The organism is Enterococcus sp. DIV1304_2, assembly GCF_050555445.1.
GTDB classification, from domain to species: Bacteria; Bacillota; Bacilli; order Lactobacillales; family Enterococcaceae; genus Enterococcus_B; species Enterococcus_B pernyi.
In genome coordinates this window covers 1293357-1408699 of the sequence record NZ_CP187851.1, presented here as the reverse complement: position 1 = coordinate 1408699, position 115343 = coordinate 1293357, and the positions used below count along the sequence as shown (strand labels likewise).

Below are 115343 nucleotides of genomic sequence, written 5' to 3'. Positions count from 1 at the left end.
TTTAAAGTAGACAAAGTCTAAATTTAAACGTCTTGTAAATAATGCTTTCTCCTCTAATTTTTGGCTCAATACTTCTGTTTCCTGTAGTAAAAACTCCATATTATATTTTTCTCCTAATCTCATAAAATGCTTGCATTGATCACCGTAAACTTATTTCTTTTAGGATCATAGATCGTCCATATAAAAGCCCCTCTATGCTGTCTGCCATAATGAAAATAATCTGACCAAGTATTATTCCACTCATAAATAATCAGTTGTTCCTTATCTGGAAAAAGAATATCGTTCATTTGAATAAAATGTTCTACTTTCCCGAGATAGTTTGAAGACATCTGGAAGAATGCATAAGCATAATTTGAAAGAAACGGTCTTTTAGGTTCCCGATAAATTGAGAAAAAAACCTCGTGACTTAAACGTCGAGCGGTCATGCGCGTAGGATTTATTGTATATTCTTGTATTCGGTTATCTAAATGTTCCTGCTTATTCCAAGTAATCATAGGATATCTTTTTTTCTGGTTCGCAAACTTAACAAGCTGAATTGCTGCTTGTTGATGACTGCTATCTTCCTCGTAATCTTTCTCATGAAAGAATAGAAAAAGAATCGGGATATTTTTCATTGGGATATTATTCTCCATCATAGTCAAAGGGAATCGATACGTCTCTTCATCTAATAATTTCAAATTGATCTTTCCTTTCTTTTATGTGATGATTTCTTTTCTATTATGTAGTCAATAAAGCACCAATCACTGAAAATTGAGTCAAAATCCGATGAATGAAATTTCTCTGCATATATTTCATAATAATCAGTTTTCGGTTTCCCTATGTTTTTATTACCCAATTATTTACTTTTACTAAATGATTCAATTGTTTAACCTACTTATAGGTTTGTTATCCTCTTACCCCTGTTCTGCTAAAAAAAACTCGATGATCGTAAAGATTTGGGTTCTAGGATCATAAACACTCCAAAGATAGGCGCCCCAGCCCACACGCGCATAATTGAAATAATTTTTAAGTTCTAAAATTTATTCATATCCTAAATAAATATCAATGACTGTAAATCTCTTTGTATTCGTATCGTAAATACTCCATAAATAGGCACCGATGCATGCTCTAGGATAGTTGAAGTAATTGGTAAACTCTGAATTCCATGAATAGATGATTAATTTGTCTTTTAAAGGAAAGAAACGTTCATTTACCAGATTAAAGTCTGTCTTAGATAACTTTGTACCATAAAATTCATCAAAAAAAGCTTCCTCATATACCCCGCCATCCATAAACAATTCCTTCGCAGTTAGTTCAATGCCTTCCATCATCTCTTCATTGACTTCAATGGGGTAGCCATCTATGTTTAACGTAGTAGGATCAATTGCTGTGTATATAATTGAATCAGAATTTAGTTCACGAAATTTCGCTACATACATTTCACGGGTAACAGATTTTCCAGCTTCTTTGCGTTTTTTTGATGACCAAAGATTTGTTCTTATTATGCGACTTGTATAATTTAAGTAAGCCAAAATTGCCTCTTTATGGGTGACCTTTCCTTGGTAATCACTTTCCTTAAAGAACGTATAACCAACATAATGCGGAAAAAGTATATCCCTTTTTTCTTCTAATGCTAATGTTTCTTTTACCAATAATTCCATATCTTTTCCTCCTCGAAGTTTAAAAGTCTTAATTAAACTCAATCTGTCATAGAAGACCCTATGACCGTCAACTTATTCGATGCAGTATCGTAAATCGTCCAAAGAAAGGCATCCATCCATTCTCTCCCAGCAGAAAAGTAATTCGACCAATTGTTATTCCAAGCATAAATGATTAACGCATTTTTCTTAGGAAATAGTTCATTATTTAAGGAAATAAAATCTTCTTCATTCCCGCTGTATGAATAAGGTGGATAAAGAAATGTCTGGGCATACCAATTTAGATAGGTTCCAGAAGCGAATTTTTCAACAGAAAAGAAAACATCTGCCTTTATCCGTTTTCCATACATTAACTCTGGATTTACGGCATAACTCAATCTAATTGGGCTACATACTACGGGTAAGTGATCAAAATAATGCAAATCTGTATATAAAAGACCTGTAATATTTCTTTTTTCATTCATTACTTTGATAAATTCAAGGGCGGCTTTACGATGACTGGAGTATCCACGGTAACCTGTTTCTTCAAAAAATACATAATCGAGTAAAAGTCCATTGATTGGAAATTTTCTTAAATAGAGTTTTTGTTTAAATTGATACGTATCTTCTTTTAATAACTTCATTCTGTCCTCCTCATTCACATGATTAATGATTCAATTGTTTAACCTAAATATAGGTTTGTTATCATTTTACCCCTGTTCCGCTAAATAAATTTCGATGATCGTAAAGATTTGGGTTCTAGGATCATAAACACTCCAAAGATAGGCGCCCCAGCCCACACGCGCATAATTGAAATAATTTGTAAACTCTGAATTCCATGAATAGATGATCAATTTATCTTTTAAAGGAAAGAAATGTTCATTTACCAGATTAAATTCTTTCTTAGATAACTTTGTACCATGAAATTCATTAAAAAAAGCTTCCTCATATACCCCACCATCCATAAACAATTCTTCCGCAGTCAGTTCTGTGCCTTCCATCATCTCTTCGTTGACTTCAATGGGGTAGCCATCTAAGTTTAACGTAGTAGGATCAATTGCTGTGTATATAATTGAATCAGAATTTAGTTCACGAAATTTCGCTACATACATTTCACGGGTAACAGTTTTTCCAGTTTCTTTGCGTTTTTTTGATGACCAAAGATTTGTTTTTGCTAAACGACTTAAATAATTTAGATAGGCTAAGATTGCCTCTTTATGGGTGATTTTTCCTTGGTAATCACTTTCCTGAAAGAACGTATAACCAACGTAATACGGAAAAAGTATATCCCTTTTTTCCTCTAATGCTAATGTTTCTTTTACCAATAATTCCATGGCTTTTTTCTCCTCTAAATAATGTTGTATGTACTCAATAAGTATAATTCCTATACTTTACAAAAAGACCTATTTATCTTTGGATCACCAAACGTATACTTAAATTTCATAATCATCCTTCGAACCTCTAAAAAATTAAACAGAACACCCAATTACCTTTTATTGTTATTTTATATGTATTTAAGCAGAATAACTATCTTTTTAATATTATATTATCGCATGATAAAGAAATCGACAAGTTTCTCCGATTGATTTATCTTGTTTTTTAAAGTCGTATCTGCGAAACAAAAATTTATGTTTTTAAGAAATAAAAGTAAAAAAATAAGCTCATAAAAAATGTAAAATTGTTAAGAAATTCAATCCGAATAATAAGTGGATTTTTGCGAGGAGGATAAAATGGAGCTATTGGAAAAAGAAACACTATATAGCAATTAAGACATCCACACAAAAAAAGCTTTTCCAGAAGTTATCACCTCCAGAAAAGCCTTTTTAACAAAACATCAACGATCATTTACTCAAAAATTGTTCAATCTTTTCACGGTTCATTTGTTTATCTAATACGAGGATACTACCCGCATAATCACTTTGACCATAGCTCCAAGTATTATCCGCTGGGACGCTTAAACGGTCGATTCCGCCAGCACCACGTAAGATAGAGAAACTATTTTTGACTAAAAAAGTCATCGGTACATCGGTGGATGTATAACCGATTGCTTTTCCGGCAGCATATGGCGCACGGATCAAGTTCAATGGATTTTTTAGTTGACCGAAAATCGCATCCATTACTTGTTGCTGTCTGCGGACACGACCGAAGTCGCCTTCTTCATCCATCCGGAAACGCGCATATTGCAACAGCACATGACCGTCCATCCGTTGTTTGCCTTTAGCGATATCAACACCGTCTAGATTCAAATCTTTTTCAGCATCGATCGACACGCCATTCATGAACATGGCATCAATCACTTTTTCAAATGATTTGAAATCGACTTTCATATAGTATTGACAGTTCAGCCCAAAGTTTTCTAACAAGGTTTGTCGGACTAACTCAGCGCCACCATAAGCATAAGCTGCATTGATTTTATTGTCTCCGACCCCAGGGATCGTCACGAAGCTATCCCGCATGAATGAGATCAATTTGGGTTTACGAGCTGGTCCATCTAATTGTAGAACCATGATCGTATCCGCTCGTCCCGCATCTTCACCCCTAGTATCGCTTCCTAAAATCAAAATATTGTGTGCGCCGCTTGTTGATTGGGTGCCATTGAATGTTTCTGAAGTCGCTGGTTCCAGTGACTGATCATTTTCAGCCACGAACTTGCCGACGAAAAATGAAATCAGTGAAAAGACAAACAAGACTAGTAAAATTCCTAAAATGATTTTCCACCAAGACCGCTTCTTACGTGGACCTTTGGGCTGTTTCTTTTTAAAGAGTCCTTTTTTCTGGGGTGGTTGTTCTGAATGAACGTGTTCTTCGTAAGGCGTTGAGTATCGAGAATCACTTGGACGTTCTTCATAAGTTTGTTCGTAAGAAGGGATTGCTTCCTCTTCAGGCTCTGCCTGTTTCTTACTTGCGCGTCGCCAAGATAGCGGCGATGACTTTTCTTTGATTGGTTTTGCTTTTTTATGGATGTTCTGATAGCGATCCATCCGACTCATTTGATTTCCTCCCTTTGTTCAACTCAGTAAAATCATACGATACTTCTTAATGAAAAACAGTAAGATCGTTGTAAATTTAACTAAAAGCTAACGAATCCTTTGATATCACTCGTTTCATTCCTTTGAAACGAGTAAAGGTTGGATCTCTTCAATCGGCATAGTCTCGCCTGTCCAAAGCTCAAAGGCAATTGCTCCTTGGTACATCAGCATCCCTAGCCCATTTCGTGTGAGACAGCCGATTGCTTTGGCTTCTTTTAGAAAGCGTGTTTCTTTAGGGGAATAAATCAAATCAAAAACTGCGATTTTCTTATGGAGAAACTGAGGATCAATTGGTATCAACTCTTTTTTTGCGCCCATGCCCATATCGGTACCATTGATCAAAAGGTCCGTATCTTCTAGATCTTTTTTCAACTGTTCAGTATCTGCATAATCTTTGACGATGATGGGACAGTTGGTTTGTTCCGCAACTCTCTCAAAATCCGCAAAGACACTCGCAAAAGTAGCATTCTTCCGTTTATAGATGACGATTTCTTTTGCTTGATCTAACGCCGCTTGAACAACGATTGCTTTCGCTGCGCCACCTGCACCTAGCATGGTTATTTTTTTGTTTTTGATTGCGACACCCGCTTCGTTGACTGAACGCATGAAGCCCATGCCATCCGTATTGTAGCCGATCAAGCGGTTGTCTTGCTGAACGATGGTATTAACAGCACCTATCAACTGCGCTTCTTGACTTAATTCATCTAAATAAGGAATAACTGCTGTTTTGTTAGGCATGGAAAGATTGACACCTAACATATTGAATGTACGTATGCTTTCAACCGCCTGCATAAGATTCGACTGATCGACTGTGAATGCCAAGTAAACAGCATCAATCGAACGCGCTTGAAAGGCTCTATTATGCATCAATGGAGATAAACTATGGGTAACGGGAGATGCAAAAATCCCTGCTAATCTTGTTTTTCCTGAAATCATGGAACGCCTCCTATAATACGCTAAAAATGCCGCGTCCATTCGTAGAACCTACGAAGGAACAAGCGGCATCAATCATTTTTCTGATATGAATCGTATTGATTTTGATTGTTATTATACCTGCTATCACAAGTATAAATTGAAGGAAACAAACTTGTCAAACGGAGATAGCGTTCTCGAATGACTAATCGATGACTTCTTCGAAGAAGTGTAAGAGATCGTTCATGGATAATGCTTGTTTTTCTTCTTTCGCTAAGTCTTTGACGATCCGACCTTTTTGTAAGACGATCAAGCGATTCCCATATTTCAAAGCATCTTCCATACGGTGCGTGATCATCAAGCATGTTAACTTTTGCTCTGTGATGCGTTGGTTGGTCAATTCCATCAGCAGCTTGGCTGTCTTAGGATCTAGTGCTGCGGTATGTTCATCTAATAAAAGTAATTCTGGCGCTTTGATCGTTGCCATCAATAAACTTAAGGCTTGTCGTTGCCCCCCTGACAATTCGCCAGCAGGTGTATCCAAATGTTGCTCTAATCCATTGCCTACTTCTTGGCATATTTTATAGAACGCTTCTTTTTGGTTTTTCAATTGACGCAAACGAAGCGTCCGTTTCTCACCTCGTTTTTGGGCTAACAATAGATTTTCTGCCACGGTCATCCGTGGTGCAGTCCCCATTTTTGGGTCTTGGAATACGCGTGATAGAAATAAAGCTCGTGCTTCTTCTGATAACTTAGTGATTGGCTGGTCTTTGAAATAAACCCCACCTTGACTTAATTGTAATGTTCCGGCAATCGTATTGAACAAAGTACTTTTGCCCGCCCCATTACCGCCAAGAACAGTGATAAAGTCTCCTTCATTGATAGTCAATTGGATATCATCCAATAATACTTTTTCTTCGTGCATCCCATTGTTGACTACTTTTCTACCATTTTTGATCGTTAAGATAGCTGTCATCGTTAGACCTCCTTTTCAAAGCCAGTTTTTAATTTCAATGCTTGTTTTACTTGTGGGATCATCAGGCAAGCCGCTAAGATGATCGCTGAGAATAATTTCAGATAAGTCGTATCAAAACCTAATTTGATAACAGCTAAAATCAATAGTTGATAGATGATGCTTCCGACAACGATTGCTAGTAAACGCTCGATCAATGTCAACTCTTGGAAAATGACTTCCCCGATGATGATCGAAGCTAGTCCGATCACGATCACGCCGATTCCTTTATTGACATCCGCATAGCCATCGTTTTGAGCGATCAGAGCACCAGATAAAGCAATGACTCCGTTAGATAAAGTCAAACCTAAGATTTTCATGCGGTCGGTTTTGATTCCTAATGAACGTGCCATTGTCTCATTATCCCCAGTGGCAATATAGCCTTGGCCTAGATCTGTATTGAAGAAAAAGATCAACACGCTGATCAATAAGCCCAGCGATAATAATCCTAATAGGACAGTGTCAAAATAATTCGGTAAATGTAGTGCGTGAAACACATCTTGTAGGACTGGATGATTCAACAATGAAAGGTTGGGTGTGCGCATCACGAACAAGATGACGGAGTTTAAACCGGACATGACTAAGATACCGGCTAAGATGACTGGAATCTTTCCTTTTGTATAAAGTAAGCCTGTAACAAGTCCAGCTGCCATTCCGGCCAAAACCCCTAGAATCGTTGCCAATAATGGACTAACGCCATGCGTGATCGCTGTTACACAGACAGCCCCACCAAGCGGGAATGAACCTTCTGTTGTCATATCAGGGAAATCTAAAATGCGGTAAGTCATAAAAATCCCTAAACCTAATATGGCCCATAACATACCTTGTGAAATTGCGGATACGATCATTGTTCTTCCTCCTTGATCTCTGTCAGTACTTTTGCATCTTTTTTGATGGATTCAGGAATCGTGATTCCTAATAGTTCTGCTTGTTTTTCATTGACGATGATATCGCCTTTATCAAAGACATAGACAGGGGTGGTGGCTGGTTCTTTCCCATTTGCTAAAGCGGCTGCCATTTTACCTGTTTGTACACCTAATTCGTATTGATTGATCCCGATTGTCGCTAATCCGCCTTGTTCAACCATCGTATCAACAGAAGGAATTACTGGGATATCCGCTTTATTTGCTTCTTTGATGACCGTTTGCATTGCGTTAGCAATCGTGTTATCTAAAGGAACATAGATAAAATCAACTGATTTGCTCATGACTTGGACGGTTTGTGCAATTTCATTCGTTGAAGGGACGGCATACTTCACTGGTGTTAGTCCTTTGGCTTTTGCCGCTTCTTCTGCTTGGCTGACTTGATAACGTGAATTGTCTTCTGATGATGCATAAAGAATCCCGACCGTTTTTGCTTTTGGTAACAGTTCTGTCGCTAACTGGATCTGCGCTTCCACAGGCGGTTGGTCAGAAACTCCTGTGATGTTGCCCCCTGGTGCTTCTAAACTTTTTACTAGCCCTGCCCCTACAGGATCAGTCACTGCGCCCAAGACAAGCGGGATATCTTTTGTGGTGTTTGCGATGGCTTGTGCTGCTGGTGTCGCAATGCCTACGAGAACGTCTGGATTATTTTGAACCAATTGCTGGCTCATGGTTGCTAACTTACTTTGGTCGGCTTGACCATTTTGGAAATTGATTTCTAGGTTTCGTCCTTCTTCCAAACCTGACTCTTTTAATCCATCTTTGATTCCCCGATAGATTTCATCTAACGCAGGGTGACTAACGAACTGTAAGACCCCAACAACTTTCTTATCACCTGTTCGATTTCCTTCAACAGGTGGCTGATCCTTGATCGTTTCGTAGATAAATGTACCGGTCAAATAGATAAGTATCAGTGCGATTACTGCGATCAATCGTTTATTTTTCATTTTTATTTCCCCTTTTTGTTATGTATTTTTTTAAATAAATCGGCTACGTTTGTAACTTCGAGCGAATGAACAAAAAAAAGACAATCACCGCTGGTACGGTCATTGTCTTTTACCAACAAAAAACCGCATAGAGCCATCTATGCGGTCGTCAAATTCTTGTCCAGCATAGATACAAACTTTAGAATCGTACATTGTTGTACTCTAAAAAGTTGTATCTACGAAAAAGTTCGCCCTTGATACAACTTATCTACGCCAGTTACGCCAATTATTTTTATGTTCTGATAAAAATTGAATTGATAAGTTCATCTTGGACCATCCTTTCCTTTAAGTGTTATCCTAAGTCTAATCGAATTTTATTTATCCGTCAACTAATTTTTTATTTTTTTGACTTTTTGTTATTTATCACTAAGTATTCCGCTACACTTACTCCAAGGTACTCTCTGTTGTTTCTTCCGCTTGTTCGCCGTTTGCTAATTCTTTTTCAAGTTGTTTGATGTTGATCAACGGTAATCGATTCAATGCAGGAACTAGAGTTCTTTCAAGTTCTTCTTTATTTTCATCAGAGAGGACTAAGCGATTTCTCTCTTTTCCGCCATCAAAGAAAATAATAGTGATTTTATCTTTTTCGATCCCATATCGTTGTTCTAATTCTTGGGTATCATAAACGAGTGGATAGAAGAAAATCGATCGATTCAATTCACTACTTTGTTGCGGATCTTCAAATATATCCACCACTTGCTTGTAAAGTTCACCCTTTGGCAGACTAAACATGACAGAGATGGCTCGACTATCAGTGATCTCTTGATGCGCGGAAGAAAATGGCAAAGGCTGTAACTTTTCGGAATGGATCGAGGAATAGATCAATGAATCCACCTGTGCTTCTTTGATTTTACTCGGCAAGAAAAACATCGCGACCGTCAACAAAAATGAACAGCTCAGAAGAAGACCGATCCGTCTGAAATATTTTTGAGGATGTTGCTCAAAATCCTCTGATAAATTCGTGTAGCTCATTATGATTTTATCCTTTATCTCTACCATTAATCGCTGCATTCTTTTTTCCCCCACCTGTTCTTTCTCTAATTATACCTAAAATCAAGCGAAAGAACGAAATAAAACACTAGTTTTTCATGTAATTTCTTTCTTTATTCTCTCTTTTACAGAAGAAATCATCCGGTCCATTGGTCTTTCCTTTCTTTTTTCGTTATAATAAGTGTACTTATGAATAGAAATGAGGAATGAATCATGTCCTTTGATGGTGTATTTACCCATGCAATGATCCATGAATTGCGCGAAACACTATTATCTGGTCGGGTCTCAAAGATCCACCAACCGTATGAAAATGAAATCATTTTGGTGATTCGTTCTCGTGGAAAGAACCACCGATTGTTGTTATCTGCTCATCCAAGCTATGCCCGTGTCCAGATCACAGAGATCGATTATCAAAATCCAGAAAATCCGCCGAACTTCGTGATGATGTTGCGTAAACATTTAGATGGTGCGATTTTAGAAAATATCAAGCAAATCAAAAATGACCGAGTAATCCACTTCCATTTTTCAAAGCGGGATGAACTAGGCGACTTACAAAATATTGTTTTGATCGTTGAATTGATGGGACGACACAGTACCATCGTTTTAGTGAATCAACAAACACAAAAGATCCTAGACGCGATCAAGCATATTGGCAGCTCACAAAACACGTATCGTTCGTTACTCCCTGGTGTCGAATATGTCGCACCACCTGAACAAGCGGTACTTGATCCTTTTGAAGCAACAAAAGAACAAGTATTTGAACGCCTATCAAAAATCGAGCCAAATGCAAAAGCACTACAACAAGCATTTCAAGGATTGGGCCATGACACTGCATTAGAATTGATCGAACGGATCAATCAGCGACCGAATGAAAAAATGGCTGTCTGGGAAGAATTCTTTACTGCGATCGATCAACCTACACCCACACACTATGAAGTCGGCACAAAAGAATACTTTACGCCGATTGCTTATCAAGAACTGGCGAAACAAGCCGATTCATCACAAGAGTACGCCACATTAAGCGCGTTGTTAGATGCGTTTTACCAGGAAAAAGCGGAGAAAGATCGAGCAAAACAACAAGGCGGCGAACTGATCCGTAAAATCGAAAATGAACTGAAACGTAATCGCAATAAATTGAAAAAGCGCGAGCAGACCTTGCTTGATTCAGAAAATGCGGAAGAGTTTCGTCGTGATGGCGAACTATTGACGACTTTTATGACTCAAGTTCCTCGTGGTGCGACTGAAGTGACCTTGGCGAATTATTATGAAGAGAATCAACCAATCCGGATTGCTCTTGATCCCGCCTTAACACCTAATCAGAATGCGCAAAAGTACTTTCATCGCTACCAAAAACTTAAAAATGCGGTCAAATTGATCGGGAAACAAATCGAAGAAGCGAAAAGCGAGATCCAGTACCTTGAATCTGTCCTTTCGCAATTGGAGATTGCTGGACCGATGGATATCGAAGTGATCAAAGAAGAGCTATTAGCAGAGGGCTACTTGAAAAAGAAAACAAACAAAAAACAAAAGAAAGCAAAACCTTCTCAACCTGATCGCTACTTCTCTTCTGACGGCACTGAGATTTTAGTTGGTAAAAACAATCTGCAAAATGATCAATTAACTATGAAAACTGCAAGAAAAACGGATCACTGGTTGCACGCGCAAAACATTCCAGGGTCTCACGTGATCATCAAGAGTGATCAGCCTTCTGATGAAACCATTACGGAAGCTGCGGAACTAGCTGCGTATTACTCCAAATATCGCCACTCTGCACAAGTGCCTGTGGATCTAGTGCAAGTCAAACATATTCGCAAACCGAATGGCGCTAAACCAGGCTATGTGATTTACGAAAACCAAAAAACGATCATTGTGACGCCAGAGGAAGAAAAAATCCAAGCAATGACGAAAGATTGATTTTGCTGAAAAAACCGACGTCAAGAAGTCATGACTTCTGACGATCGGTTTTTTTGTGGTTCAAAATACGAATGACAAATTAAATTTGATAGCCTGTCGCAATGATTTCTTTTGTGCCAGTTGTACGGTCAAAGGCTTCTAATACAAATCCAGAACCATAATCGACACGATACGTTCCTCCGCCGATCCTACGACCTGCTACATTGGCGTTAACTTGTTTCCAATTGTTGCGGCTTTCAGAAATGTAACGATTCCAATAACTATCAGAAAGTACTTGGCGATCTCCAACGACAGTTCCTAGACCATATGTATGGATGCGGCCAGCAGCATCTTTTTTGTATGGGATATCTGCTCGGATCTGTTGCTCTAAGTTAACTGATCCTGTGGCTTCTCCAGTATAAAATACCCAATTGACTTCCACGGTATGCCCAGGTCTTACATTGATGGCTTGACCAGGAACTGTCCAACTTTTTTTGACTTCTCGTGTATGTGAAGTCGTTGTACTAAAGTTGTAACTCAATTCAACACCCATGGTTGCAGAACCAAACATTGGTACACGGATCTCTGTGCTAGTCGATGTTGATACCCCAGCAGATTGCGTGGTCGAAGTTGTTGTTGAATCCGTATAAGTCTCCGAGTAAGAAGGTGTCGTAAACGTTTGATTTTGGTTTGTACTATTGTGGAATACACTTGTGTTAACAGTTCTTGATGTTTGTCTGGTGCCCATATCACTATTGACTCCTACCGAATAAGCTTGGCTAGACACATTTCTTGGATTGTATTCATTACCAGTCAGTCTTTCATTTACACCAATGTCCCCCCATTGATACATTTGAAAAGATAACGCATAAGACATCGTACTCATGCGATCGATCGTACTTTGATTGACCGATTTTAAATACCCTTCGTCGATTTGCGGAAGCAACTCATCGGCTTGGACAACGGGTTCTCCTGTAAATAAGCCTAAACTCGTCGCTCCAACAACACCCAACATCACCTTTGTTACTTTTTTCATATTTTTTGATTCTCCTTTATTATTTTCTACAAATCAATGGGCATATAGTTACCCAACGATTTGCTAATTCTATTATGGAACATATTTTCTGCGTAGTGACATCCTGTACACTACTACAACAATTTTATCAGCTTCAAATCAAGCACAAAAAAATAAGCCTGAAAATCAACCATTTTTGATATTTCGGCTTATCTTTTTGCTCAACAGTGTCTATTGAGACGTTTATTTGATTTTTACAGCTTACTTCATCTGTTTCATCACCTGTTGGATACTTGTGATAAACTTCTTGGCGATATCACTTAATGGCTGCTTTCCAGAATAAATGACATATAACTCATTCATCGGACTATCCGCTAAAGGAATCAAGCGTAAATATTCTTTGATCTCCCCGATCACGATGCCAGAGCCTGAAGCATAGGCATCTGTTTCTAACACAATGTTCATCAACGTGCCACGGTCACTCGTATAGATCACCGATTCTTGTTCAGGGATCTCAATTAGATCTTCATAAAAGTAAGGAAAATTATTGCCATCTTGTGTAAACCGAACTTGTGGAAATGCTGCTAACTCTTCTACCTTTATTTCTTCTTGCTGGGCAAGTGGATGGCGCTGTCTAAGAAAGATATGGGTCTTAAATGTTCCTAAAGACTGCGCGACTAATTCCCCTTGTTCTAAGTAACGCTTGATCCCTGTGCGATTATGGTCATTCATATAAAGGATCCCTAACTCGCTTTGCTGCTGTTGGACTTCTTCGATCACGTTTGCTGTTGTCGTTTCCATGATCCGAAACTGCTTCACTTCTGCTTTAAACGTCTCGATCAGTTGCGCAGTCAATGGTCCTAGAAAATCATAGTGTTGTGAAGCAATCGAAAAGCTTTCTCGCTTTTCACTTTTTTGGTAATAGTTTTCCAAAGAATCTAATTGTACTAAAATCCGTTCCGCCCGTTTTAAAAAGGCTTGACCATCTTCTGTTAGATAGGCACCTCGATTCGTGCGGGTAAATAAAGTGATACTTAATTCATTTTCCAATTCTTTGATCGCTGCAGAAAGGCTTGGTTGAGAAACAAACAATTTTTTTGCTGCTTCTCGAAAACTTCCATTATTCGCTACCGCAGTGACATATTTCAATTGTTGGATGTTCATTTCGTCCCCTTGTAATAATAAATTTTTCGTTCCTTTAGTGGTTGTAATGGACGATTATTTGGTTGCGCATATTGTCCTTTGAATGGGATCAAAAAATCACGATTCAATTGACCGACTTGATCCATGACGAACCATTGGATCGGCCCACTCGTTGGCGGAGTGGTCAATGAACCAACGTAATGATAATGACTTTTCTGCTCAGGGAAAAAGACAGAGGCATCGGTCCAATGCTCATGGGCATCAAGATCCCATTTGTCGCCATTTTGGCGATCGTACAACCAACCCTCATCATTTGATAGATGGTACATCGCACCAACCACTAAGTTTTCTTGTCGTTCGTTCGTATGGACAAAGTGAAACTCGATATCTTCTTGTTTCCCATTGATGACGTGTTCTGACGGCATATGAAAATGGATGTCGGTCAAATAGTATTTGTCTTCATTGAAAAGAACGTAACTGATTTGATCGTATGGCACAAGATGGATCGTGTTCTTGAACTCTTTATCCGTGAAGCGTTGCTTCTGATAGTGAAAAGACAGTGTTTCTTTCGTGTCACTGCTTTCTTCACATGTAACTAGAGGAATGGGCGATTGCCACTCAAATTCGGCTCCTTTTGCAAACCAATCGCACAATCCTGCCCAATGTTCCGGTCCTCTTTCACCAGAATAACCCCACTCAACATCCATATTCTTCTTCAACTAAAATTCCTCCTGAATCAGTTACCTACAAGGCACTTCGACTATTCTTTTTCTTTTTTGACAATGTTTGACACAGCTGCTAAGAAATCCTCTTTTCCATAGAATTCTTGATTGAGCAACTCCGGAAAGATCTCCTTGAAAAAATATTGGACGGAAGGTCGATGGTCGAAGCCTTTGATCGTTGTGACTGCCTCAATAAACATCTCTTTATAGACTTTTTCCGGATTGTTTTTACTGATCTCATCAAATGATTCGTACAACAAATCGATTTTATCTGAAACTGCTAATAATTCGCCTTCGACCGTATCGTCTTTTCCTTCGAACAAGCGGCGACGATAGACGTCTTGTAAAGCTTCGGGAATTTCTTGATTGATGAACTCATCCGTCATTTTTTCTTCGACGGTCTGTAGCATCCCCCGCAACTCTTTACTTGCATATTTTACCGGTGTTTTGATGTCGCCGATAAAACGTTCAGTGTAATCATGGTTCAGCGCTTTTTCATATAAGAGTTTCCAATCGATTGGTTGCCCATGGAGTTCTTCGATATCCCCTAAAACTTGCGCGATCGAAGCCACACGATACGAATGAGCCGCGACGGTATGTTCAGTATGTTTGAAGAAACCTGGCGCCCGTGTGATTCTTTCTAAGTTATTTAGTCCTAAAATAAATTCATTCAATCCCATAAAGATTCCTCCTCCTTGAGATGACTTTTCCGATAATGTTATCATTAAATAACTTGAATTCGCAAATTTTCAGCTTATTATCTTTAGAGGTTTTCATTTATAAAAGAATAGTTTTCACTATGTATCATAAAGAGTTGGCTGTTCCACAAATAGAAAAAGGGCTGAAACAACAATTGTTTTTCGCCCTTTGTTCTAATTAATCCGTCACCCAGTTCTCAGGATCTTTTTTCCATTCTTTTAGTAAAGCTAATTCTGTTTCGTCGATGGTTTTGTTTTCTAAAGCAAATTCGATCAGCACAGAATAATTCGTCAAAGTAACCAATGGTAGACCCGCTGCTTCAAAGTTAGCTTTTCCTTTTGGCAACTCGTAAGTAAAGATAGCTGCGACACCTAAAACATCTGCACCTTCTCGTTTAGCTGCTTCAGCGGCTTCTAACACACTTCCACCTGTTGAGATCAAATCTTCAATGACCACCATTTTTTGTCCTTCAAAGATCCGTCCTTCGATTTGGTTCCCTTTGCCATGAGCTTTCGCTTTGCTGCGAATGTAGACCATTGGTAAGTCTAAGATCTCAGCTACCCAAGCTGCATGAGGGATTCCTGCGGTTGCTGTTCCAGCAATCACTTCGACTTCTGGAAATTCTTGCTTGATTTTTTCAGCTAATCCTTGAGCGATTTCTTTTCTTACTTTTGGATAACTCATCGTGATGCGATTGTCACAATAGATGGGGCTTTTGATGCCACTTGCCCAAGTAAATGGTTGGTTTGGGCTTAAGAAAACAGCTTCGATTTCTAAAAGGTCTTTGGCAATAGTTTGTTCGATATTCATAGATCAACGACTCCATTCTGCTTTGATTGTTTGATAGGCTTGGTAAGGATCTTCTGCTTGTGTGATTGGTCGACCGACAACGATAAAGGTTGAGCCGATTTCTTTTGCGCGGGCTGGTGTCACGATTCTGGTTTGGTCACCAGCAACTGTTCCTTCCGGTCGGATGCCAGGGGTTAGACACGTAAATGTGTCACCTGCTTTTGCTTTGATCGATGCCACTTCAAGTGCTGAAGATACGACCCCATCTAAACCTGCTTCTTTTGCACAAGCTGCGTAGTGGATCACACTTTCTTCTAAGGGTACTTCGATCAGTTGATCATGGTGCATCTCTTCTTCACTTGTGGAAGTCAGTTGCGTGATTGCTAAAAGTAAAGGTCGTTTCTTACCTTCGGGTGTTCCATCTGTCAAGCCACGCATCGCCGCTTCCATCATACGGATACCGCCGGCAGCATGGACACAAGTAATGTCTACGCCTAATTTTGCTAGGCCTCGCATCGCTTTTTCCACGGTATTTGGGATATCATGTAATTTCAAATCTAAGAAAACGTCATGTCCAGCGTCTTTTAACCAACGAACGATGATTGGTCCTTCTTGATAAAAGAGCTCCATACCGATTTTAACGAATAACTTTTCGTCTTCTGGGAAACGTTGCATAAAGGTTTCTACTTCTTGCCAAGATGAAAAATCTAAAGCAATAATTGGTCGTTGATTCATTGATTTCTACCTTCTTTCACTTCTTTGATCAATTGCTCTAAAGACTCAATGCCTAACTCGCTCATTCTCGCTGGTAGGTCTGCAATCAGTTTTGGACAGATATAAGGGTCGGTAAAGTTGGCTGTCCCAACAGCAACTGCACTTGCACCTGCCATGTACATCTCCAGTACATCATCAACGGTTTGCACACCGCCCATCCCAATGATCGGCAAGTTTGAGACACTTGCCACTTGATGGATCAAACGAATAGCCACCGGTTTGATCGCTGGTCCTGAGAGACCGCCTGTTTGATTGGCAAGAATCGGTTTTCTAGTTTTCAGATCGATACGCATCCCCAGCAAGGTATTGATCATCGTAAACCCATCGGCGCCGCCAGCTTCAATCGCCTGTGCCACTGGCACGATATCCGTCACATTAGGAGATAATTTGACATAGACAGGGACATTCGCCACTTTTTTCACCGCTTGTGTCAGTTGGAACGCCACATCTGGGTCAGTACCAAAAGCAATTCCGCCATGTTTGACATTTGGACACGAGATATTCAGTTCGATGGCATGGACATTCGGTGCATCACCGATCTTGCCACAAACTTCAACATAGTCTTCTTCACAGGCGCCAGCGACATTTGCTATGATCGGCAAATCTTTATAGGTGGCTAATTCAGGTAGCGATTTTTCCATGACCACTTCCATTCCAGGATTTTGCAACCCGATCGCGTTGAGCATACCAGATGGTGTTTCTGCTACTCGCGGCGTGGGATTACCAAAGCGCGCTTTAGGTGTCGTCGCCTTGACCATGATCGCGCCAAGCTGGTTCAAATCGTAGTATTTGCCATATTCTTTGCCAAATCCAAAGCAACCACTTGCTGGCATGATCGGATTCTTCAAGTTTAATCCTGGAAGTTTAACTGCTAAAGGGTTACTCATAAAATCACCTCTCCTGCTTGGAAAATCGGTCCTTCATCACAGACTTTCAAGCTTTTCGTTCCTGTTTCATCGCCTGGGACATGACAGACACATGCGTAACATGCACCGACACCGCAAGCCATGCGAGACTCTAATGACAGTTGGACGTTAGGATGACCGGCGAAAAGCTGTTCCACTGTCTTTAGTAATCCATTTGAACCGCAGGCAAAAACAGCAGCAGGCTTATCTTTTGCCGCAAGCAATAGATTACCGACATTCCCATGCAGTCCATAGGTGCCGTCATCTGTTGCGATCCTTGTATCACCTAGCTTTAGAAATTCTTCTTCATAATACATTACTTCTTGTGAAGCAAAGCCTAGAAAGTGAATCGCTTTGACGCCTCGTTCCTTCAGCTGTTTCGATAGTTCGTATAAAGGAGGCACACCGATCCCTCCACCGACAATGAAGACCTCATCTTCTTTCGTTAATCCTGAAAGATCGAAGCCATTCCCTAAAGGCCCTAAGACGTCTAAAGAATCACCAGCAGTCAATTCTGCGAAATGCTTTGTTCCGTCTCCTTCTACACGGTAGATGATACGACAAGTTTTTTGTGATTGATCGATCTGGTTGATACTGATTGGTCGGCGCAACAACAAATCTGCTCGGGGTACCCGAATATGAAGGAATTGTCCAGGTCGTGTCATTTCTTTGACTAATTCCCCGGTCAGTGTCATTTCATAGATTCGTGGTGCTAGTTGCCGTTGGTGAACGATTTTCATTACTTCTTGTTTCATCTCTACACTCCTATGTTTTGGGACTTTTTCGCTAGACTGCTTTGCTTTTTTCATTTTTTAAATAGGAGGGCAATTGCCCTCCACGATTAGATTGCTTGTGTTGAAAATGCTCGGGATTCCATCACGCGGACGATCGCATCCGCAGTATCAAGGGAAGTAAACAATGGCGTGCCATGCTCTACTGCTTCACGTCGAATGATAAAACCATCTTTTGACGCATTCCCACGATCTTTATCAATGGTATTGACGACTACTTGTGCTTTGCCCGCACGAATCAGGTCAACGACATTTTTCTCTTTTGTTTCCTCAGAGATTTTAGCTACTGGGGTCACCACAAGTCCGTGTTGCTCAAAGAACGCTGCGGTATTTTTCGTTGCCAATAAGCTATAGCCGATTTCTGCAAAGCGTTTTGCTAGACCTAAGGCTTCTTCTTTCGTTTCATCGGCGATCGTAAACAAGACAGCACCATAATCAGGCAAGCGTAAACCAGATGCTTCGAACGCTTTATACAGCGCTTTGTCTAAGTTTTGATCCGAACCCATGACTTCACCTGTCGATTTCATCTCTGGGCCTAAATAAGTGTCCACTTTATGCAACTTCGTAAATGAGAAAACTGGCGCTTTGACATGGACGTTGGCAGTTTCAGGGTACAAACCATCTTCATAGCCTAAGTCTTTCAATTTTTCTCCTAAGATGGCTTTTGTCGCGATCTGTGCCATCGGGATATTCGTCACTTTGCTCAAGAAAGGAACCGTTCGACTCGCACGTGGGTTCACTTCGATGACATATACTTGGTTGTCATGGATCACGAATTGGATGTTCATCATCCCGATACAATTCAACCCTCGTGCTAAACGGATCGTGTAATCTTCGATTGTTTGCTTGATTTCCTCTGACAGTGCTTGTGGTGGATAAACCGCCATCGAATCGCCTGAATGGACTCCAGCACGTTCGATGTGTTCCATAATTCCTGGGATCAAAACGGTTTCGCCATCACAGATCGCATCGACTTCACACTCACTACCGATCAAGTAACGATCGACTAAGACTGGATGTTCTGGTGAAGCTTTGACCGCATGTTCCATATAATCTTCTAGGTCACGTTGGTTCTCGACGATCTCCATTGCCCGACCTCCCAAGACATAGCTTGGACGAACAAGTACTGGGTAGCCGATTTTATTGGCAACTGCAACTGCTTCTTCTTTACTTGTCGCAGTATCTCCTAGTGGCTGAGGCACCCCTAATTCTTGTAACGCTTGTTCGAATAAATCACGGTTCTCTGCACGATCAAGGTCTTCGATCGTTGTGCCTAAGATTTTTACACCTGCTTTTGCTAATGGTTCAGCTAGATTGATCGCTGTTTGTCCTCCAAATTGGACGATGACACCGATTGGTTGTTCTAACTCGATGACATTCATCACATCTTCAAAAGTCAAAGGCTCAAAGTAAAGTTTATCAGAAATCGAGAAATCTGTCGAAACGGTTTCAGGATTACTATTCATGATGATTGCTTCATAGCCTGCTTGTTGAATGGCTTTGACGGAATGAACTGTCGCATAATCAAATTCTACCCCTTGTCCGATACGGATCGGTCCAGAACCAAGTACTAGAACAGACGGTTTTTCTGAACGATGGCTTTCATTTTCGATTTCATACGTACTATAGAAGTAAGGTGTGTGGGATTCAAATTCGGCCGCACACGTATCGACCATTTTGTAAACAGGTTGAATGTTCTTTTCCGTACGTAATTGGCGAATCGCTTCCGTCGTCGTTTTCCACAATTCCGCAATTTTTCGATCTGTGAATCCATTTTGTTTCACAGTAAGAAGTAGATCCAGCTGATTCGGTTGTGCCGAAAGCTCCTCTTCTAATTCAATGATATGCAACAATTTATCCAAGAAGAATAAATCGATTTTCGTCAAGTCTGCCAATTCTTGGATCGGATAGCCACGACGGATCGCTTCGGCTAAGTAGAATAAACGATCATCTTGTGCTCGGACGATTTTCTCCATCAAACGTTCTTCACTGACTGTCTTCAGTTCTGGCAATTCAAGGTGGTGCGCCCCGATTTCTAATGAACGAACGGCTTTTAATAAAGATTCTTCGATGTTACGACCGATCGCCATCACTTCGCCGGTTGCTTTCATTTGCGTGCCTAAGACACGTTCACCGTTTTCGAATTTGTCGAAAGGCCAACGTGGGATTTTTGCTACTACATAGTCCAATGCAGGTTCAAATTCAGCATAAGTCGTTCCTGTTACTGGATTTTTCATTTCATCCAAGGTCAAGCCTAACGCGATTTTAGCTGCTAATTTTGCGATCGGATAGCCGGTCGCTTTACTTGCTAAAGCAGAGGAGCGTGAAACACGTGGGTTCACTTCGATGACATAGTAGTTGAAACTATGAGGGTCTAATGCTAACTGAACGTTACAGCCACCTTCGATTTTCAATGCACGGATGATCGATAGTGATGCATCTCTTAACATTTGATATTCATGGTCTGCTAATGTTTGGCTTGGAGCAAAGACGATCGAATCCCCTGTATGGATACCGACTGGATCGAAATTTTCCATGTTGCAGACAACGATGGCATTATCGGCAGAGTCGCGCATCACTTCATATTCGATTTCCTTGAAGCCTGCAATACTACGTTCAATCAAACATTGGGTAACAGGCGACAAACTCAAGCCATTTTCCGCGATTTGTCGTAGTTCGGCTTCATTCTCACACATACCACCACCAGTACCCCCTAGTGTGAAGGCTGGACGAACGATGATCGGGTAACCGATTTTATTGGCAAAGGCGACTGCTTCTTCCACCGTTGTCACGATTTCTGATTCTGGGATTGGTTGATTTAATTCTTCCATCAACTTTTTGAACAAGTCACGATCTTCTGCTTGGTCGATCGCACTTAATTTCGTCCCTAATAATTCGATGCCTAATTCGTCCAAGATTCCTGATTCAGCTAATTCCATTGCCATATTCAAACCTGTTTGCCCACCTAATGTCGGTAAGATCGCATCAGGACGTTCTTTTCGTAAAATTCGCGAGACAAATTCTAATGTGATTGGTTCTAGGTAGACTTGATCGGCAATTTCTTTATCAGTCATGATCGTTGCTGGATTGGAGTTGACTAAGACGACTTCGTAGCCTTCTTCTTTTAAAGCAAGACAAGCCTGTGTACCTGCATAGTCAAACTCAGCGGCTTGACCAATGATGATCGGACCAGAACCGATCACCATGATTTTATTGATATCTGTGCGTTTTGGCATTAGAATTGCTCCTTTCCAGCGTCCATCATTTCCATAAATTCATCAAATAAATGTAGTGCATCATGTGGGCCAGGTGCTGCATCTGGATGGAATTGCACACTGAAGGCAGGATAGCGACGGTGACGGACACCTTCGACTGTGCCATCATTGACTTCCACATGAGTGACAAGTAATTTTTCCGGATCGATCGTTTGTTCATCTACCGCATAGCCATGGTTTTGTGACGTAAAATCGATTCTTCCTGTGGCAACTTCACGCACAGGATGATTCAGTCCACGATGACCAAATTTCATCTTGTACGTATCTGCCCCATTGGCTAGTGCAAAAAGTTGATGCCCTAGGCAGATCCCGAAAATCGGGATCTTGCCTTGGATTTGTTTGATCATCTCGATCGCTTCTGGTACATCTTTCGGATCCCCTGGTCCATTCGTCAACATCACGCCGTCTGGCGATAATGAAAGGATCGTTTCCGCATCCGTATTGTACGGTAAGACCGTTAAATTACAGTCACGCTTACTCAATTCACGTAAGATGCTATGTTTCAATCCAAAATCAATGACTGCCACATTTCTTCCTGTTCCTGGGCTAGGATAAGGTTTATTGGTTGAAACTTGTTGGACTTGGTTCGTTGCCAAGACGGTTGCTTTTAGTTGGTCAAACGCATGTTCAAATGTGTCGCCTGCATCCACGATACTGGCTTTCATCGTCCCAACTTCACGGATTTTTCGTGTCAACGCCCGTGTATCGATGCCAGAGATACCAGGGATTCCTTTTTGTTTCAAGAACTCGTCTAATGTCATTTGGTTACGCCAATTTGACGCAACACGTGCATGCTCTTTGACCACTACACCTTTACACGTTGGTGCAATCGATTCATAATCATCACGGTTGACGCCATAGTTCCCTACCATCGGGTACGTAAATGTAATGATCTGTCCATTAAAACTTTGATCTGTGATCGTTTCTTGATATCCTGTCATACTTGTCGTAAAGACGATTTCTCCAAACACATTGGCTGTCGCGCCAAATGATTTCCCTTTAAATACTGTGCCATCTTCTAAAATCAGCAACCGTTCCATCCAATTATTCCCCCTTATACCAAACAAGTTTTCCGTTGACAAATGTCATCAATGTTTCCCCTTTGATTTCCCAACCGACAAAAGGTGTGTTCTCGCCTTTTGATAAGAAATCTTTTTTATCGATTACTGCGGAATGCGCAATATCGTAAACTGCCAAGTCTGCTGGTGCGCCGATCGTCAAGGTGCCAGCTTCCAAACCAAAGATGGCTGCTGGTTTGACTGCCATCCAGTCAATCACTTGCTCTAGTGTGAATTTTCCTGTTTCAACAAAATGTGTATACACGAGTTGGAAGGCTGTTTCACTTCCAACGATCCCGAATGGTGATTGCAAGAAACTTTGACTTTTTTCTTCTAATCCGTGTGGGGCATGGTCGGTGGCAATACAATCGATCGTGCCATCAAGCAAGCCTTCGATCAATGCCTCGCGATCGGCTTTGCCTCTCAACGGTGGATTCATTTTCCAAAAACCAAAATCTTCTGGGATATCTTCATCGATCAAGATCAGATGATGCGGTGAAACCTCTGCAGTCACGTGAATCCCGGCTTTTTTCGCATCGCGGATCACCCGCACACTTTCTTTTGTTGAAACATGGCAGACATGATAGTGAACCCCTGTTGCTTCCGCTAATAGGAGATCACGAGCAATTTGAGAAGACTCAGTCACACTCAAAATACCTGGCAACCCTAGCTCTTCTGCTTTTTCTCCTGCGTGCATCACACCGCCAAATAATAATGATTCATCTTCTGTGTGAGCAACAAGTGCTTTATTGTTTTTCGCAGCTTCTTTCATCGCTAAGTACATCGTGCCTGCTGTTTGCACGCCGACACCATCATTGGTAAAAGCAAATGCGCCTTCATTGATCAATGCTTCTTGATCGACCAGTTCTTCACTTCGAAGATTCTCAGTGATCGGTGCATACTGTAATACTTTGACGACAGCATCACGTTTGATGATGTCATAGACTTGTTTTAATTTTTCTGCTGTATCAGGTACTGGGTCAAGATTTGGCATCGCACAAACAGTGGTGAACCCACCTCGAGCAGCTGCTTTCGTGCCAGCTTCGATCGTTTCCTTGTAAGTAAAGCCAGGCTCTCTCAGATGGACATGGACATCCACTAATCCAGGTGTGATCAACTGCCCTTGTGCATCAAACACTTCATCAAATTCAGCCTCAGGAAAGCCTGTACCGATTGCTTTGATCTTTCCTTCTTCGATCCAAATTTCTGCTGGTGTTGTTTCATTTCTTTTTGTATTGATTTGACCGTTTTTAATGAGTGTTTTCATGTTTCTTCCTCCTCTTATGTTTATGCTTTTCCACTTAATACAGCTTCTAAGATCGCCATTCTGACAAATACACCATTGCTCATTTGTTGAATGATCCGTGACTGTAACCCTTCAACCAGTGAATCCGCCAATTCGACATCTCGATTGACTGGTGCCGGGTGCATGATGATTGCATGTTTTTGCATTTTTTTAGCGCGTTCGACTGTCAAGCCGTACTCTTGATGATAGCCTTCTTTTGAAAAACTTTCTTTTCCATCGTGGCGTTCATGTTGCACACGTAACATCATCATGACATCGACTTGATCCAGCAAGTCATCTAGTGGTAAGTAATGACCGTAAACTTCAAATTCATCGTCATACCATTCTCTTGGACCTGAGAAGAAAACCTGTGCGCCAAGACGTTTCAACATCTGCATATTCGATTTTGCGACACGAGAATGTGTGATATCTCCGACGATCGCCACTTTCAAGCCTTCAAAATAGCCAAATTCTTCATAGATCGTCATCAAATCAAGTAAGCACTGCGTTGGATGTTGCCCGCTACCGTCACCGCCATTGATGATCGAGCATTGGATCGTTTTACTTTGGATCAATTCGTCATAGTAGTTTTCATCTCCATGACGGATAACAGCTACATCCACCCCAAGTGCAGACATCGTTAGAACGGTATCGTATAATGTTTCACCTTTTGTAACTGAACTTGTACTTGCTTCAAATTCGATCACTTCAAGACCAAGTTTCTTTTCTGCTACATCAAAACTTTTATGCGTTCGTGTACTGTTTTCAAAGAACAAGTTCGTTGCAAAATATTGGGATTTTTGTGGTGACCAAGTTGCGCCCTGTTTGAACTCTTGTCCTCGTCGGATCAACCCCATTACTTCTTGGTCTGTTAATGCTTCTACCGTTAATAAGTGTTTTAAACTGATGCGTTCTGATTTGATGATCATGCGATGTCCTCCTTAATTTTCTTCGCTGCGTGAAGTTTCTGGTAAGATAAGATTTAAAATGATTCCTAAAACTGTTGCTAGTGCCATGGCAGATAAAGTGAATGTCCCGACTTCCAGGACTAATCCCCCGATACCTACGACTAAGATGACTGAAGCAATCAATAGATTTTTCTTTTTATCAAAATCGATTTTGTTTTCGACTAAGATTTTCATCCCACTTGCCGCAATCACTCCGAATAGGATGAAACTGATACCTGAAATGACTGGCCCAGGAATACTTAATATCAAAGCACTTAGTTTGCCAATGAAGCCAAGGATCACTGCGAAGACCGCTGCGCCTCCGATGACGAACACGCTGTGTACGCGAGTGATTGCCAAGACGCCGATATTTTCACCATAACTTGTCACTGGCGGCCCACCAACAAAAGCTGCCACTAATTGAGCCAAGCCATCTCCTGTCAATGTACGGTGTAAGCCTGGATCTTCAAAGAAATTTCGTTTGGTCAATTTGTTCAAGACCATCAAATGGCCGATGTGTTCGGTCATTGTGACAAAGGCGATCGGTGCCATCGTAGTGATTGCCCCTATATATAACTTCGGTTGATATTGCACAAATGGAATCTCAAAGTTAGGCAGCGCGAACCATGGTGCGTCGATGATTGGTTGGGTGTCAACGATCCCGAAAAGTAAAGCCACGATGTAACCAGAGATGATGCCAAGCAAGATCGGTAATAATCCTAGAAACCCGCGTAAGAACATATTGAAGAAAATCGTCAATCCTAAAGTGATCAACGCAACTGATAGATATTTGAAATCGTAATGGTCTTGATTGAACATCGCGTTGTTTGCTGCGTTGGCAGCTAAACCTAAACCGATGACCATGATGACTGGGCCAACCACGATCGGTGGCAAGATTTTGTCTAACCAAGCCGAACCGATTTTCTTGATGATCAACGCAACGATCAGATAGACAAGTGCTGTTGTCATCGCGCCTTGTGCGATCGCCGGGAAGCCGTCGGTTTTCATCAACATCTGCATAGCGGCGATGAACGCAAAGCTACTGCCTAAATATGCTGGAATCTTCCCTTTTGTTGTAATCAAGTAAACGATCGTTCCTAATCCTGAACTGACCAAAGCAATCCCAGGGTCGATTCCGACTAAGATCGGTACTAAGACAGTTGCACCGAACATCGTGAATAAATGCTGTAAACTTAATCCCACCCAGTGTCCAATGGTTGGTCGATCATGGATGTCTAATACCACACTATCGTTGTGGAACTTTTTTTCTTCTGCCATCTTGCCTTACTCCTCTACTTTTCCTCGTTTAAGATCATGATGCGATCTTGTCCATCTAATTCTTGCATCTCTACTAAGATTTCTTCTTTTTTTGCTGTAGGGATATTTTTGCCTACGTAATCTGCGCGGATCGGTAATTCTCGGTGTCCCCGATCAACTAGAACTGCTAGTGAGATTTTTCTTGGACGACCAAAGTCCATGACTGCATCCATTGCAGCGCGGATCGTCCGTCCTGTGTATAACACATCATCGATCAAGATAACTTCTTTTCCTTCTAAACTGACTGGAATATCTGAAGAATGCAATTCTGGTTCTTGAGCGATCTCTTTTTTATCGTCACGGTACAATGTGATATCAAGTTCTCCTACAGGTACTTCGATATTTTCGAGTTGTTTCAGACGTTCGGCAATTCGAGCAGCGATATAGATCCCTCTCGTTTTGATCCCGACTAAGACGATCTCTTCGATACTTTGATTTCTTTCGATGATTTCGTAAGTGATACGTGTTAACGCTCGTTTCATCGTTACTTGATCCACTACTTCTTTTGCTTGCATCATTTTTCCCCCTCCATTTTTTACACAAAAAAACTCCTGCCCTAAGAGGACAGGAGGAATGTTTAGACTGAGTGTATACTACTACACTGGTCGCTTTGTGTATGCGACGTCATTGAGCAAGTCTCGCTATGGCGCACCACAGGAATTCTTACTCACACCCTTCTTAGCCTCACGGGACTAAACTTAAAGGACTTCTATTAAGTTTTTCTTTTATTGTTTATTACTATACCGTTAAGTACTTTAAAAAGCAATATCTTTTCTCAACTTCTCTAAAGTTTTTTCAAAAACTTCTGGCAATGGTGCCTCAAAGGTCATTCGTTCATTCGTTTGAGGATGAGTGAAACCTAATAATTTCGCATGTAAAAATTGGCCATTGCCTTTGAGGGTTTTCTTTGGTCCATATACGGGATCACCTGCTAAAGGATAACCAATATACTTCATATGCACACGGATCTGATGCGTACGCCCTGTTTCTAATTGTAACTCTACTAAAGTGAAATTCTCAAAACGTTCTAGTACAGTAAAATGCGTCACAGCTGGTTTTCCATCTTCGCGGATCGCTTGCATTTTTCGATCGACTTTTGAGCGCCCGATAGGTGCATTGATCGTCCCTTTTTCATGAGGAATAACGCCATGGACTAAAGCAATATATTTTCTTAGGGAAGTTTTATCTTTCAATTGCTGTGCCAAAGCTTCATGGGCTTGATCATTTTTTGCGATCATCAATAATCCAGACGTATCTTTATCGATTCGATGGACGATCCCTGGACGGATCACGCCATTGATCGATGATAGATTTTTCATATGGTACATCAACGCATTGACTAGTGTTCCTTGGGCATGACCAGCAGAAGGATGAACGACCATGCCTTGTGGTTTATTGACCACAGCTACGTCGTCATCTTCATAGACGATCTCGATCGGTAAATCTTCTGCGAGGATCTCAAGTTCTTCAGGTTCTGGCACATCAATAATGATCGTATCCGCCGATTTCACTTTGTAATTCGCCTTTACTGGTTCCCCATTTACTGATACGGCACCGTCTTTTAACCATTGTTGGACTTGTGAACGACTATGATCCGGAAATAATCCTGTTAGAACTTTATCGATCCGCCCTTTTTCTTCTTTGATCGTTGCTTTTAATTGTGTCATTTTTTTCGTTGTTCCTTTTCATCTAAAATAATATAAACCAATACACAGATCACACCGATCACTAAAGAAATATCCGCCACATTAAAGATCGGGAAATTCATGAAATCGGTTTGGAACATATCGACCACATAACCTAAACGGACACGATCGATAAAGTTACCGATCGCCCCAGCTAGGATCAATGTCAGACCGATCATGAACCAACGATTTCCGTTGCTACGATTTTTGATCATCAACGTCAAGATCACTACAACTGCGATGATCGTCACGACAGTAAAAAACCACATTTTTCCTTCTAGTAAACTCCAAGCTGCTCCGAAATTACGGATATGATTCAAGGACAAGATCCCTGGAATCACTGATTTCGTTTCTCCTAAAGCAAAGTTATCGACGATCAACCATTTTACCCATTGATCTAAGCCGATGATCAACGCACTTATAATCCAATATATCGCTAACAAACAATCATTCCTTTTCTACTTCATGATAAATATCTCTTGGTCTGATGATCCCTAATAAATTTCCGTTAGGGTCACCGTTTTTGGTGATCAACACAGCTTCAAGCGTACCCTGCTCGCCAAACATTTTTTCTACTTCAGCAATCGTTGTCTGAGCGGATACAAAATGATAATTGGTGTACTTACCATCTTGAGTGATCAGATCGGCAGCTATTTTCCCTTGAAGATCGATCACACCATGATGACTTTCTTTGGCTAACCAAAAACCTAACATCCGCAACGTCACTAATCCTTTGAATGTTCCTTTATGATAAAGCGGGAACTGAGAATAACGCTTTTGAGCAACCGTCTCCAACAAACTAGGTAATGGGATGTCCCATTCAAACCCAGTTACATGCTTTGCGAAACGCGGTAACACTGTTTCTGGACGAATCAGTTCTTGCTCGATTCTTTGCATACGCTTCGTCGCCCATTCATTAGGTTCAGCGATAATAAAATCGACGGCGATCCGATCATGCACGATCGCATTACGTAATTGAGCCAATTGTAGTAAGTCATCCTCATATTTTTTGATACTTTGGTGTTGCTTTTGTGCTAAACGACGAACGAGTTCAGTGAACCCCATATTTCGTGGATTCCCCATCTCTTCTTGCATCCATTTTTCGATCCGATTAAAGCTACTCAAAAAAAGATCAGAATTCTTCATCACTAGCCTCCTTGATGACATATGCTTTATTTTTTATAAATAGAAAGAAACCAATCATTACGACGACGATCAGTAAACTATAAAGGATACTTTGAATAGCAACAGCACTGATCCCTGTAAACAAGAAAAGTACGGGATATAACTGTAATAGCAATAAATTCATCGTGATCCGATAGTTTTTAGTTGGTTCTGCTATCGTATAGACTGGACTTTTGAGCCAAAAAAAGGTGACTTGCATCTGAAACGGGACGTCTACATCTAGAGTAACAGATTGGTTTTGCCCCAAACTGATTTTCCGATCATCCACCCGTAATGTGATTGGACTACCCATTCCGTAAAATCCCGTATCTCTAGTAACATTCACTTCCATTTTCGCTCCTCCTATTATGCGTTAGTCTCTATCAAAACACAAGCGGAATCTCTGTTATCCCTAATGGATCGATCCTTGTATCATCTTTTTCAGCAGTCATTTTTCCTCATTTTCATCCTCTAATTTACTTTCAAGTCTTTTCTGCCCAAATCGATTGACAGAAGAAACCAAAAACACTAAGGCAGACATAAATAAAGCTGAAGATATAAATGTAATCCCTAAAATCGCTAAAAAATGAGGATCGAAATAACCAGTGTATAACTCATGATATAAGGTATAATTCCTCACCCCAGTAACTGCAGAAACGAATACACTTCCAACAATGACTGCTAACACTCGTAATTTCTTTGCATGTTTGGATTGATCGATAAGCTCGTGACCAATCAGTGAGCCACGGATCAATAAATAGATGAACGCTACTCCTAGCAACAATAATTCGGTAAACACTTCAGAAACTGGTTGCTCCAACAAATAACTTTTTACAAAGATCGAAGTCCCTAATAATACCAATAATAACAAAAAGGCTTCACTTTGTATTTGATTATTGACCTGTACGATACGTTCATCTTTAAGTTTATTCTTTTTCATCTTTATCCTCCCAAAATAGATCATCTAGTGTTTGATTTAATTCATGGCAGATGGCCTGACACAACTTGAGTGTGGGATTATACTTCCCTGCTTCAATCAATCCAATCGTTTGCCTTGTCACGCCTACACGTTGGGCCAATTCTTCTTGACTTAAATCATTTGCTAAACGCGCGAGTTTCATTCGGATGTTTTTCAACTTGATAGTTAACCTCCATTCTTCTCTGTCACTCTGATTGTAAACTATATCTTACTAAATGTAAAATATATGTTGCTTTAATAAGGGAAAAATAATAAAGGGCTGGGTCATTCGCCCACCCCGTATAAACGGCGGAAAAAGAAGGACCCTCTGCGAGAAATAAAGCGTCATCCACAAAAAGTTGAAGAACCATTTTCGTGGATGACGCCTTATTTCTCGAGATGACACGCTGCTGTCCCGACCTCCGTAGGTATTGATCATTTATTCTTGGATCGTTGCTCCACAGTAAATTGCTGAACAAAAAGTGTATAATTTTTCCTAGTCTCATTACTTTTGAAGATTTAAGTCGCTCTTTTTTTTGGCTGAGGTGTTTACTTGTCCTTCATTCACAAACCCACTGATTTTCGTGCTAAATCCAACCAGTTTATTTATCCGCGGCTTTTTTTGATTCTTCTTATTCTGATTCTTCTTACTTTGTTTCGTCTTATCTTGTCCAGAGCCTTGCTGATTGGTATTCTCTTTATTAGGCGTACTGGTTGGCAAGGGACTTGCAGTAGTCTGGACTATCGGTTTTTTTGTAACTCCCAATTCTAGATTTCTTTCAGCTATATTGAACTGTCCTGAATTCATTAATGCAAGAGAGACCAGCATTTCACCATTTATTTTTGGTTTGTTCTGTTGATTGCTGAGGTCTCGTTTAAAGAGTTTTGGTCGTTGATTGATTGGACGTTTATTGAAAGGATTCCCTAATGCAATATCTCTAATGATTATCGTAAGGGTTTCTGCATCAAGACTTTGAATATTCATACTCATCATCGCGTCAGTTTTTTCTGCAAGTATAACCGCTTCTTCTGATAACATCGGAGAGTTCTGGTAATCTGCTAACTGATCAACAAAGCGAGTAAACTCCTCCGTTTTGAAAAAACCTGGATACTTTCTGAAATATTGGTTGCGAACATCTGCTCCAGATTTCGAATATCCTGACACCATATACGGATAGCTGGAAATAACGTCATATGTCATGGACATGATATGTGTTGTTTCATGGATAAGAGTTTCCTTTGGATCTACAGATATCTGTAGTTTTGGCATATAATCTGGATCAATATGATTCATATCAGCAATAAATATGATTCGACACTCCGGATCATGACTCATCATAAACGCATATGCCTCTGGGATCGCTTCAACCTTTGAATAGAATACTTGCTTCGCTTCATTTTTTTCTAACTCTGTAGAGACGATCCAAATATTTTTAAATCCCCAATCCGCTGACTGGCGAAGAAAGCGTTCGCCTTTTTCAGATACAGATAATAGTCTTTTAAAGATCTCCCTCAAATAAGGTTCACGATTTTTGATCAGATACATGTCAAACATTTCTACTGCATACTTACCTTCAGGAGTTTCCGCAATGTTATCTAGTTTCAACAACTCAATACATCTTTCTTTTGTAGTTTTGAAATAATTGATTGCTTCATAAAATCCATCTGAAAGTTCTTTCAAATAAGGTTGAAGGTAATCAGGCACCTTGCTAAGATCCAAACCCGAAAAAACTTTGTAGTCTACAGGTTGTGAATGATACATTATTGCAATTACTTCAGATATTGATTGACGCATACTTTCCTCATTCAACATAACCTCGACTTGTGGTTCGGGAATAAAAGTAGTTAATTTCTTAGGTTCTACATTTTTATCGACCGTCCTTGGTAGCGGATCTGTGAACACTGCCACTGCTTCCCTGATTTTATTCCATTCTTCCCATTTACCTGGCGTATTTGGTAGTAGTGGATAGGATGGAGTTACCTGTTGTGACGTTTTTTCCCCTTGGGATGTGCCAACAGTTCCGCTTGAAGTACCTGGTATCACCTCATCACTTTCTCCGGCTCTTCTGATCTGGTTTTGAATGTCAATCGCTTGTTTTTCAAGCTCAGTTTCGAATCTAAATGAGCGGTTAATTGGATCGAACCGTAAGATAGTCATCGTTTCAAGGATATCTTTTTTTACTAGATGGTACCGATTTACATCTTTATCCAGTAAGATCAATGGAAGATAGCGATCGTTGATTCTAATATAAGACCTCCCCTCCGCATTCCACATCAAACCTCGTTCATCTGGGGGTGAAAGGATACTTGGGTCCCATAATGCCTCAAATTGATTGATTCGGTTCGTTATATCTATTTCTACAGGTTTCCTCACCATTGGCGATGTAGATGGTTCAAAATACCATTCAATCCCATTGAAATTGACAGGTAAAAGCTTTTCTCCATCAGAAACATCGTAGCGTACGCCATGCTTTTTGAGCACAGTTATTTCGACAGGAATCATATGCCCATCCATTTGAAGCACAGAAACTCGTTGACCATCTCTTTTTTTGAATGTAAAGATGTTCCCTTCTCCATAAGCTTTAGGATTTAAATTGGGTTCTTCTACGAATACTTGATCAACGTCCAATGTTCTTGAAAGTCGTTGGATCACTACCTTTTGTCTTGGTGTGAAGGTAGCAGGTCCTTCAAATTCTCTCAACTGGGTACCTCTTAAGGTAAAATATTTCCCAAACACATCCCCATTTCTAAGGTCATTTACCCTCAAGTATAAATGGTTTGACATACGCTTCACTCGGACTTCTGGACCATCCTTTGCTAAGCGAGCGGTCACATATTTTTTTGTCCAATCAGTCTGTTGACTTCCTAATTCGCCTAATTTTGCTAATGCTGCTTTTAATTCTTTTCCAATAAATTGTTCATTGCTAAATTTGACTAAACGTTTCAAAATGAAGCGTCCACTACCTGCGATCAACTCCACGCCCGGCTCCAAATAACGTATCGTATTTATGATTAGCCCGCTAAGTTCGGTTAGCGTCGGCAGAAAGCGTGCGCTGTTTTTTAGCGTCACACTCATCCCACTTTTAACGACAGATTTTGCGACTCCTAAGGCAAACCGCATGTTGAAAGTCGTCACCTGACCTAGAAGTGGGATCAATGAGACCGCATCAATCAGACAATTAGGTACTGCTTCTTCAGCATTTTGTTCGGAGATACCCACCACGCAATCATAAAAAGGGATCACGTGTTTTAAAACATTCCAGACTTTTGTAGCGGTCGTTTGTTCATTGCCTGAGTCGTATAACTGTTGATAGAGCGCATCTCGATGCTTCAAACTGATTTGATTGGCGAGTGTCTGTTTCGTATCTCCACGAGAAAATTCCTTATCGGTATGCACTTTCGTTGTGAATGTATAATCTTTCTTGCCAATCCGGATCATATCCCCATTTTTTCGAAATTGCCCATCCCAAATATCTTTCTGATCCATCAGGCCATAGGTAAGGAATAAAAAGGGATCTTTGTCCACACGATAAAATTTATAGCCACCATTTTCCACTTGTTTCAACGCATACCATCGTTCTTCGTTTCCCTTGAGGACAACGATCAGATCTGTTTGGTTCAAATTGAGCGTCGAGTTCAATAATTCCTCCTGTTTATAAAATAAAAGCGGAGGAACTGAACGTAAATTCATTGGGTACTGATATTGACGGACTTCACTCTTGAATTGAGCCGAAGCTTCATAAATTCGGCTATCAGGAGAAAAGATAAAATCCAACTCCTGTTCTCGGATCGATTGGATTGAAAGCTGGATCAAAAACTCATTAAGCAAGTGAAAGGATTCTGAGACATCTTTTGTCAATCGAGTATACCAATTCTCAAGATCTGGTGGGATCCATGGACCGGGACAAGGGTTACCACCAGCTAGATACACTTGACTCGCAGCCAAATCAAGTCTTATGCCAAGTCGATTACACTCTGCTAGTACCTCATCTACTAACACAAGCTTTCGTCGCCAGTTGGTCACAGCTTGTCGATACGTAAGAACAAGATCATCCGCAATCGCTTGCATCTTCATCATCTGGAGATAACCTCTTTGTGAATAACCGATAAAGGTAGTCAGTGCTACTTCGATAAGGTTTCCTTTCACTAGCGCTTCTTGCATTTTATCAGGTTCTAGTTGCGCCACAGTGAGCAAAGCTGGCGTTAAAAGGAAGGACAACTCTTCAAAGTGACGGATGCCTTCAACACTAAGCGTTTCTAAGAAAAATTCACCTAGCAATTGCTTCTCAGTCTGATTAAACTGTCTAGCAAAACCTAAATCTGTCATTAAGCTCTCACCTGTTAATTGAATCAATGAATTATAATCAGAAATCAATAAATTATCTGAAAGATTGCTTGACTTCAATAAGTAATTTGGCAACGCTCGGTTGGACAAAGAAATCCAAAGTTTCCTAAAAAACATCTCTGTGTCGCCTGCTTGATTGCCCTGTTGTAAAGTATTGGATGGCGGAGATAGGTTGATCACTCCTGCTTTTTTTAATTCTTCAAACATGAGCAATTTTCTAAGATGACCAATCGTAAAGGCTGATGGATCAGGGGAATCGACGATTTTCTTTACGATGTACGCTTCGATCGAGCTCCCCAATACATTCTCAAACGCCCACTTCATCACCGTTCTTTCTGCACTGGAATCAGAAATCATTTCATCTGGACCGCCACCATATAAGTTCAATTCTTTTAAGATCAAAGAAGCAACTGCCTGAACTTTCTCAGGCATGATGACCGTTTGCTTCTCACCTTCGATGAACCATCGCCCCATCGCACTCAGAACATCTTCTTTTGTCGCCATGCCAATCAACAGACCTTTATTACGAAAGAAATTTTCGACTTGTTTTAATAATTTTGGACTACGCCATTGCTCACTATTTGCTGTTTCTTTCGATTTCTTTTCTTCTTTGATCGGTGATTCTGTCAGAGTGGTCTCGTTTATGTCTGTAGAAGTTGAGACTGTACTATTTTCAAGTATGGATTCATTATTCACTGATCGTGGCACTACAGTCAATAATGATTCATCGGCTTCAATCAACTCCCACAACCATTTCGTAAAAGTGATTTCAGCATGTTCATTTGAAATAACACCATCTACCTTTTCATCGAGGATCACTTGGGCGATTTGTTTGACTTTTACCATATCAATGATGTCTTTAGTTGCTCCCTCAAGTAATATCCAGTTTGACACAGTTTCAGCAAAAACATTGGGATCCGATGCATTACAAGCAACATCTTGCTCCGATAAAAATTCCGCTACTCTTTGGCGTGCCATAACTTGATCATTCATTGATGGCATTCGTGATGATTCTACTGGTTCATGAAGGTTCTTTAGAGGTGGATCTATATTATTTTCACGAAGAAACAGTTCGATTTTTTGATTCATCTGTTCCTTACGTTCCTTTTCCTGATCCTTTTTGATTTTATTGATATCGATGCCCAGAATTTTTTTCTTAGCTTTCTTGTATGTATAACCGATCTGCGCATTATTTTCTTCCCATTGCAACAAAATCGCTCGTGCCATATTGACCGTTAAATGTTTCTCTGTCAATCCATAGGCTTTCAAAAGTAAGTTGGCTGCTGTTAACTCCCTTTGGAGGATTTCATCGTACAGTTTGCCATTAAAAATCCATTTTTGCAGCCAATAGATTAACTTTTCAGGCGTTGGCTTATTCAAATAAATTCGATGCTTGTAAAGAAATTCTTCAACGATTGCGTTTACTTCTACTGTTTTTGATCGCCTGTTGAAACTATTTTTATGGTAATAAATCGCTAGAATTTTGGTCCCCTTAGAAACAGTCTCTGGGCGCTGATGCTTAAAATCCGCATAAATTTGATTATTTATTTTTTTTTGATTTTGTAGTCGAATCACTGCATCATCCTCTACAGGTGATAAGCGATACTGCTCCGTTTTTTCATTGATTTCTTTAAATTGATAATCAATCAACAATGTATTCGTTTTCCATTGATTATAGATCGACTGTAACTTTATGTCCGATAAGAAATCCCCTAGTCGGACATTTTCTATCCCATATCCGGTAAGTATCCGGTAAGCGAGATACTGTGCTCTAGCGGAGGACAGAGACTCTTCATTTTTCCAATTCATACCGGCCCATCGTTGGACAACTTTAATCAATTCCAGATCGGTCGCTTGCGTAGGAAGTAAATTCTGATCAACAAAAAATTCTTTTAAATACGTGTTCACTTGAGCTGTTTGATTCCTTCTTTGAGAAAGCAACTCGTCATAATAAAAGTTCGGTAATGGGGACAAAATCCCCGTAGGTTTTTTATTTTTAGAGATTGCTTCAATGATTTGAATGACTTGTTCATATCCAGAATCCATAGAAGGAAGTAGGAGTTGATCCTCTAGATTCCCTTCAACAGTTTGAACAGTCGTAGATTGATCGGGCATTGGTCGACCAATAATGGGCGCTGCCTCTACGCCTCTTGTGACTAAAAAATCATATTTTTTTATGAAGTGATCAAGTTTTTCCGCCAATTTGTTCGTGAGTTCCCATAAAGGTGATATCGCTTCTGCCACCACTTCCTTGACAGCTGGTTCCGCCATTGAAGCTTGTGTCTGGGATTGATCAGGTAAAACTGACGCTAGAGGAATATTCGAATTCTGATTTATTTTGCTATCCATCGTATCATAGGACGAATGATTGACTGAGAACGTCTGAGTCAGCCACTCAACCAAATGATCCATCACTGAGTATCCATTCGTGTCTGCTGGTTGCTCTGTATATGTAGCATTTTCAGGTTTACCGAAAAATGTCGTAAAGAGCTCGGTCAGTTCTCCCCAAAAAGCATCAACGATTGGCGCTTCAGGAATAGGAGTTCCATGCTTTTTTGTTTTTTCTTTCGTTCTTCTATTTTTTGTTTGATAGAATTCTTCCACCGTTGATTCAAATACCGTTTTCATTTTTTTGGCTGCTTCTTCGGCAGTGAATCTGTGTGTTGTCTTCTCTATTGTTTGCTTTTTAAAAGAAAATTTTTGAATACTCGCAGGCATACTTTTTCGTTCTTCATTGGTTGTTTGTGATTTTGTAATAGCTGTCTGACAAATAGTTTTAAAATGAGCTTGTGTATGATTGGCGCTATTCCAAAGTCCAAGAGGGTTTTGGTGAAAGATCTCGCTCGTAGTCGTGCAATTTTCGACTTGCGCAATTCGATGCGCCATTTTGTGCAGCCCTATGCTCCACTGATGGGCCTTCTCTACTAAATAAATGAGTGAATTCGAAGGCAATGCAACCTCAATCGTCGAATTGGTAGGTATAGACGAATGATTCGGCGTAAATGGGGTAAATCGCTGGGGGGCCGCAGTAGAACTTGACACTAAAGAATGTAAAGAGGTCTCATTCCCTTGTTGTCGTGCTTCTACAAATGTATCCACTTCAAATGCAGCAGTCGTTTCTTGCACTGCACGCTGTCGATTCGGTAGATTTGCTTCCGATATCCGAAGATTTTGACCAACACTTAATAAGTACAATATTCCTGTCGGCGACCAGACTCCTCTACCGACAGGATAATGCCCAAAGCTGTCTGCAAGTGAGCTTAGATTTCTTTTTAGGTTATCTTCCGTCATATATTTCTGTGATTTGTTGTTGAATTGACCGATTTTTTCTCGATGTTGTTCGATAGGCATCTTCATACTCCTTTGTTTATTAGGTATTTGTACGCATCTGATAAGAGATAGATCGTGTAAACAACTAAACCAAAATTTGTCTAATTAAGATGAATAATTGACTAAGCAAAACAAGATTTATTGCATCGAAATGTAGTCACAAAATAAAATACTAATACCTAAAGACAGCCAAATAATCATTAAACTAAAATACTAATACCTAAAGACAGCCAAATAATCATTAAACAACTGTTGTCTTTATCCCCAGTGTCAACGTATTTTACAATCGTTGACCTGCATGATCATTTCAGGATCTCAATTTTATAAATTCATTCCTACCAATTTATTCTTATTTTGTCTCCTTGTTGAAGTTCTATTTAGCGCCTGACTCTTTCCAACTCCTCTATTTATGAGAGCGGAGAATTTATTATAAAATGATGGGTTGGCGCTTACAGGCTGGGAAACCTTAGATAAGGTACCAGTTTGTTCGACAGAGCTAGATTGAGAAGTTCCTTGATTGCTTTTTTCTTCCGAAACATTCAAATCACTTCGCTTCACTCTTGTTCGTTGTGCAGGAATCTCTCCATTTTGTGATTGACTATTTAGTATCTTTCTATCTATCACCGAAGCAGAACCAGCTTGTTTTGAATCCATTGAGGTAGAAAATTCTGTTGTAGGACTTACATCGCTAAGTGTGCTTCCTAAAGGGGGTTCCTTCGTCACTTCTAAGCCAATACTTCTTTCTTCTGTCGCATACTCACCGATTGACATCAATGACAGATTGATAAGGATATTGCCACTTCCAATTTCCGCAGTTGGCTCTTGAGTTGGTTCATCCACAGAGCGTTTAGGTCGCAGGAGCGGTTGATCATACCTGTACCCATTGGCAACATCTCTAAGAAGCGTACCGACCATTTCCGCATCATTCAACATATAATTAGCCAACAACATAGAATCTGTACCGAAATTCCGAAAAACAGCCATTCGTGATAGCTTATCCATACGGAAATAATCTGCTATCATTCGAACAAAATTAGAAAAACCAATGGTTCTGAAATTCTTATGATACCGAGAAACGAAATCGATTAGTGCATCTTTTCCGCGCCTTAAAAAACCACGGCGCACCTCATCATAAACGACGATATCATCAGTCATTGAAACTAAATGAGACGTTTCATGAAGTAAAGTTTCTGAGACAGGCGGTGCAATTTCAACTTGTGGCCAATAATTAGGGTTCTTATTAAAAGAATCAGCCATAAGTATGATTCGATTTTCGGCATCCGTCCGAATCACAAATCCATATGGCGAAGTACGTTCTTTACTTAAGGAATAGAATTTCTTCGTTATCGGATCTTTTTGGAAATCGGTGGAAGCAATCCAAATATTCTTAAATCCCCAATCTGCTGATTGCTTAAGAAATGCTTTGCTTTTTTCTGCGATTGTCTGAAGCCTTTTGACCACTTCTTTTAAGACTGCCTGTTCCTCTGGTTTGCCATATACATTAAACATATTGGCTAAATAGGTTCCTCTCGTCGTCGAACTTATTTTCTCAAACCTTAACATATATTTACATTCTTCGATAACAAGATCTACAATATCCACCGCTTCATTATATTCTTTTGCTACTACTTTCCGAAATTCTTTTAAATGTTCCGGCATTTTTGCGGCATCTAAACCAGCAAATACACGATATTTATTTTTCAATTCGGGTGGTAAACAATGCTGAATACCCAGCTTGATTTTTTTTATGGTCAGCGCTTCATCGGTTATTATCTCTTTTGGTGGTTCTGGTATAAGCTTAGTTAATCGTGGGAGTACCACTTGACTATTCTCCAGTACAGGGACATTATTAGGGCGATCAATCTCGATTGCATTCATACGTGCTTTCCATTCTGGCCATTTCTGTGGTATTTTAGGCACCCACATATAGGGTGGATAATTAGGGTTGCTAAGAGTTACAGAGGTCAGCTGATTTTGTGTAGAGGCTGGTTGACCTTTTGATGTGCTTGCTCCCTCATCGAAGCCGCCAGCGAATAATAGATCATCCGGACGTTCAACAACGCTTTTCTCCAACTGAGTTTCAAAACGGTATTGATCGATTCCCGGATCCAATCGTAAGACAGTCATAGGTTCGAGTATATCTTTTTTCACTAAATGATATCGGTTGTTTTCCTTATCTAATAAGGCCAAAGGAATATAGCGTTCTTGGATCTTAATATAGGTTCTACCTTCTGCACTCCACATCAAACCATTTCCATCTGGTGCTGACAGAGTACTAGGGTCCCATACAGCTTCAAACTGATTGATACGATTCGTCACTTCGATTTTTACTGCTCTCGAAATTAGCGGGGATGTATCTGGTTCGAAATACCATTCAATACCATTAAAGTTCACTGGTAATACTTTATCTCCATCCATTACATCATAGCGCACACCGTATTTCTTTATCGTTTGGATCCTAACAGGAACAAGTTGACCGTCCATTTCGATCACATCCATTTTTTTCTGACCATTTTTATAGATTTCCATGACCGTTCCTTCACCATAACCTTTAGGATAATAGTTTATCTTTTCGATAAACATCTCATCTGGCTGGATATTGATTTTTAAAGATTGGATGATTTCCTTTTGTTTTTGAGAAAAAAATACGGGTCCTTCAAATTCTCTCAGTTCTTCTCCTCTTAAAGTAAAAACTTTTCCATAGACATCTCCTTTTTTAAAATCGGAAACTTTGACATATAGATTGTCTTTCATTTTTTTCACTAGAACTTGCGGACCATTTCTTGGTAAACGAGCGGTAACAGTCATTTTTGATATCACTGGTGCAGGTAAATCTTTTTCATGTTTTTCAAGTTTTGTTAGGACTGGTTTAAAGTGGATATTTCTCGTAAGAATTGGCTGGTTTTTTAATTTTAATAGGTTCTTGATTACAAAGCGTCCACCGCTAATTGCTGCCTCAATCCCTGGATCGATATACCGCACCACACTAGCCAAAAGACTTCTCAAATCGGAGAGTTTTGGGAGCACTTTTGCGCTGTTTCTTACCAATCCTGTTACCCCACTTTTGGCAATCACTCTTGCAGCGCCTAAAGCAAAACGGACATTGATAGTAGTTATTTGCCCTAATACAGGAATGACAAGAAGCGCATCAATGACACAATTAGGTACTGCACTTTCAACATCTTTGTTGATGATGCCAACGACACAATCATAAAAAGGGATGAAATGACTAACCGCATCCCATACTTTACTCGCCATCGTCTGGTCATTTCCGGATTCATATAGTTGTTGATACAGAATATCTTTATGTTTCGTGCTTATAGTATTGAATAAAGATTCCCTTTCATCACCATGAGATAATTGTTTATCTCGATGAGTCTGCATGACAAAAGTATAAGAATAATCACCGATCCGAATCTTAGCCCCTTCTTTTTTATATTTCTTCCACCAAAGTGATTTGAGATCTATCACATCATGATCTAAGAACAAAAGTGGATCTTTATCCACACGATTAATCGTATATCCCCCTTCTTTTTCTAACCTCTTCAACGCATAGACCCGTTCTTCATTCCCACGAACGGCTACCAATAGATCTGTATGCTTAAGGCGTAAGATCAAATCATCCCTATTTTCTTTTCTACTAGCGATAACGAGGGACGGGACTGAACCGATCGGGTTTGAGGCAAGAGCTGCCTCATCTCTAAACTCAGCCGTTCCTTCATAAATGCGCGTCTCAGGAGAAAACATAAAATCTAACTCTGTTTGACTATACGAACCGATGGATAGTCCAATCAATTTCCGATTCAACAGATGATACGACTCTGCCACATCACTGGTTAGCTCTCTGTACCAAGTTTCGATATTAGGTGGAATCCAGGGGCCTGGACATGGGTTCCCACCAGCTAAATAGATTTCTCCTGCAGCTGGAGGCACCCTAATTCCGAGTCTTTCACACTCTTTAAGGGTCTCATTAACTAATGCTTGTTTTCGCCTAAAGTTGATCACAGCCGTTTTATAGTTGCGATAAAAACGTTTAACTTCTTCATCGTGAGCCATGATCGCAAAGTAGCCTCTTTGGAAATAGTCAATAAACGTACTGATCGCGACTTCTTTATAGTTGCCCGTTTCAATTGCAATTTTTAAGCTAGGGGCATCTAGTTGCGCTGTTGTGAATAATGCCGGTAACAGCAGCTGATCAAATTCTTCGATATCCTGGACCCCTTTTTCACTGACTGATTCAAAGAAAAGTTCACCCAACGTTCGAATCTCTTCTTTGTCAAATTTATCTAGAATACCTGCAGCTGCTAGTATCCTTGATCCTGCAATCTGCATCAATGAACCATAATCTGAAATCAATAGATCATCTGACAATTCACTTGATTTGAGAAAATAATTAGGGAGCAAATAGTTTAGACACTCCTTCCACAAATATCCTATGTTAGTCTCTAACTCTTTTTGCTTTTTAGCATCATTATCTTTATTAAGAATAATTCGTTTGTTCTTTACCAATTCCTTCAGTTTGAATGAGTCTCTCAGTTCACCAATCGTAAAACTTGCCGGATTGGGATGATCAAGGATTTTTCTTGTCGCATATTCTTCCACTGAGCTGCCTAGCACATTTTCGATGACCCATTTCATGATTGTTTTTTTTGCATCATTATCAGAGATCAGCTCATCTTCTGCTCCACCATATAAGTTTAATTCTTTCAGTATAACAGTGGCTATTGCTTGTAGCCTTTCAGATCTAATTTCCCCTTCATCTTTATTTTGCATAAACCATTTGCCTATTCCACTCAAAATATTCTCTTTTGTGGCTGGTCCTGTGATCAAATAATTTTGACGTAAATATTGCTCTACTTTATTCGTCACTTGTTGACTTCTCCATTGAATTTCATCATTTTTCAAGTCAGGTTTATCCGGTTTTGGTTGTATGTCAGGTTTCAAGTCAGGCTTATCCGTTTTTGCCTGATTGTCAGTTAAATCAGGCAACTCTTTTTTTGCCAATTTCCCTTCTAACCAGTTCGCAAATGTCAACTCTGCTTCCTTATTTGAAATGAGACCATTATCTTCTTGGTTAAGTATCGTTTGTGCGATTTGTTTTAGTTTAACAGGATCGATCACTTTCTGAACCGCCCCTTCAAGCAAAAGCCAATTGGATACCGTGTCCACTAATAACTGAGGATTCGATAGATTACAGACAACACCCTTTGTTTTTAGAAATTGACAGATTCTCTGATCGATTACTTCTACTGGTTCAGTACGTCGGTTTTGATCTGCAGGTTGTTCAACGCCATGAAGGGTTTCATTCTTAGGTATAATGTGATTTTCTTGAAGAAAAGACTGAACTTGTTCTTCCTCAGTCTGATCTGATTTGTCCTTGCGAGCATCTGGCGCAATCGCATCTATATTTTTTTTTGCATATTTATAACCCATTTGTGCATTATTATTTTCCCATTGGAGGATCACCGCTCGTGAATCATTTGTTCCTCCAAGAGTCATTTTCGATCCATAGGCTCTTAATAACTCTTTCGCTACTAACTCTTCTCGACTCACGATTTCTTCATATTTCCCTAATCTGAATATCCACATCCGCATCCATCGGACCAATTCACTTGCGGTAGGATTCTTTAAAATGAATCCTTGCTTTTCTGCAAAATCAATCAGTTGTTTATTCACTGCTTCGGTTTTTTCCCGATCGTTAAAGAGATCGCGATTGTAAATAACTGCTGTAATCGTCTGGTTTTTTGGCACAGTAGCAGGAACATCGTTGATAAAGTCCGAAAAAATCTGGTTACATACATTCGTTTCCTTTCGATAATAAGCCTCGAGTGGTTTTTCCGTAGGTGACATTTGAATGGGTTTCGACTTTTCTTGGTAAGTATAATTTACCAAGTGTACATTGACTTTCAACTGCATAAAGACTGCTTGTAGTTGTTCTGTAGTCAAAGGATCTCCTATTCTTACATTTTTCAAACCATAGTTTCTTCGAATGAGGTAAGCGGCAAATTGAACTTTAGACGAGTCTTGCGAAATATCACTCATGCGACGGATTTTAGCCCAACTCTCAAACGCCTTGACTACTTCAAGATCATCGGCATTTTTGCTCACAGCTTTTTGTTTGATTAAAAAAATCTTCAGTTTTTTGATTACGTTCTTTGTTTCGCTCTTACTTCGGAATAAAGATTTATCGTAAAAAAAGTAGGGCAAAGGTTCTTGATACCGACTAGTTGGGGTTCGATCATGTTCAATATCTTCTACGATCCCCTTCACTATCTCGATCTTTGAAGATTGAGGTTTTTTTGCTACTTTCTTTCCCCGTTGGTTATCTTTGACTGTCTTGCCTTCACTTTCTGCTCTAACATTTAGACGTGGATCGTTGATCGGCCTTGCTTCAGCTCCTCGAACTACGAATAAATCCCATTTTTTTATAAAGTTGGTCAGTGTTTCATCCATTTTGCTAAACAATGTCCAAAATTGTGTCGCAAATCCTTCCTCGTCTTTTTTCAAAGTTGGAATTCCACTTGAGAAGTCATAGGATCGAAAAGCATGAGGAACATTTGTATCTTTTGAAGCTTTAGATGTCTGATGGATCTCATCTTGGTATGAAATGCTTTGAGCCATCATTGATAAAAAGCGAGTGATCAGCGAATCTCCTTTTAAACTTTCATGTTTTTCTGTATAGATTGGTTGATCAAAATCATTAAAAAATGTGACGAAAGCCTCAGTTAGTCCCTTAAAGAAATTAGCTGTCCCAGAAGTATCGTTTGTCGCATTTCCTGTTGTCTGTTGATCCGTCTGATGGCTGGTTTTGTTAAATGATTGTTGAAAAATATTTTTTAGTTTTTCCGCCGAATCTTCAAATAAAAATTGTTGTTTGGAACTCCCATCGTCTCCTTTCTTGAAGGAAAAATGATGTAGCTCTGTGGGTTGATCAGTTGGTTGTTGATTTATCTTTTGAGACTCAGCAATCGCACTCTGACAAACGGTTTTAAAGTGGACTTTAGTGTGATTGAACGGATTAGATTCTTCCTCTAAAATTGGGCGCGTTATGCTCGTCTTATTTGTTGTGCATCCATATGTTTCTGCAATACCGTGTGCTATTTTATGTACATTTAAACTCCAATGATGAGCAAAATCTGTCAAATTGTAAGTAGTATTATCATAAAAAGTTCGAAAAAATGGTGCATTCACAGTAGCAATAGCCGTCGAGTTCTCTGTCAAAGCTGGTGTGAGCAACGTCGTGTTCACCGTCGAATGAGAGGTGAGCGAATTCAATACTTCTGATTGATTTGCATGTTGTGTGACTTCAACAACAGTATCTGCTTCAAAAACAGCGCCACTATTCTGCTTAACTCGTTGTTGTTTGGGGCCTTCTCCTCTAACGACCACATTTCCTAAGATGCTCGAGACATATAGTGACAATAATAATGGCGAGTGAAGAATCTCTGGTGTTGGGGCATGACCGACGTCAGAAGAAATTGCTTTGACTGCCTCTTCAAGAGCTTGCTTATCTTCTTTATCATTCTTTTCATTGTTAAATTGTCCATTTCGTTTTCGATTACTTTGATTATCGATTGGCATAGCTTTCTCTCCTTGTTTTTTTGATGAGATACAAACTTAACAGTACAATTTTATGCCCCAATTATACATGGTCGTCTGTTTGAACTCGTGACTAGTTTTTTTTTAATAATAAAAACTTGAACTTTTTTTGTCACTCAGTTATAAATCAATCATTATAAAAAAACGCATAAGTCAAAAATAGATCAACTATTTTTGACTTATGCGTTTTTTTATTAAAAAGAGTCAGTGAACGCTACATAAAATCTTACATTTTCCGATTAGAATAAACCGATTACTTCTCCTTGATTCGTTACGTTCATATTCAAGGCGGCTGGTTTTTTTGGTAATCCAGGCATCGTCATCACTTCGCCTGTCAAAGCGACTAAAAAACCGGCACCTAACTTAGGTACAAATTCACGGATCGTGATTGTGAAATCCTCTGGTGCACCTAATAATGTTGGATCATCAGAAAAAGAGTACTGGGTTTTTGCCATACAAACCGGTAAGTCAGACCAACCATTTTTCTCAAATTCAATGAGTTGATTTTCTGCTTTTTTACTAAAAGAGACTTCTTTGCCACCGTAGATTTTTTGAACAACCGCTTGGACTTTTGTTTTGATCGGATCACTGGATTGGTACAATGGAACGTAATCCGCGCTTTCTGTATCGATCAATTCTACGACTGCCTTTGCTAAGTCCACGCCACCTTCCGCACCATGTTCCCAAACACTTGCGCGTTTTGCTACGACTCCTTCTTTTTCACACAATTCTTTCAGTAATTCTAATTCAGCGTCTGTATCAGTCACAAACTCATTGATTGCGACGATCACTGGAATCTGGTAACTTTTCATATTACGAATATGCCGTTTTAAGTTCGCATATCCAGTTTGCAACGCCTTGAGATTTTCATTTTGTAATTCTGCCTTATCCAATCCCCCGTGCATTTTTAACGCACGGACAGTTGCTACGATCACAATCGCATCTGGTGCTTTCTGCAAATTAGGAACTTTGATATCTAGGAATTTTTCTCCTCCTAAATCAGCACCAAAACCAGCTTCAGTCACTACATAATCCGCAATTTTCAAAGCAGTTTTAGTTGCTAATACACTATTACAGCCATGAGCAATATTTGCAAATGGTCCACCATGGATAAATGCTGGTGTACCATAGATCGTTTGTACGAGATTCGGTTTAATTGCATCTTTTAATAACAAAGCAAGGGAGCCCTCTGCTTTTAGATCCCCTGCTGTTACAGGGCGACGATCATAGGTGTAGCCAATCACGATTCGTGCTAACCGAGCTTTTAAGTCATCTAAATCAGCAGCTAAACACAAAATTGCCATGATTTCACTAGCCACCGTAATGTCGAATCCATCTTCTCTTGGTACCCCTTGCATCGGTCCGCCCAGCCCAACGATCACATTTCGCAATGCTCGGTCGTTTAAATCCACCACACGTTTCCAAATGACACGTCGAGGATCGATCCCCAGCTCATTTCCTTGATGGATATGATTATCTAATAGAGCTGACAAGGCATTGTTTGCAGAAGTGATGGCATGCATATCGCCAGTAAAATGCAAATTGATATCTTCCATTGGTAATACTTGTGCGTAGCCACCTCCTGTCGCTCCGCCCTTGATTCCCATAACCGGACCTAATGAAGGCTCACGTAATGCAATCACTGCTTTTTTGTCTATTTGGTTCAATGCGTCACCTAATCCGACTGTAACTGTTGATTTTCCTTCTCCCGCTGGTGTTGGATTGATAGAAGTTACCAATATGAGGCGACCATCCTCTTTTTCCGAAAAATCATTTATTGCGGTAAAGTTTATTTTTGCTTTGTATTTTCCATATAATTCCAAATCATCTTCATTGATTCCAATGCTATCCGCCACTCTAACTATCGGTTTTAGATGTGTTTCTTGTGAAATTTCTAAATCATTCTTCATTAAAACTCCCCTTTTCACGAACTATATATAAAAATAATTATATTTTGTTAAGTTAAATCCATTATACCTGTTTTCCTTGTAAAAAAAAACAAAAAAAACTGACTTTTAATTTATTTGACGTACCTATTAATTCTCTTTATAATATAGGCTATGATCAGACATAGAAAGGTCGTGAGTGTTTTGACCACAGGAATGGTGAAATGGTTCGATAACAAAAAAGGATATGGCTTTATTAGTTATGATGAAACAGAAGAGATCTTCGTACATTTTACTGCAATCGAAGAAGAAGGATTCAAAACACTTGAAGAAAACCAAGTGGTAGAATTTACCGTCATTGAAGGTAATCGAGGCGTTCAGGCGGCCCATGTCAAAAAGATCAATGATCAAGCTTAGTCCAATCAAACAAAATAAGCTATTCCGATATTTTTCGGAATAGCTTTTTTATTATTATAGACGACTCTCTGTGCAGTTAAAGATGGCTAAAGTCTCTATCGTTATTTTTTACTCAACTAAATCATTCGTATTCTCTGTCAGTGAAGAAGTGTTGATCGTTTTTTTATGTGGATGTTTCAAGTGATCAAGCAATTCTCCTTGTGCCTTCTGATTGACGAAAATCACGAATGGCTCTTTACCTTTTACAAGAGATAAAGATACTTTACGTTTTTGTACGTGAACTTCCTTGATTTCATTGATAGGTATGTCGCGATCTCTCCAAAATGCAGCATATTTTATTTTTATTGCCTCTTTCTTTAAAACGAGTGAGCGTCGAAATCCTAGCAAAAGAAAAATAAAGAAAATTCCCATTAAAATATTACTTTTCCAATAAGGCCTTGTATTTTCTAACGATAAAATCAAACTCAAAAATAATAGAATAAATGTTGATGACCAATAAATGATCGACTGTGCCGTTTCGGGCTGCCAGCGAATATTTTTTTTCATTCTTCAACCTCGTGTCTTTATCTGTAGTGGTATAATAAGTCAAACCGACAATTTTTGAAGGGCGTGTTTTTCCTTATGTTAAAAGTATACATTGACGCATCAACAAAAGGCAACCCTGGACCTAGTGGTGGAGGAATATTAATACTCGCTGATCAGCAACAAGAACAGTTGTCTATCCCTTTGTCCTTTGGTTCAAACCATCAAGCCGAGTTTGAAGTCTTTTTAAAAACTTTAGAAATTCTAAAGAATAGACAGATGACCGAAGAAATCATTCTCTGCTATTCCGATAGTAAAGTACTTGTATCAACTATCGATAAAAATTATACGAACAACAAAGATTTTTTACCTTATTTAGAAAAAATACAAAGTCTATTAAAAGATTTTTCAATGTTGATCCTTCAGTGGGTACCTGAAAGTAAAAATAAAGGCGCTGATAACCTAGCTAGACAAGCGTTACAAAAAACCTTATAAACTATCGGTATATTTAGTTAAACCCCCTCACACTCAATTCTTTTTTATTTAAATTGGAAAATGAAATATTCACTGTTTTATTCGTTTCCTTGCTATTTGTTGCTGCTTGTTGGACGATAGTAGCAAAACTTCTTTTGTCACGAATATTCGGAGGAGTTGGAAGGGTTGGGGGTTGATCCTCTCTGATATTTCCTGCTTTGGTTTGGTTCTTTTCAGTTTCATATTCTTTTTCTATGATAAAAAAATTCCCCGTATGCATCAGCGCAAAAAAAATGAATATTTTAGGATCGATTAAAGGTCCATCCCTCAACCCTCTCTCCACACGCAGACGATTGAAGAAATCATTGTCTAATGCAAGATCTCTTATAATCGTCATCACCACTTCCGCATCTAAAATCAAAAAATTTGCTGCTAACATTGGATCATTTAAAAGTTGCTTTACCACCTCACTGCGAGCTAATTTAGGCAAATCGAATTCTTGCGCCAAATGTCTAACAAACAAATCAAAATTCTCAGAATACGTTATTTCCACATATTCAAGGTCATAGCGTTTTCTGATATCTTCACCACTACTTTGAAATCCTATCGGAGGATCTTCAAATTTAGCATAATCAACTGTGCTTGATACAATATGCGTGGTTTCGTGGATAACCGTTCCGGATAAAGTAGGTGTAGTTTGAATCGTTGGCTTAGCTGACGGCTTGACATGAAATTTATCCGCCATGATCAGTATTCGGCATTCTGGGTCAGCATTTACAACAAACGCCACGGTAGTCGGAGGTTTCACTTTGGATGTATAATAGTTTTTCGTCTTTTTATCATAAACTAAATCGGAGGAGACAATCCAGATATTTTTATAGCCTAGATCTTTTGATAAATTGAGAAACTGTTCGCTTTTATCCGCTACAATCAATAATCTTTTGATGACTTCTTTCATTATTTGTTCTTTATTTTCGCTGGTTTCTAGCTTGAACATGTGATTCAAATATTGACCGGGCTTTCTTTCTGCAAGTGTTTCAAGTGTTAACCACTCCTCTGCTTTTTTCTTGAATGTTTTGAGATAGGTCACTGCCTCAGCGACTCCCGAAGCGACTTCTTGTTGAAATACATCAATGTACTCTGGTACTTTATCAGAGGTAAAGCCAGGAAATATTCGGTAAGGAATCTCGGGCTTGTTCGCTAGTATCCTTGCGATTTCATGCTTCATCCCTGATTTTGCCATCCCATCAGTACGGGCAGTTGGATTCGTATATTCTGACACAAAAGAAGTCAATGTTGGAAGCTTCACTCGGTCATCCTCATACCTGAACTTCTTTGGATGATCAGAAAGTATCTGGGCTTTTCTGAACTCATTAAATGTTACCGCTACACCAAGGGAATCTGGTAATTTGTAATACGGTGGGTATTCCAAAATTTTCGCTATCTCTGCTAAAGTGTCTGCCTCATGTGATGTTCCCGCTTCTCCAATTTGCGGAATTGGTTGCTTTTCTTTTTTTTCCCCTGCCGCCTTGTCCTTTGGTTTCTTAGGAACACTTTTTTTCCCACCTGCTAAGATGGCATGGTGTGGATCAGCAAGCAATCTTTCTAATGGGGTCTCCACACGGAAATGATTGTGTATCTCATCAAATCTCAAGATGAGCAACGGTCTAGTTACCTTTTTCTTAACCAGGTGATATCGTTGATTTTCTTGATCCATTAAAATCAATGGAACATAGCGATTATTCACCTTGATATACGTTCTTCCTGAAGAGGTACGCATCAAGCCAAACTCATCAGGTGGTGTAAGTGAGAGGGGACTACTGATACTTTCAAATTGTTCCAGTTGACTAGCAACATAGTCACTTACATCTTTTGCTAATCTTGGCGAAGTCTCAGTTTCGAAATACCAGCCAATACCGTTAAATCGGATAGGGAATAAGGTATCTCCTTCATATACGTCATATCTTACCCCATGTCCTTCAATCGAATGGATTTGAACAGGAACTATTCGTTGATTCATTTGAATAAAGGAACCAATGACTTCGCCATCCTTCTCTACCTTATATACCTTTCCTTCACCATATCCTTTGGGGTTCAAATTATTTTCTATTATAAATAGTTGCTTGGTATCCACTTGATTTGCGAGCCTGTTTATACGCTCAAGCTCTTCATGGTTGTAAAACAAGTCCCCTTCAAAAGACCTGAGCTGATTCCCATGTAATGTGAAATATCCACCAAAAATATCACCATCTTCTAGATTCATCACTTGCTTGTACAATGAGTCTTTCACACGTCTCACTATACTGTAGGGGCCCTTTCTCGGCAACTGTGCTCTCACATGATCCTCAGGCAACGAAGGTATTTTTCTGGTTAACGTCTCTAGTTTAGTTAATACTGGTTTCAAATGAGCAGGAATGAACCAATGATTTTTCAATTCAGAAAATCCTCTAAGTATCCACTTTGCGCCGTCAGTGACTAATTCAAATCCAGGATCTGCATAGCGTGTTGAACTTTTAAGAAGCGCTTTTATTTCCAAACGAGAGGGTGTGAAGCGCGTTCCGTTTCTTATCGCGTGTCTGACCCCACTTTTCGCAGCCGCTTTTGCCATCCCCAAAGCGAAATTTGTACTCAGTCCCATCACTTGTCCAAAGACAGGGATCAAGAAAATCACATCAATTGTACAGGAAGTAACCGCATCAGAGACATTTTTGTCAATGATCCCGACAATGCAATCGTAAAAGGGAATGATATGTTTGATCACATCCCAAATTTGTTCAGGTATGGATTTATCATTTCCAAACTCGTATAGTTGGTGATAGAAACGATCTCGCTGTATTTGACTGATTGCGATACTCAGTTTTGCATGATTCATCTCTTGCCCTAGTTCATTTTCTCGGTTGATTTTGGTAGAAAACGTGAAATCTTTTTTACCAATTCGGATTTTTTCTCCGTTTTGTATATACCCCTTGCGCCAAAGATCTTTTTGATCAAACAATCCATATTTAAGATATAACAGCGGATCTTTATCCACTCGGTAAAAAATATACCCCCCGTCTTGTCCCAATTTCTTCACAGCATAAAAACGTTCTTCTGCTCCCTGAACCGCTGCAAAAAGATCTGTATCTTCTAGATTTAAGTCGGTATCCAACCATTTTTCACGCTCACTGAAATTGATTGCAGGAACTCCTCCAATAGCTGGTGGCGCATAGTAGTGTATCTGATGCTTCAGCTCTGCCGAGGCTCTATAAATTCGTGTTTCATTTGAGAATAGGAAATTTTTCTCTGACTGATCTAATCCATTCAAAGCGGTGCCGATAAATCGCTGGTTAATTTTGAAAAAAGCGTCGGCTACATCTTTCGTTAACTGTGTGTACCATTCTTCTAGATTTGGTGGTTGGTAGACTTCAGGACAGGGTGACAAGCCTAATAAATATGCTTGATCCAATAACAATCCGATCTTTCCTGAACGTTTGTTGCATTCTTGGTTCACAAATTCTGCCAATGCTTTTTTTCGACGCCAGTTGATCACTGCCTCTTCATAAACACCCATTTCATGATAAACGATTTTTTCATTCTCAACGATTGACTCCATCATTTCTTGCCAGAAGGTGATAAAGGTCTGTAAGGCATAGATTTTATACTCACCATTTTCTATAGCCTCTTTTAATCCTTCTGGGTCTAATTGAGCAGTGGTCAGTAAAGCTGGAGTTAGCAAGTACTGTAAGACTTCAATTTGCTGAATCGATTGTATCTCCAAGTAATCGCAAAAAAAGATACCTAGTCTAATAACGTCTTCCCTGCTAAATTCTGACAGATATCCAGCATCTGCCAATAGTTTTCCCCCAGCTAATTGCATCAATGAGTCGAAATCAGAAATCGGTAAATCATCAGCTAATTGGCTAGACTCAAGAAAATAATTGGGTAATACTTTTTCGATAAATTTTATCCATAGTTTTTCAAAAACTACTTGATCCTTTCTTAACATTTCTTCCTCTCTGCTATCTTTTCCGATGATAGTATGGAGAGTGATCACGCCTTCTTTTCTTAGCGAATCGACCTCTAACAAATTTCTGATTTGTCCGATCGTAAAGCTTGAAGGATCGGGTGAATCGATGATTTTTCTTATGATATATTCTTCAACCGATCCATTCAATATATTTTCGATCGCCCATTTCATAATTGTAGTTTCAGCTTTTTTTACAGAAATTTTATCCTCTGACGCGTCACCCTGCATCTTTAGTTCATTTAAAATGATTTTAGCGATAGGCTGAATTTTGTCTGGCATAAAGACCATGCCAACACCTTCTTGTGTCAACCACTTCCCCATAGATATCAATATTCGTTCCGTTGATTGATCAAAAGGAACAACCCCATGTTGCATAAAAAATTGATTTAACTGAACACCTATATTTTTATTACGCCATCGTTCCTTGCTTACAATGGAATCTATTGGCTCCCTCTCGGTTTGTTCCGTTTGTTTATTGTCTGTCATGTCATTGTTTACAGGTAATCCATGTTGTTCCGTTTGTTTATTGTCTGTCATGTCATTGTTTACAAGTAATCCATGTTGTTCCGTTTGTTTATTGTCTGTCATGTTAATGTTTAAAGGGAATTCATGTTGTTCCGTTTTTTTGTTGTCTGTCATGTTAATGTTTACAGGTAATTCATGTGTCTGATCGTCGAGGTTAAATGTTTCAAATAACCATTTTATATATGTTAATTTGGCTTGTACACCTGAGATGACCCCATCGATTTTTTCGTTCAAAATCACTTGTGCCAATTGCTTGATCTTGACCGGATCAATCATCTCAATCGTTGCTCCCTCTAATAACACCCAATGAGTAACTGCATGCGCAAAGGCACTGGGGTCAGACATATTCCAACTTTGGCCTTGTTCTACGAGAAAATCAGCGACTCGTCGTTTCGTCTCCTCTTTTTGGATGGGTGTATCTTCAACACTTTGTGCATCTTCTGCTTTTTTTTGTAGGTTATTTTCTTGTAGAAACGTATCGATCCCGTCTTTTTTGTCATTGTGCTTCCTTTCTGGCTTCTCATCAATAAGGTAATTTAATTGCGCATTATTATCTTCCCATTGAAGAATACACACACGAGCATCCTGAACAGTCAAAGGTCGCTCTTCAATACCATAATGCTCAAGAAGTAGTTCGGCTGCCTCTTCTTGTCTTTGGACAATCTCCTCGTAGTTTTCCCCATTCAATACCCAACCTTGTAACTTCCTTACTAATTCACTGTTTGACACATTTCCCAATGATAAACTTTTTGAAATAAGGAAAATTCTGACTGCTTTGTTTACAACCAGTGTTTTTTCACGTTGGAGCAAAATCGGATAATCATAATAATATGGCTTGATGGGATTAACATTCGATACCGTCATTGCCTGATCATGTATAAAGTCATGAAAGATTTTCCCACTTACTTTTTTTTGTTCTTGAAGTCGAATAGTATAAGGGGTTTCTGGTGAAGACAGGCGAATATCTTCTGTCTGTTCAGAATTTTCTTTATAGGTACATCCTTTCAATAATAGATTTACTTTCAATTGTTGTTGCACCGCTGATGTTTTGGTTAGCAAGTATGGATCACCTAACCGAATATTTTCAACTTCGTAGGCCTTCATTAAAAAATAAGTAATGAATTGTTCTCTTGATTCTTGTGCCAAAGGGTTAGAACTTCCCCCCGATTCTACAAATTTTTTGAGACCAGCCATTATTTTTTTAGACGTAGCTTGTCCCTGGATCTCCACTTTATTTTTTTTGAGGAACTCAAGGAGAAGTTCTTTTACATTATCCGTTTTGTCTCGGTTGATAAAAAGATCATATTCATAATAAAAGATTGGCAAATCTTGGAATAAGATTCCTGCCGGCATTTCATTATTTTCCAAAATTTCTTTGATATTGTGTACTTGAGCTAAATAAGTGATCGGAGATATCGTAGTCGTAAGATTATTCATCTTCCCTTTAGGAAGCGTCAAATGAACGATCACACTACTTACTTCAGTGAATCCAAAGCCTTTGAAAATATTGTTCGTTCGCCACTGAAGGGCAATTGCGACGGCCTCTCTATAGGTTAATTCTCGATCTGGTATCCCATATTTTTTTAGGATAAGATGCGCTAGAGAGATTCGTTTCTCTAAAATAAGATGAAAGGCAAACGTGTCTTGTTCCCAGTTACTGATCAGCACAAACAAGTCATGAAGAGATAGATCACCCATAAAGTCTTTGACTGCTTCGTTGACCTCGTCTGTTTTGCTGCGCTGTTGAAACACCTCGTGGTCATACCAAAATGGCATCATAGGCGTCATCATATTTTCTGGAAAAGGTCGTCTATGTAAATAGTTGTGGATAATATGATTGATTCTATCGACCGTTGTTTGAGGAAGATCCTCATAAGAAGTAAAACGTATTTTGGAAATCTGTGCCGAAGCAGGTGTAGTTGTCATGGAATGAGAAGGAAGTGATGTAGCATCTACACCAAAAAAGTTTGTCTTTTGATCAAAAAATCCGCTAATGCTTTCAGCAAATCTACTCGTTAGCTGCCAAATAGTCGTTAACAACTGTTCTGATTCTTCTTTTGATGATGGGAGATTGAGCAGTGCTAAATTATGTGCAGAAAAAGGATGTTCATGAGGATTTATTTTTTGTTCTCTGCCAAACGGTTCACGCGCTTTTTGTATCCCATCGAAGGTGTCTTTGAGCCATTTATAAAATTGGCGAGAAGTTCCCTCTTCTGGTCTTTCAGCGCTAGATTTCAATGGGTTGCGAATAAATGAGCGGAAGCTATCGGCTAGATAGAACCAAAAGTCCTCAGTCATACCATGGAAATAGGGGGCATTTGTGTTGTGTGTCCCATTTTGTTTTGTCGTAATAATGCTGGGTGTTTCATCAACGAACTCTTCAAACACATTTTTAAGTTTTTCCGCGATGTCTTTCGCTTCAAAATAATCTCTGTCATTTGTTGGGGGAATTTTTTTGAAATAGAATTGTTGGAGGTCGTGTGAAGGCTCTGTTTCTTGTTCATTTATTTTTTGAGATTTAGCGGTTGCCACTTTACAGATGGTTTTAAAGTGCGTTTGTACGTTTTTGGGTTGTTCCCACAATCCCGCTTTCCGTCCGATTGTCTCTGTTTTTGTCGTCGTGCAATCGTCTAGTTCAACTATGCCATGTACGAATTTATGAACCGCTAAGCTCCATAACTGCGCTGCTTCAACTAACGGGGTTGACGTATTTATCTTTGGGGCAAATTCACTTTGTGTTCTGTTATTGTTTGATACACCGGGGATAGTTCTGGCATCGAAGGTTGAACTTGAAGACAGCGAATGCACCACTTCGTCTTTATGATTGATCCACTCATCAGTTACCACAAAAGTATCCATCTCAAAAATGGCACGGTCTTCTTGGACTGCCCTCTGTTTATTTGGCATTTCCTCTTCTAATTTGAAATTTTGGAACAGACTGAATGCGTAAAGCATTCCGACTGCCGTCTTTAGCCCTTTTCTTGTTGGTTGGTTGCCAGAATGTTCAGAAATATAATTGACCATTCTTTGCTCGGCTTTCCTGTTCACATTTTTATGTCTTTTATTTTCGAATATTCCTATTGGTTTACGATGATCTTCTATCGGCATCTTATTCCCTCCTCAATGGATTCGAATGATTGATTGCTAGGACTTCATCAACAGTTGAACATTGAAACAAGAATTTTCACCTTGTGAATGATAAGAATCATTGACACTCATTATTCTTAAAAGACACAACCTACATCCATAATTATTCCTGTTGTCACTACCGAAAATCTCAGAATCATTGATGGAACAGAATATTTATTTTTATAGTACTTGATAGTATTTATAAAACAACCACTATTATTTCTTAATACAGTAAAAAAAAAGACAACAAAGCGATTTAATTTCTTTTTTCCACAGAATTCAAACGATAGATTATAAATTATTTGTTCAAAAAGTGTATACTTAAAAATTACAAATTTAATAAATGATACATTCTATTGTACGACTACGACACCACCTCTAAGTTCATTTTAATTGATAAAAGAGTGGACACACCGTTCAGAAAAAATAATATCATCACCCTTTGTTCTCCCCTAAAGATGAAGTGGCGGTGTTCCATGAGCATTCTTTTAAAAAAATAAGCAAAAAACCCGAAAATACAAGATTTCAGGTTTTCTGCTTATTTTAGTTAAGCGGAACAGTTCAATCAAAATCTCATCGCATCAGATGGGCTTATTGATGTTTAACCGTCGCTCATTTTTTTAACTATTTAGAAAAGTAAATAATTATGATCAAAGGTGATATCTAATTGATACTGCCCGACTCTCTTTTCTATTTGGATACGCATCATTCGTTCTAATTCCTCGTCAGACAAACGCGTACCTTCAGGGACAACGACATCAAATTGTAGGATCTGTCCTTTATGGATCATGCGGAAATCATGGATTTTCAAGCCTTCTGCTGTCTCATTGATGATTTTTTTCAACTCATTAAGAATCTCTTGATAATTCTCATTGTTGACTGGTACAGGATCTAGATGACAGACTAATTCTACACCTAATGATCGTTTAAAATCCTTTTCGATAATGTCCATGATCTTGTGTGCTTCATTCAAATCTAGCCGATCATCGACTTCCACGTGAACGGAAGCAAAACGTTGATTTGGTCCGTAATTATGCACTAACAAGTCATGATAACCGAGTATTTTTGTATAGCCATTTAGCTGCTCCTCCATCGCCTGGATCTGTTCAACAGTAGGACGGCTCCCTAATAATTCATATACGAATTCTCTTAACATCATTACGCCGCTGTACAAAATGTAAAGTGCTAACAAGAAGCCAATATAGCCATCCACGCGCCACCCTGTCAACCATTCGACAGAAGCTGAGAGTAAAACAGCAAAGGTCGTATATACATCATTATAACTGTCTTTGGCAGTGGCATGTAACGTTTCCGAATCGATCATTTTTGCGGTTTTCTTGTACATACGTCCCTGAATAACTTTTAAAGCAATCGAAAAGACTAAAACTAAAAAGATGATCGGTGATAAGGCAATATTTTCCGGATCGATGATTTTTTCAATTGAGGAGTGTAAGAACTGGAATCCGACATACGTGATGATGAGAGATACGAATAGTCCACTGATATATTCAAAACGTTCGTGTCCATAAGGATGTTCCGGATCTGCTGGTTTTGCCGCGATTTTGAAGCCAACCAAAGTCAAAACAGAAGAAGCGGTATCCGACAAACTGTTGATAGCATCCGCCATGATCGACACACTTCCAGAGAGTAGTCCGATCATCAATTTCGCAACGAATAGGATCACATTAGTTAACAGTCCCCATACCCCTGCCATCAATGCTTTTTTTGTTCGTTCTTTTGCTGTTAGTGTTTCTTGTTTCTTTGCCAAATTTGTGACTCCTTTTATCTGTGATTGCTGGTCTTATATCATTCAGGTTTTAAAGGTGTTGCTGCAAATAATGCTTTGGCGAGTAATGGTGTGATGATCCCCGCGCCGATAGCTTCTGGAATTCCATTGATTGCAGCAATTCCAGCAAGTGTCTTGAACAAGACCGAAGCATCGACACCATAAGCTTGAGCTGTGGCATTCGTATAAAATAAGCCCATAAATCCTAAAACAAGGACCGTATTGACTAAAGAACCTAAAATTCCTGCCACAACAGCCGGTACGACGATCGTAGAGGAACGCTTATACAACCAATGAAATACTAAGCCAGCCACTAGTCCCACTAAAACTCTGGGTACAACTGAGATGATTGGATTGGTAAAAACCAATGTATCGAACGGTGTAGTTGGCATCGCGTAGGCTCGGATGATCGTCGCAATTCCCCAGAACAAGCCGATCAACATGCCATCTTTCGGTCCTAATACTACGGCCGCTACGATTACTGTGATATGGATGATCGTCAAGCTTATAAAACCTAATGGGATAAAGCCTAACCATGGAATCATTGATTGAACGATAATGATGGCTAACAAAATGGCACGAAGTACTAACCGAAATGTTTTATTTTTGCTATTCATTGAATCTCCCCCTGTTTGCTTTACTCTAATCCTATAGCGTTTTGTTGATTTGTCAATAAATGTGTACATAGCAACAACCGTTGAGCCAATGAAAATAAAGCAACGAGCTTGGGAAATCATCCCAAACTCGCTTGCCATTTATTTGTAGTAAAAACCTACGCTTGCTTCTATTTATTTTCTAACCATGTTTTTGCTTCTGTCAATGCGTCTGAGATACCAGCTGGGTTTTTTCCACCTGCTTGCGCCATATCTGGACGACCACCGCCACCACCGCCGACTTTCGGTGCGATTGCTTTGATCAAATCGCCAGCTTTCAAGCCTGCTTCATTTGCTTCAGGCGTCATTGCTGCTAACAAGCTGACTTTACCTTCTTGTTCGTTTGCCAAGACAAGAATATCTGAAACTGCTTTTTGTTTCCATTGATCGGCTAATTGACGTAATTGATTCATATCTTTTACTTTTACTTGTGCAGTGATGATCGTTTTACCATTGATCGTCTCTGGATTTTTGAAAATATCTCCTGCTTGTTGGTTCGCTAACTTACTTGCCAATTGTTCATTTTCTTTTTGTAGCTCTCTTAACTGTTGTTGCAATTGTTCTGCTTTAGCTACGACTTCTTTCAATTGTGGTGATTTCACGATTGCCGCAACTTCTTTTAGTTGTTGTTCTTCGCTTTCCAACAATTCATAAGCTTCTTTACTTGTCACCGCTTCGATCCGACGAACCCCTGCACCGATCCCTGATTCAGAAACGATTTTAAAGATTCCGATGTTTTCGGTATTACCGACATGCGTACCACCACATAACTCGATCGACCAACCGCCGATATTGACCACACGGACTTCGTTGCCATATTTTTCGCCAAACAATGCCATTGCGCCCATATTTTTCGCTGTATCGATGTCTGTTTCGATCGTTTCAACAGGAATGGCTTCCCAGATTTTTTCGTTTACGATTTGTTCCATTTTTGCCAATTCTTCACTTGTGATTTGACCAAAATGTGTGAAGTCAAAACGCAAATGACCTGGTGCAACCAATGAACCTGCTTGGTTGGCATGATCGCCTAATACTTCTTTTAATGCTTTGTGCAATAAGTGAGTAGCCGTATGGTTTTTGATGATTCGGTTACGTCTTGGTTCATCAATCAATAAATGATAGGTGTTTCCTTCTTTGATCTCAGAAAGGACTTCTACTTTATGCAAGAATTGTCCATTTGGTGCTTTTCGAACATCAGTCACATTTGCTACTGTTTCACCAGAGGCATCAATGATCCAACCTTGATCGGCTACTTGTCCACCCATTTCAGCATAAAATGGTGTTTGATCAAAGATCAATTGCGCTTCCCCATCCGATAGTTCACTGACGATTGTTTCGTCTTGGACGATCACTAGTAATTCACTGTCAGATTCAATATGGTCATAACCGATGAATGTGCTATCTACTTTGATATCTGTCAATAAAGCAGATTGAACACCCATAGATGTTTCTGTATTACGAGCCGCACGCGCGCGATCACGTTGCGCCTGCATTTCTGTTTCAAAGCCTGCGTGATCGACATTCAATCCTTCATCTTCCGCCACTTCTTCTGTCAATTCAACTGGGAATCCATACGTATCGTAAAGTTTAAAGATATCTTTTCCTGCAAGCGTTGTTCCGTTTGCTTGTTTTACCTCTTTGATCACTTGGTTCAAGATCTCAAGCCCTTCGTTGATCGTTTCATTGAAACGTTCTTCTTCCGTACGAACGACTTTTTCGATAAATTCTTTTTGATCCAGCACTTCAGGATAATAGCTCTCCATGATTTCGCCAACAACAGGCACTAAACGGTATAAGAAAGCTTGCTCGATCCCTAATTTTTTCCCGTGCATGACAGCTCGACGTAACAAACGACGCAAGACATAGCCACGACCTTCATTTGAAGGCAATGCCCCGTCACCGATCGCAAAGGATAATGCTCGGATATGGTCAGCGATTACTTTATATGAAATATCAGTTAAGGCATCCTCACCGTATTTTACTTTGTTGCTCAATTGCTCAACTGCATGGATGATCGGCATAAATAAATCTGTTTCAAAGTTGGTTGGTGCATCTTGAACGATTGAAACCATTCGTTCCAAGCCCATGCCCGTATCAATGTTTTTATGTGGAAGAGGTTCAAACGTATTATCTGGTTTGTGGTTGAACTCTGAGAATACTAAGTTCCAGATTTCAAGATAACGTTCATTTTCGCCACCAGGGTAGTTTTCAGGATCATCTTCTTCCAAGTCATTATAGGCTTCGCCACGATCATAAAAAATCTCTGTATCTGGCCCACATGGTCCAGCGCCGATATCCCAAAAGTTATCTTCTACATCCACGATATGGTCAAGAGATAATCCTACTTCTTCGTGCCAGATACGTTTTGCTTCTGTATCTTTTGGATAAACAGTGACATATAATTTCTCAGGATCAAACGCCATCCATTTTGGACTTGTTAAAAATTCCCATGCCCAGTGGATTGCCTCTTCTTTGAAATAATCGCCGATCGAGAAGTTCCCTAACATTTCAAACATCGTATGATGACGGGCAGTTTTCCCTACATTTTCGATGTCGTTCGTACGAATCGATTTTTGCGCATTCGTGATTCTTGGATTGTCTGGTACAACAGATCCATCAAAATATTTCTTTAGTGTCGCCACTCCTGAGTTGATCCATAATAAGGTTGGATCATTGACCGGTACTAGTGAAGCACTAGGTTCGATCGTATGTCCTTTTTCTTGGAAAAAGTCTAAAAACATTTGACGTACTTCTGCACTGCTTAATTTTTTCATTGTTTTACCTTCTTTCTACATAATAAACGACAAAAAACACCATTACAGCCAAGGACGAAAACTCGCGGTACCACCTTGATTGCAATGATGTTTACTCATTACCTCTTAAACTCGTTAACGCTGAGTCGCGTTGATATTTCTATCAAATTGAAAAAGGGAGCAGTTTGAACAGTGACTATTCTTTTTTCAGCCGAGAAAGAATTTTCTGTGAGTCAGTCTAAAACAAACTATGTCCTTTTTGTACTTTATCAGTATACGTATTCTTAGCGATGCTGTCAATCCTACTTTTTGATTTTTCATTGTTTGCGGTCTACGTTTTCCTTGCTATAATCAGGAAAGAACCCTAGGGAGGCAAAACAATGGAAACGTATTTTGGAACCGAAGAATGGATAAAAGCCAGCAGTTACGTTTTACGTTATGACGTATTCGTGTTAGAGCAAGAAATACCTGCTCATTTAGAATTTGACGGTAAGGATGCCTATTACCCAAACCTTGTCATGATCCATGACGAACAGCCAATTGCTACCTTACGTTACCAAAAACAAAGTGACGAACAAATCCAATTTGATCGTTTTTGTGTCGCAAAAGATTGGCGCAAACGTGGGATTGGCAGAGAAATGCTTCAATTGGCAGAAAAGCGAGCAATAAATGAAGCATTCAAAGAAATTTATTTGATTGCAGAAATTCCCGCCGTTCCTTTCTACGAAAAGCAGGGCTATCAGAGTTTTTCAGACCCACTGATCGAAGACGGCATTCTTTGTCAACAGATGCGAAAACAGTTCTCCTAATATCAACTGTTTAATCAAAAAAATCAGCCCTAAAACCCAAAATAGATTTCCTATTTAGGTTTTTGGGGCTGAAAGTCAAGGGGAGCGTGATTCGCTCATGACTGCTCTTATTGGTTGGAATTCTTTTTATTTTTTCTGGCTGTACGCGTTTGTTGACGTCTTTCGATCTTGCGGTCTTTTTTATTTTTCTCCGCAATCGCCCAGTCGATTTTTTTCTTGTAACCAGGTTTGATTTTTTTCTTTTTCTTTTTGACTAAACCAATCAGTGTTGGGTCAAGATTGTCTTTTGATTTTTCACGTTTCGTCCGACGGTTACGGTCATAGGTTTTAACGATTTCACCATTTTTGATTTCCATTGGCTCAAAGACAACACCGATTTTTTCGATGCCTTCGATCAATGCCTCATCACTTGGTGCATATAAAGTGATCGCGGTTCCTTTTAAACCATTTCTACCAGTACGACCGACACGGTGGATAAAGAAATCTAGATCTTCTGGAACCTCCGCATTGATGACATGAGAAACGCCTTCGATATCGATACCACGAGCAGCTAAGTCTGTCGCAACTACATATTGATACTCTAAGTTTTGCACTTGGCGCATCACACGCTTACGTTCACGAGGAGTGATATCTCCATGGATCTTCGCTACTTTCAAGCCTTGGTTTTTCAAGTAATCAGCGATTTCGTCTACATGTTGTTTCGTATTTGCAAAGACGATTGCTAAATAAGGATGCCCGATCGTCAATAATTGATAGATCGTTTGATTCTTATCTTTTCCTTTTGTTGAAACTAACCAATTCTCGATATCTTCTGAGATCACTGCTTTTGGTTTGATTTCTTCGATGATTGGATTTTCCATATATTTACGCAAAAATGGGCGTAGTTTTTCTGGAATCGTTGCTGAGAAAACTAAAAATTGTAATTTTTCTGGCAAGCGGCTAGCGATTTGATCAACTTCATTCAAGAATCCCATATCTAAGGTCATATCTGCTTCATCCACGATGAACGCAAAGGCTGTATGGATCTTTAAAGCTTGCTCATTCATCATGTCAAGGATACGTCCTGGTGTACCGACAACGATTTGCGGTTGTTGGTGATTCAAGCGATTTAATTGACGTTGTTTGTCTGTTCCGCCGACAAAATTCGATACGCGAATCTCCGGATCGGAAAACTTAGCGATTTGAACAGCAGCTTCATAGATCTGCGTCGCCAGTTCACGACTTGGTGCTGTGATTACCACTTGGACTTCTTCTTTATTGGCATTGATTTTTTGAAATAGAGGCAAAAGAAACGTATGCGTTTTTCCTGAACCAGTTTGTGATTGTCCGATGATATTTTTCCCTTTTAAAATCAAAGGAATCAATCGTTCTTGCACTTCTGTTGGTTGTTGGAACCCTTTTTCTGCTAACGCTTCGTTGATAAACGGATGAAAATTGAATTGTTTAAAATGACTCATTTCGACACCTCTTCTCTTTGTATTTTTCACGACTTTGGAATTATACCATAAATTTGCTTATTTTGCTTGAAAAGGTCAGGCTTTTCTATCTTTGATCGTACTGATCGTGTAAGTATGACTCGCTTTTTCATAGAATAAAACTCGCTTTTTACGGATAAAAGATAAGAATAGATTCAGACCGAAGATGAACTGTGCAACCAAAGTACATAAGAAAATGAACACTGCACTCATCTGTGTGACACCTGTCGCTTGATTGATGACTGGACCAACTAATTGGCTCAACCAGCCTAGCCCATAAAATAAGAAATAGAGATACGCATATCGAATGAACAATGCACGAAATCTGATTCGTTCTCTCCCATCTTCAACAAGCTTGATCCGGACGATTTTTTTCCCAAGTGTTCGACCATTTGTAAAGACAGGAAGAAGCATGAAATAGAGAAAGACTTGCACGAACAACCACCAACTATAGGAGGTGAACTCACTACTTCCAATCGACAATCCGGCAACCACTCCGATGATCGACGTACAAATAGATAAGAAAAACCAATCAATTAAATAGGCAACCAGACGGCGTGTCAAAGAGACTGTCTTGCCTTTTTCATAAGATACTTCATCCATTCTCGCTCTTGTTGGCAACATAAACGTAAAGATTGGTGTCACAAGATAGCCAAGCATTCCGCCAAATGTATTGGTCAGTAAATCATTGACATCGAATAATCGATACGGACGTGGATAGATAAAGTAAAGACCGGTTAATTGTGTCAACTCAAAAAATAGGGAGAGACAGAAACTTGCAATGACCGTTTTGACGAAGGATAGTCGGAAATAATACCTTAAATAGATGCCAAAAGGTAAGAGTAAAAAGACATTGAATAATGGCTCTAAAAAAACACTTTGTCGCATCGCAGGTAAATAGGTACTCGGATCGGACAACACGAGGACTGTATTCGCTCTGAAGTTCTCCCAAGACGCAAATAGGTGTAATTCCATTTTTGGACCTGTCATTTGCGCAACAGCTTCCTTAGTAGGTAAAGGTAAAATCACTAAAAAGTAAGCACATAATAGATAAAAGACAAATGAATATAAAATGACCGCTCTAGTTAGGAGAAACGTTCCATACTTTCGGTATTCATAAATAAAAAAGATAGCAGAAATCGCCAATGCGAGAAAAGGAAAGACAATCAACGCAAAACGAATCGGCTCGATATAACTTGCCATAAAACAAAAAGACCTCCTTTGAATACAGTTATCTTAGCAATATTGGTGAAAAGAATGCAAGTAATGACTAAATTATTTTTAAATTCCTATCAATTGAAGTATGATTATTATGAGGAGGCGATTCATTTTGCTTAATATTTATTTTGTATTTGGTGTTCCAGCATTTTTACTTATTCTCTATTTAGTCTTTGCATTGATTCGTAAGCGGACATCGATCCATTACTTAGGCTTTATTCTATTGATCATCGCAGGCTTTATGCTTGTTTTCAACTTACAGACATGGCAACAAGCAGTCTCTGAGCTTTCACATACTTCAAGTGCAGAACTTTCTGCAGAACTTGGCTATTCTGTCTATTTGATCTGGGTACCAATTGGTATTGCTACGTTATTATTTTTGTTGAATATCTTTCGCGCTTTGTTAAGGATCAAGCAAATTCGAAAAAAAAACAAATAGGAAGACGAGGTCAAGCCAGAAGCGTTTAACCTCAAAAAATAAGGCGTCATCCACGAAAATTGTTTTTCAACTTTTTGTGGATGACGCCTTATTTTACGAAGAACTTCCTTCTGTTTACGCCGTTTATTTATTTTAGATGGCGCGAGAGGTCGAATGGCTCAGACATGTCGATTTAATTATCGGTTACGCCAAGTTTGTGCATCAAGTGAATTCTCGCCCACAAACCATTCTTTGTAGAACTCCTCTAGAAATTCACGCATGAACACTTCACGTCGTTTTGCTTCTTGTTTCGCATACTCCGTATTCATTTGGTCTGGCAATAACAACAATTTTTCATAAAAATGATTGATGACTGTCGAGCCTTTACGATACTCTTGTTTGTTCGTATAATTGATTGGCTGGATAAGTGGGTCAAAAATCGGATGCCCCTTATGTCCTCCATAATATGCCGTACGTAAGATACCCATTGCACCTAATGCCTCTAAGCGATCTGCATCCTGTACGATCTTGCCTTCTAAGGATAATTCGACGTTATCAGACAAACTTTTTGAAAAAGACATATTTTCGATGATATGAAAGATTTGATGAATCTCTGATTCTGCCACTCCGATGTTTGCCAAAAAGACTCTGAGTCCTTCTTTCACTTGCCCTTCATCTTCGACCACTTTATCATCGATCGTATCATGTAGATATGCCGCTGCCAGCGTGATAAAAGGATCGGCTTGCGGTAGTGTCTCAAGGACTTGTCGGGAAAGTTCGACTACTCGATTCGTATGGTCCACCCCATGTCCTGAACGATCCAAAGACAATTGTGCCATGCTATAATTAGCAATTTCATTTAATTTATCCACTGCCGCTTTCACCTTCTATTTGAGAATTTTTTAGACTTCTTCAACACCATAAACGCTAAAGTAAAGTTTTCGCATAAAATCGATCAAGTACTGCGGATTCAATACTTCTCCTGTCGCATCTTGAATCAATTGATTTGGTTTTCTTGATGCACCGTACTGATGGATTTTTTCTGTCATCCACTCTTTGATCGGTGAGGAATCATCAGAAGCCAAAATCTCATCAACAGCGATATCTTTTTTCATTGCATGTAATAATTGTGCAGCATACATGAATCCTAACGCATAAGATGGGAAGTAACCAAAACTTGCACCTGACCAATGGACATCTTGTAAGATTCCTTCTAAATCGTTTGTTGGACGGATACCTAAATACTCTTCATATTTTTGGTTCCATACTTCTGGTAATTTCTCAACTTCTAACCCTTCATTGAACATCATTTTTTCGATCTCATAACGTATAATGATGTGTAATGGATACGTCAAACTATCTGCTTCAATCCGAATCAAACTTGCTTTTGTATACTGTAATGAACGATAGAAATCATCAAAAGAAATATCATCAAAGGTTCCTTCAGCACACTCTTGGAAGAATGGGTACTGTTTTTCCCAGAAACTACGATTGCTGCCGACAATGATTTCATTGAAAAGTGATTGCGACTCATGGATGCCCATCGAAGTACCTTCACCAACTGGTGTATACGTATATTTTTCATCAATATTTTGTTCATACATCCCGTGTCCGGCTTCATGAATTACTCCAAACGTTGCCATTTTGAAGTCCTCTTCATTCCAACGTGTCGTGATGCGGACATCATTACGATTAATCCCGATCATAAATGGATGGATCGTGTCATCTAAGCGACCTCGTGAAAAATCATACCCTAACTGTTTGATCACACCGACTACAAAACGTTTTTGTTGTTCCTTCGTCATTTTACGTGAAAGAAAATCCGTCTCTGGCGCTGTTCCTTTTTCCACTAAGGCTTGGCGGATGGACATAATGCCCTCTTTGACTTGAGCAAATACTTGATCTAAGATCTCAACTGTCATTCCTGGTTCGTATTTATTCAACAGAACATCATAATCCGTTTTTTCCTCTTTACGCCAATATGGGATCAACTGTTTTGTGATCTTGATGTTCTCAGATAACGCGGATTCAAAATCAGCAAATTGTTTTGATTCACGCGATTCTTGCCATTTTGTGTGGGCTTTAGAAGTCGCAGAAGTTAATGCAATCATCAATTCTTCCGGTACTTTATGCTCTAATTCATAGTCTTCTTTGACTTTCTCAAAAACCGTTTTTCCGACTTCAGACAACTCGTCAGGGTGCGCAGAGAAGTATTCGATTGCTTCTGCGATTTTCGGTCCGACTTTTTTTGAGAAGTATAGCCCATATAAATAACTGTTGACTTCACTGCGTTCTTCACTTGATTTTTCTGGCATGCCTGTTTGGATATCCCAGTCCAATACTGTTAACGCTTGACTCATTAAATCGATTTCTTTTACTTCTTTCAAAAATTCCTTTTCATTCATCCAAAAATCCTCCAACTTATCCTAGTTATCATTTATCCAATAGTTATCGCTCACTTACATTTACTACATTTCTTTTGCGTTGATTAATTCAAACCGTTCAACAGCAAGGGGCATCTCTTCATAAAATTCTTTTCCAATTTGGGGCATTAACTCCCTAAAAAATTTTTTATGAACTTTATACCAGTAATCATAGCTCAAATCACCCTCACCTTCAGCACGGGCAATTTCTTCTGTTACTTCATTCATTGGCATTATCGTCATATCTGTATATTTTATGATGCCTACAGATTCGTCTTTACTATTTAAAACAATGGTATAACTGCCGATTTTAGACAACGGGTCTTCATCGTAATACAGGCATTCATCGTATGATGAACATGACGCCGTTTTGATCCCCTTTAAAATCAAGTCTGCCAACTCATCTGCCATCGGTGTCCCTTCCCAACCCCACTGCTCTGCCGTAACATTTGTTGGAGGGAGTTCACCTTGCCAAAATTCTTTCCAATACTTTTTTGCTTGTTCATTCATTTTGAATTCCTCCAAAAATCATAGGGTCAAAGGTCTTAAAGTCCCAACCATGGTTTTTAGGTGTCCATACTTATATCCTAGTTATTCGTTTTCAGTCCGTTCTTTTCTTGGTGGACGAGTTCCCCAATATTGGAACAGATCTGTGCGCAATGCACCATTATATAATTTACGTTTTTTTGTTGCTTTTTGTCCGTAAAATTCTTCAAATGCCAAATCACTTGTCAAGATGTACTTACTCCACGTTTTCAATGGTCGGAAGACCTCACCCATTTCTTTGTAGAGACGACGAACGGATTCTTCTTCACCTAAGCGTTCACCATAAGGGGGATTAGCAACGATCACGCCGTATTCTTTTTCCGTTTTGAAGTCCTTCACTGCCCGTTGTTGGAAAGTGATGGAATCTCCTAAACCGATCTCTTCCGCATTGGCTCTGGCGATACCGATCAATTGACCATTGATATCAGACCCAGTGATATCTAATTCGATATCATAATCTGCCTGTTCTTCTGCTGCTGCACGAACTTTTTCCATGATAGCCGGATCGAACCAATCCCACGTCTCACACACAAATTCACGATTGAAACCAGGGGCGATATTATGACCGATCAGTGCAGCTTCGATACACAGTGTTCCTGAACCACAAACGGGATCATAAAACGGACGATCTTTACGCCAGTTCGTCAACATCACTAAAGCTGCTGCCATATTTTCTTTTAATGGGGCACCACCTTTTTCTAAGCGATAACCGCGTTTGAACAAACTTGGACCAGTTGTATCAAGGGTCACTAACACATGATCTTTCAGTAAAGCAACTTCTAGTTGGAAATGTGCACCGGTTTCTGTCAATGGCACAGTAGACGGACGATGATAATACGTACGTAGTCTTTCAACAATTGCTTTCTTAGTGATAGCTTGACAGTCTGGTGTACTATAAAGTGTCGATTTGATCGATTTTCCTGCAACAGGGAAAGAGGCGTCTAATGGAAGGTAATCTTCCCATGGTAACGCTTTGACTTGCTCGAATAATTCATCAAACGTACGGGCATCAAATTCACCCACGACGATCTTGATACGATCTGCTGTACGTAACCATAGATTTGTTGTAGCGATCGTTTCCATCGTTCCTTTGAAACGCGCACGACCATTTTCGACTTGGCACTCGATGCCAAGATCTCTAAGTTCTTTTCCTACTAATGCTTCTAGCCCGCTTGCCGCTGTCGCTATTAAATTGAATTCTCTATTTTTATCCATTGTACTCTCCTTATCAATCAAAAAAGAGGCATGACATTCGTCCTCTATAATCAAACAAATGGTGTGGCAGAAGCAGCCCTTAGAAAATAAGCAACAACACCCAAAAATACGATAAGCTATTTTCGTATGTTGCTGCTTAATTCTTGGAGCTGTGCGCTTCCGTCACACCCTCTTCTAAATCCCCTACATCCGATCTTTTTTATGTGAAAACGCCAGACGTAGGAAAAAGCTATTGTTAGTACTGATTTTGTAGGCTGTTATTCGCCTATCGATTTATTCCCTGAAGATGTGGTTTTCTATAAGCCATGTTCTGTACTTTGTTTTTCCAGGGAGAAAAAACAAAGCGGTAACCATCTATCTGCAGATCAACTGCCCTTTTGTCTCGTTCTGATTCCCCGACAAAAAGCGCCCCTACCGTTGTTTGGGTTGCTCGCTCGAGGGGTTTACCGCGTTCCACCGAACAAGTTTCCTCGTTCGCTTCGTCACTGTGGCACTTTCAAGGATACTGAAGCATAGCCGAAACCTTAGCTTGTTTTCCTGCCGTTACTCTAAAAAGAGTACCTTAGCTTATTTTTTCGCTAAGCACGAACACTACAGGCATCACAGCCTGTGCGAGCATGGACTTTCCTCAGTCTGGTCAAAGCCAGACCGCGATTACCCGAAAACCACAAATCGATTCATTGCTTAAAACTGACGTGTTGCTTCGTTGTCATGTTCGTTTGTTGTTGTATAGTTGTTTGGATTAGGTGTTACTGGTGGTACATTTCCTGCTTGTGCATCTAATTTTTTACCAAATACTTCACGTTCAAGATTTGATAGACGTTTTAAAATATCAAAATTCGTTACTGCCGCACTTTTCGGAGTTTCTGTTTGTTGTGCACGACTTGGAGCTGCTCCTTGGTTTTTCGATAATTGAGCGACTTTTGCACTTAATTTATCGTTTTCTTCTTGTAAAGCAAGGAGTTGTTTGCTGTAATTCTCATAATCTTTGATAATATTGTCTAAGAATTCGTCCACTTCTATCGGATCATATCCGCGCATTTTTGTTTTGAATTCTTGTTGTAAAATGTCTTTAGGACTATAAATCAAATTCGCCATATTTACACCTCTAGTTCTCATTTACGTATTAACGTTTCTACTTTTTTATTGTATCGGAAAAGACTTGATAAATCAAACACTATATTATTTTATTCACTAAAATTTTGCAAATCATCCATGCTGACGGTTCGAATCTCATAAGGATGACTCCCTTGATATTTTTGTGCATCCTTAAAAAAATAGTCTGTTTTTCCAGGATATTCTGGATCATAAATCAATAGTGTCCCATCTGTATGTTGTAGAATAAATTGGGTATGATTTCTTAGTTGACTTGGTGATTGATAGGGTTGGTGACTCACCGACTCACGATAGTCAGAAAGCTGTTCTACCAGCCTTTTCTTTTCCTGATTGTTCTCATTCCAACCATTACCAAACTCTGTAAACGGATAAATGATCCCAAGCTTCAATTCTGGATAATCCGTCTTCATTTCAGCGACGACTTCACCTGCCCATAATTCGACGCCTAAGTTCCCACTGATGATCACCCATTCCAATCCTTCTTCTACCAATTGGGTCAATTCATTTTTTAAAACTTTTTTAATAACTGTCATTTTAGGGTCATTATCTTTGAATATGCCTAATTCAAAACTGCGATAACCAGAGATATACATTACTTTTATTGTATCCATTCCAGTTTCCTTTTCTTTCTCTGTGCTTTTTTGCTATAATGTGGCCTAGGAGAGTGATTCGATCATGGTTTTACGCTATCCAAATGGCCGTCCTTATATCAAGGATGCCTCGTCCAAAGAAAAAAAACAAGTAAAAAGGAACCCACATACGGAGTTTGGCAATCGCGGGATGCGATTTGAAGAAGCCATCAATGAAAGCAACGAGTATTATCTGGCACATCAAATGGCCGTTATCCATAAAAAGCCAACACCGGTTCAAATCGTAAAAGTTGACTACCCTCGACGTAGTGCCGCTGTCATTAAAGAAGCTTATTTTACTCAAGCTTCCACAACTGATTATAACGGTGTCTATCGAGGTTTCTATTTGGATTTTGAAGCAAAAGAGACAAAAAACAAAACTTCATTTCCATTTAAAAATTTCCATCCCCATCAAATCTCACATATGGAAGCTTGTCTAAAACAAGGAGGAATCTGTTTTGTCCTTTTATGGTTTTCTACCTTACAGCGTTGTTTTTATTTAGATAGTACACATTTAGTCCATTATTGGCACGAACAACAGACACAAGGAAGGAAATCCTTGCCGCTTTCATTGATCGAAAAATTAGGAATCGAGATTCCAAGTGGCTTTGCCCCTCGTGTTCCATACTTGCAAGCAATCGACCAGTACCTAGAATCTAATGAAGGAGAACCAAAGAATGCCAACTAATCAAACGAGATCTTCTAAAAGAAGCACCTCCTCTTCTTCTCCAAAGAAAAGAGGAAAACAATCAACGAAAAAAGGCACTGGAAAAGATCGAAAAGGATTGATCACACGTATTCTTTTAATTGGTCTTTCCTTGATCTGTGTCGCTTTTCTCGCAGGGGTCGGACTTTTTTGGTTTTATGCCAAAGATGCGCCTGCTTTGACAGACGAAAAACTGGATGCAACAGTTTCGTCAAAACTTTATACGAAAGATGGCGAGTTATTTGAGGATCTAGGGGCGGAAAAAAGAGAGAAAATTTCTGCCAACGAACTGCCAAAGACACTTGAAGATGCCATCGTTTCAGTCGAAGACCGAAGATTTTACAAACATATCGGTGTCGACCCTGTTCGGATCATCGGTGCCGCATTATCCAACTTTACATCTGGTGGTTTACAGGGTGGTAGTACATTGACTCAGCAGCTGATCAAGCTCTCTTTCTTCTCAACTAGTACCGAAGACCAAACAATCAGACGTAAAGCCCAAGAAGCTTGGATGGCTGTCAGACTGGAACAAACGAAATCAAAACAAGAGATATTGACCTATTATGTCAATAAAGTCTATATGTCTAACGGTCTTTATGGCATGGAAACAGCGGCTCAATCTTACTTTGGAAAAACATTAAGCGAATTGAATTTACCGCAAACCGCGCTTTTAGCAGGAATGCCTCAAGCACCGTCAGCTTATGATCCTTACCAGTTTCCAGAGCAAGCAAAAAAACGTCGTGACACTGTCTTGTACACGATGCTCCAAAACGAAAAAATCTCTCAAACAGAGTACGATACAGCGATCAACACACCGATCACGGATGGGTTACAAGAATTAACCCAAGAAGACACTAATACACGGATCGTCGACAATTATGTCAAAGAGGTCATCAATGAAGTCCATGCTAAAACAGACAAGAATGTCTATACCGATGGCTTAGATATTTATACGAACTTAGACTTGAATGCCCAAAAACACTTATATGATGTAGTGAATACAGATCAATACGTTGCATATCCAGATGATCAAATGCAAGTTGCCACTACGTTGATCGATGTCAATACTGGACAAGTCACCGCGCAGATCGGTGGAAGAAACATTCCGGATGATGTCTCTTTAGGTAATAACTTAGCTGTTAATACCTCTCGTGACTTTGGTTCAACCATGAAACCGATCACTGATTACGCGCCAGCATTTGAAGAATTGAACTATTCTACTGGTAAATTGATCGCCGACGCACCTTACAATTATGAAGGAACTTCTATTCCTGTTTCGAACTGGGACAACCGTTACATGGGAATGGTCACCTTGCGCCAAGCGTTATACCTTTCAAGAAACGTCCCGGCAGTCAAGCTCTTCAATGAAGTTGGCGCAGATAAAGTCGCAGAATTCTTGAGTAGCTTAGGGATCGAATATAGCACGATCCATCAGTCAAATGCGATTTCAAGTAATACTGAACAACAAGATGGTACAAAATACGGTGCTTCTTCTGAAAAAATGGCCGCAGCATACGCTGCCTTAGCAAACGGTGGCACTTACTATAAACCACAATACGTTAATCGGATCGTTTTCCAAGATGGTACTGAAGAAACATTTGAACCAGAAGGAACAAGAGCGATGTCTGAAGAAACAGCGTATATGGTTACTGACATCTTGAAAGATACGATTACTCGCGGAACCGGTACGAATGCCGCAATCCCAGGGTTGATCCAAGCAGGTAAAACAGGAACATCTAATTATACGGACGAGGAATATGCTAAGTTAGGTACCTCAACGGGCGTTTATCCAGATATTTTATTTGCTGGTTACACACCGAATTATGCCATTTCTGTGTGGACGGGATACAATGATAAAATGACTCCGATCACTTCCACTGGAACAGATGTAGCTTCAGATGTTTATCGCGAATTGATGAAATTTGTCTCTGCAAATGTGACAAATACGGATTGGACGATGCCTAACGGACTGTACCGTTCTGGTGGTGAATTATTCTTTAGAAATGCATCATCATCTGGCAATTCAAACGCTACGGTGCCGTCAACGACGATTCCTTCTTCATCTGCGGTCGTCCCTGTAACTCCTGTTCCAGATTCTTCAACGAGCGAAACTGTTCCTGAGACTTCTACAAGCTCAACGACTGAACCTAGTAGCTCTGAACAGTCGACACCACCAAGTAGTGAACCAACTGAACCAAGTAGTGAGCCTTCTACAGAACCACCAGCATCTTCTAGCGAAGAAGCACCACCTGAATCCTCTGCTACGCCGCCAAGTTCTGAAGATACAAATGCTGCTGGTGGTGACAGCGGGACACGAACTGCACCTTCTACTCGAGCTTCGTCTAGAAACAGTAGTGATTGACCATAGAAAAAAGCCATCCTCTGCGGATGGCTTTTTTGTTTACTCGTTTTCTGTCATTTTTCAACGCTCATTTCCTTACTAGATCGATCATTTTAAGTATTCAATAGGATAGTTTCGTTTTCTAGAAAACAAAACTACTCCCCCAGAAATACCAATCAACAGATAACCTAAGAAAACAATTCGTTGATTTACTACTGTTCCTGTTTCGGGTAGATTTTTTCGAGTGATCGCAGAAAGATCAGCGACTAGTGTCTGATGCTTGTTTGCTTCTTTTGTTTCTTCAACAGTCGATCCAATCGTACCAGATACTCTGATATTATGAGTGGATTGCACCTCTTCTGCCTTGACTATGGTGGAAAAGGATAAGCTAATAATAAGAAGTATGTGTAGCACCGATAAAACTTGCCATTTTTTACTTCTATACTTCCTCATCTTACTATCTGATAGTAAATTTTCCATTTGCTTTATTCCTCTACTGCAAAATTCAATACTAGTTTAAAGCTCGGATTACTTTCTACGGAAGCATTTCTCGGTGTCGCATCCCCACTAAATCGGAAGTTACCGACTGTATGATTCCCCTCATTACCAGATAAGGTGAATAAAGGCGTAGCTGTAACTGTCGAAACTCCTTTGTTGAATAATTCGATCGTATTGATCATTAGTCGATCTACTTCGCTCATTTCTTTGACTTCTGTCACATTTGAGACGGAAGCCCGCACACTTAGCGCAGAATGGTTCGTCACGTGATAAGCCGGAGAAGTAATCTTTTTATGCTCAGATTCTTCTGTTGTCCGGAAAATAGCTGTCGTCGGTAGGGTCACATTGATCCATTGATCGAGATTTTCTGGATTTGGACCAGGCTTTGTATTATCAAATTCACCGATGATCCCCTTTATAGTGATATCTCCAGAAGTTGCGCCTTCTCGCCCATCGATGGTTTGGACTGGACTAGCAAAAGCGGTAATTCCACTAATACATACTCCTGTAATTGTTAGAATACTTAACACTAATTTTGTTGCTTTTTTCATTTAGGTAGCCTCACTTAAATTGGATTAATTTTTTATCAATATACTGATTTCTGCTTCGGTTACGCCTTGCTTTTCTTTGGTTTCTGGATCATAGATATTGACTGTCGCTGTTGCTGGATATTCTCCTTTTTCTAAAGGTCGTTTCAAATACACCGCTTCAATCAATTGATTGGGATAAATCGCGCCAGAAGAATAAATCACTTCTTTCGTATCATTGATCGTGATATCGACCGCAATCGGATAAACATTCGTGCCAGGATTGACGATTTCGATCGATCCACGACTTCTGCCATTTTCGAAAACTGCTTCTGGGTTGATCTGCAAGGTGAAATAATTTGCATCTGCTAGTTCTTGCGCACGCTCAGAAATCCGTTGATCACTCGCATCACTGATTTCAGGTAACAAATCCGCGCTGATAACTGGAATGGGTTCTTTGTGACCAAACCAATACCAACTAGCAACAGCCATCATTATTAAAGAAACAAACAATAATAAGACACCGTTCTTCCGTCGTTTCTTTTGTTGATTCCTTCGTTTTGTTTTACTCATTGGTTGAACGTCTCCTAGTCATTATCATTCTTTTATCTCGTACATCTATGCCCGCTATCTGGGAACAAATCGTAAAATCATACGATAGGTGGGAACGAATGAATCTTGATAATAGCCCCCTTGTTCATTGTCACTTTCCGAGATCCACTTAGGATATGGCCCATAAAACCGACCGGTCAAATGGAAAGGGACACTTGAGTATGGTGCAACTTGTGCCAAGCGTTGTTCACTTCTTCGTCCATATAAAGAAATTTTGGTTTCATTAGACATCAACTGTAATTCCAATAGTGATTGTTTGATATCAGAGAATTTTTTCGGTCGTCCTTCTTGCAATGGCGCGTGATCTAAAGGATTTTCATCCTCTCTTAACAAGGTGACCCCTGCATCATCTTCAACAATGAACTGATTCACATACGTATCAACAGAAAGATCTGAATGATTACGGATCTCGTAATCTGGACTAACAAATTCACGATTAGTTTCCTCGCCTTGGTAGAGGGATTCGAACACCATTTTCGTCGGTATGGAAACTTTTAGATGATGGATCTTCGAGCTAACATCAATGCCTATTGTAAACTGATAGGCTTTGTTCCCTACTTGAAATGTAGCAAAATACGTGCCATCGTCCACTTCATCCTTGGTTAAATCCGTAGCTACGATTTTAATTTCCTGACTGCGATCGTCCTGTGTCAAAGCATCGTGTGCTGTTGCCTGACTTTCCTTCAGAATCAATTCATGGAGTTCTGCTTCACTGGTTAATGCCTCTAACTTCTTACGTTCTAATGTGAAGTGATTTGCAGTGTAGTCGATCCCTTTGATTACCTTTTCTTCAATCGTCAAATCACCAGTTGTTTCGACGGATGGTTTAGCAACAGCGAGTGTTACCTGTGTATCTGTTGCTAAACGCTCATTTTCTGCCAAGGGTATCTCAAACTGTCGTATTCGTTGATCTGCATCTTGGTAATCTCCCCACTTGATCCTCGGTGATTCTTTAGTTACACTGACTGTTTGTCCCGTTGTATTTTGGTAAGTGATTGTTCGACTATCCGTTACTTCTGTCATCCAACCAGTGATTGCTGTTGATTGGTCACTTAATGGCTCTAATGCTGCCACTAATTCTTCCGGACGAGAACGTTCCCATACATAAGTTCCTGGATGATTTCCGTCATAATTTGCCATAAATTCGTTTGAATTCTCAAACGCGATTGTTCGAACTGAACTATCCAAACTTTCTTCAAGCACCCATCGGCCTGTATATTCAGTTGTAGATGTGATCCTTGGTAACCTGGTACCTTCAATCACTGTTTCTTTTCCTAATTTAAGAGATGAAAGTCTCCAAGTATTAGAGAACATGCCCCTAATATCTTTATTTTTTGTGTCCCAATTACTCAAATCTAATTCAGTTAGTGAAGAGGAAGACATAAATAAATTCGTCATACTGGTCACATTCTCAACATTCCATTGACTGACATCAATGTCCGCCAAGTTGTATGTCCAAGCAAATGCGTGGCTCATATTCGTCACATTAGACACATTCCATTGACTGACATCTAACTTTATTAAATTGCTCATCCATGCAAATGTGTGACTCATGCTAGTTACATTAGACACATCCCATTGACTAATATTGAGCTCTTTTAGTGCTGTTGTACTTGCAAACATTCTGCTCATATTCGTAACTCCGGATGTATTGAACTTTCCTGCATCTTCAATACTTTTCAACTGATTTAACTCGTAAAATAAAGATGCGCTATTTTCTGGTAAAAATACTTCATTGATGACACGAATAGTTTCAACTTCTGAGTGAACTTTCCATGGCGCTTGCGAGACCGATCCAGCGATTCCACCATACAAATGGATCGTTTTCGTTGCCTCGTCGTATTCCCAAGGGACGGTTCCCCATAACTCCTGACTCTTCCGATAGATATAGGTGACTATCTGCTCATTATTCGTGAAAACCCCTGTTGCATTTTCCGGTGCAACAAGCAATTCCCACCCTTCGATTTCTTTTGCTTCTGTACGATATGCTTCTCCGCTAAATCCCGTTAAAATATCGCTTTGAGCTAACTCATTCCCCTCTTCGTCCACATACCTTACGACGACACTGCCTTGTTGCAAGCGTTCATAATTGGCTTGGACGCTCACAGGTCCCGTACCCATTCGTAAACTGGTATTCGCCAGATTACTATTCGTTATGGTTGCACCATTTTGGGTTCGAAACTGCCAATTGACAAACCGGTACCCGACAGCTGGATTCGCATTCAAATTGATGGTTGCTCCTTGGGCAGCGGATGAAGCTGAAACCCTAGGATTGCCACCAATCGTTGGATTTGCCTGCACACTCACACTATGGGTGATTTGTTCGTAGACTGCTCGAATGGACGAATCTCCTGTCCCCATCGTAATGGATGTACTTTGACTCGTTCGGTTTGCAATAGTCGCGTTTCCAGAAACAGGCTCCCATTGAACAAAGCGATATCCATTCGAAACGTTGGCATGGATCGTGGTCGTTTCACCTTGTGCCAGTATTGTTTGATCCGCTCTTGGATTTCCTCCAGCATTTGGAGAAGATTGGAAAGTTAAATTGTAAACCCTCTCATATATTGCTCGTATCGTTATCGTCTCATGCACTGGTGGTCCTATAGGGCCACCAGTAGAGATAGTAAGACTTGTTGTTTCAGCATTTAGATTGCCTATCGAAGCATTCCATCCGTTGATTAGCTCCCATCGAACGAAACGAAACCCTTGGTTCGGATTTGCACTGATAGTGTAAAATAAACTTCCCCATGGCGGATTTACATGAGGCATAGAACTAGGTCTACCACCTTCTGAAGGACTTGTTTCAAATGTGATTGTTGCATTTCTCTCTACTCCTAAACTTGGATCATTTTGGCTTTCGGGTGCAGGTTCACTAGTTTCTGATCCATAGGCAAAATGAAAAGGTAGATGGGTCAAAAGAATCACTAATACGGTTATTAAGATGATTATTTTTTTACTATTTATTTTGCTTTTCATTGGTACTCCTTAACTTTTAGCTGTTGCAACAAGCGAATATTCTTTCTTTGTTAGAGTTCTTATAAATTAACAAGGTGACTATTCATCAGACAATTAATCATTGATATCTCTAATCGATAAAATTTTTATCGATTAGAGATACTTTTTTTATGCGCGTTGCTCTTTAGGGGAAGAACTACGCAATTTCTCTGAACTCTTGCGTTGCATGATTTCTGCTGATTTGCTTATGCTTGCTTCCATTTTGTTTTGCAGTTTACTAGGACCAGGAATACTTGTAGCCAAGGAAGGCGATAACGTTTTTTGAGTAAGTCTTCGTTGCTTCACTTCATGAGAAGTCCCTGTACGTTCACTAACATTGAATAAGTTTTCTGCTTTTGTGAGATCGCCTTTCATAGCTAGTGATCGAGCTTCTCTTATAATATTCAATTCGTTTTTTAATTCATGGATCTGATTTTTTAATTGACGATATTTTTCGCGATTAAAAATATACTTACTAAAAAAATTGATTCGCTGTTTTTTACTTTGTAATTCGGCTAATTCATTTTGTTTCGTGTTGACTTTCATACTGTATTTCTCTAAATTATGATTTTTTACAATTGTATCTTTCAATTCATGGATTTTTTCAATAGCGGAATGAGTATCTCGATGGTAGCCTTGGTCTTCTTTCCAGGTTTCGATAAAATTTCCGAGTGCTAGTTCACTTTGTTTTTCATTTTTCTTAAACCTGCCATAGAAACCCGCGTCATTAAAACTATTTTTCATCTTCAGGTCATATCTTTTTTTATGCATGTCGATATTCTCACCTAATTCCTTGATGTTTTTTTCATCCTTTGATGAATCATACTGAAATTTATACTCCTCAAAAAAATTAGATAGTTTTTCAAATTGTTGATCCAGATCGTGGTGGATCATTTTTTGGACATTTTTTAAATCTGTTTTGACGATCGTTGAGTCCCTATTCGCTTGCCCAGCTATGCCTGTTTTGTCTGTAAGTTCATGACTCTTAGCTGATTTGAGACGTTCAGTTTCTCTTTCTCTGATCAACTGTGTTTTCTCCGCTTCTAATTTTTCATAGCGGGGATCACTCATATCTTTGATACGGTTTATTTGCGCTTGTTTCTCTGAAATTTTTTCCGTTAATTGCTGAATCTTTTCAGGATTAGATTTTACTTCAGTTGTTCTCAAGGTGCTTGATGAAGCAGTCGGCTGTATTTGATCTTGTACAGCGTTTTGTTGTAGCAACTCATTTTTCATTGCTACTAAACGATCGAGTTCAGGATCATTGATATCTTTTATGCGTGCAATTTTTTGGTTTAATTTTACGAGTTGTTCATCCATTATCATTCCTACTTTCTTAAAGAAATCCTTTATCTGTCTTCGCGATATTATTTATGAACAAAATGACTTATTTCCTATTTTTCTTTTGTAACGAACGTTTGAATCCCTCTGACGATCGAACACTCTCCAAATAAACGCGTTCTTGCTCTCTCTTGTTTTCTTCTATCCTTTTCATTGTTTGGATTCGCTTAGTCTCACGACCGATTCTTCGTTGTTCATCACTCATACGCTCATGTTCCATTCTTTCTCCTCCAATCAGGATGGCTCCAATTGATCATGAGAATTCCTTATGATCTTTGTAATGACGGTCTTCTTGTTAACTGATTATTTTTTGATAACTGATTGATTTTATTACTTTTACTGATTGCCTCTTTTTTTACTGTGGCAAAGCTCAATTTTTTGATTTTAGCAACGGATTGTTGTTTTGCCGCTTTCACTGTTTTGACTTCGGCAGATTTGATTCTTCGTTGAGAGGATGTTGCACTGATACCTAGTGTTTTTATACTTTTTAAAAGATCAACCTTCATGAAGTTCGTCCCTAATTTGTATAAAAACTGAAAAAGGTTCCGATTGGTTTTTGTTGCGATATTTTTTACAACAGGCGCTTTTTCTTTCGCAGCTTCCAGCTTGACAGGTTGTTTTTTAGCTGCCTTCGTCTTATTAGCAGATACTTCTAAAGGTGATTGCTCTTTTTCTTTCTTTTTTGTGATTCTATTTTTGATCATCTTCGTCACTTTGACGACAAATCGTCCTAAATATTTTAGTCCCATAAAACCAAATTTAGGCGTTTTCAAGGATGTTTTTTGTAGCATTTTTACCTCTGGATCTGGCTGTTCATTGGTGATCATCGAACTCCTCCTTTAAATCAAATGTTTGGTATCATTTATTTTTACATTTAGTTCGCTTTTTTAGTTGTTTCCAAAAGACAAATGCAACGATTGACGTCCCTACTACAGTTAAGGAAATTCCTGCTTGACTATTCAATCTTGGTAGCGAACGCTTCTCTTCTTTTCTTCTGATTGCGACCCCATCATTCTTTTTAGTTGAAGTTTTTTTGTCAGTTGTTTGGTCCACCGGTTTTGTTTCAGGGTGCTTATCCTTATTGTCATTAGGTTTGTCTTCCTCTGGTCTCGGCTGCTCCTCATTTCTAACATAGACGAAATTTATCTCTTGCTCCTCATCTGTAAATACACCTGTAGGTTGGCCGATGGTTTCTTTTACTTCCCAACCAGCTATTTGCATTGGCTCTGCCTTAAAAGCTTCTCCCCAACGTCCAAGTAGAATGTCCATTCGATTTTTTTCAGGCGCTTCCTCAAAAATGTGGTTGACGACTACTTGACCGCCAACTTTACGCTCGTATTGGATCGTTACCGTTTGTGCTTGTTCTGTCACTATCACTTCTGGCAACTCACCTTTTACTTGCCAACCCGCTTCTGTTCGTGGCATCAATTCAAAACGATCACCGACATTCCCGACATCTGTAATCACTTCGTTCGTATTCATAGAAGATTCGCCAATGAATTCATGATTGACGGTGATGGCACCTCCAGGTTTTCGCTCGTATTGGATCGTCACCGTTTGTGCTTGTTCTGTCACTATCACTTCTGGCAACTCACCTTTTACTTGCCAACCCGCTTCTGTTCGTGGCATCAATTCAAAACGATCACCGACATTCCCGACATCTGTAATCACTTCGTTCGTATTCATAGAAGAATCGCCAATGAATTCATGATTGACGGTGATGGCACCTCCAGGTTTTCGCTCGTATTGGATCGTCACCGTTTGTGCTTGTTCTGTCACTATCACTTCTGGCAACTCACCTTTTACTTGCCAACCCGCTTCTGTTCGTGGCGTCAATTCAAAACGATCACCGACATTCCCGACATCTGTAATCACTTCGTTCGTATTCATAGAAGAATCGCCAATGAATTCATGATTGACGGTGATGGCACCTCCAGGTTTTCGCTCGTATTGGATCGTCACCGTTTGTGCTTGTTCTGTCACTATCACTTCTGGCAACTCACCTTTTACTTGCCAACCCGCTTCTGTTCTAGGTGTCAATTCAAATCGATCGCCCACATTCCCCACGTTTGTGAATCGTGCACTGCTATTCATACTTGAAGCACCGATAAATTCGTGGTTCACCGTGATCGCTCCGCCCACCGTTGGATTCTTTGTATAGACAAATTCAACAAGTCTTTCCGGACCAGCTGCCATCTGACCGGAAGCACTTGCGCTTCCAGATGATAATCTGCTGAAGGTATATCCCGGAATGACTGGAGGTGTATACGCATAGTTTTGACCAACCTCCATTTGTTCTACCAGTGGAGCTCGGAGTTCATTACCTTCCTCATCGATATATCTCACTTTGATTGAATTTTTTGTTCGCAGTGACAATGTGCCTAAATTAAGATTAGTAAGTGTGATACCCCCTACATTAATCGGGTTGTTTCCAAAAAAATCAGCAGTTGTTGGATCAATTGCCCATGTATCTAAATAAAGCGAACTCAAGTTAAGATTGATTGAGTTAGTATGACCATTTGTCGCACTCACCTGTGACCTAGTAACTGTCACATCAACTCTTGTATGATTTCCCGTAGTCGGACCAACTACCCTGCTAATAGTCACTCCCGAAGGAAGATTTGTCGCGGTCACCTCGCCTATGCTAAAATTACCTAGCAGATTTGGTGACTTTCCATAACGCATCTGAGTATAAAAGTAATTGGGTACAGGCGTATTTCCACTCTTACCTCCCGTAAGTGCTGGAATCCAACCACCTCGATCTGTTACAAGGGCATAGGTAGGAATATTAATCGAAAAACTTACACTATCCCCCACATCAACCCCTAAAGAACCATCTACTTGTGGTGTAGCACTGATCTGTTGAGAGATTGCGTTTTCTCCTTCGTCATACAACCATGCACTTAAGCTCTTTCCTTGATGGATCTCATCGAGCATATAATCATTAAAAGTAGCATAAACACTCACTGGAAAATGTAAGAGCAACAAGATGACGCTAAATATGCTCATTAGTTTGATTTTATTCATTGAATCTCTCTCCGTATTCTTTATTTTTCAAAAGATATTTGACCTTTCAGTAGGGGCTTACCACTGGCATTATTACTCTTCGAAATTGCTTTTTGTTTGATTGAATCAAATGCCTCTTTGACGGCCGGCTGACGATTGATTCCCTTATTTTGTTCAGTAATCTGTGGATTTCTTTCAGATTTTGTATTATCCAACCGATGTCTTGCGGCTTCACCTAATTGATTCGTCGCACGGTTTTCACGTGATGACTGTGAGGGTGGCTCATGAATATCCGCTTTCACATGAAGTGTTTCATGGGTATTGAACGAATTCGACCGACTTGAACGATTCGATTCATTTGGGGTTTTGTTTTCTGTCTCTTGACCATAGACCCATGCATATGGACTTTTTTCCATTGACTTCGTTTCATTACTAGCGAGTTTTATGCCATCTTCTTTTGATCCAGCACTTTTTATTGACGAATTATCATGGGCAGATGCACGATCATCCTTATCCAATTTTTCATAGGCTTTATCAAAATTCTTATCTACCTCTAAAGAATTTTTTTCGATTGTTTCTTTTTGTGTTGTCGTTTCTAATGTTTGATCTTCTTTTTTATAAAACTTTCTTTGTAGTGCATGCAGTCCTTTACTCAAGGCAGTCACACCAAAGGAAACCCCAAGTGCCATTGCAATAACTGAAGTTACTTTGTACATAAATAACGGAGTTGAGGTGGCTATCGTAAATATATATGGTGCTATTACTGGTGTCAGTGCGATACCAATTCCTGCTACAACTATCCCAACACCAAAGATGATGGCGAGAGATTTCCAATTTCTTTTAAGATAACCTTTTACAGATTTGTCTTTTTCTGAATTTTCAGGACTGTCTTTTTCTGATGAGTGATTCTGTTGTTTTGTTTTTGCTGTTTCTTTCTCATGAGCGGCAGTTTCTCTTTGAATCGATTTTTCTTTTGGATCAATCACTCGATCTTCTAAGTTTCTCTGTCGACTTCGTTCTGCCTGGCGATAGTTTTGTATTCTAGAACGAAGTTTACGGATATAGTTGATGAGTTTTGGCCCATAAACGGCAGCCAAAATAGTCCCGTAAATAAACAGAGTTAGTGGTAGTCCATACATAGCAAGGTAGGCTGGAACGATGCCTAAAATGCCAGTTACCCACATACTGATCAACGGCCAAGATGCTAATGGTAGTAAGTTCAACAAAAGTCTTCCGATTTGAATCGCTCGGCTTTTTTTTGTATGGATTTTCTTTTTTTCTGTAAGCGGTCCTGACTCTGGCAATTCTATATTGTCATCCATAAAATCGGTTTCTGTAGCTTTATCCGTTTTTCCTGAAGCATTTTCATTTAAGCCAAAAGTATCACTACTCGCGTCTATTCCAAGTTTATCTAAAGAATCAGTTGTGTTTTCCGACTGTTTTTTATCCATTCCTCGAGTGACTATACTCGCTTCATCCAGTTTTGTTGGTTTCGGTTCCCCACCTTCACTCATCTGATTTCTCATTTGGCTATTTTGAGTGTCTGAGGAAGATTCCTCTACTGATGCGTGGGAACTATCTGTTTGAGTATCTGTTTGATTATTTGTCTGGGTATTTGTTTCAGGTGGTACTTTTTCTTCTGGATTAAATTTGAGTTTATCAGCTAACAATTCACGGATTTTTTTCGTATTACCAGCAGCGATATCTGTTAGATCTGTTTGATCAGCAGAGTGAACAGTAGGTTGGTTGCTTGTTTCTTTTCTATGATCTAGCTGATCGGCTATAACCGTTTCTTCCGATTTTGGACCATCACTACTTGTTCCAGCAGGATTTTCAAATTGGTTTTGGCGTTGACGAAATCTTTCATTAGCCAATCCATTTTGTTTTTGCTGGAATGTTTCGTTAGAATCACTAGCTTCAGTTTCTCTCCCAGTTCTGGACTCGTACTGTCTTCGCATCGCTTTAACTCGTCCCGTGGATTCTGGTGCTGGTCGCTCATCACGAAGAGCATTCGCATTTTCGAACTGATCTCTCGCTGCTCTCACTCGTCCCGTGGATTCTGGTGCTGGTCGCTCATCACGAAGATTACTCGCTTTTTCGAACTGTTCCCTCGCTGCCCTCACTCGTCCCGTGGATTCTGGAACTGGGCGCTCATCACGAAGGGTATTCGCATTTTCGAACCGTTCTCTCGCTGCTCTCACTCGTCCCGTGGATTCTGGAACTGGGCGCTCATCACGAAGGGCATTCGCATTTTCGAACCGTTCTCTTGCTTCTCTCACTAGTCCCGTGGATTCTGGTGCTGGTCGCTCATCACGAAGATTACTCGCTTTTTCGAACTGTTCCCTCGCTGCCCTCACTCGTCCCGTGGATTCTGGAACTGGTCGCTCATCACGAAGGGCATTCGCACTTTCAAACTGGTCCCTTGCTGCCTTCACTCGTCCCGTGGATTCTGGTGCTGGTCGCTCATCACGAAGATTACTCGCTTTTTCGAACTGTTCCCTCGCTGCCCTCACTCGTCCCGTGGATTCTGGAACTGGTCGCTCATCACGAAGGGCATTCGCACTTTCAAACTGGTCCCTTGCTGCCTTCACTCGTCCCGTGGATTCTGATGCAAGGTGGTTATCACTTTTTACACTGGAATTTTCGAATCGAGTGCGACGGTTTTGTAATTCTTCGTTCGTCATGTCGGTTTGATTCGATTTTGTTTCGTTTGCAGCTGCTGAATCATTCGTATGAACTGCGCTTCCGTTTCCTTTACGTACGATTTCGCTACTGCCATGCATGGTGGTAGCTCTTTGATAAGAAGTTCCTTGATGTTCACTTTCTCCACGACCCTTTTTCTTAGAAAACGCTGGTTCATTGCTTGTACTAGTCAGGTTTTCGAAACGAGCACGACGGTTTTGAAATTCTCCGTCAGTCCTACCAGCTCGACTCAATTCTGCATTGTTTGTCCTTAACGAGTCATTGTTATCTATCCTACTAGCTTGATCTTCTTGCACTAGCTCACTACTTCGTTGCTGCCTAGGTGGATTTTGATAAGCAACTGTCTGATAATTATCCGGTTCGCTTTGAGTTGTTCTCTCTCTGACTGGTGGTTCATTACTTGGTCCAGGCATATTGCCAAATTGATCTCGCCGTCTTTGAAATTCTTCGTTTGCCCTACCAGTTTGACTCCATTCTGCATTGTTTGTCCTTAATGAGTCATTGTTATCTGCCCTACTAGCTTGAGCTTCTTGCACTAGCTCACTACTTCGTTGCTGCCTAGGTGGATTTTGATAAGTAGCTGTCTGATAATTATCCGTTTCGCTTTGAGTTGTTCTCTTTATGACTGGTGGTTCGTTACTTGGTCCAGATAGATTGCCAAATTGATCTCGCCGTCTTTGAAATTCTTCGTTCGTCATGCCGGTTTGCTCCGGCTCCGCTTTATTTGTGGGTGATGATTCATTCGTATAGACTGTGCTTTCATTTCCTCTACGCACAAATTCGCTAGTACCTTTTAATGGCGGAGCTTTTTGATAGGATGATGTTCCTTCATCTCTTTGGTTCTGTCGATCTGACGGTTGATTTTGCCTATTTTGAACATTCGGTGAATCATTCGTTTGCGAGGTTCTCCATCTAGACGACTTTCGACTTTCTGATGGTGAATGATCATTTGATGTATGATTCAGACCTTCATAGTATTGTCGCAATCGATTGACTGTTCCTGATGGTACTTCAGCTGAATGTGGTTCTTTATTATAAGAACGTTCTTTTTCAAATCGTTCTTTTAAATCACTCACTCTAAGCCTTTCTTGGTGTTCTTCTTTTGTATATTGATTCGTCGTGTGAACAGGATTTACGTGCATCGAGACATTCTCTTTGATCTGATCATTGGATAAAGATTGTTGTTTTAAGTTAGGTTTCTTATTGAGTGATGCTTGTTCTGCAAATCTTCTTTCTTGTTCAGCCACTAATTTAGGACTTACTAATTCTTCAGATGCTTGTAATTGTGTGTGTGACGTCAAATTAGGTGTCGCATCTTTTGTCCTTGTTTCTTGTTTACGTATATTTTCTTTTAAGACGATCATCCGCGATTTATAAATCGAGAATCTCAAGGCATTGTATTCTGATGGATCAATGTCTTGGAGCATTCTTTCAAATGATTGTTTTAAATCATTGGTCTTTTCTTCGTTCACTTCTTTTCTTGAAGAAATCAAGTCTAGAACGAAGTGGAATTCTTCTCTCAAGGTTTCAGGGTTGCTATCCAATATTGCTTTTGCTTGAAACTCATTGAATACTTTTTCTTCATAAGGTTTTACTGATTTTACTGAAATATCTTTGTTTATATATTCTTTAAGATAGTCTTCAAATTTTTTATAAAACATCGGTCTCCTCCATTCAATGAAGAATTTTTTCAGAGTCGATTAACCATTCAAGCGATTTTCAAGTAAATGATCTAAAGATGAATTATTTTCTCTAAAAACTCCCGTTTGAGTTAACCGCACGGCTTGATGTGGTTTTTCGTAATTATTTACCCATAAAAACATTCCTGGGAGGGAATTCATGCGATAACCAAATTGTGTTTCCTCTAATGTGATTTCAAATTTTTTAACTGCTGAATGTTCATCTGTGATTGATAGTTCTAACACACATGACGTCTCAGTAATATCTTCAGAAATGACTCGATAGTAAAAAGTTCGACTTATTTCGTCTCCGTCATCCACTTTTCGTTGGACAAATGTATCTTCTGTGAAATCAATCAACACTTGACTATTCATCGTCGTACCTGTCCAACTACCTTGAAGTAACACGTCATTCCATTTCTGACTGATCATCTCGTTCACTTCATCACCACCAGAATCCATCATTTCTTTTGCTTTCTCCATCAATTCAACACTTGGATAGAAATAGGTAGTGTCCCCCTCATTGTCTTCATAAAAGAAGATCGTTTCCCCTAGCCTGGTCATCAGCTCAAAAGTCACTTCCTTCTCGTCTTTATCGGTCAACACAAGTTTTGTATCCACCAAACGATAATGACCGGTTGAGAGCCAGGTAGTACTCTGATAGGTCCCATCATTTTTTAATTCTAAGACCATGCCATCCGCTCGATCAGAATACCAAATTCCCCGATAGACTAAAGCTTCGTTTTTTTCCACTAAATTTAGGTCCTCTTTTTTTTGCTCGTTTACAGACAAAGGTTGACTATTGGTGGTAGATCCTAAATTTTCATTCGTATTGCGATGAAAAAATAGCGTGTAAAAAATAAAACTGAACATTGCGATGAAAATGCCGACAGCTATAAACACGATTCTTTTTCCTTCTTTTGACTCAACTATATTTTTTATTTGCTTCATCGTTCATCCTTTTCTTTCTTTATTGAAGAATACCGTACCCTGAAATACTTGGATCATTGATAAAATAGGTCCTTCTAGCTACTTTATCGGCAGTATTCCCTTCGATGGTCTGAATGATATTTCCATCTGTAAACTCTACGATTCCCACATGATCCTTACCTGTACCACCTCCATTCCAATCAAAGAAAATCAAATCACCTGGTTGTGGATGATAGTTCTCTGAAGCCTTCTTATAGTTCCCTTTTTCAGTTAACCAGTTGATCATTTGTAAACAGTTAGCAGACTTGATTATTTTTTCTTGGTTGAGATAACCTACTTGGTCTGCTACCCAACTCACAAAGATCGCACACCACTCTACTCTTCCTTCAAACCCATACCATTGCCAGTACTTCTCTCCTTGAATCGTGCCAATCTCATTGATTGCAGCCTCTAGGAAATCTGAGTTTTCGAGCCATAGATAGTTAGTTACTATAGGTACATAGAACATATTTCCGTAAGCATATCGCCATGAAAACCCATGTGCTAACGCTACTGGATGGGTATAAGTAACAGTCTGCCTGTTGCTTTTTTCTCTTGCATATAACTCTGCATGAAGGAAGCTATATTGCTTATTAGTATTTGCTAACCAATGTAAAAAGTCTTCTCCGTAGTTATAGGCTTGAAGAGCCGCACGATCATCAAGATGTAAGGTTCTCGCTTTACTTAATAATTGAGCAAAATAGTGGGTGCCTCGATCAATTGATCGTTCTGGATCATCGATCGTATTAGGAGACAAACCTTGTGACTCACTGGCCTGCATGATGTCAGGGAATCTTTCTGCATCACCACCTGATTCTACTTGGATGATTGCCAAGATCATGTTGACATACTCTGGAATCCCATACTTTTCACAGGCTTCTCGAACAAGATGTTCCCATTGTAAAATCATTTGTCCAGGATTTTTAAGACTTCCTGAGATTGATCTTGAAGAATGATGTGTAAACCCTTCTATCTCAGAAGGAAATTGAAATTCCAGATCAAAAATATAAGCAGATGGATAAATGTGTCTGTTTGGCCAGAATGTTCGGCGTTCTATGACTTCAACCTTTAAATTTCCAGTGGTTTCTCCTACGATTGTATCGCCGTCTACCCACTCACCACTTCTCACCCGGACATTTTTTAATGGAGACAAAACAACTCTTTTGCTCAAAGAAGTATTGATAGTGACATAATCATTGCCAGCAGCATGTACCCTTCCTGATCCAGAATTATCGATGCCATAGACAGGTGTGCCAGGCTCAGCCAACAGCTCAATATGATTGTGTCTATTTCTGTCATTTGATCCTCGATAGCCATATTTTTGAACAACGATGGCCTCTTGGTTCATGCCAAAAGGACTTTGCAAAAATACTTTATTCTCAAATCGGTCCAATTCCTGGATCGGTCCAAATTTATCTAGTTCTTCCTCTGTCAACGTATCTGAATTTTCATCAATAAACTGGCTGATTGTTTTGATCTCAATATTGATCAACGCCACTTTTATCGTACGATGGGTTGGACGATCTTCTTCATTACGAGGGGTAGCGGGTTGGTCCCCAGTTGGAGTGTTAGCTGTTTGATTTTCTTCGGAATCATTCGGTTCTTCTTCTGAGTTCTCGTCTTCTTCCGAATCATCCGCTTCTTCTTCTAAGTCCTCGTCTTCTTCTGAATCATCCGGTTCTTCTTCTGAGCTCTCGTCTTCTTCTGAATCATCCGCTTCTTCTGAGTCCTCGTCTTCTTCCGAAACATCCGCTTCTTCTAAGTCCTCGTCTTCTTCTGAATCATCCGCTTCTTCTAAGTCCTCATCTTCCTCTGAATCATCCGCTTCTTCTTCTGAGTCCTCATCTTCCTCTGAATCATCCGCTTCTTCTTCTGAGTCCTCATCTTCCTCTGAATCATCTGGTTCTTCTGGGTCTTCTTCTTCATCCGAATCATCTGGTTCTTCCGATTCATCGTCATCTTCTGAGTCTTCCGATCCATCTCCTTCTGGGTCAGTGTCCTCAGTATCATTGTCTTCAGGATAAATAATTGGCACTTCTCTTGTTTCGATTTCTGTCGTGTAACTAAAGGTATAGTCATGGATTCCTTCTACTTCTCCACGAACTCTCGTTGCACCAAAGATATTGCTACTCGCTGAGATACTTTTACTGATGTTATAATCTTCATATTTTGCATTCAGGTAATAGAGGTACGTATCTGCATCAGAGCTATAGATAAAATTGTTATCTGGTCTGGCAACACCATTTACAACAAAATAAACTTCTTCAATTTCAGAATCTTCTGAAAAATCTTCAAAAACTTGTTGCACTTCTTTGTTCTTTCTGGCATCCAAAAGTGTGACATGCTCATATGCCTCTGCTAATGCCATATCTTCCGTTTTTATAGTGAATATACTAGCGATAAAATTAAAGATGGCGATAATCACAACGATCACGACGATCACGACCGCCAAGATCATCATTACTTTGACGGACAATAACATGAGGATCAGTTTGAGAATAATAAATAAGACTAAAAGCACTCCAAGAATATTCAATTCGCCATCTTTGTTCCTGCCAACTGTGTCTATGGCTGTTTGTGCCAGATTTTTTTTCAGTTTGGGTTTGAATTTTTTTTTCGATGGCATTTTTGTTTGCTTTTTTAATCGTTTGACTTTGTTGGAGTTACTTAACACTTGATGTTTACGTTCAAGTTTGTCTTTGATGCCGAATAGTTTTTCTTCAAGCTTCTTTGCTCTGGTCTGCTTATTCGTAGTAAGTGTATTCTTTATGCCAGCTAGATTGAGAACATTTTTGCCTAGCTTTTGTTGTTTCTTATGATAGAATTTTTTTGATCCTAGTTTTTGTTTATTGATTTTTTCAGTAGAGAGCTGACTTCGCTGATTCGTCCCACTATTATTGGATGACGTTTGTCTTTTTTTTATTCCTAAAAGCGCATGATCGATTTCTTTAGAAGAGCGGTGTTTATTCTTTATGAAATAGGCCTTTTCTCTAGTGGTACTATGTTTTTTATTTCTATTTACTTTGTTTAACTTTTTTTTATTTGTCATGAGATGGCGCTTTTTAAATTGACTATCGTAAGTTTTTTTGCTTGTTGCGCCTTTACTTAATGGCTCTTTTCTTGATTGGCTATTCACCATATGTTGTTTAAAATCAACGATGTTTCTATTTTTTAGCTGTAAGTTATCTCTTTTTTTTCTCGCTAATTTTTGTTGACGTTTTTTGAATCGGAGTCGTTTCTTCAGTGCTTTCTCTTTTTGCTCTTTCGTACTGACACGTTTCAATTTGATCGATAACAGATCTTGTTGCTTGTTGTTTTCTTGTTTATTCCCCTCATATGTTTCATTCATAATCTTGCTTTGTTTTTACCTCTTCACCAGGTTTAGTTGTCATGATTTGATAGAGTTTCGTCTCTTTAGGCAGTCGGTCTTCAAATGGAATGATCGTGTCCCCAAACACCATCAAACCTGTACCTTCACTCCCATTTAATACATACTTTTCCTGCTCTTCCGATATATCGAATAAACGAGTCAACTCTGAGCGGTCAGATTTTGCTTGATTGAACATGACAACGAAGTCGCTATTAGAAAGCATTCTTCTGGCTAGATCCGACAATAATAGTGTCTCAACATTTTGAGTGATCCCTGTCGGTATAGCCCCCCATTTTCTTGCTCTACTCCATAATTCAAAGAAATAATTTTCTGAATATTCATTTGTAAAGAGCAACTGTAATTCATCAATATATAACCATGTACGGATCCCTGATTCTCGATTCAATGTGATTCGATTCCAAATTTGATCTAAAACGACCAACATTCCGAATGGTTTAAGTTGTTTCCCTAAATCTTTGATGTCAAAAATGACCAAACGTTTATTTAAATCTACGTTCGTCTGCTCGGAAAATAGCGCTAAGCTACCTTCTGTATAAAGCTCCAATTCAATCGCCAGTTGCTTTGCCTCTTCTTCTGGCTGTGCATTTAGCGCCATATAAAAATCTTTTAATGTCGGCAACTTTGTCTGGTCTTGGTAAATTTTCCGGCATACTCGGTCGATGATCGTCTTTTGTTGGGAAGATAACCCTAAAATACCACCCGTGATCAGCTCACAAAGTGAAATCAAAAATTGGGTTTTTAGAGCGATCGGATCAGCATCGTCGCCATAGTTACTATTGATATCCATCGGATTGATGCAGGTGTTTGAATTGCCAGCCAATCGAACCATTTGACCATCAAATTCCGAGCAAATATGCTGATATTCTGATTCAGGGTCAATGACAATCACTTCGTCTTTGGCGTTTCTCAGTAAAACATTGACGATTTCCCGTTTGACAGAGAAACTCTTACCTGATCCTGGTGTACCTAAGACAAACCCATTGGGCGCCATTAGTTTTTTTCGATCAAGAATCGTCAGATTTTTTGTCACAGAATTGATCCCATAATAATTGCCATTCTCGTGGAGCATTTCAGAAATCGAAAATGGCATCAACGCCGAAACCGCAGAAGTTGCCAATAATCGATTTAAAGGAACATGATTCTTTCCTATTGGTAATAGTGTATTCAAAGCAAATTTTTGTAAATAAGCTAGTTCAATGATCGTGCAGCCAAATCTTCGCCCTACTGACTTGATTTTACTAGCGATTTTATTTAAGTTATCCTGATTATTTGCGGAGAAATTGATCAACACAGTTACTTCAAATAGTTTCTGGCTTTTACTTTGTAATGAATCTAATAGCTCTTTTGCTTCATCCAGAGAATAAGTTAGGTCATAGGGTAGCATGTCATAATCGTACCCACTGTTTAAGGCTTTGCGCTGTTCATCTACCTTTTGCTGATCCATATAAGCCATTTTTGTCTTTACTAAGTCGAAACTGCTTGCCATCGGTATCGGCTTGCAACTAACCGTAAGAGTGATTTCTTCATCGATCTCCATGAGACCTGTCAAGCATTCATCAGATAGTTCGGCAGGGTAACCATTCAAATAGAGGGTCTGATTTAGTTTGTCATCGATCTTGATCAGGCGCTTATCTAATTTGAGATCGACTTGTTTCGGCAGTAATGTAAGATTCTCATTATTTAAGATTTGCCCAATCAATTCTTTGCGTTCTTCTCCCTTTAAAATATGGAGGGTCGAACCAATTTTTCGAGCGAATAGATCCACTTGATCGGCAATCAAGAATAACTCTCTTTCCGCAAATTCCTGATTCTCATGTTTTTGAGTAAAAGTAATAAAAATTTTCTTTTCAAATGCATTCTTCTTTTCGTTGATTTTCGCTGTCAGATAGTCATTCATTTCTTGGCGGTATTTATCATCATATCGTTCATTTTTTTCTTTAAAAAGCACATGAGTCAATTCTTCGACTGTTTTTTTCTTTTTTACTAACGTGACTTTGTACTCAATAGAAGCGTCTAAAGAATTTAGAAATTCACAATATTTAATGAATACCTGCATACGTTGTTCTTCTGAACAAAGTTGATAACTGATATCTTCGACATTGATCGTTAGCGAATATTCATTTTCCTCGATTAGACAAATGCCATTGTCATAGATTTTTTCAAAAAGTAAAAAAGATTTCTTTTCCTCTTGCTTATTTTTCTTATTCTTTTTCTGTTTGAAGTTGACCTTCATCAAATTGGGACGTATCAGATTCTTCATAAACAACTACTCCTTGATCAAAATGGTAAATAAAATAGTATTTCAAATAGCGTTCAAAAGGCAGTCCCTCTTTTTTTAGCCACCCAAAAGCGACGATTGGCATTGAAACGAGAATCATCAGCCAACTGATCACGTCCATGGAATAGCCAAAAAAGCGCACAAATACAAAACTAATCACGATATTAATCAACCCTGCGACAGACAGAAAGCCTAATTGCCGCACACTCATGCCTGCGACAATGCGTTCTTTATATTCCCGTACATCTTTATGGACTTTGACTTCAATTGCCATAACTTACTCCTTTCTACGAGGCAGACACAATCATTTTTGCCCATCCCTTCGTCTTATTTATTGCAAACATCAAGGCAATCATATAAATCGTTAAACCAAAAATAAGACCCCACATCGTTTGATTGTGATTACTCAAAAAATTCATAAAGATCACAGGATAGATGGTCAACACTAATGCGATCATTACAGCATGTAATGAGGAGGCCGCAAAATTCTTAAAGAATCCTTTAGCCATCGATGAAAATTCTTGATTCGGCAGTGCTGCCATAGAAATAGGAGCAATCGCACTGAATATATATAATTCAAAAAATCTTACATAGACGATGACATTGATAAAAACCCCTACAACTAAAGAAACTAAAAACAGAACGACAAAAACCATTAATACAACCATTACTTCCCACCACGAAAGACTTCTGACGACTGAATCGACGACATTGTAATAAGAACCTAAAAGATCATTTCTGTTGTAGTCCATTATTTGCCCTGCTAACATCGATCCTAAAGCGACAATGGCATCAAGGATCACTTGGATTCTTAAGATGACAATATAGCAAATAATAAATTTCACAAATGCTTTCATGATCATTTCAAATCCCAAAGTAGGAGCACCACCCGCATTCTCTACTTTTAAAGAAATTTTTTGAAATTCAAATAAAATAAATATCGCTAAGATGGAAAATGCAACAGGGGCTATAATTGTTTGTTGAATGACTCCTGCTATTTCATAGGCATCTACCATATATTCTTGCAATCCTCGACTTAATGAATCTGCGATATTGTCCCCATTCAAATATTCCATCATTCGAGTAAATAGCATCATTATCGCTGCGCGCACTGATTAACCTTCTTTCTATAAAAAATTTTCTACCTACTTAAAAGTGAGCCGACATCAAATGCGGTCACGAACCAAACTGCAGCAACTAAAATCAATGCACCGCCGACGACTTGCCAGATCCCTTGTTGTAGTTGCGGGCCATTTTTATCTTTTAACGCACCTGCTAAGATCACGGTTCCCCAAATGATCCATAATCCTCCGCCAACCATCGTAAATCTTGAAATCAAATTAAATACATCCTGTAATAATTGTTGATTATTGTTCATTTCTATCCATTCTCCTCTTCATTTTTCGGTGATTGATTTCGTTCGTACCAATTCTCTGGAGTCACATCTCCGAGTTTTTTATAATTTTTATGTTTGGTAATATCATATTTTTCTGATATAAACGGAACTATTCCACGAATCTTCAAAATCGCTTTTGTTCCACTTAGGTTAGCCACTTCATCTACATCCAATAAATTTCGACCCATTTTTTGATAGTTCTCACTATAATTCCCATTACTACCTTTGGTGATACTGATGTTCTTGTGCTGGATCGTTTTCTTTCCTAGTAATTTGGAGATATACTCATGCGTGCTTAACTCCATCCCACCTAAATACAGAAAAACGTCACTGGTCCCGATGATTGTTTCCCAAGTATCTTTATATAAATTTTTAAGCTGACTAATGTTTTGTAAGATCACATTGACCGATATCTCGCGACTTCGAATCACTGAAATCACTTTTTCAAAGTCTGGAATCTGTCCAATATTGGCAAATTCATCTAAGACACATCGCACATGATGGGGCAGACGACCTTTATAAACATTGTCTGCTTTGTAAACTAAGCTATCGAATAATTGTTGGTACAACATACTTGCTAAGAAATTGAAACTCGTATCTGTATCTGATAATAAAATATAGATAATCGTTTTCTTGTCTCCAACAGTGTCTAATGCTAACGTATCTTTACTCACGATTTTTTTGATATTTGGAATATCAAAAGGCGATAATCGCACTCCTAAGCTGACTAAAATACTTTTTGCGGTGCGATCCCCCGCTAATTTGAAAATTTTGTATTGCGCCACTGCAAAGTTGGCAGGATCTTTTTCTTCAAGTTCATTGAAAATCACGTCTAGTGGGGAAACATAATCTGGCACATCCTCTGGACAGTTTGCTAAGCGAACCATTTCAACGACATTCGTCAATGTTTGATCTTCCTCATCAACTTCTTGCAAAAGATAACTGAATGTGGCCATCAATAAGGCAGTTTCAGCTTTTTCCCAAAAATCATCGCCACCCTTTTTTTCAGGGTCTGAAGTATTTTTGATCAAGTTGTTGACGACTTTTAAAATATCGTCTTCGCTACGGATGTAAGTAAAAGGATTATAGTAATCTGTATTTTCCCGCGTGATCAAGTCAAAAACCTTGATTTCATAACCTGCTTCTTTAAACATTGTTGCTGTCTCGCTTAACAATAGTCCTTTAGAATCACTGACGACATAAGAGGAATGCAGTTGCATCAAATTTGGTTTCACATAGAATCTTGTTTTCCCTGATCCAGCTCCTCCTACTACGATGACATTCTTATTCCGATTAAAGTTATTAGATTTAGTGATCTTCATACGACCAGACATAGACAGCGATTCACTTTTTGTGAGAATGATATTGTTGTCTTTTTTTTTATCCATCATTGGCTTTATGTCTTTTTTGTTGCCCCATCTGGCACTTCCATATTCAAACTCTGTATGTTTCGGCATACCTGAGTGATACAAGATACCAAGAGCAAGCCCCCCCACGATTGTCAATGTACCAATGATACTTGCTATACTATAGCTAAAATCAAACTCAAAGCGACTGACTTCTAGTCCAAATTGATCGATTGTGCGAACCAAGACTTGTGCGATATCTTCTGTCTGTTGTCGGAAATTCTCGTAAATTAGGATGGTCCGATTTGCCGTATACGCGAATACAAGAAATAAAAATAGTAAAAGTAATTTATAATACCAAGTCTTTGAGTTTTTCAACTTGTCCTCCTAAACGACATAAGTTATCTTTGTTATTATCTAAAATCCGTAACGAGCAAGTCTGAAACGATGTCCATCGTTCGGTCAATATCTGCTTTTTCTGGTAGATAAAACATTTTAGTTTGATCACCAACTTGATACGGAAATGGTAATATATTTGTCACTAATATATCTACATCAAGTGGATTTTCAATGGTTTCCAATTGTTCCTGGTACATGATGCTTGCCCTGGTGTGTAGATATCTTTCAATAATTTCATTTAAAGCAAAATCCGTTAAAAATCCTCGTTTTAATGCAACAACAACTGTACTTAAAACTTCACATGCCTTGTTCGTATATAAGAAAAGTAATAAGTCAGAAGTAAATGATGAAGCACATCTTTTTTGCAGGAAATTCTTTTGGATCGCTTTATTTTTTTTTATGACTGTATTCATTTCTTTATATAACCGCCGGTTGATTGAATCAATCAGCATCGCCGATTCTTCATCGTTATATGAAAAATCAATTTCAAGTTCCTGTTTGATTTTCTCTTGAAATAAAAAGCAATTGACAATTGAATACAGTTGCTCATTATCAACTTGGATCCGATTCCCGAGAACACTCTTGAGATCTAAAACCAAATGTTTGACTGTCTCAGAAAAACCAAAGTATTCTGCAAATCCTTTATTGTGTTTTTCTATCTCTGTGTAATAACATTCATGTAAATGGATCATACAAGCTATAAAACAACATTCTTCAAAAATGACTTCTTTAGAGTAGGTCTTAAAACAATCTAATTGAATAAATTCAATGAATAATTGATTCGTTAAGGGATTGTTTCTAAACCAATCTAACAATCGCGACTGGATATATAATTTGTCTTTTCCAAATCGGATAAAAGTTAAAGCAAGTATTTTCTTTGTGATTGATTGGGAAACATCCGAACATAACGCCAAAACGATTTTGGTTATTTCTTCCATTTCATTTTTATAGGGGCAATAATCTTCGATTTCTAGATAAGCTGATTTAATGTAAAGATCAATAAACAGTTTCCTGATTCTGATCTCCTTCCCTATAAATTCAACCGGTGAAAGTTTTAAATTCAAACCATATTGATGGCAGATTTTCTTTAGCTTTCGCATTTTTTGGATCACTGTTTTCTCACAGTAGTGTAGTTCCCAGCTCCAATCGATCACCTGCTTCAGTTCACCTGTAAGGATACTTGTTGTCACTTTTACTAAGTCTTCATTCATGTAATAAGATTTTTTCTTCTCGAATAACTTAAAATGGTTCAATATAAACATGCTGACCCCTTTATAGGAAGTCAATATTTCAATTGTGTCGGAAAATTCATCTTGAATCGTTTTTAAATCATTGGTAATCGTTCTTCTAGTTACTTTGAGACTTTTTGCAAGATATTGAACGGTCACATTTTTTCTTCTCTCTAAAGTATTCAAGATAAATACGGCACGTTTTTTGTAATCATTCGATATTAATCGTTCAAGAATCTCTTCCACTTACCTTCCCCCTTTCACATAACAACTTCACTATAAACAATATGTTTTTTTATTTCGAGGTATTGTATTTCCCGACTTAGAGAAAAAAATTTCTTTAGAAGACGAAGTTTTTTTAAAGTTTTTTTATAGATTTTAGTTTTTAGAGATAACAATAAAAAAGAGGCTATACAAATTGTATAGCCTCTTTAAGGCGCAATTAATAACAACATCCCACTATTTTTATTTATCTACAATAAATGGCCCTCTAAGTTTTTAAGCTTTCTACAAAAAAGTTATTCTATTGGAATCCTAAATTAATCCAAAAGGCTAAAAGACTTTTAAAAGTTATTTAATTCTAAATAAACTTGCTGCACTATCTGGCGCCCAAGATGGATCCCCAAAATTATAATGAGTCACTAATGTTGTATACAGTTTCCCTTCATGGAAGATGATTTCATCTTTTGTGTACAGCACTGGATTGGTTAAACTTCCTAACTCAAATTGACGATGTTCACTAGGTGGTGCAATTTCATTTGTTTTTGTTGAAATCACTAAGCGGTTGCTGGCCTCTGATCGAATAGAATCATTACTCACTGCTTTGATCGTATAGGTATATTGAGTCCCAGCATTCAATCCAGTATCTAGATAAGTTGTATTTGCAGTTTGACCAACTAATTGGCCATCTCTATAGATTTCATATGTTTTGATTCCTGCAGAGTGGCTCGAAGGATTCCACATCAATGAGATTGAGTTCACTGTTTCCCCCATTGAATGTAAGTTACCTGGTCTTGTTGGCACTTCTACTTCGTTATCTGCTAACGTTGTTACCTGAAGCGCATCACTTTTTTCAGATACTTGTCCGGTAAACGATACTGCTTCGATTTCGTACTTATACGTGGTATTTGCTGTTAGTTGATTATCTTGATAGTTGTTCGCAGAAGTTGTAGTAATCAGTTGACCATCACGATACACATTGTATTTTTCAGCAGCTGCTTGTGCATCCCACGAAAGTGAGACTGACTGTTTTGTCGTATTTACTGCTCTGACATTTGTTGGTTTATTTGGTACGACTGGTATTGCTCCATTACTCTTGATATTCGCATCAATCACATTATAAAAGGCATTCGCAGTATCACTAATATCCCAAATTGCTAAAATAACGTGATACCCCATACGGTCTTCTGGAATATTGACTGTGTGCGTTGCGCTAATATTCGCAGAAGATTGTCCGCCACCATCGAATTCCGATAATAACTCTAGATCTTCTCTCGCAAGTGGTTTGTTTTGATCCCAACCATTTTTCGTGATGTAGTAATGATATTTCGCAGTCCGGTGATTTGCCGTAAAATGCCAAGTGAAATTATTAGGACCAGTACTGATATCTTGCTTTGTCCATAACGTGGATGTCTGTTGATCTAACTGAAAACCTAACGCGCCATTTGCAGAAGCAATTCGTCCATCCGCTGGTCCTGCTGCTGGGAAGCCTTTCAATGCTTCTAAAGATTGTGGCTCATTGATCACTGCCCCATACTTTTGAAATGCTGCAGTCCAGTTGGTACGGGCATCTAATGACCCTTGGTATCCTCGACTAATTGGCTCTCTTACATACCCATGAGCAGAAACATCTTTTGTCGCACCAAAAATTATTCCTCCTAGACTTAAAACCAATACAACACTACCCAATAATCTTTTTTTCATATCATACCTTCCTTCCAATATTTTTTGTTACATTATTTTTATAACATAATAACTTATTTAAAAATAGCAGACATAAATTGATCAACAAATCACAAAAGTACATATAAAAAAACATTAAAATATTTATATATAAGTATTTATAACTTGTGAAAAACAAAACTATTATTCAGTTTTTGTTCATTTAAACCAAGAGATGATAAACAGATTTGGAAAATAACTTCGATTTATCGTATCTTATTATGTTATTTAGTCAATCGTTATCAAAATTTGTACGTATTTACGATAACTTTATTAAAATACGATCCCAGCCTTGTCCATGAATCTTTATCTGAGATATGTTTAAAATAAAACAAGTCTTTATCCTCGTATCCATGGGTATCCGAAATAACGATATCAGCATGATCATACGATTCTACGATTTTTATTCGTTTATTATTGTAGTAATGAGTAATAATATTTTCGACTATATTTTTAGATTCTGGAAGGTTAAAAAATTCCACATAAACTTTATGTTCAGATTTAAGACTGTTGGATGCCAAGCTTCCTAACATGACTTGCACAAAACTATTTTTGATGTGATTGTAAGAAGGTTCATTTTGGTAAGATTTTAAGTTTTTATCAATACAACGCTCTATATAGGAGCCATAACGATTTGTTGGTAGTGCATCATGGTATATAGGCATAAATTTATATAATTCCAAATGATGGATAGTGACTAATTTGTTTGTCAAATAATAGAGTAGTTGGTAAAAAATCGTTTCTGGTATATGAAAGTAATCAATCATGCACGTGAGTATTTTTTTACATTTGGTGACGATTGAATTCTTCTTTAGCTCCCTTAGCTTTCTTCCCAGTTCTTCTTTTTCTTCTTTCTTATTTAAATCTTGTGCAAAATAGTTGGATAGAAAGGCGAAATGGATACATTCATTTCGTGCATTTGTGCCATCTATCATCTTTTTGACAGTCAGCTTTTCTAAACACGCATCCATCTCCTCCTTATAGACTGTTTCTCCCAGCTCCACGAGTTCTGAGGGTAGATCCTGGATTTGGTACCCGTTTTTCAATGATATTAAACTGACCGCTAATAAATAGTTGATACGCTTTTTCCCTAGCGGAGATAAATTTTGGTAATGATCAAAATTGATGGATAAGCGTAAGTTGATTACTTCTTCTTGTGTAATCGTTTTGAACAACCAATAGTTTCCTTTTGAAATGACTGCAATTCCCAGATAATGCAACATACGTATAGTAGATTCACTCCCTGTTAACTCAATCAATGTTTCATTGACCTTCATCAATCGAATATCAATTTTTAGTAATTGAAACAATTCTTTCAACTTTCCTAAAAGTTTGTATACATGTGACTCACTATAGATTAGATATTTTGCGATATCTGAAACACTGAATTTCCTTTTTTCCAACACATATAACAATGTCTGATACAAATTTGACTCTGCAAAATATCTTTCTTGAAAAATATTGATCAATTCGAGATATTCCGTATCGGTTAGTTGTGGCATACAGCGCAATTCATCTTTATCTAGAATCAAAGAGGTGTGCGTTTTTTTTGAGAATTCACTTTCATCATACTCTCTCATCAAATTTTGAAGTATCTTCCTTGCTTGTCTTTTTGTTAGATCCATTTCATCTTCCAGCTTTTTTATTGAGACTGCTCCATGTTTCATTTCTTTTAATACCTTCATTTGTAAAAATTGTGTTTTTGTAATGAATAATAATATTAATTTATCTGGCAGCATATTTGTTTTCTCCTCAATCTATAGTTGAAATGTAAAAATTCAAATAGTATAACATCACCTCAATCTTTCCCTGTCATTTTTAAATAGCAAAAATATTCTTACTATTCAGAAAACAAAAGATACTTGTTGATTTATAGTAATTATTTGACATGAGAACGGTGTAAACCTTCGTTCGCTTTTAAGCGATAACCTAAAATAACTATTATAAAAAAACAAGTACAATTTAATATTAGAATATTTCTGCATAAAATTCCAATAATTATATTCTTGAATTTATTTTATTCCAATAAATTTAAGAGAAATTTATTGATTTATTTGCATGCGATACCTAGCAAAAAAACTGAAGAACCAACGAGTTGCCTCGTTTGATCCTCCAGTTGCTTTACAAATATTGCTTAAAATCATTTCAGTTAGTGCTGATAATTTATTTCGATGATTCGTTTGACTATCCTACATTATGTATCAATCTTACATGGTGGAAGTGGTGAACTACTCACCACTTAGCTAAACCTGACGGTTCTTAACGCTTGAAGTGGGAGCTTCTTGGGAATAGAGCATACTTGATAGTGTATTTCTTTACTAACAGCGGTGTCTCTTATTTGCCAAGCTATCCCCGTAGTTCCTACGGTTCTTGATTTTATCTAAGCTAATTGTTTTATTCGGAGACCTTCGATCAGAATATTGATGCTTGCGTTTATATCACGGTCATGATGAGCATGACAAACCGGACAAGTCCATTCTCGTATTTCGAGCGTTTTCTTGCCATCTTGATGACCACAATCCGAACAGAGTTGACTAGATGGGAACCATTTATCTACTTTGATGATTTCACATCCATACCAGTCAGCTTTGTATTGTAGTTTAGTTACAAAACTAGACCACGATACATCAGAAATACTTTTAGCTAATTTATGATTGCGTAACATACCTTTTGCATTTAAGTCTTCAATACAGATAGTATCGTGATTTTTGATAATCTCTGTACTTAACTTGTTTAGAAAGTCGTTGCGCTGATTCATTACTTTTTCATGTAGCCGCGCTACTTTTCGTTTTTGTTTTTGATAGTTTTTGGCTTCAAAGAGATTGACACCTTTCTTTTTAGCTAATAATGCACGTCTTGACAACTTACGTTGTTCACGTTTTAGTTTCTTTTCCATTTTTGACGTGAACTTATTATTATCAATCTTTTGACCGTCAGAAAGAATGGCAAAATCAGTTATACCAAGATCAATTCCAATAGAAGAATCGTTTTTAGGAAGTTCAACTATTTCTTCTTTACACAACAAAGAAATATGGTAATTACCACTTGGATGACGTGAGATTGTGGCAGATTTGATAATTCCTTTAGGTTGTCTATGGAGTTTAATCTTGACTAAAGACTTCAACTTAGGAACTTTGATGAATTTATTATCAATCAAAGCTACTGTTCCTTTTTGGTTGTTAGTTGTATAGCTTTGTACAGGATTCTTCTTACTTTTGAATCGAGGAAACCCAACGGATTTATCTCTAAAAAAATTCTTATATGCCTTATCTAAATTAAGTTGTGCATTCGCTAGAGCCAGGCTATCTACTTCCTTCAAAAACGGAAATTCTTCCTTATATTGAGCTGGTGTTGGAAAATTCATTTTTATAGAAGAATCATTTTTAGTTTCTTCATAATTTTTCATTCGGTCATCAAGCATTAGATTGTAGACCTTACGGACACAACCAAAAGACTTAGCAAAGAACATTTCCTGCTCTTCTGTTGGATAAATTCTGAATTTATATGCTTTTAGTCGCTCCATAAGACTCACCTACTCTCTATTTGTGGTTATTACCTTGATTCTGAATATACTTTTTGATGACATCAATTGGTGCGCCACCAGTTGTCAACAGGCAGAAACTTTTAGACCAAAACATTTCTTTCCAAAGATATTGTTTTACTCTAGGATAGTCACGCTTTATCAAGCGTGAACTCGCGCTTTTATAAGCGTTGATGAACTTCGTCAGCTCTGTTTTTGGCTGTGCTTTGAACATAATATGAACATGATCTTTATCATGATTCCACTCAACGAGAGTGATGTGATATGACTCTGCAATTCGTACAAAAGTTATTTTAGCAAATTCAGATATTTCATCATCAATCACTTGTCTACGGTATTTAGTTACCAGTACAAGATGATAATAGAGAAGAAACACTGAATGATTATTAGTATCTAGTTCCATTGTTATATCAGCTCATTTATTATATAGACTGATTATAACATAGTACAAAATAAAAAGGCAATATGCATTACATGTCGGTTTTCGAGTTACCAACGGTAACCCTCATACCGAACGGCATTCATCACCCACCTATAGAGGATGGGCGACTTCTGCCTGAATTAAGTTAAAAGATCAAGCAGGATAGTCAGTCATTTTGTTGATTTAGCCATACATCTTTTCTTATCCGAATGGCACACTTGAGTGATGTAACTGAATTTTTAAGTCGCCATCCTCATCCATGATATAACCAAATGTGTATTCAACTTTGACTTCTTCGTTGGTTTCCCCAGAAGTAAAATAATATACACCTGAAGAAATCGCTGTATCACCGTTCAAGATCGTATCGTGATTATCAAAGCGGATATCTGTCCAAGGCTCTAAGGCAAATCCACCATCTTCTGCGATGTCCCCACCAACAAAATAAGATAGTGCTTCATCTTTTGTTCCGCGAAATGGTACTTCCGCAGCTTTCGTTGGTTTGAAGAGCACTTGACCGTCATCGTAAGCATATAGATTTTCCAGTGTCTCAAGCGCTTTTTCTTCGGCTTTTTCGTCACTTTCCAAGCTAGCTTCACCAATCGCTATAATATTCTCTGCCCATTCTTGTTGTGCTTCTTCTACATCCGAAAGAGTAATGACCGGTGTTTCCTTCTGTGTCTCATTTGTTGTACTAGTTGTATCTTCTCCTTGGGCAGATGTAGCGCATCCAGCCATTGTTAAAACTAAAGTTGATAAAAGCAATGTTTTTTTAATCATATAATTCCTCCTCTATAATTAAATTCTAACAGAAAACTCTTTTATTTAAAACTAAAAATATAACATACTTAAAACAAAATAAATAAATTAAACGTGTTATAATTGCCTAATTCTAACATGCATATTTTATAAAAACATCATAATAAAATAACTGATTTATTTTATTATTCTAATAATGTTTTATTATTTATTTCGTCTAAATAATTTTCGTTTGTATCATTCAGAAAATTTTCTTGTAATGTTATAAACAATCATTTATTCTTTTTCTCTTATGCATCTTTCTCAATATTTGTTTCTTTACAAAAAAAGGTGGGATTTTCCTCCGCTCACATATTCGAAAATCGAATAAATGGCGGGAATAAAAGTAACTAATTCAGAAATAAGGCACCATCCACAAAAAAATTGGACGAACAATTTTCGTGGATGGTGCCTTATTGATCGAGGCTAAACACTTCTGTCATGACCTCTTCTTTCTTATTTTAAGTTTTTGTTTGCAGGATTTTTCATTCGCATTTTGCCATCCTGGCACATATCCAGTAAAGGACATACTTCACAGCGGGGACTTCTAGCAGTACAGTGATACCGTCCAAAGAAAATCAATGTATGATGCGTTTTTACCCATAAATTTTCCGGCACCTTTTTCATCAATGTTTGTTCAACTTCTTGTACTGACGCGTCCAATTTACAGATCCTTAGTCGTTTCGTCACACGTTCTACGTGAGTATCAACTGCTATAGCTGGCACCCCAAATGCATCCCCAAGCACCACATTTGCTGTTTTTCTACCCACACCAGGTAATGAGACCAACTCTTCTCTTGTCTGAGGGACCTGTCCTCCAAAATGATCAATCAGCTGTTGCGCACATGCTTTGATGTTTTTCGCTTTATTCCGATACAATCCAATTGTTTTGATTTTAGGAATGATCTCTTCTAGTGGGGCTTTAGCTAACGCCTCAGGAGTTGGAAAAGCCTGAAATAGAGCAGGTGTCGCCTTATTGACCGAAACGTCTGTTGCTTGTGCGCTTAAAATGACGGCAATCAATAATTCATAAGGATTCTTATGTTGTAATTCTCCATGCGCTTCTGGAAACATCTCATACATTTTCTCAAAAGCTTCCATTGTACGTTGTTTACCTAACATATTACTCCCATTCTTCCAGCCAATTCTTTAATGATACTTTTGGCAGCTCTTCTTGTTGTGCTGGCTGATCGATTTCTTTTTGAAGCAGTTGCTGCTTTCTGCGTTTTTGATCTTCTTCTACTTGCTGTTTGGTTTTTAAATTTTTCCGTTCCCAAGATAATAAGATACGGTCGATATAATTGAAACTATACGCTTGGTTCAATACAGCCTCCCGTAAAGCTAGTTTCAAAATCTCCGGATGATAATGGTCCTCTTCCAACCACTGTCCGATCCGTTGGAATTCAATAGAGGATAAGGGCCGTCCAAACTCTTGTTCAAATAATTGATAGACTGAACGTGTCGTTTTTTCTTGGACTTCTTCTTCTTGCTTTAGAGAGTCTTTTTCTAATAATCTTTCTAAATGCACATACGTTGGTGTCAAATCATAGCGATCCGCTTTACGTCCATCAATAAGTGTAGTTTCGATCGCTATGAAATGACCACTGACCAATCGATTCAAAATTTGAAAAACTTTTTCTTGCTTGACGCCCATATTCTGGGAAATATTCATCAGATCCGGGAATGAATCTCCTTCTGATTGTGCCATATGCAACTGTAATATAAATAAAAATTCATCTGCTTGTAAGCCGATACGATGATAATTTTTAAGCAAAAGATTGGAAACGATCGTTTGACCAGCTTTTAAATAGTTTTCTAAATTCAACATTATTATCCCTCTCTTTAAAATTAGTATACGTAAAAACAAGAATTGAAGCAAGAAAGGATTATTTGAATTTTTTTAAAATGTTTTAGTGGTTTTTATATTTAGTTTTCACTTTTCGGAATATATGTATGCTAGAAAAAAAGGCTGCTTGTATTAGTATATGCTCTCCTCTATGAAAAGGTCTCATATCTAATCTACAAGCAGCTTAGAAAATGACGCTCACGCTCGATAGAACGTTTATTATTGTACTTCGTCATCCGTTCGTAGCTCGTATGGTTGTCCTTCATACGTATACTCTGTATTCAATGTTCCATCATTTTCATCGGTATAGATCCGTCGACTAAACGGGAATTGATGGTCCTCCCCATCTGTTGTCTCATCTCCAGATAAAACGAATTCTTCTGCTTGAGTTTCATTTAATTGATTGATCACTTCTTCTGCTAATGAATCGATATCGATCGTTTCATTCCCTGTCACTTTTTTGTAATCTTCAATAAAATTATCCTGTTGTACAAAATATTCTTTTTCCATAATGATCCTCCTCTAGTCCAACTCACTACATCTGCTTTGTTGGAAATTAATTATATCTATTATTTTGACAAAAAAAACAAAGGAAAACAACTAATTGCAACTGGTGAAGTCTGCAACAAACCATTCCTGTCTCGTGAGAAATAAAACAAAAAGTGTCAATAAAAAATTTTGACCTTTAAATAGCCAGTTGAGTTCCAAAAAAAAAGAACCATCTGGAAACAATATTGCTTCCAGATGGCTTGTCTATGACGCTTTGACCAATTATTGAGCTGTCTCGATTTCTCCTAGAGCTGCTTGTGCAAGAAGATTCAAGTAGTTCCAAGGACGGTCAAAATGAGGTTGGAAGAAGAAGTCAGAAAGAGCTAAGTCTTCAACAGTCATTTTATTTTGAACCGCTAATGACATCGTATTAGCAGATTGAGTGATGTCGTATTTAGACATGAATTGTGCGCCTACGATACGATTTGTTCCTTTTTCATATACTAATTCCATCATGACTTTTTCAGTCGTTGGCATGAATTCTGGACGATAGTTATCTTCAAATAGTGTTGCTTGGACATCCAAGTTATTCATTGGGGCACTTTCTGTTGTTACACCTGTTGAACCGATCGTCCAACCGAATAAGTACAAACCAGAAGTTCCTTGTGTTCCACGATAAGCCATTTTTTGCTCTGTTAAATTGTTTCCTACTAACAATCCTTGACGGACCGCATTTGTTGCTAAAGGAATGTAGTTTTGCGTACCACTTGGGTTATAATTGACAACTGCTGAATCGCCCGCTGCAAAAATATCTGGATTGCTTGTTTGCATGTACTCATTTACTTTGATTGCGCCGTTTGGCAATGTTTCTACTTTACCTTCTACTAATTTTGTATTTGGTCTGAAACCAACACATAAAATAACCATATCCGCATCAAATGTTTGGCTAGCTGTAGTTACTTGTTTTACTTTACCATTCTCATCTGGAATGAACTCAGAAACGTTTTCACCTAAAGCTAAAGTAACGCCACGATCGACCAATTCTTTTTCTAACACATCCGTAAATGGTTTATCAAGATATTTATTCAAGATACGATCTAAACCATCGATCAATGTCACTTCTTTGCCAGACTCGACAAACGCTTCGACTAATTCGATCCCAATATAACCACCACCAACGATCACTACTTTCTTCGCTTCTTCTGCTTTAGCAATGATTTCGTTTGCTTGGTTATAGTTTTTACATAAAAGAATATTTTCAGATTCGATCCCTTTGATTGGCGGGATGATTGGCCATGAACCAGTAGTCATTACTAATTTGTCATAAGAAACTGTTTCAGTTTCGCCAGTTTTTAAATCTTTCGCTGTGACTTGTTTGTTTTCTGTGTCAACATCAGTGACATCATGTTCCATTTTCACTTTCGCACCTAACGAAGCTAACTCTTCAGGGTTTGAATAGAACAAGCCTGCTGGGTCTTTCACGACGCCTCCAACATACAATGCGATCCCACAAGATAAAAATGAAACATTGTCGTTACGTTCATAAACTGTAACATCTGCTTCTGGGTTGTTTTTTAAGATGCTTTTTACTGCTGCTGTTCCTGCATGGGTACAGCCGATTACTACTACTTTCATGTGTGTCCCTCCGATAAACGATTTGTCCTTTGACAATTTTTACTATAGCAAAATTAAAACGTATCCAACAGTTTTATGCTTGTGAATTCACAAGTGCTTACTTATCATATTTTGCGCATTTTCGATTTAAAACGCTGATAAATAAACGTTCTTTTTGTGATGTTTTAAACTAACACCTCTGTGATTGTGAATGAATACGAAATCGCATAAAAAATCGCATAAATATTTTCACCTTTTTAAAACTGTTAGTGTGTTTTCTTCTTAATTTCACAGGAGTAGGTATCCCATGTTTTTCTACACGTCACAAATGAAAGACAAAAAAACATCAACAAAGTCATTTGACCTTATCGATGTTTCAGATGTTCGCACGATTTATTTTTTGCAATTCGGACATAGCCCATATAATTCTAAACGATGATCATGGATTTCAAAATCAGTTAAGCGCCCCGCCGCCATTTCAATATCTTCTAGACCTGGATAATGAAAATCGACGATCGTCTCGCAATTTTGGCAAATCACATGATAATGTCTTTGTGAACTAAAATCAAATCGGCTTGATGCATCACCATATTTCATTTCTTGAACAAAGCCGATCGATGTGAACAATCGTAAATTATTGTAAACTGTAGCAACACTCATATTAGGAAAGCGATGCTCAAGCGCCTTGTAGATTTCATCTGCAGTTGGATGCGAACGATGCTCAATCAGATACTCTAAAACTGCGTATCTTTGCGGCGTAATCCGAATATTTTCTTTTTTCAGCTGCTCGATCGCCGCTTCTACTTTTTTATTTTCCATATAAACAAAACCCCACCTTATTGTTCTTTTATTATCATACTATTTTTATTTTTTTAAATCTACATATTATGGAAAGAAAAAGAAAAGAATTTTATAATTTTGCCTATTTTATGCAAAAAAAGTGTAAAATAACGGATGTTTCACCATTATTTCACACTTTTTATTCAGATTTTCACGTAGACTTACATATCCTGATACAATGGAGTAGACAAATAACGTTCTCCGTTATCAGGAATAATCGCAAGAACTTTTTTTCCAGCACCTAGTTCTTTAGCTACATTAAGTGCAGCTTCAACTGCGGCTCCTCCTGAAACACCCACTAAGATCCCTTCTTCTTGCCCCATACGGCGAGCTGTGATCATTGCTTGCTCACTAGATACTGATAAGACTTGATCATATACATTCGTATCTAACGTATCCGGGACAAACCCTGTTCCGATGCCTTGGATTTTGTGTGGACCAGGTTCTTTTCCTTCTAAAACGGCAGATTCGGCTGGTTCAACCCCAACGATCTTAAGCGCTGGATTGATCCGTTTTAATTCGTGTCCCGCACCGGTGATCGTTCCACCAGTACCGATTCCTGCAACAAACGCATCCAACCCATTCACACCAAACGCCGCTTGGATTTCTGGACCAGTCGTTTTTTCATGAACTAATGGATTAGCTGGGTTTTCAAATTGCAGAGGCAAGAAATACCCATTTTCTTCAGCCAGACGTTTTGCTTCTTTGATTGAACCACTGATGCCTTCTGTTCCTGGAGTCAAAATTAGTTCTGCTCCGTAGCCCTTCATCAATAAGCGACGCTCGATACTCATCGTTTCAGGCATGACAAGTTTCACATGATATCCTTTGGCTACACCGACCATCGCTAAACCAATACCAGTGTTCCCTGAAGTTGGTTCAATGATTGTATCACCCGGTTTCAATATTCCATCATGTTCTGCTTTTTCAATCATATTTAAGGCAATACGGTCTTTCACGCTTCCACCTGGATTGAAGAATTCCAATTTAACAAAAACATCCGCAGCTCCTTCTGGAACCATCTTATTTAATCGAACGATAGGTGTTTTACCGATCAATTCTGTGATCGACTGATAAATCTGTGTCATGTTTTTTCCCCCTTCATTTGCTTCTCTATTAATCATAATACAAAAGAGGTACTTCTGCGAGTGATTCTTACTGGAGAAGCAAAAAATAGAGGCATATCCAATGATATGCCTCTATTTTTAAGTTGATATAAAGTTAGACATTGATTTCTTGTCCAACCAATAATGAATAATTTGACATCGTCATGCCATTTTTTGCCATCAGATCATCGACGGACATACCAAATTTTTGAGCAATATCCCAAAGTGTATCTCCAGAGACGACAGTATAAGTTTGGTTACTACTTGTCGTAGTCGTTGTAGAGGTTGTCGTACTTGTCGTTGTGGTACTTGTCGTACTAGTTGTTGTTGAACCAGTTGATGGTGTATCAAAGCGAGTCAGATTATATGTGCTGATCAATTCATTTAATTTGTATGCGTAATTAGGATCTGTTGCATAACGTCCAGTTAAATAAGCTGTTGCATCATAATAGCTGGTTGTATTACTTTTCCATACACCTGAATAATGATAATCGCCTGTCGAAAAACTAGTAGAACGTAAAACATTCGCATGATCTTGGAATGATTCCCAATAAGATGAATAGCGACGGAAAGGTTCGTTCATCGTTACCCATTGACCATTCAAATATTCTTGCGTATTCATATATACCACAGATTGACCTGCGCTACCTTTGACTCCAAATAAGTTGTAATATGGTGCACTTGATAATCCAGATGTACCATACGCACTTTCAAGTAATGCTTGTGCAATCATGACAGATGCATATAAGTCATTGCTTGCTGCAACTTCAGAAGCAGCCCATCCGATTTGATTGATAAATGCTTGCGGATCGGCAGAAGATGCGACATCTAACTCATCCGCACGTACAGTTTGTGGTGTTGCTGTGACCAACATTGGCCCAACTAATAGGCTTGTCCCCACTAAAGGTGCAATGGCTTTTTTATTGATGGTCATTTTCCTTTTGGGCCTATGGTGTCGAGCGCTACGGGTTCTCAGCTCTTGCATTCAAATTCCTCCTCAAATGAAACAGTAAATAAAACTTCCTCTTAAACGAAACTTAATCATTTAAATTATACGTTTTATTTTATTGAAACTCAAACGAATCTTCAATTATTTACTTTTTGTAATCTTCACGTAATCAAAAAGTAACACAAAAGTAACGACAATTATCCCTTTTTACTAATTTGTACCTAAAAAAAATAGAAAATTGGAGGCTTGGAAAAAATCTCCAAGCACTCCAATCGAACTGCTTTCAGTATTTGTCTATAATTGATTGAAGACGTTGACTACATTATCTACTGTAAAACCAAATTCTTCAAGTATTTTGTTTCCAGGAGCAGAAGCACCAAAGTGATCGATCGTGATCGTTTGACCTTCGATTCCTACATAACGTTCCCATCCAAATGAAGCAGCCGCTTCAATCGCAACACGCTTCGTCACTGCTTTTGGCAAGACACTTTCTTGATATTCTGCAGATTGTTGTTCAAACAAATCAAAACTTGGCATTGAAACCACTGAGACATCTTTCCCTTGTTCCGCCAATACTTTTTGCGCTTTGACCGCTAGATCCACTTCTGAACCTGTCGCGATCAAGATTCCTTCTGGTTGTTCCCCTTTAGCTGGAGACAAGACGTAGGCACCTTTTTTAACCATATCATCCGCCACTTCTTTTGTTGTTGGAAGAACTGGTAGATTTTGACGACTCAAGACTAAGATCGTTGGTGTATCTGTCGATTCCATCGCAACTTTCCACGCCGCACGAGTTTCGTTCCCGTCCGCCGGACGTAAGACATGGACACCTGGCATACTTCTAACCGAAGCCAATTGTTCCACTGGCTCATGCGTCGGGCCATCTTCTCCAACTGCCACAGAGTCATGGGTCAAGACGAAAATAACTGGCGTGTTTTGGATCGCTGCTAAACGCACAGCTGGACGCAAGTAATCGACAAAGACAAAGAATGTTCCCCCATAGATCCGGGTACCACCATGCAATTGGATCCCGTTCATCGCTGATGCCATCGCAAACTCACGAACACCAAACCAAATGTTGCGGCCTTCATAGTGTTCAGGCGTGAAATCTTTGTCTGCTGTCACCATCGTATTGTTTGATCCAGATAGATCGGCAGAACCACCCCAGAAGCTTGGGATCGCTTTTGATAATTCTTGGATAACTTCTTTACTTGAGACACGACTCGCTTGGCTTTCACCTTCGTCGTACGTTGGAAGTTCTGCATCCCAATTCTCTGGTAACTTCCCAGCAAAAGCATCTTCGAATTGTTGCGCTAATTCTGGATACGCTGCTTTGTATGCTGCGAACAGCTCACGCCAAGCATTTTCAGCTTTTTCGCCTTCTTCAACCATCGTTTGACGGAAACGTTCCGCCACTTCTTCTGGTACGGTAAAGTCAGGGTATTCCCAACCATAGATCTCTTTGGCTTTTTGAATGCCTTCTAAGCCAAGTGGTGCGCCGTGGACCGCAGAAGTTCCTTGGTTTGGTGCACCAAATCCGATGACCGTTTTCACTTCGATCAATGTCGGTTTGTCGGTTTCGGCTTTCGCTTCTTCAATTGCTTTTGAGATAGCTTCCAAATCATTGCCGTCTTTGACCAAGATATGTTGCCAACCGTAAGCTTCATAGCGTGCGCCAACATTTTCAGTGAAGGCTTTTGAGGTTGGTCCATCTAAAGAAATATCGTTTGAATCGTATAAAACGATTAATTTTCCTAATTTCATATGACCAGCCATCGAACTTGCTTCTTGAGACACACCTTCCATCAGGTCGCCATCGCCACATAACGCATAGGTATAATGATCAACGACGTTGAATTGATCTTTGTTGTAGGTTGCTGCTAGATGCGCTTCTGCCATTGCCATCCCCACAGCCATTGCGATCCCTTGTCCTAACGGACCAGTCGTTGCTTCGACGCCGTCCGTATGGTTGACCTCAGGGTGTCCTGGTGTTTTTGACTCCCATTGACGGAATTGTTTCAAGTCATCAATCGTCACTTGGTACCCTGCTAAGTGCAACAAGCTGTACAACATCGCTGAACCATGTCCCGCAGATAAGACAAAACGGTCACGGTCTGCCCAGTTTTTAGAAGTTTTCGGATTCACTTTCAAGTGTTTCGTCCAAAGGGCATAAGCCATTGGCGCGGCACCCATTGGTAACCCCGGATGTCCTGAATTTGCTTTTTGTACTGCATCGACACTCAATGTACGGATCGTATTCACACCAAGCTGATCAATTTTATCAAACAATGTAACCCCTCCTGTAATTTAGGTTTTTTTTACCTATATTTCTACTTCTAATTTTATAGTATCTCCTCTGAAAAAGCAACGACTTTTAGTTTTTTTTACTAAAACTTGCTATTTCGGTCGTGGAGGCCTTTTTTCTTCTGGATTTCTTTCAATTTATCTGGTGTGACATCATTTCCATCGGGATCAACCACTTTCATCCCTTCAATATGATGTCTCATGCCAGAACGAAAGGCTGTCAGATATGCTTCTCGTAATTCCTTTTGCTCTTTGACTTCAGCTGGTGTCAATCCTTCTGCTTTTTTCTTTTTAGCTAACTGATTGATACGTTCGATTTTTTCAGGCGATAACACAACTATTCCTCCTCGCTTTTGCTTCTCCTACATCTTATATAAAAAACGAAAAAAAAACAACTACATCAATAGTCTTTAATGCGAACATTTGTTTGAAATCATGTATTTTCTATGGTACTATTTAGTTATCAAGTGAAAGAAGGTGTACCTTGTGGCCCGACAAACTGAAACAAGACAAATCGAAGTCTTACGATATATTCACGAACAAGTGACCCAAAAAGGCTATCCACCGACTGTCCGTGAGATCGGAGAAGCTGTTCAGCTTTCTTCCACATCGACAGTCCATGGTCATCTTGCCCGATTAGAGAAAAAAGGCTTTATTCAAAGAGACCCTACGAAACCACGTGCAATCGAATTGACGCAACAAGGATTATCAAAAATTGGGATTCGCCCAACGACGATCCCTGTTCTCGGCGTTGTTACTGCCGGAGAGCCGATACTAGCTGTCGAGGAAGCTTCTGACTTCTTTCCAGTCCCACCAAACCTTTCCTCAGAAGAAGGCAGTCTGTTCATGTTGACGATCCGAGGAGAAAGTATGATCAATGCTGGGATATTGGATGGCGATAATGTCATTGTCCGTAAACA

86 protein-coding genes and 1 other RNA gene (2 of these 87 cut by a window edge) are annotated in these 115343 nt (G+C 39.0%); 8 read left to right on the top strand and 79 right to left on the bottom strand.

Going from position 1 to position 115343, the window contains the following annotated elements; all coding sequences use genetic code 11:
* The 11 genes from IGJ14_RS06575 to IGJ14_RS06525 form a co-directional block, all read right to left on the bottom strand.
* Positions 1-99, bottom strand: partial view of a hypothetical protein gene (locus IGJ14_RS06575; RefSeq protein WP_019722818.1) — the beginning only. The gene continues 480 nt to the left of window position 1, outside the view; only the first 99 of its 579 coding nucleotides appear in the window; it begins with the start codon at positions 97-99; its stop codon lies beyond the left edge, outside the window.
* A gap of 20 nt (positions 100-119) precedes the next feature.
* Entirely contained in the window at positions 120-677 is a 558-nt protein-coding gene (locus IGJ14_RS06570; protein ID WP_019722819.1) for a hypothetical protein, read from the bottom strand.
* 342 nt (positions 678-1019) lie between these two features.
* The gene (locus IGJ14_RS06565) at positions 1020-1640 is read right to left on the bottom strand and encodes a hypothetical protein (RefSeq protein WP_019722820.1); all 621 of its coding nucleotides are present in this window, start codon (positions 1638-1640) and stop codon (positions 1020-1022) included.
* A 38-nt stretch (positions 1641-1678) separates the two neighbouring features.
* Positions 1679-2260: a hypothetical protein gene (locus IGJ14_RS06560; protein ID WP_019722821.1), complete on the bottom strand. Its 582-nt coding sequence runs from the start codon at positions 2258-2260 to the stop codon at positions 1679-1681.
* Between the two features lie 66 nt (positions 2261-2326).
* The gene (locus IGJ14_RS06555) at positions 2327-2950 is read right to left on the bottom strand and encodes a hypothetical protein (protein ID WP_019722822.1); all 624 of its coding nucleotides are present in this window, start codon (positions 2948-2950) and stop codon (positions 2327-2329) included.
* Between the two features lie 507 nt (positions 2951-3457).
* Positions 3458-4606: an LCP family protein gene (locus IGJ14_RS06550; protein ID WP_019722823.1), complete on the bottom strand. Its 1149-nt coding sequence runs from the start codon at positions 4604-4606 to the stop codon at positions 3458-3460.
* A gap of 114 nt (positions 4607-4720) precedes the next feature.
* A complete protein-coding gene (locus IGJ14_RS06545) occupies positions 4721-5581 on the bottom strand; it encodes a shikimate dehydrogenase (RefSeq protein ID WP_019722824.1) in 861 nt (286 codons plus the stop codon).
* A gap of 181 nt (positions 5582-5762) precedes the next feature.
* A complete protein-coding gene (locus IGJ14_RS06540; protein ID WP_019722825.1) occupies positions 5763-6533 on the bottom strand; it encodes an ABC transporter ATP-binding protein in 771 nt (256 codons plus the stop codon).
* Positions 6534-6535: 2 nt separating this feature from the next.
* Positions 6536-7417, bottom strand: coding sequence for an ABC transporter permease (locus tag IGJ14_RS06535; RefSeq protein WP_019722826.1), 882 nt, complete (start codon positions 7415-7417; stop codon positions 6536-6538).
* Positions 7414-8439: a tryptophan ABC transporter substrate-binding protein gene (gene trpX / locus IGJ14_RS06530; RefSeq protein WP_019722827.1), complete on the bottom strand. Its 1026-nt coding sequence runs from the start codon at positions 8437-8439 to the stop codon at positions 7414-7416. Before trpX ends, IGJ14_RS06535 begins: the two co-directional genes overlap by 4 nt.
* Before the next feature lie 423 nt (positions 8440-8862).
* Positions 8863-9489 (bottom strand): hypothetical protein, encoded by a 627-nt coding sequence (locus tag IGJ14_RS06525; RefSeq protein ID WP_029593979.1) that lies wholly within the window; start codon positions 9487-9489, stop codon positions 8863-8865.
* A gap of 192 nt (positions 9490-9681) precedes the next feature.
* Here IGJ14_RS06525 and efbA point away from each other — a divergent pair, with 192 nt between their 5' ends.
* Complete coding sequence (efbA, locus tag IGJ14_RS06520) at positions 9682-11382, top strand: fibronectin-binding protein EfbA (RefSeq protein ID WP_019722829.1); 1701 nt, start codon at positions 9682-9684, stop codon at positions 11380-11382.
* A gap of 79 nt (positions 11383-11461) precedes the next feature.
* Here the strand turns inward: efbA and IGJ14_RS06515 are convergent, their stop codons facing one another.
* From IGJ14_RS06515 to IGJ14_RS06405, 23 genes are all read right to left on the bottom strand, one after another.
* Positions 11462-12397 (bottom strand): ETX/MTX2 family pore-forming toxin, encoded by a 936-nt coding sequence (locus IGJ14_RS06515; protein ID WP_430608421.1) that lies wholly within the window; start codon positions 12395-12397, stop codon positions 11462-11464.
* Between the two features lie 240 nt (positions 12398-12637).
* A complete protein-coding gene (locus tag IGJ14_RS06510) occupies positions 12638-13540 on the bottom strand; it encodes a LysR family transcriptional regulator (protein ID WP_019722831.1) in 903 nt (300 codons plus the stop codon).
* Positions 13537-14238, bottom strand: coding sequence for a carbonic anhydrase family protein (locus IGJ14_RS06505; protein ID WP_019722832.1), 702 nt, complete (start codon positions 14236-14238; stop codon positions 13537-13539). The genes IGJ14_RS06510 and IGJ14_RS06505 overlap by 4 nt, the downstream gene beginning before the upstream one ends.
* Before the next feature lie 41 nt (positions 14239-14279).
* Positions 14280-14921, bottom strand: coding sequence for a YfbR-like 5'-deoxynucleotidase (locus IGJ14_RS06500; protein WP_019722833.1), 642 nt, complete (start codon positions 14919-14921; stop codon positions 14280-14282).
* A 196-nt stretch (positions 14922-15117) separates the two neighbouring features.
* Positions 15118-15750, bottom strand: coding sequence for an orotate phosphoribosyltransferase (pyrE, locus tag IGJ14_RS06495; RefSeq protein WP_010735509.1), 633 nt, complete (start codon positions 15748-15750; stop codon positions 15118-15120).
* Between the two features lie 3 nt (positions 15751-15753).
* Complete coding sequence (gene pyrF / locus IGJ14_RS06490; RefSeq protein WP_019723949.1) at positions 15754-16464, bottom strand: orotidine-5'-phosphate decarboxylase; 711 nt, start codon at positions 16462-16464, stop codon at positions 15754-15756.
* The gene (locus IGJ14_RS06485; RefSeq protein ID WP_019723950.1) at positions 16461-17390 is read right to left on the bottom strand and encodes a dihydroorotate dehydrogenase; all 930 of its coding nucleotides are present in this window, start codon (positions 17388-17390) and stop codon (positions 16461-16463) included. Before IGJ14_RS06485 ends, pyrF begins: the two co-directional genes overlap by 4 nt.
* Entirely contained in the window at positions 17387-18163 is a 777-nt protein-coding gene (locus IGJ14_RS06480) for a dihydroorotate dehydrogenase electron transfer subunit (protein ID WP_019723951.1), read from the bottom strand. The genes IGJ14_RS06485 and IGJ14_RS06480 overlap by 4 nt, the downstream gene beginning before the upstream one ends.
* Positions 18164-18249: 86 nt before the next feature.
* The gene (gene carB, locus IGJ14_RS06475; protein ID WP_019723952.1) at positions 18250-21435 is read right to left on the bottom strand and encodes a carbamoyl-phosphate synthase large subunit; all 3186 of its coding nucleotides are present in this window, start codon (positions 21433-21435) and stop codon (positions 18250-18252) included.
* Positions 21435-22514: a carbamoyl phosphate synthase small subunit gene (locus tag IGJ14_RS06470; protein ID WP_066025534.1), complete on the bottom strand. Its 1080-nt coding sequence runs from the start codon at positions 22512-22514 to the stop codon at positions 21435-21437. Before IGJ14_RS06470 ends, carB begins: the two co-directional genes overlap by 1 nt.
* 4 nt (positions 22515-22518) lie before the next feature.
* Entirely contained in the window at positions 22519-23799 is a 1281-nt protein-coding gene (locus tag IGJ14_RS06465; protein WP_019723657.1) for a dihydroorotase, read from the bottom strand.
* Between the two features lie 20 nt (positions 23800-23819).
* Entirely contained in the window at positions 23820-24746 is a 927-nt protein-coding gene (locus IGJ14_RS06460) for an aspartate carbamoyltransferase catalytic subunit (RefSeq protein ID WP_023519624.1), read from the bottom strand.
* Positions 24747-24758: 12 nt separating this feature from the next.
* Complete coding sequence (locus IGJ14_RS06455; protein ID WP_010735517.1) at positions 24759-26042, bottom strand: solute carrier family 23 protein; 1284 nt, start codon at positions 26040-26042, stop codon at positions 24759-24761.
* A 14-nt stretch (positions 26043-26056) separates the two neighbouring features.
* Entirely contained in the window at positions 26057-26596 is a 540-nt protein-coding gene (pyrR, locus tag IGJ14_RS06450; protein WP_029594119.1) for a bifunctional pyr operon transcriptional regulator/uracil phosphoribosyltransferase PyrR, read from the bottom strand.
* Between the two features lie 240 nt (positions 26597-26836).
* Positions 26837-27748, bottom strand: coding sequence for an RluA family pseudouridine synthase (locus IGJ14_RS06445; RefSeq protein ID WP_195339264.1), 912 nt, complete (start codon positions 27746-27748; stop codon positions 26837-26839).
* The gene (gene lspA, locus IGJ14_RS06440) at positions 27745-28209 is read right to left on the bottom strand and encodes a signal peptidase II (RefSeq protein WP_019723659.1); all 465 of its coding nucleotides are present in this window, start codon (positions 28207-28209) and stop codon (positions 27745-27747) included. Before lspA ends, IGJ14_RS06445 begins: the two co-directional genes overlap by 4 nt.
* Positions 28210-28213: 4 nt before the next feature.
* Positions 28214-28912 carry a CBS domain-containing protein gene (locus IGJ14_RS06435; RefSeq protein ID WP_019723660.1) on the bottom strand — a complete coding sequence of 233 codons (699 nt, stop codon included), beginning with the start codon at positions 28910-28912 and terminating at the stop codon, positions 28214-28216.
* Positions 28899-29282, bottom strand: coding sequence for a hypothetical protein (locus tag IGJ14_RS06430; RefSeq protein WP_019723661.1), 384 nt, complete (start codon positions 29280-29282; stop codon positions 28899-28901). Before IGJ14_RS06430 ends, IGJ14_RS06435 begins: the two co-directional genes overlap by 14 nt.
* Before the next feature lie 96 nt (positions 29283-29378).
* On the bottom strand, positions 29379-29870 hold the full coding sequence (locus tag IGJ14_RS06425) for a DUF6773 family protein (RefSeq protein ID WP_019723662.1): 492 nt from the start codon (positions 29868-29870) through the stop codon (positions 29379-29381).
* Positions 29857-30051 (bottom strand): helix-turn-helix transcriptional regulator, encoded by a 195-nt coding sequence (locus IGJ14_RS06420; protein WP_196768995.1) that lies wholly within the window; start codon positions 30049-30051, stop codon positions 29857-29859. Before IGJ14_RS06420 ends, IGJ14_RS06425 begins: the two co-directional genes overlap by 14 nt.
* 342 nt (positions 30052-30393) lie before the next feature.
* Entirely contained in the window at positions 30394-37584 is a 7191-nt protein-coding gene (locus IGJ14_RS06415; RefSeq protein WP_430608417.1) for a QWxxN domain, read from the bottom strand.
* 300 nt (positions 37585-37884) lie between these two features.
* Positions 37885-45144, bottom strand: coding sequence for a QWxxN domain (locus IGJ14_RS06410; RefSeq protein WP_195339262.1), 7260 nt, complete (start codon positions 45142-45144; stop codon positions 37885-37887).
* A 257-nt stretch (positions 45145-45401) separates the two neighbouring features.
* Complete coding sequence (locus IGJ14_RS06405; RefSeq protein WP_019724338.1) at positions 45402-47072, bottom strand: formate--tetrahydrofolate ligase; 1671 nt, start codon at positions 47070-47072, stop codon at positions 45402-45404.
* 180 nt (positions 47073-47252) lie between these two features.
* Here IGJ14_RS06405 and IGJ14_RS06400 point away from each other — a divergent pair, with 180 nt between their 5' ends.
* The gene (locus IGJ14_RS06400) at positions 47253-47465 is read left to right on the top strand and encodes a cold-shock protein (protein ID WP_029594249.1); all 213 of its coding nucleotides are present in this window, start codon (positions 47253-47255) and stop codon (positions 47463-47465) included.
* Between the two features lie 108 nt (positions 47466-47573).
* On the opposite strand, the gene IGJ14_RS06395 is transcribed toward IGJ14_RS06400, so the two are convergent.
* On the bottom strand, positions 47574-48011 hold the full coding sequence (locus IGJ14_RS06395) for an EbsA family protein (protein ID WP_019724340.1): 438 nt from the start codon (positions 48009-48011) through the stop codon (positions 47574-47576).
* Positions 48012-48086: 75 nt separating this feature from the next.
* On the opposite strand from IGJ14_RS06395, the gene IGJ14_RS06390 reads away from it, so the two are divergent.
* Positions 48087-48482: a ribonuclease HI family protein gene (locus tag IGJ14_RS06390; protein ID WP_019724341.1), complete on the top strand. Its 396-nt coding sequence runs from the start codon at positions 48087-48089 to the stop codon at positions 48480-48482.
* A 13-nt stretch (positions 48483-48495) separates the two neighbouring features.
* Here the strand turns inward: IGJ14_RS06390 and IGJ14_RS06385 are convergent, their stop codons facing one another.
* From IGJ14_RS06385 to alaS, 4 genes are all read right to left on the bottom strand, one after another.
* Positions 48496-56100 (bottom strand): QWxxN domain, encoded by a 7605-nt coding sequence (locus IGJ14_RS06385; RefSeq protein WP_430608414.1) that lies wholly within the window; start codon positions 56098-56100, stop codon positions 48496-48498.
* A gap of 649 nt (positions 56101-56749) precedes the next feature.
* Positions 56750-57889 (bottom strand): cation diffusion facilitator family transporter, encoded by a 1140-nt coding sequence (locus tag IGJ14_RS06380; protein ID WP_062805281.1) that lies wholly within the window; start codon positions 57887-57889, stop codon positions 56750-56752.
* Positions 57890-57927: 38 nt separating this feature from the next.
* Positions 57928-58524 carry an ECF transporter S component gene (locus IGJ14_RS06375; protein ID WP_019723497.1) on the bottom strand — a complete coding sequence of 199 codons (597 nt, stop codon included), beginning with the start codon at positions 58522-58524 and terminating at the stop codon, positions 57928-57930.
* A gap of 167 nt (positions 58525-58691) precedes the next feature.
* Positions 58692-61334 (bottom strand): alanine--tRNA ligase, encoded by a 2643-nt coding sequence (gene alaS, locus IGJ14_RS06370; RefSeq protein ID WP_019723498.1) that lies wholly within the window; start codon positions 61332-61334, stop codon positions 58692-58694.
* 359 nt (positions 61335-61693) lie between these two features.
* On the opposite strand from alaS, the gene IGJ14_RS06365 reads away from it, so the two are divergent.
* Positions 61694-62122: a GNAT family N-acetyltransferase gene (locus tag IGJ14_RS06365; RefSeq protein ID WP_019723499.1), complete on the top strand. Its 429-nt coding sequence runs from the start codon at positions 61694-61696 to the stop codon at positions 62120-62122.
* A 107-nt stretch (positions 62123-62229) separates the two neighbouring features.
* Here the strand turns inward: IGJ14_RS06365 and IGJ14_RS06360 are convergent, their stop codons facing one another.
* Together IGJ14_RS06360 and IGJ14_RS06355 are read right to left on the bottom strand one after the other, a co-directional pair.
* Positions 62230-63579: a DEAD/DEAH box helicase gene (locus IGJ14_RS06360; protein WP_019723500.1), complete on the bottom strand. Its 1350-nt coding sequence runs from the start codon at positions 63577-63579 to the stop codon at positions 62230-62232.
* A 75-nt stretch (positions 63580-63654) separates the two neighbouring features.
* Positions 63655-64800, bottom strand: coding sequence for a VanZ family protein (locus IGJ14_RS06355; protein WP_019723501.1), 1146 nt, complete (start codon positions 64798-64800; stop codon positions 63655-63657).
* Positions 64801-64927: 127 nt separating this feature from the next.
* On the opposite strand from IGJ14_RS06355, the gene IGJ14_RS06350 reads away from it, so the two are divergent.
* Positions 64928-65254: a hypothetical protein gene (locus tag IGJ14_RS06350; RefSeq protein WP_019723502.1), complete on the top strand. Its 327-nt coding sequence runs from the start codon at positions 64928-64930 to the stop codon at positions 65252-65254.
* A gap of 176 nt (positions 65255-65430) precedes the next feature.
* Here the strand turns inward: IGJ14_RS06350 and IGJ14_RS06345 are convergent, their stop codons facing one another.
* The 7 genes from IGJ14_RS06345 to IGJ14_RS06315 all read right to left on the bottom strand — a co-directional run bounded on the left by IGJ14_RS06345 (position 65431) and on the right by IGJ14_RS06315 (position 71144).
* Entirely contained in the window at positions 65431-66105 is a 675-nt protein-coding gene (locus tag IGJ14_RS06345) for an HD domain-containing protein (protein ID WP_019723503.1), read from the bottom strand.
* A 30-nt stretch (positions 66106-66135) separates the two neighbouring features.
* Positions 66136-67638, bottom strand: coding sequence for a carboxypeptidase M32 (locus IGJ14_RS06340; RefSeq protein ID WP_019723504.1), 1503 nt, complete (start codon positions 67636-67638; stop codon positions 66136-66138).
* A 63-nt stretch (positions 67639-67701) separates the two neighbouring features.
* Positions 67702-68166, bottom strand: coding sequence for an ASCH domain-containing protein (locus IGJ14_RS06335; protein ID WP_019723505.1), 465 nt, complete (start codon positions 68164-68166; stop codon positions 67702-67704).
* An 81-nt stretch (positions 68167-68247) separates the two neighbouring features.
* The gene (locus IGJ14_RS06330) at positions 68248-69417 is read right to left on the bottom strand and encodes a THUMP domain-containing class I SAM-dependent RNA methyltransferase (protein WP_010735544.1); all 1170 of its coding nucleotides are present in this window, start codon (positions 69415-69417) and stop codon (positions 68248-68250) included.
* A 294-nt stretch (positions 69418-69711) separates the two neighbouring features.
* An RNA gene (gene rnpB / locus IGJ14_RS06325) (RNase P RNA component class B) lies at positions 69712-70083 on the bottom strand.
* 18 nt (positions 70084-70101) lie between these two features.
* A complete protein-coding gene (gpsB, locus tag IGJ14_RS06320) occupies positions 70102-70515 on the bottom strand; it encodes a cell division regulator GpsB (RefSeq protein ID WP_010735545.1) in 414 nt (137 codons plus the stop codon).
* A gap of 89 nt (positions 70516-70604) precedes the next feature.
* Positions 70605-71144, bottom strand: a complete 540-nt coding sequence (locus IGJ14_RS06315) for a DUF1273 domain-containing protein (RefSeq protein ID WP_108145990.1) — start codon at positions 71142-71144, stop codon at positions 70605-70607.
* 64 nt (positions 71145-71208) lie between these two features.
* Here IGJ14_RS06315 and recU point away from each other — a divergent pair, with 64 nt between their 5' ends.
* Positions 71209-71850: a Holliday junction resolvase RecU gene (gene recU / locus IGJ14_RS06310; RefSeq protein ID WP_019724058.1), complete on the top strand. Its 642-nt coding sequence runs from the start codon at positions 71209-71211 to the stop codon at positions 71848-71850.
* The gene (locus tag IGJ14_RS06305) at positions 71840-74230 is read left to right on the top strand and encodes a PBP1A family penicillin-binding protein (protein WP_019724059.1); all 2391 of its coding nucleotides are present in this window, start codon (positions 71840-71842) and stop codon (positions 74228-74230) included. Before recU ends, IGJ14_RS06305 begins: the two co-directional genes overlap by 11 nt.
* An 87-nt stretch (positions 74231-74317) precedes the next feature.
* Here IGJ14_RS06305 and IGJ14_RS06300 read toward each other — a convergent pair whose 3' ends face one another.
* From IGJ14_RS06300 to IGJ14_RS06150, 31 genes are all read right to left on the bottom strand, one after another.
* Positions 74318-74689, bottom strand: a complete 372-nt coding sequence (locus tag IGJ14_RS06300; RefSeq protein ID WP_019724060.1) for an LPXTG cell wall anchor domain-containing protein — start codon at positions 74687-74689, stop codon at positions 74318-74320.
* A 5-nt stretch (positions 74690-74694) separates the two neighbouring features.
* Positions 74695-75258 (bottom strand): hypothetical protein, encoded by a 564-nt coding sequence (locus IGJ14_RS06295; protein ID WP_019724061.1) that lies wholly within the window; start codon positions 75256-75258, stop codon positions 74695-74697.
* Between the two features lie 24 nt (positions 75259-75282).
* Positions 75283-75807: a hypothetical protein gene (locus IGJ14_RS06290; RefSeq protein ID WP_019724062.1), complete on the bottom strand. Its 525-nt coding sequence runs from the start codon at positions 75805-75807 to the stop codon at positions 75283-75285.
* A 54-nt stretch (positions 75808-75861) separates the two neighbouring features.
* The gene (locus tag IGJ14_RS06285) at positions 75862-78822 is read right to left on the bottom strand and encodes a BspA family leucine-rich repeat surface protein (RefSeq protein WP_195339259.1); all 2961 of its coding nucleotides are present in this window, start codon (positions 78820-78822) and stop codon (positions 75862-75864) included.
* Between the two features lie 147 nt (positions 78823-78969).
* On the bottom strand, positions 78970-80160 hold the full coding sequence (locus IGJ14_RS06280; protein ID WP_019723726.1) for a hypothetical protein: 1191 nt from the start codon (positions 80158-80160) through the stop codon (positions 78970-78972).
* Positions 80161-80227: 67 nt separating this feature from the next.
* Positions 80228-80401 carry a hypothetical protein gene (locus IGJ14_RS06275; RefSeq protein WP_019723727.1) on the bottom strand — a complete coding sequence of 58 codons (174 nt, stop codon included), beginning with the start codon at positions 80399-80401 and terminating at the stop codon, positions 80228-80230.
* Between the two features lie 46 nt (positions 80402-80447).
* Positions 80448-81008 (bottom strand): hypothetical protein, encoded by a 561-nt coding sequence (locus IGJ14_RS06270; protein ID WP_019723728.1) that lies wholly within the window; start codon positions 81006-81008, stop codon positions 80448-80450.
* A gap of 31 nt (positions 81009-81039) precedes the next feature.
* A complete protein-coding gene (locus tag IGJ14_RS06265) occupies positions 81040-83208 on the bottom strand; it encodes a MucBP domain-containing protein (protein WP_430608410.1) in 2169 nt (722 codons plus the stop codon).
* A gap of 20 nt (positions 83209-83228) precedes the next feature.
* Entirely contained in the window at positions 83229-87551 is a 4323-nt protein-coding gene (locus IGJ14_RS06260; protein WP_195475906.1) for a hypothetical protein, read from the bottom strand.
* A 39-nt stretch (positions 87552-87590) separates the two neighbouring features.
* Positions 87591-88520, bottom strand: a complete 930-nt coding sequence (locus IGJ14_RS06255) for a hypothetical protein (protein WP_019724402.1) — start codon at positions 88518-88520, stop codon at positions 87591-87593.
* A 19-nt stretch (positions 88521-88539) separates the two neighbouring features.
* On the bottom strand, positions 88540-91887 hold the full coding sequence (locus IGJ14_RS06250; protein ID WP_195475904.1) for a lysozyme family protein: 3348 nt from the start codon (positions 91885-91887) through the stop codon (positions 88540-88542).
* Positions 91880-94189, bottom strand: a complete 2310-nt coding sequence (locus IGJ14_RS06245) for a VirB4-like conjugal transfer ATPase, CD1110 family (protein ID WP_019724188.1) — start codon at positions 94187-94189, stop codon at positions 91880-91882. Before IGJ14_RS06245 ends, IGJ14_RS06250 begins: the two co-directional genes overlap by 8 nt.
* Positions 94131-94481 (bottom strand): PrgI family protein, encoded by a 351-nt coding sequence (locus IGJ14_RS06240; protein WP_019724189.1) that lies wholly within the window; start codon positions 94479-94481, stop codon positions 94131-94133. Before IGJ14_RS06240 ends, IGJ14_RS06245 begins: the two co-directional genes overlap by 59 nt.
* A gap of 13 nt (positions 94482-94494) precedes the next feature.
* The gene (locus tag IGJ14_RS06235; protein ID WP_019724190.1) at positions 94495-95319 is read right to left on the bottom strand and encodes a hypothetical protein; all 825 of its coding nucleotides are present in this window, start codon (positions 95317-95319) and stop codon (positions 94495-94497) included.
* A 29-nt stretch (positions 95320-95348) separates the two neighbouring features.
* Positions 95349-95585, bottom strand: coding sequence for a hypothetical protein (locus tag IGJ14_RS06230; protein WP_010735554.1), 237 nt, complete (start codon positions 95583-95585; stop codon positions 95349-95351).
* A gap of 2 nt (positions 95586-95587) precedes the next feature.
* Positions 95588-97327 (bottom strand): VirD4-like conjugal transfer protein, CD1115 family, encoded by a 1740-nt coding sequence (locus IGJ14_RS06225; RefSeq protein WP_396349524.1) that lies wholly within the window; start codon positions 97325-97327, stop codon positions 95588-95590.
* Between the two features lie 35 nt (positions 97328-97362).
* The gene (locus tag IGJ14_RS06220; protein ID WP_195339253.1) at positions 97363-98823 is read right to left on the bottom strand and encodes an HTH domain-containing protein; all 1461 of its coding nucleotides are present in this window, start codon (positions 98821-98823) and stop codon (positions 97363-97365) included.
* A 324-nt stretch (positions 98824-99147) separates the two neighbouring features.
* Positions 99148-100500, bottom strand: coding sequence for a lytic polysaccharide monooxygenase (locus IGJ14_RS06215; protein ID WP_019723901.1), 1353 nt, complete (start codon positions 100498-100500; stop codon positions 99148-99150).
* Between the two features lie 260 nt (positions 100501-100760).
* Positions 100761-102257 (bottom strand): helix-turn-helix domain-containing protein, encoded by a 1497-nt coding sequence (locus IGJ14_RS06210; protein WP_019723902.1) that lies wholly within the window; start codon positions 102255-102257, stop codon positions 100761-100763.
* A 641-nt stretch (positions 102258-102898) separates the two neighbouring features.
* Complete coding sequence (gene tnpB / locus IGJ14_RS06205) at positions 102899-104041, bottom strand: IS200/IS605 family element RNA-guided endonuclease TnpB (protein WP_071866344.1); 1143 nt, start codon at positions 104039-104041, stop codon at positions 102899-102901.
* A gap of 16 nt (positions 104042-104057) precedes the next feature.
* Positions 104058-104462, bottom strand: coding sequence for an IS200/IS605 family transposase (gene tnpA, locus IGJ14_RS06200; RefSeq protein ID WP_071866345.1), 405 nt, complete (start codon positions 104460-104462; stop codon positions 104058-104060).
* 219 nt (positions 104463-104681) lie between these two features.
* Entirely contained in the window at positions 104682-105257 is a 576-nt protein-coding gene (locus tag IGJ14_RS06195; RefSeq protein ID WP_066026564.1) for a hypothetical protein, read from the bottom strand.
* A 474-nt stretch (positions 105258-105731) separates the two neighbouring features.
* Positions 105732-106397: an endonuclease III gene (gene nth, locus IGJ14_RS06190; protein WP_019724458.1), complete on the bottom strand. Its 666-nt coding sequence runs from the start codon at positions 106395-106397 to the stop codon at positions 105732-105734.
* 1 nt (position 106398) lies between these two features.
* Complete coding sequence (locus tag IGJ14_RS06185) at positions 106399-107103, bottom strand: DnaD domain-containing protein (RefSeq protein WP_010735563.1); 705 nt, start codon at positions 107101-107103, stop codon at positions 106399-106401.
* Between the two features lie 237 nt (positions 107104-107340).
* Positions 107341-107631: a DUF5960 family protein gene (locus IGJ14_RS06180; protein ID WP_023519579.1), complete on the bottom strand. Its 291-nt coding sequence runs from the start codon at positions 107629-107631 to the stop codon at positions 107341-107343.
* Positions 107632-107892: 261 nt separating this feature from the next.
* On the bottom strand, positions 107893-109245 hold the full coding sequence (locus tag IGJ14_RS06175) for an NADH oxidase (protein ID WP_010735565.1): 1353 nt from the start codon (positions 109243-109245) through the stop codon (positions 107893-107895).
* Positions 109246-109617: 372 nt separating this feature from the next.
* Positions 109618-110043, bottom strand: coding sequence for a Fur family transcriptional regulator (locus IGJ14_RS06170; protein WP_019724202.1), 426 nt, complete (start codon positions 110041-110043; stop codon positions 109618-109620).
* 182 nt (positions 110044-110225) lie between these two features.
* On the bottom strand, positions 110226-111152 hold the full coding sequence (cysK, locus tag IGJ14_RS06165; RefSeq protein ID WP_010735567.1) for a cysteine synthase A: 927 nt from the start codon (positions 111150-111152) through the stop codon (positions 110226-110228).
* Between the two features lie 133 nt (positions 111153-111285).
* Positions 111286-112155 carry a glucosaminidase domain-containing protein gene (locus tag IGJ14_RS06160; RefSeq protein ID WP_019724201.1) on the bottom strand — a complete coding sequence of 290 codons (870 nt, stop codon included), beginning with the start codon at positions 112153-112155 and terminating at the stop codon, positions 111286-111288.
* Between the two features lie 258 nt (positions 112156-112413).
* Positions 112414-114408 (bottom strand): transketolase, encoded by a 1995-nt coding sequence (tkt, locus tag IGJ14_RS06155; RefSeq protein ID WP_108144620.1) that lies wholly within the window; start codon positions 114406-114408, stop codon positions 112414-112416.
* Between the two features lie 98 nt (positions 114409-114506).
* Positions 114507-114758 (bottom strand): DUF896 family protein, encoded by a 252-nt coding sequence (locus IGJ14_RS06150; RefSeq protein WP_010735570.1) that lies wholly within the window; start codon positions 114756-114758, stop codon positions 114507-114509.
* Between the two features lie 151 nt (positions 114759-114909).
* Between IGJ14_RS06150 and lexA the strand changes: the two genes are divergently transcribed.
* Positions 114910-115343: the 5' portion of a transcriptional repressor LexA gene (lexA, locus tag IGJ14_RS06145; RefSeq protein WP_010735571.1), read on the top strand. 190 nt of this gene lie beyond the right edge of the window; 434 of the gene's 624 nt are visible here — the first part of the coding sequence; the start codon lies at positions 114910-114912; its stop codon lies beyond the right edge, outside the window.

Excerpts from the sequence above, each read along its gene's own strand:
- IGJ14_RS06565 (WP_019722820.1), bottom strand. The coding sequence starts at position 1,640 with ATGGAATTATTGGTAAAAGAAACATTAGCATTAGAAGAAAAAAGGGAT.
- IGJ14_RS06560 (WP_019722821.1), bottom strand. The coding sequence starts at position 2,260 with ATGAAGTTATTAAAAGAAGATACGTATCAATTTAAACAAAAACTCTAT.
- IGJ14_RS06555 (WP_019722822.1), bottom strand. The coding sequence starts at position 2,950 with ATGGAATTATTGGTAAAAGAAACATTAGCATTAGAGGAAAAAAGGGAT.
- IGJ14_RS06550 (WP_019722823.1), bottom strand. The coding sequence starts at position 4,606 with ATGAGTCGGATGGATCGCTATCAGAACATCCATAAAAAAGCAAAACCA.
- IGJ14_RS06545 (WP_019722824.1), bottom strand. The coding sequence starts at position 5,581 with ATGATTTCAGGAAAAACAAGATTAGCAGGGATTTTTGCATCTCCCGTT.
- IGJ14_RS06540 (WP_019722825.1), bottom strand. The coding sequence starts at position 6,533 with ATGACAGCTATCTTAACGATCAAAAATGGTAGAAAAGTAGTCAACAAT.
- IGJ14_RS06535 (WP_019722826.1), bottom strand. The coding sequence starts at position 7,417 with ATGATCGTATCCGCAATTTCACAAGGTATGTTATGGGCCATATTAGGT.
- trpX (WP_019722827.1), bottom strand. The coding sequence starts at position 8,439 with ATGAAAAATAAACGATTGATCGCAGTAATCGCACTGATACTTATCTAT.
- IGJ14_RS06525 (WP_029593979.1), bottom strand. The coding sequence starts at position 9,489 with ATGCAGCGATTAATGGTAGAGATAAAGGATAAAATCATAATGAGCTAC.
- efbA (WP_019722829.1), top strand. The coding sequence starts at position 9,682 with ATGTCCTTTGATGGTGTATTTACCCATGCAATGATCCATGAATTGCGC.
- IGJ14_RS06515 (WP_430608421.1), bottom strand. The coding sequence starts at position 12,397 with ATGAAAAAAGTAACAAAGGTGATGTTGGGTGTTGTTGGAGCGACGAGT.
- IGJ14_RS06510 (WP_019722831.1), bottom strand. The coding sequence starts at position 13,540 with ATGAACATCCAACAATTGAAATATGTCACTGCGGTAGCGAATAATGGA.
- IGJ14_RS06500 (WP_019722833.1), bottom strand. The coding sequence starts at position 14,921 with ATGGGATTGAATGAATTTATTTTAGGACTAAATAACTTAGAAAGAATC.
- pyrE (WP_010735509.1), bottom strand. The coding sequence starts at position 15,750 with ATGAATATCGAACAAACTATTGCCAAAGACCTTTTAGAAATCGAAGCT.
- pyrF (WP_019723949.1), bottom strand. The coding sequence starts at position 16,464 with ATGAATCAACGACCAATTATTGCTTTAGATTTTTCATCTTGGCAAGAA.
- IGJ14_RS06485 (WP_019723950.1), bottom strand. The coding sequence starts at position 17,390 with ATGAGTAACCCTTTAGCAGTTAAACTTCCAGGATTAAACTTGAAGAAT.
- IGJ14_RS06480 (WP_019723951.1), bottom strand. The coding sequence starts at position 18,163 with ATGAAACAAGAAGTAATGAAAATCGTTCACCAACGGCAACTAGCACCA.
- carB (WP_019723952.1), bottom strand. The coding sequence starts at position 21,435 with ATGCCAAAACGCACAGATATCAATAAAATCATGGTGATCGGTTCTGGT.
- IGJ14_RS06470 (WP_066025534.1), bottom strand. The coding sequence starts at position 22,514 with ATGGAACGGTTGCTGATTTTAGAAGATGGCACAGTATTTAAAGGGAAA.
- IGJ14_RS06465 (WP_019723657.1), bottom strand. The coding sequence starts at position 23,799 with ATGAAAACACTCATTAAAAACGGTCAAATCAATACAAAAAGAAATGAA.
- IGJ14_RS06460 (WP_023519624.1), bottom strand. The coding sequence starts at position 24,746 with ATGATCATCAAATCAGAACGCATCAGTTTAAAACACTTATTAACGGTA.
- IGJ14_RS06455 (WP_010735517.1), bottom strand. The coding sequence starts at position 26,042 with ATGGCAGAAGAAAAAAAGTTCCACAACGATAGTGTGGTATTAGACATC.
- pyrR (WP_029594119.1), bottom strand. The coding sequence starts at position 26,596 with ATGCAAGCAAAAGAAGTAGTGGATCAAGTAACGATGAAACGAGCGTTA.
- IGJ14_RS06445 (WP_195339264.1), bottom strand. The coding sequence starts at position 27,748 with ATGACACAATTAAAAGCAACGATCAAAGAAGAAAAAGGGCGGATCGAT.
- IGJ14_RS06435 (WP_019723660.1), bottom strand. The coding sequence starts at position 28,912 with ATGAAGAATTCTGATCTTTTTTTGAGTAGCTTTAATCGGATCGAAAAA.
- IGJ14_RS06430 (WP_019723661.1), bottom strand. The coding sequence starts at position 29,282 with ATGGAAGTGAATGTTACTAGAGATACGGGATTTTACGGAATGGGTAGT.
- IGJ14_RS06425 (WP_019723662.1), bottom strand. The coding sequence starts at position 29,870 with ATGAAAAAGAATAAACTTAAAGATGAACGTATCGTACAGGTCAATAAT.
- IGJ14_RS06420 (WP_196768995.1), bottom strand. The coding sequence starts at position 30,051 with ATGAAACTCGCGCGTTTAGCAAATGATTTAAGTCAAGAAGAATTGGCC.
- IGJ14_RS06415 (WP_430608417.1), bottom strand. The coding sequence starts at position 37,584 with ATGCCTATCGAACAACATCGAGAAAAAATCGGTCAATTCAACAACAAA.
- IGJ14_RS06410 (WP_195339262.1), bottom strand. The coding sequence starts at position 45,144 with ATGCCAATCGATAATCAAAGTAATCGAAAACGAAATGGACAATTTAAC.
- IGJ14_RS06405 (WP_019724338.1), bottom strand. The coding sequence starts at position 47,072 with ATGAAGAATGATTTAGAAATTTCACAAGAAACACATCTAAAACCGATA.
- IGJ14_RS06395 (WP_019724340.1), bottom strand. The coding sequence starts at position 48,011 with ATGAAAAAAAATATTCGCTGGCAGCCCGAAACGGCACAGTCGATCATT.
- IGJ14_RS06390 (WP_019724341.1), top strand. The coding sequence starts at position 48,087 with ATGTTAAAAGTATACATTGACGCATCAACAAAAGGCAACCCTGGACCT.
- IGJ14_RS06385 (WP_430608414.1), bottom strand. The coding sequence starts at position 56,100 with ATGCCGATAGAAGATCATCGTAAACCAATAGGAATATTCGAAAATAAA.
- IGJ14_RS06375 (WP_019723497.1), bottom strand. The coding sequence starts at position 58,524 with ATGAATAGCAAAAATAAAACATTTCGGTTAGTACTTCGTGCCATTTTG.
- alaS (WP_019723498.1), bottom strand. The coding sequence starts at position 61,334 with ATGAAAAAATTAAGCAGTGCAGAAGTACGTCAAATGTTTTTAGACTTT.
- IGJ14_RS06365 (WP_019723499.1), top strand. The coding sequence starts at position 61,694 with ATGGAAACGTATTTTGGAACCGAAGAATGGATAAAAGCCAGCAGTTAC.
- IGJ14_RS06360 (WP_019723500.1), bottom strand. The coding sequence starts at position 63,579 with ATGAGTCATTTTAAACAATTCAATTTTCATCCGTTTATCAACGAAGCG.
- IGJ14_RS06355 (WP_019723501.1), bottom strand. The coding sequence starts at position 64,800 with ATGGCAAGTTATATCGAGCCGATTCGTTTTGCGTTGATTGTCTTTCCT.
- IGJ14_RS06340 (WP_019723504.1), bottom strand. The coding sequence starts at position 67,638 with ATGAATGAAAAGGAATTTTTGAAAGAAGTAAAAGAAATCGATTTAATG.
- IGJ14_RS06335 (WP_019723505.1), bottom strand. The coding sequence starts at position 68,166 with ATGAATGAACAAGCAAAAAAGTATTGGAAAGAATTTTGGCAAGGTGAA.
- IGJ14_RS06330 (WP_010735544.1), bottom strand. The coding sequence starts at position 69,417 with ATGGATAAAAATAGAGAATTCAATTTAATAGCGACAGCGGCAAGCGGG.
- gpsB (WP_010735545.1), bottom strand. The coding sequence starts at position 70,515 with ATGGCGAATTTGATTTATAGTCCTAAAGACATTTTACAACAAGAATTC.
- IGJ14_RS06315 (WP_108145990.1), bottom strand. The coding sequence starts at position 71,144 with ATGGATACAATAAAAGTAATGTATATCTCTGGTTATCGCAGTTTTGAA.
- recU (WP_019724058.1), top strand. The coding sequence starts at position 71,209 with ATGGTTTTACGCTATCCAAATGGCCGTCCTTATATCAAGGATGCCTCG.
- IGJ14_RS06305 (WP_019724059.1), top strand. The coding sequence starts at position 71,840 with ATGCCAACTAATCAAACGAGATCTTCTAAAAGAAGCACCTCCTCTTCT.
- IGJ14_RS06300 (WP_019724060.1), bottom strand. The coding sequence starts at position 74,689 with ATGGAAAATTTACTATCAGATAGTAAGATGAGGAAGTATAGAAGTAAA.
- IGJ14_RS06295 (WP_019724061.1), bottom strand. The coding sequence starts at position 75,258 with ATGAAAAAAGCAACAAAATTAGTGTTAAGTATTCTAACAATTACAGGA.
- IGJ14_RS06290 (WP_019724062.1), bottom strand. The coding sequence starts at position 75,807 with ATGAGTAAAACAAAACGAAGGAATCAACAAAAGAAACGACGGAAGAAC.
- IGJ14_RS06285 (WP_195339259.1), bottom strand. The coding sequence starts at position 78,822 with ATGAAAAGCAAAATAAATAGTAAAAAAATAATCATCTTAATAACCGTA.
- IGJ14_RS06280 (WP_019723726.1), bottom strand. The coding sequence starts at position 80,160 with ATGGATGAACAACTCGTAAAATTAAACCAAAAAATTGCACGCATAAAA.
- IGJ14_RS06275 (WP_019723727.1), bottom strand. The coding sequence starts at position 80,401 with ATGGAACATGAGCGTATGAGTGATGAACAACGAAGAATCGGTCGTGAG.
- IGJ14_RS06270 (WP_019723728.1), bottom strand. The coding sequence starts at position 81,008 with ATGATCACCAATGAACAGCCAGATCCAGAGGTAAAAATGCTACAAAAA.
- IGJ14_RS06265 (WP_430608410.1), bottom strand. The coding sequence starts at position 83,208 with ATGAATAAAATCAAACTAATGAGCATATTTAGCGTCATCTTGTTGCTC.
- IGJ14_RS06260 (WP_195475906.1), bottom strand. The coding sequence starts at position 87,551 with ATGTTTTATAAAAAATTTGAAGACTATCTTAAAGAATATATAAACAAA.
- IGJ14_RS06255 (WP_019724402.1), bottom strand. The coding sequence starts at position 88,520 with ATGAAGCAAATAAAAAATATAGTTGAGTCAAAAGAAGGAAAAAGAATC.
- IGJ14_RS06250 (WP_195475904.1), bottom strand. The coding sequence starts at position 91,887 with ATGAATGAAACATATGAGGGGAATAAACAAGAAAACAACAAGCAACAA.
- IGJ14_RS06245 (WP_019724188.1), bottom strand. The coding sequence starts at position 94,189 with ATGAAGAATCTGATACGTCCCAATTTGATGAAGGTCAACTTCAAACAG.
- IGJ14_RS06240 (WP_019724189.1), bottom strand. The coding sequence starts at position 94,481 with ATGGCAATTGAAGTCAAAGTCCATAAAGATGTACGGGAATATAAAGAA.
- IGJ14_RS06230 (WP_010735554.1), bottom strand. The coding sequence starts at position 95,585 with ATGAACAATAATCAACAATTATTACAGGATGTATTTAATTTGATTTCA.
- IGJ14_RS06215 (WP_019723901.1), bottom strand. The coding sequence starts at position 100,500 with ATGAAAAAAAGATTATTGGGTAGTGTTGTATTGGTTTTAAGTCTAGGA.
- IGJ14_RS06210 (WP_019723902.1), bottom strand. The coding sequence starts at position 102,257 with ATGCTGCCAGATAAATTAATATTATTATTCATTACAAAAACACAATTT.
- tnpB (WP_071866344.1), bottom strand. The coding sequence starts at position 104,041 with ATGGAGCGACTAAAAGCATATAAATTCAGAATTTATCCAACAGAAGAG.
- tnpA (WP_071866345.1), bottom strand. The coding sequence starts at position 104,462 with ATGGAACTAGATACTAATAATCATTCAGTGTTTCTTCTCTATTATCAT.
- IGJ14_RS06195 (WP_066026564.1), bottom strand. The coding sequence starts at position 105,257 with ATGATTAAAAAAACATTGCTTTTATCAACTTTAGTTTTAACAATGGCT.
- nth (WP_019724458.1), bottom strand. The coding sequence starts at position 106,397 with ATGTTAGGTAAACAACGTACAATGGAAGCTTTTGAGAAAATGTATGAG.
- IGJ14_RS06185 (WP_010735563.1), bottom strand. The coding sequence starts at position 107,103 with ATGTTGAATTTAGAAAACTATTTAAAAGCTGGTCAAACGATCGTTTCC.
- IGJ14_RS06180 (WP_023519579.1), bottom strand. The coding sequence starts at position 107,631 with ATGGAAAAAGAATATTTTGTACAACAGGATAATTTTATTGAAGATTAC.
- IGJ14_RS06175 (WP_010735565.1), bottom strand. The coding sequence starts at position 109,245 with ATGAAAGTAGTAGTAATCGGCTGTACCCATGCAGGAACAGCAGCAGTA.
- IGJ14_RS06170 (WP_019724202.1), bottom strand. The coding sequence starts at position 110,043 with ATGGAAAATAAAAAAGTAGAAGCGGCGATCGAGCAGCTGAAAAAAGAA.
- cysK (WP_010735567.1), bottom strand. The coding sequence starts at position 111,152 with ATGACACAGATTTATCAGTCGATCACAGAATTGATCGGTAAAACACCT.
- IGJ14_RS06160 (WP_019724201.1), bottom strand. The coding sequence starts at position 112,155 with ATGCAAGAGCTGAGAACCCGTAGCGCTCGACACCATAGGCCCAAAAGG.